The organism is Micromonospora sp. NPDC005206 (assembly GCF_040608175.1).
GTDB lineage: Bacteria > Actinomycetota > Actinomycetes > Mycobacteriales > Micromonosporaceae > Micromonospora.
On record NZ_JBEXHU010000014.1, the window covers coordinates 55,339 to 166,059 of the forward strand.

122 protein-coding genes, 1 tRNA gene and 7 pseudogenes (1 of these 130 only partly in view) are annotated in these 110,721 nt (G+C 69.5%); 22 read left to right on the top strand and 108 right to left on the bottom strand.

Translation table 11 applies throughout. The features are described from left to right. Positions 1–771: 771 nt before the first annotated feature. Positions 772–1,002 carry a hypothetical protein gene (locus tag ABZU69_RS21860; RefSeq protein WP_354966184.1) on the bottom strand — a complete coding sequence of 77 codons (231 nt, stop codon included), beginning with the start codon at positions 1,000–1,002 and terminating at the stop codon, positions 772–774. A 143-nt stretch (positions 1,003–1,145) separates the two neighbouring features. On the opposite strand from ABZU69_RS21860, the gene ABZU69_RS21865 reads away from it, so the two are divergent. Beyond that, a complete protein-coding gene (locus ABZU69_RS21865) occupies positions 1,146–1,925 on the top strand; it encodes a transposase family protein (protein ID WP_354966185.1) in 780 nt (259 codons plus the stop codon). Positions 1,926–2,078: 153 nt separating this feature from the next. Here ABZU69_RS21865 and ABZU69_RS21870 read toward each other — a convergent pair whose 3' ends face one another. The 10 genes and pseudogenes from ABZU69_RS21870 to ABZU69_RS21915 all read right to left on the bottom strand — a co-directional run bounded on the left by ABZU69_RS21870 (position 2,079) and on the right by ABZU69_RS21915 (position 9,963). Beyond that, positions 2,079–2,756 carry a GntR family transcriptional regulator gene (locus ABZU69_RS21870; protein WP_354966186.1) on the bottom strand — a complete coding sequence of 226 codons (678 nt, stop codon included), beginning with the start codon at positions 2,754–2,756 and terminating at the stop codon, positions 2,079–2,081. 192 nt (positions 2,757–2,948) lie between these two features. Then, positions 2,949–4,058, bottom strand: a complete 1,110-nt coding sequence (locus ABZU69_RS21875; protein WP_354966187.1) for an IS630 family transposase — start codon at positions 4,056–4,058, stop codon at positions 2,949–2,951. Next, positions 4,016–4,276 (bottom strand): annotated as a pseudogene (locus tag ABZU69_RS21880) (hypothetical protein); the annotation flags it as partial. The gene ABZU69_RS21875 and the pseudogene ABZU69_RS21880, both read right to left, overlap by 43 nt. Before the next feature lie 43 nt (positions 4,277–4,319). Then, positions 4,320–4,595: pseudogene (locus ABZU69_RS21885) on the bottom strand (DDE-type integrase/transposase/recombinase); the annotation flags it as partial. Between the two features lie 501 nt (positions 4,596–5,096). Then, a complete protein-coding gene (locus ABZU69_RS21890) occupies positions 5,097–5,288 on the bottom strand; it encodes a transposase (RefSeq protein WP_354966188.1) in 192 nt (63 codons plus the stop codon). A gap of 59 nt (positions 5,289–5,347) precedes the next feature. After that, the gene (locus ABZU69_RS21895) at positions 5,348–5,608 is read right to left on the bottom strand and encodes a hypothetical protein (protein WP_354966190.1); all 261 of its coding nucleotides are present in this window, start codon (positions 5,606–5,608) and stop codon (positions 5,348–5,350) included. 188 nt (positions 5,609–5,796) lie between these two features. After that, the gene (locus ABZU69_RS21900) at positions 5,797–6,954 is read right to left on the bottom strand and encodes a CoA transferase (protein WP_354966191.1); all 1,158 of its coding nucleotides are present in this window, start codon (positions 6,952–6,954) and stop codon (positions 5,797–5,799) included. Continuing rightward, on the bottom strand, positions 6,951–7,745 hold the full coding sequence (locus ABZU69_RS21905) for an enoyl-CoA hydratase-related protein (protein ID WP_354966192.1): 795 nt from the start codon (positions 7,743–7,745) through the stop codon (positions 6,951–6,953). The genes ABZU69_RS21900 and ABZU69_RS21905 overlap by 4 nt, the downstream gene beginning before the upstream one ends. A gap of 53 nt (positions 7,746–7,798) precedes the next feature. Then, the gene (locus ABZU69_RS21910; RefSeq protein WP_354966193.1) at positions 7,799–8,833 is read right to left on the bottom strand and encodes an acyl-CoA dehydrogenase family protein; all 1,035 of its coding nucleotides are present in this window, start codon (positions 8,831–8,833) and stop codon (positions 7,799–7,801) included. Next, entirely contained in the window at positions 8,830–9,963 is a 1,134-nt protein-coding gene (locus tag ABZU69_RS21915) for an acyl-CoA dehydrogenase family protein (RefSeq protein ID WP_354966194.1), read from the bottom strand. Before ABZU69_RS21915 ends, ABZU69_RS21910 begins: the two co-directional genes overlap by 4 nt. Before the next feature lie 64 nt (positions 9,964–10,027). Between ABZU69_RS21915 and ABZU69_RS21920 the strand changes: the two genes are divergently transcribed. Both ABZU69_RS21920 and ABZU69_RS21925 read left to right on the top strand, forming a co-directional pair. Further along, the gene (locus tag ABZU69_RS21920) at positions 10,028–12,049 is read left to right on the top strand and encodes an NAD(P)/FAD-dependent oxidoreductase (RefSeq protein ID WP_354966195.1); all 2,022 of its coding nucleotides are present in this window, start codon (positions 10,028–10,030) and stop codon (positions 12,047–12,049) included. 8 nt (positions 12,050–12,057) lie between these two features. After that, complete coding sequence (locus tag ABZU69_RS21925; protein WP_354966196.1) at positions 12,058–13,026, top strand: alpha/beta hydrolase; 969 nt, start codon at positions 12,058–12,060, stop codon at positions 13,024–13,026. A 313-nt stretch (positions 13,027–13,339) separates the two neighbouring features. On the opposite strand, the gene ABZU69_RS21930 is transcribed toward ABZU69_RS21925, so the two are convergent. The 23 genes and pseudogenes from ABZU69_RS21930 to ABZU69_RS22040 all read right to left on the bottom strand — a co-directional run. Beyond that, the gene (locus ABZU69_RS21930; RefSeq protein WP_354966197.1) at positions 13,340–13,513 is read right to left on the bottom strand and encodes a hypothetical protein; all 174 of its coding nucleotides are present in this window, start codon (positions 13,511–13,513) and stop codon (positions 13,340–13,342) included. A 297-nt stretch (positions 13,514–13,810) separates the two neighbouring features. Beyond that, positions 13,811–14,224, bottom strand: a complete 414-nt coding sequence (locus ABZU69_RS21935; protein WP_354966198.1) for a nuclear transport factor 2 family protein — start codon at positions 14,222–14,224, stop codon at positions 13,811–13,813. Further along, positions 14,221–15,408 carry a serine hydrolase domain-containing protein gene (locus ABZU69_RS21940; protein ID WP_354966199.1) on the bottom strand — a complete coding sequence of 396 codons (1,188 nt, stop codon included), beginning with the start codon at positions 15,406–15,408 and terminating at the stop codon, positions 14,221–14,223. Before ABZU69_RS21940 ends, ABZU69_RS21935 begins: the two co-directional genes overlap by 4 nt. Further along, positions 15,405–16,292, bottom strand: a complete 888-nt coding sequence (locus ABZU69_RS21945) for an SDR family NAD(P)-dependent oxidoreductase (RefSeq protein ID WP_354966200.1) — start codon at positions 16,290–16,292, stop codon at positions 15,405–15,407. Before ABZU69_RS21945 ends, ABZU69_RS21940 begins: the two co-directional genes overlap by 4 nt. A 102-nt stretch (positions 16,293–16,394) precedes the next feature. Further along, positions 16,395–16,739, bottom strand: coding sequence for an alpha/beta hydrolase fold domain-containing protein (locus tag ABZU69_RS21950; protein WP_354966201.1), 345 nt, complete (start codon positions 16,737–16,739; stop codon positions 16,395–16,397). 1 nt (position 16,740) lies between these two features. Then, a pseudogene (locus tag ABZU69_RS21955) lies at positions 16,741–16,887 on the bottom strand (hypothetical protein); the annotation flags it as partial. Further along, a pseudogene (locus ABZU69_RS21960) lies at positions 16,856–17,224 on the bottom strand (alpha/beta hydrolase); the annotation flags it as partial. The pseudogenes ABZU69_RS21960 and ABZU69_RS21955, both read right to left, overlap by 32 nt. A 9-nt stretch (positions 17,225–17,233) precedes the next feature. Next, a complete protein-coding gene (locus ABZU69_RS21965) occupies positions 17,234–19,210 on the bottom strand; it encodes an NAD(P)/FAD-dependent oxidoreductase (protein ID WP_354966202.1) in 1,977 nt (658 codons plus the stop codon). Positions 19,211–19,646: 436 nt separating this feature from the next. Beyond that, entirely contained in the window at positions 19,647–20,708 is a 1,062-nt protein-coding gene (locus tag ABZU69_RS21970) for an ABC transporter ATP-binding protein (RefSeq protein WP_354966203.1), read from the bottom strand. Beyond that, positions 20,681–21,718: an ABC transporter ATP-binding protein gene (locus tag ABZU69_RS21975; RefSeq protein WP_354966204.1), complete on the bottom strand. Its 1,038-nt coding sequence runs from the start codon at positions 21,716–21,718 to the stop codon at positions 20,681–20,683. Before ABZU69_RS21975 ends, ABZU69_RS21970 begins: the two co-directional genes overlap by 28 nt. Position 21,719: 1 nt before the next feature. Beyond that, a complete protein-coding gene (locus tag ABZU69_RS21980) occupies positions 21,720–22,808 on the bottom strand; it encodes an ABC transporter permease (RefSeq protein ID WP_354966205.1) in 1,089 nt (362 codons plus the stop codon). Further along, positions 22,805–24,034: an ABC transporter permease gene (locus ABZU69_RS21985; protein ID WP_354966206.1), complete on the bottom strand. Its 1,230-nt coding sequence runs from the start codon at positions 24,032–24,034 to the stop codon at positions 22,805–22,807. The genes ABZU69_RS21980 and ABZU69_RS21985 overlap by 4 nt, the downstream gene beginning before the upstream one ends. Continuing rightward, positions 24,031–25,668: an ABC transporter substrate-binding protein gene (locus ABZU69_RS21990; protein ID WP_354966207.1), complete on the bottom strand. Its 1,638-nt coding sequence runs from the start codon at positions 25,666–25,668 to the stop codon at positions 24,031–24,033. The genes ABZU69_RS21985 and ABZU69_RS21990 overlap by 4 nt, the downstream gene beginning before the upstream one ends. A gap of 546 nt (positions 25,669–26,214) precedes the next feature. Beyond that, positions 26,215–26,400 carry a hypothetical protein gene (locus tag ABZU69_RS21995; protein ID WP_354966208.1) on the bottom strand — a complete coding sequence of 62 codons (186 nt, stop codon included), beginning with the start codon at positions 26,398–26,400 and terminating at the stop codon, positions 26,215–26,217. A 36-nt stretch (positions 26,401–26,436) separates the two neighbouring features. Next, complete coding sequence (locus tag ABZU69_RS22000; RefSeq protein ID WP_354966209.1) at positions 26,437–26,745, bottom strand: hypothetical protein; 309 nt, start codon at positions 26,743–26,745, stop codon at positions 26,437–26,439. A 73-nt stretch (positions 26,746–26,818) separates the two neighbouring features. Next, positions 26,819–27,004 carry a hypothetical protein gene (locus ABZU69_RS22005; RefSeq protein WP_354966210.1) on the bottom strand — a complete coding sequence of 62 codons (186 nt, stop codon included), beginning with the start codon at positions 27,002–27,004 and terminating at the stop codon, positions 26,819–26,821. A gap of 189 nt (positions 27,005–27,193) precedes the next feature. After that, positions 27,194–27,889, bottom strand: coding sequence for a GntR family transcriptional regulator (locus tag ABZU69_RS22010; protein ID WP_354966211.1), 696 nt, complete (start codon positions 27,887–27,889; stop codon positions 27,194–27,196). A gap of 154 nt (positions 27,890–28,043) precedes the next feature. Continuing rightward, a complete protein-coding gene (locus ABZU69_RS22015) occupies positions 28,044–29,174 on the bottom strand; it encodes an NADP-dependent oxidoreductase (protein ID WP_354966212.1) in 1,131 nt (376 codons plus the stop codon). Next, a complete protein-coding gene (locus tag ABZU69_RS22020) occupies positions 29,171–29,389 on the bottom strand; it encodes a hypothetical protein (RefSeq protein ID WP_354966213.1) in 219 nt (72 codons plus the stop codon). Before ABZU69_RS22020 ends, ABZU69_RS22015 begins: the two co-directional genes overlap by 4 nt. A gap of 382 nt (positions 29,390–29,771) precedes the next feature. Then, positions 29,772–30,410 carry an LLM class flavin-dependent oxidoreductase gene (locus tag ABZU69_RS22025; RefSeq protein ID WP_354966214.1) on the bottom strand — a complete coding sequence of 213 codons (639 nt, stop codon included), beginning with the start codon at positions 30,408–30,410 and terminating at the stop codon, positions 29,772–29,774. A 49-nt stretch (positions 30,411–30,459) separates the two neighbouring features. Beyond that, a pseudogene (locus ABZU69_RS22030) lies at positions 30,460–30,819 on the bottom strand (LLM class flavin-dependent oxidoreductase); the annotation flags it as partial. Next, positions 30,819–32,765 carry an MFS transporter gene (locus ABZU69_RS22035; protein ID WP_354966215.1) on the bottom strand — a complete coding sequence of 649 codons (1,947 nt, stop codon included), beginning with the start codon at positions 32,763–32,765 and terminating at the stop codon, positions 30,819–30,821. The pseudogene ABZU69_RS22030 and the gene ABZU69_RS22035, both read right to left, overlap by 1 nt. Positions 32,766–32,977: 212 nt before the next feature. Continuing rightward, a pseudogene (locus tag ABZU69_RS22040) lies at positions 32,978–33,595 on the bottom strand (IS6 family transposase); the annotation flags it as partial. Here ABZU69_RS22040 and ABZU69_RS22045 point away from each other — a divergent pair. Together ABZU69_RS22045 and ABZU69_RS22050 are read left to right on the top strand one after the other, a co-directional pair. Further along, on the top strand, positions 33,527–33,733 hold the full coding sequence (locus ABZU69_RS22045) for a hypothetical protein (RefSeq protein ID WP_354966363.1): 207 nt from the start codon (positions 33,527–33,529) through the stop codon (positions 33,731–33,733). The pseudogene ABZU69_RS22040 and the gene ABZU69_RS22045 sit on opposite strands and share 69 nt — an antisense overlap. Positions 33,734–34,514: 781 nt before the next feature. Then, entirely contained in the window at positions 34,515–35,246 is a 732-nt protein-coding gene (locus ABZU69_RS22050) for a carbon-nitrogen hydrolase family protein (RefSeq protein WP_354966216.1), read from the top strand. A gap of 111 nt (positions 35,247–35,357) precedes the next feature. Here the strand turns inward: ABZU69_RS22050 and ABZU69_RS22055 are convergent. The 29 genes and pseudogenes from ABZU69_RS22055 to ABZU69_RS22195 all read right to left on the bottom strand — a co-directional run. Further along, positions 35,358–35,675 (bottom strand): annotated as a pseudogene (locus tag ABZU69_RS22055) (sigma factor); the annotation flags it as partial. Continuing rightward, positions 35,675–36,004, bottom strand: a complete 330-nt coding sequence (locus ABZU69_RS22060; protein ID WP_354966217.1) for a YciI family protein — start codon at positions 36,002–36,004, stop codon at positions 35,675–35,677. The pseudogene ABZU69_RS22055 and the gene ABZU69_RS22060, both read right to left, overlap by 1 nt. 171 nt (positions 36,005–36,175) lie before the next feature. Continuing rightward, positions 36,176–37,216 carry a 4-hydroxy-2-oxovalerate aldolase gene (dmpG, locus tag ABZU69_RS22065; protein ID WP_354966218.1) on the bottom strand — a complete coding sequence of 347 codons (1,041 nt, stop codon included), beginning with the start codon at positions 37,214–37,216 and terminating at the stop codon, positions 36,176–36,178. A gap of 20 nt (positions 37,217–37,236) precedes the next feature. Further along, a complete protein-coding gene (locus ABZU69_RS22070; protein ID WP_354966219.1) occupies positions 37,237–38,187 on the bottom strand; it encodes an acetaldehyde dehydrogenase (acetylating) in 951 nt (316 codons plus the stop codon). Positions 38,188–38,229: 42 nt separating this feature from the next. Next, on the bottom strand, positions 38,230–39,201 hold the full coding sequence (locus ABZU69_RS22075; protein ID WP_354966220.1) for an NAD(P)H-quinone oxidoreductase: 972 nt from the start codon (positions 39,199–39,201) through the stop codon (positions 38,230–38,232). Between the two features lie 8 nt (positions 39,202–39,209). Then, positions 39,210–40,721: an aldehyde dehydrogenase (NADP(+)) gene (locus tag ABZU69_RS22080; RefSeq protein WP_354966221.1), complete on the bottom strand. Its 1,512-nt coding sequence runs from the start codon at positions 40,719–40,721 to the stop codon at positions 39,210–39,212. Beyond that, positions 40,718–41,596, bottom strand: a complete 879-nt coding sequence (locus tag ABZU69_RS22085) for a fumarylacetoacetate hydrolase family protein (protein WP_354966222.1) — start codon at positions 41,594–41,596, stop codon at positions 40,718–40,720. The genes ABZU69_RS22080 and ABZU69_RS22085 overlap by 4 nt, the downstream gene beginning before the upstream one ends. Before the next feature lie 5 nt (positions 41,597–41,601). Continuing rightward, on the bottom strand, positions 41,602–42,801 hold the full coding sequence (locus ABZU69_RS22090) for an MFS transporter (protein WP_354966223.1): 1,200 nt from the start codon (positions 42,799–42,801) through the stop codon (positions 41,602–41,604). After that, entirely contained in the window at positions 42,798–43,811 is a 1,014-nt protein-coding gene (locus tag ABZU69_RS22095) for an aldo/keto reductase (protein ID WP_354966224.1), read from the bottom strand. Before ABZU69_RS22095 ends, ABZU69_RS22090 begins: the two co-directional genes overlap by 4 nt. Further along, a complete protein-coding gene (locus tag ABZU69_RS22100) occupies positions 43,808–45,268 on the bottom strand; it encodes an NAD-dependent succinate-semialdehyde dehydrogenase (RefSeq protein WP_354966225.1) in 1,461 nt (486 codons plus the stop codon). Before ABZU69_RS22100 ends, ABZU69_RS22095 begins: the two co-directional genes overlap by 4 nt. 54 nt (positions 45,269–45,322) lie before the next feature. After that, positions 45,323–46,186, bottom strand: a complete 864-nt coding sequence (locus ABZU69_RS22105; protein WP_354966226.1) for a DUF6282 family protein — start codon at positions 46,184–46,186, stop codon at positions 45,323–45,325. Then, complete coding sequence (locus ABZU69_RS22110) at positions 46,174–46,770, bottom strand: hypothetical protein (RefSeq protein ID WP_354966227.1); 597 nt, start codon at positions 46,768–46,770, stop codon at positions 46,174–46,176. The genes ABZU69_RS22105 and ABZU69_RS22110 overlap by 13 nt, the downstream gene beginning before the upstream one ends. Beyond that, positions 46,767–48,062 carry an iron-containing alcohol dehydrogenase gene (locus tag ABZU69_RS22115; RefSeq protein ID WP_354966228.1) on the bottom strand — a complete coding sequence of 432 codons (1,296 nt, stop codon included), beginning with the start codon at positions 48,060–48,062 and terminating at the stop codon, positions 46,767–46,769. The genes ABZU69_RS22110 and ABZU69_RS22115 overlap by 4 nt, the downstream gene beginning before the upstream one ends. After that, a complete protein-coding gene (locus ABZU69_RS22120) occupies positions 48,059–49,066 on the bottom strand; it encodes an Ldh family oxidoreductase (protein ID WP_354966229.1) in 1,008 nt (335 codons plus the stop codon). The genes ABZU69_RS22115 and ABZU69_RS22120 overlap by 4 nt, the downstream gene beginning before the upstream one ends. Then, positions 49,063–49,902 (bottom strand): aspartate/glutamate racemase family protein, encoded by an 840-nt coding sequence (locus ABZU69_RS22125; protein WP_354966230.1) that lies wholly within the window; start codon positions 49,900–49,902, stop codon positions 49,063–49,065. Before ABZU69_RS22125 ends, ABZU69_RS22120 begins: the two co-directional genes overlap by 4 nt. 1 nt (position 49,903) lies before the next feature. Continuing rightward, on the bottom strand, positions 49,904–51,340 hold the full coding sequence (locus ABZU69_RS22130; protein ID WP_354966231.1) for an MmgE/PrpD family protein: 1,437 nt from the start codon (positions 51,338–51,340) through the stop codon (positions 49,904–49,906). Positions 51,341–51,352: 12 nt separating this feature from the next. Then, positions 51,353–52,150: an aldolase/citrate lyase family protein gene (locus tag ABZU69_RS22135; RefSeq protein ID WP_354966232.1), complete on the bottom strand. Its 798-nt coding sequence runs from the start codon at positions 52,148–52,150 to the stop codon at positions 51,353–51,355. Next, entirely contained in the window at positions 52,147–54,312 is a 2,166-nt protein-coding gene (locus tag ABZU69_RS22140; protein ID WP_354966233.1) for an acetate--CoA ligase family protein, read from the bottom strand. Before ABZU69_RS22140 ends, ABZU69_RS22135 begins: the two co-directional genes overlap by 4 nt. Continuing rightward, positions 54,309–55,484 carry a hypothetical protein gene (locus ABZU69_RS22145; RefSeq protein WP_354966234.1) on the bottom strand — a complete coding sequence of 392 codons (1,176 nt, stop codon included), beginning with the start codon at positions 55,482–55,484 and terminating at the stop codon, positions 54,309–54,311. The genes ABZU69_RS22140 and ABZU69_RS22145 overlap by 4 nt, the downstream gene beginning before the upstream one ends. Continuing rightward, on the bottom strand, positions 55,481–56,644 hold the full coding sequence (locus ABZU69_RS22150) for a CoA transferase (protein WP_354966235.1): 1,164 nt from the start codon (positions 56,642–56,644) through the stop codon (positions 55,481–55,483). Before ABZU69_RS22150 ends, ABZU69_RS22145 begins: the two co-directional genes overlap by 4 nt. Further along, positions 56,641–57,396 (bottom strand): N-acyl homoserine lactonase family protein, encoded by a 756-nt coding sequence (locus ABZU69_RS22155; protein WP_354966236.1) that lies wholly within the window; start codon positions 57,394–57,396, stop codon positions 56,641–56,643. The genes ABZU69_RS22150 and ABZU69_RS22155 overlap by 4 nt, the downstream gene beginning before the upstream one ends. Further along, positions 57,396–58,208 (bottom strand): SDR family oxidoreductase, encoded by an 813-nt coding sequence (locus tag ABZU69_RS22160; RefSeq protein ID WP_354966237.1) that lies wholly within the window; start codon positions 58,206–58,208, stop codon positions 57,396–57,398. The genes ABZU69_RS22155 and ABZU69_RS22160 overlap by 1 nt, the downstream gene beginning before the upstream one ends. A 46-nt stretch (positions 58,209–58,254) precedes the next feature. Further along, the gene (locus ABZU69_RS22165; protein WP_354966238.1) at positions 58,255–59,415 is read right to left on the bottom strand and encodes an acyl-CoA dehydrogenase family protein; all 1,161 of its coding nucleotides are present in this window, start codon (positions 59,413–59,415) and stop codon (positions 58,255–58,257) included. A gap of 68 nt (positions 59,416–59,483) precedes the next feature. Further along, on the bottom strand, positions 59,484–60,806 hold the full coding sequence (locus ABZU69_RS22170; protein WP_354966239.1) for an MmgE/PrpD family protein: 1,323 nt from the start codon (positions 60,804–60,806) through the stop codon (positions 59,484–59,486). After that, positions 60,803–61,510 carry an ABC transporter ATP-binding protein gene (locus ABZU69_RS22175; protein ID WP_354966240.1) on the bottom strand — a complete coding sequence of 236 codons (708 nt, stop codon included), beginning with the start codon at positions 61,508–61,510 and terminating at the stop codon, positions 60,803–60,805. The genes ABZU69_RS22170 and ABZU69_RS22175 overlap by 4 nt, the downstream gene beginning before the upstream one ends. Then, the gene (locus ABZU69_RS22180) at positions 61,507–63,405 is read right to left on the bottom strand and encodes a branched-chain amino acid ABC transporter ATP-binding protein/permease (protein WP_354966241.1); all 1,899 of its coding nucleotides are present in this window, start codon (positions 63,403–63,405) and stop codon (positions 61,507–61,509) included. Before ABZU69_RS22180 ends, ABZU69_RS22175 begins: the two co-directional genes overlap by 4 nt. Continuing rightward, positions 63,398–64,264 carry a branched-chain amino acid ABC transporter permease gene (locus ABZU69_RS22185; protein ID WP_354966242.1) on the bottom strand — a complete coding sequence of 289 codons (867 nt, stop codon included), beginning with the start codon at positions 64,262–64,264 and terminating at the stop codon, positions 63,398–63,400. The genes ABZU69_RS22180 and ABZU69_RS22185 overlap by 8 nt, the downstream gene beginning before the upstream one ends. A 67-nt stretch (positions 64,265–64,331) precedes the next feature. Further along, positions 64,332–65,540, bottom strand: a complete 1,209-nt coding sequence (locus ABZU69_RS22190) for an ABC transporter substrate-binding protein (protein ID WP_354966243.1) — start codon at positions 65,538–65,540, stop codon at positions 64,332–64,334. Between the two features lie 46 nt (positions 65,541–65,586). Further along, positions 65,587–66,363, bottom strand: coding sequence for an enoyl-CoA hydratase-related protein (locus ABZU69_RS22195; protein ID WP_354966244.1), 777 nt, complete (start codon positions 66,361–66,363; stop codon positions 65,587–65,589). Positions 66,364–66,561: 198 nt separating this feature from the next. Here ABZU69_RS22195 and ABZU69_RS22200 point away from each other — a divergent pair, with 198 nt between their 5' ends. Both ABZU69_RS22200 and ABZU69_RS22205 read left to right on the top strand, forming a co-directional pair. Next, entirely contained in the window at positions 66,562–67,341 is a 780-nt protein-coding gene (locus ABZU69_RS22200) for an IclR family transcriptional regulator (protein WP_354966245.1), read from the top strand. Between the two features lie 54 nt (positions 67,342–67,395). Next, positions 67,396–68,301: a dihydrodipicolinate synthase family protein gene (locus ABZU69_RS22205; RefSeq protein ID WP_354966246.1), complete on the top strand. Its 906-nt coding sequence runs from the start codon at positions 67,396–67,398 to the stop codon at positions 68,299–68,301. Between the two features lie 70 nt (positions 68,302–68,371). Here ABZU69_RS22205 and ABZU69_RS22210 read toward each other — a convergent pair whose 3' ends face one another. Beyond that, on the bottom strand, positions 68,372–68,737 hold the full coding sequence (locus tag ABZU69_RS22210; RefSeq protein ID WP_354966247.1) for a hypothetical protein: 366 nt from the start codon (positions 68,735–68,737) through the stop codon (positions 68,372–68,374). Between the two features lie 147 nt (positions 68,738–68,884). On the opposite strand from ABZU69_RS22210, the gene ABZU69_RS22215 reads away from it, so the two are divergent. The 6 genes from ABZU69_RS22215 to ABZU69_RS22240 all read left to right on the top strand — a co-directional run bounded on the left by ABZU69_RS22215 (position 68,885) and on the right by ABZU69_RS22240 (position 72,028). Then, a complete protein-coding gene (locus ABZU69_RS22215) occupies positions 68,885–69,559 on the top strand; it encodes an integrase catalytic region (RefSeq protein ID WP_354966248.1) in 675 nt (224 codons plus the stop codon). Further along, complete coding sequence (locus ABZU69_RS22220; protein WP_354966249.1) at positions 69,559–69,948, top strand: integrase core domain-containing protein; 390 nt, start codon at positions 69,559–69,561, stop codon at positions 69,946–69,948. Before ABZU69_RS22215 ends, ABZU69_RS22220 begins: the two co-directional genes overlap by 1 nt. 28 nt (positions 69,949–69,976) lie before the next feature. After that, positions 69,977–70,159 (top strand): multiple cyclophane-containing RiPP AmcA, encoded by a 183-nt coding sequence (gene amcA, locus ABZU69_RS22225; protein ID WP_354966250.1) that lies wholly within the window; start codon positions 69,977–69,979, stop codon positions 70,157–70,159. 64 nt (positions 70,160–70,223) lie between these two features. Further along, positions 70,224–70,556: a hypothetical protein gene (locus ABZU69_RS22230; protein WP_354966251.1), complete on the top strand. Its 333-nt coding sequence runs from the start codon at positions 70,224–70,226 to the stop codon at positions 70,554–70,556. 170 nt (positions 70,557–70,726) lie between these two features. Next, positions 70,727–71,215 (top strand): hypothetical protein, encoded by a 489-nt coding sequence (locus ABZU69_RS22235; protein ID WP_354966252.1) that lies wholly within the window; start codon positions 70,727–70,729, stop codon positions 71,213–71,215. Positions 71,216–71,230: 15 nt separating this feature from the next. Then, the gene (locus ABZU69_RS22240; protein WP_354966253.1) at positions 71,231–72,028 is read left to right on the top strand and encodes an aminoglycoside phosphotransferase; all 798 of its coding nucleotides are present in this window, start codon (positions 71,231–71,233) and stop codon (positions 72,026–72,028) included. Between the two features lie 234 nt (positions 72,029–72,262). Here ABZU69_RS22240 and ABZU69_RS22245 read toward each other — a convergent pair. After that, positions 72,263–72,331, bottom strand: a tRNA-Val gene (locus ABZU69_RS22245). A 644-nt stretch (positions 72,332–72,975) separates the two neighbouring features. Here ABZU69_RS22245 and ABZU69_RS22250 point away from each other — a divergent pair. Continuing rightward, the gene (locus ABZU69_RS22250) at positions 72,976–74,658 is read left to right on the top strand and encodes a recombinase family protein (protein ID WP_354966254.1); all 1,683 of its coding nucleotides are present in this window, start codon (positions 72,976–72,978) and stop codon (positions 74,656–74,658) included. Between the two features lie 188 nt (positions 74,659–74,846). On the opposite strand, the gene ABZU69_RS22255 is transcribed toward ABZU69_RS22250, so the two are convergent. From ABZU69_RS22255 to ABZU69_RS22375, 25 genes are all read right to left on the bottom strand, one after another. Next, positions 74,847–75,341, bottom strand: a complete 495-nt coding sequence (locus tag ABZU69_RS22255; protein ID WP_354966255.1) for a hypothetical protein — start codon at positions 75,339–75,341, stop codon at positions 74,847–74,849. A 14-nt stretch (positions 75,342–75,355) separates the two neighbouring features. Then, entirely contained in the window at positions 75,356–75,781 is a 426-nt protein-coding gene (locus tag ABZU69_RS22260; protein ID WP_354966256.1) for a hypothetical protein, read from the bottom strand. After that, positions 75,771–76,034 carry a hypothetical protein gene (locus tag ABZU69_RS22265; RefSeq protein ID WP_354966257.1) on the bottom strand — a complete coding sequence of 88 codons (264 nt, stop codon included), beginning with the start codon at positions 76,032–76,034 and terminating at the stop codon, positions 75,771–75,773. The genes ABZU69_RS22260 and ABZU69_RS22265 overlap by 11 nt, the downstream gene beginning before the upstream one ends. After that, positions 76,031–76,177, bottom strand: coding sequence for a DUF6011 domain-containing protein (locus tag ABZU69_RS22270; RefSeq protein ID WP_354966258.1), 147 nt, complete (start codon positions 76,175–76,177; stop codon positions 76,031–76,033). The genes ABZU69_RS22265 and ABZU69_RS22270 overlap by 4 nt, the downstream gene beginning before the upstream one ends. Before the next feature lie 3 nt (positions 76,178–76,180). Beyond that, complete coding sequence (locus tag ABZU69_RS22275; RefSeq protein WP_354966259.1) at positions 76,181–76,453, bottom strand: hypothetical protein; 273 nt, start codon at positions 76,451–76,453, stop codon at positions 76,181–76,183. Beyond that, positions 76,450–76,707: a hypothetical protein gene (locus ABZU69_RS22280; protein ID WP_354966260.1), complete on the bottom strand. Its 258-nt coding sequence runs from the start codon at positions 76,705–76,707 to the stop codon at positions 76,450–76,452. The genes ABZU69_RS22275 and ABZU69_RS22280 overlap by 4 nt, the downstream gene beginning before the upstream one ends. Beyond that, entirely contained in the window at positions 76,704–77,177 is a 474-nt protein-coding gene (locus ABZU69_RS22285; protein WP_354966261.1) for a hypothetical protein, read from the bottom strand. The genes ABZU69_RS22280 and ABZU69_RS22285 overlap by 4 nt, the downstream gene beginning before the upstream one ends. 418 nt (positions 77,178–77,595) lie before the next feature. After that, entirely contained in the window at positions 77,596–77,775 is a 180-nt protein-coding gene (locus tag ABZU69_RS22290; RefSeq protein ID WP_354966262.1) for a hypothetical protein, read from the bottom strand. Positions 77,776–77,905: 130 nt separating this feature from the next. Further along, positions 77,906–79,003 (bottom strand): ParB/RepB/Spo0J family partition protein, encoded by a 1,098-nt coding sequence (locus ABZU69_RS22295; RefSeq protein WP_354966263.1) that lies wholly within the window; start codon positions 79,001–79,003, stop codon positions 77,906–77,908. A 119-nt stretch (positions 79,004–79,122) separates the two neighbouring features. Next, complete coding sequence (locus tag ABZU69_RS22300) at positions 79,123–79,389, bottom strand: hypothetical protein (RefSeq protein ID WP_354966264.1); 267 nt, start codon at positions 79,387–79,389, stop codon at positions 79,123–79,125. 232 nt (positions 79,390–79,621) lie between these two features. Continuing rightward, a complete protein-coding gene (locus tag ABZU69_RS22305; RefSeq protein WP_354966265.1) occupies positions 79,622–80,530 on the bottom strand; it encodes a recombinase family protein in 909 nt (302 codons plus the stop codon). Positions 80,531–81,022: 492 nt separating this feature from the next. Then, complete coding sequence (locus ABZU69_RS22310; RefSeq protein ID WP_354966266.1) at positions 81,023–81,430, bottom strand: hypothetical protein; 408 nt, start codon at positions 81,428–81,430, stop codon at positions 81,023–81,025. Positions 81,431–81,444: 14 nt separating this feature from the next. Next, complete coding sequence (locus tag ABZU69_RS22315; RefSeq protein ID WP_354966358.1) at positions 81,445–82,503, bottom strand: DUF2637 domain-containing protein; 1,059 nt, start codon at positions 82,501–82,503, stop codon at positions 81,445–81,447. A 175-nt stretch (positions 82,504–82,678) separates the two neighbouring features. After that, positions 82,679–82,960 carry a hypothetical protein gene (locus ABZU69_RS22320; protein ID WP_354966267.1) on the bottom strand — a complete coding sequence of 94 codons (282 nt, stop codon included), beginning with the start codon at positions 82,958–82,960 and terminating at the stop codon, positions 82,679–82,681. Between the two features lie 83 nt (positions 82,961–83,043). Then, the gene (locus tag ABZU69_RS22325; RefSeq protein ID WP_354966268.1) at positions 83,044–83,292 is read right to left on the bottom strand and encodes a hypothetical protein; all 249 of its coding nucleotides are present in this window, start codon (positions 83,290–83,292) and stop codon (positions 83,044–83,046) included. 182 nt (positions 83,293–83,474) lie between these two features. Further along, positions 83,475–83,792, bottom strand: coding sequence for a hypothetical protein (locus ABZU69_RS22330; protein WP_354966269.1), 318 nt, complete (start codon positions 83,790–83,792; stop codon positions 83,475–83,477). A gap of 71 nt (positions 83,793–83,863) precedes the next feature. Beyond that, on the bottom strand, positions 83,864–84,400 hold the full coding sequence (locus ABZU69_RS22335; protein ID WP_354966270.1) for a hypothetical protein: 537 nt from the start codon (positions 84,398–84,400) through the stop codon (positions 83,864–83,866). Next, on the bottom strand, positions 84,397–85,419 hold the full coding sequence (locus ABZU69_RS22340) for an AAA family ATPase (RefSeq protein WP_354966271.1): 1,023 nt from the start codon (positions 85,417–85,419) through the stop codon (positions 84,397–84,399). The genes ABZU69_RS22335 and ABZU69_RS22340 overlap by 4 nt, the downstream gene beginning before the upstream one ends. Before the next feature lie 39 nt (positions 85,420–85,458). Beyond that, positions 85,459–85,701 carry a hypothetical protein gene (locus ABZU69_RS22345; protein ID WP_354966272.1) on the bottom strand — a complete coding sequence of 81 codons (243 nt, stop codon included), beginning with the start codon at positions 85,699–85,701 and terminating at the stop codon, positions 85,459–85,461. A gap of 848 nt (positions 85,702–86,549) precedes the next feature. Beyond that, positions 86,550–86,852 carry a hypothetical protein gene (locus ABZU69_RS22350; RefSeq protein WP_354966273.1) on the bottom strand — a complete coding sequence of 101 codons (303 nt, stop codon included), beginning with the start codon at positions 86,850–86,852 and terminating at the stop codon, positions 86,550–86,552. Between the two features lie 63 nt (positions 86,853–86,915). Then, the gene (locus ABZU69_RS22355) at positions 86,916–87,845 is read right to left on the bottom strand and encodes a hypothetical protein (protein WP_354966274.1); all 930 of its coding nucleotides are present in this window, start codon (positions 87,843–87,845) and stop codon (positions 86,916–86,918) included. 203 nt (positions 87,846–88,048) lie between these two features. Next, a complete protein-coding gene (locus ABZU69_RS22360) occupies positions 88,049–88,747 on the bottom strand; it encodes a hypothetical protein (protein ID WP_354966275.1) in 699 nt (232 codons plus the stop codon). Next, positions 88,747–89,826: a hypothetical protein gene (locus ABZU69_RS22365; protein WP_354966359.1), complete on the bottom strand. Its 1,080-nt coding sequence runs from the start codon at positions 89,824–89,826 to the stop codon at positions 88,747–88,749. Before ABZU69_RS22365 ends, ABZU69_RS22360 begins: the two co-directional genes overlap by 1 nt. Next, complete coding sequence (locus tag ABZU69_RS22370) at positions 89,813–94,042, bottom strand: hypothetical protein (RefSeq protein WP_354966276.1); 4,230 nt, start codon at positions 94,040–94,042, stop codon at positions 89,813–89,815. The genes ABZU69_RS22365 and ABZU69_RS22370 overlap by 14 nt, the downstream gene beginning before the upstream one ends. Further along, positions 94,042–96,774: a hypothetical protein gene (locus tag ABZU69_RS22375; RefSeq protein ID WP_354966277.1), complete on the bottom strand. Its 2,733-nt coding sequence runs from the start codon at positions 96,772–96,774 to the stop codon at positions 94,042–94,044. The genes ABZU69_RS22370 and ABZU69_RS22375 overlap by 1 nt, the downstream gene beginning before the upstream one ends. Positions 96,775–97,063: 289 nt before the next feature. On the opposite strand from ABZU69_RS22375, the gene ABZU69_RS22380 reads away from it, so the two are divergent. From ABZU69_RS22380 to ABZU69_RS22415, 8 genes are all read left to right on the top strand, one after another. Further along, the gene (locus ABZU69_RS22380; protein WP_354966278.1) at positions 97,064–97,933 is read left to right on the top strand and encodes a helix-turn-helix transcriptional regulator; all 870 of its coding nucleotides are present in this window, start codon (positions 97,064–97,066) and stop codon (positions 97,931–97,933) included. 14 nt (positions 97,934–97,947) lie between these two features. Then, entirely contained in the window at positions 97,948–98,154 is a 207-nt protein-coding gene (locus tag ABZU69_RS22385) for a DUF397 domain-containing protein (RefSeq protein ID WP_354966279.1), read from the top strand. A gap of 208 nt (positions 98,155–98,362) precedes the next feature. Beyond that, positions 98,363–98,797 carry a hypothetical protein gene (locus ABZU69_RS22390; RefSeq protein ID WP_354966280.1) on the top strand — a complete coding sequence of 145 codons (435 nt, stop codon included), beginning with the start codon at positions 98,363–98,365 and terminating at the stop codon, positions 98,795–98,797. Continuing rightward, positions 98,794–99,180 (top strand): hypothetical protein, encoded by a 387-nt coding sequence (locus ABZU69_RS22395; protein WP_354966281.1) that lies wholly within the window; start codon positions 98,794–98,796, stop codon positions 99,178–99,180. Before ABZU69_RS22390 ends, ABZU69_RS22395 begins: the two co-directional genes overlap by 4 nt. A gap of 26 nt (positions 99,181–99,206) precedes the next feature. Further along, positions 99,207–99,530, top strand: coding sequence for a hypothetical protein (locus ABZU69_RS22400; RefSeq protein WP_354966282.1), 324 nt, complete (start codon positions 99,207–99,209; stop codon positions 99,528–99,530). Positions 99,531–99,768: 238 nt separating this feature from the next. Further along, the gene (locus tag ABZU69_RS22405; RefSeq protein ID WP_354966283.1) at positions 99,769–100,623 is read left to right on the top strand and encodes an N-acetylmuramoyl-L-alanine amidase; all 855 of its coding nucleotides are present in this window, start codon (positions 99,769–99,771) and stop codon (positions 100,621–100,623) included. 11 nt (positions 100,624–100,634) lie between these two features. Next, on the top strand, positions 100,635–101,024 hold the full coding sequence (locus ABZU69_RS22410; RefSeq protein ID WP_354966284.1) for a hypothetical protein: 390 nt from the start codon (positions 100,635–100,637) through the stop codon (positions 101,022–101,024). Further along, the gene (locus tag ABZU69_RS22415; RefSeq protein WP_354966285.1) at positions 101,021–101,329 is read left to right on the top strand and encodes a hypothetical protein; all 309 of its coding nucleotides are present in this window, start codon (positions 101,021–101,023) and stop codon (positions 101,327–101,329) included. The genes ABZU69_RS22410 and ABZU69_RS22415 overlap by 4 nt, the downstream gene beginning before the upstream one ends. 46 nt (positions 101,330–101,375) lie before the next feature. On the opposite strand, the gene ABZU69_RS22420 is transcribed toward ABZU69_RS22415, so the two are convergent. From ABZU69_RS22420 to ABZU69_RS22505, 18 genes are all read right to left on the bottom strand, one after another. Next, complete coding sequence (locus ABZU69_RS22420; RefSeq protein WP_124821926.1) at positions 101,376–101,690, bottom strand: hypothetical protein; 315 nt, start codon at positions 101,688–101,690, stop codon at positions 101,376–101,378. Then, a complete protein-coding gene (locus tag ABZU69_RS22425) occupies positions 101,651–101,998 on the bottom strand; it encodes a hypothetical protein (protein WP_354966286.1) in 348 nt (115 codons plus the stop codon). The genes ABZU69_RS22420 and ABZU69_RS22425 overlap by 40 nt, the downstream gene beginning before the upstream one ends. A 12-nt stretch (positions 101,999–102,010) precedes the next feature. Further along, positions 102,011–102,436 carry a hypothetical protein gene (locus ABZU69_RS22430; RefSeq protein ID WP_354966287.1) on the bottom strand — a complete coding sequence of 142 codons (426 nt, stop codon included), beginning with the start codon at positions 102,434–102,436 and terminating at the stop codon, positions 102,011–102,013. Positions 102,437–102,441: 5 nt separating this feature from the next. After that, the gene (locus ABZU69_RS22435) at positions 102,442–102,717 is read right to left on the bottom strand and encodes a hypothetical protein (RefSeq protein ID WP_354966288.1); all 276 of its coding nucleotides are present in this window, start codon (positions 102,715–102,717) and stop codon (positions 102,442–102,444) included. Further along, positions 102,717–103,265 carry a hypothetical protein gene (locus ABZU69_RS22440; RefSeq protein ID WP_354966289.1) on the bottom strand — a complete coding sequence of 183 codons (549 nt, stop codon included), beginning with the start codon at positions 103,263–103,265 and terminating at the stop codon, positions 102,717–102,719. Before ABZU69_RS22440 ends, ABZU69_RS22435 begins: the two co-directional genes overlap by 1 nt. Then, entirely contained in the window at positions 103,262–104,029 is a 768-nt protein-coding gene (locus ABZU69_RS22445; RefSeq protein WP_354966290.1) for a hypothetical protein, read from the bottom strand. Before ABZU69_RS22445 ends, ABZU69_RS22440 begins: the two co-directional genes overlap by 4 nt. Before the next feature lie 19 nt (positions 104,030–104,048). Next, on the bottom strand, positions 104,049–104,969 hold the full coding sequence (locus ABZU69_RS22450; protein ID WP_354966291.1) for a hypothetical protein: 921 nt from the start codon (positions 104,967–104,969) through the stop codon (positions 104,049–104,051). A gap of 152 nt (positions 104,970–105,121) precedes the next feature. Further along, positions 105,122–105,505, bottom strand: a complete 384-nt coding sequence (locus ABZU69_RS22455) for a hypothetical protein (protein WP_354966292.1) — start codon at positions 105,503–105,505, stop codon at positions 105,122–105,124. A gap of 85 nt (positions 105,506–105,590) precedes the next feature. Next, positions 105,591–105,878, bottom strand: coding sequence for a hypothetical protein (locus tag ABZU69_RS22460; protein WP_354966293.1), 288 nt, complete (start codon positions 105,876–105,878; stop codon positions 105,591–105,593). Further along, a complete protein-coding gene (locus ABZU69_RS22465; RefSeq protein WP_354966294.1) occupies positions 105,878–106,294 on the bottom strand; it encodes a hypothetical protein in 417 nt (138 codons plus the stop codon). Before ABZU69_RS22465 ends, ABZU69_RS22460 begins: the two co-directional genes overlap by 1 nt. Continuing rightward, positions 106,291–106,797 carry a hypothetical protein gene (locus tag ABZU69_RS22470; protein ID WP_354966295.1) on the bottom strand — a complete coding sequence of 169 codons (507 nt, stop codon included), beginning with the start codon at positions 106,795–106,797 and terminating at the stop codon, positions 106,291–106,293. Before ABZU69_RS22470 ends, ABZU69_RS22465 begins: the two co-directional genes overlap by 4 nt. Then, complete coding sequence (locus ABZU69_RS22475; RefSeq protein WP_354966296.1) at positions 106,794–107,321, bottom strand: hypothetical protein; 528 nt, start codon at positions 107,319–107,321, stop codon at positions 106,794–106,796. Before ABZU69_RS22475 ends, ABZU69_RS22470 begins: the two co-directional genes overlap by 4 nt. A 139-nt stretch (positions 107,322–107,460) precedes the next feature. Beyond that, on the bottom strand, positions 107,461–107,667 hold the full coding sequence (locus tag ABZU69_RS22480) for a hypothetical protein (RefSeq protein ID WP_354966297.1): 207 nt from the start codon (positions 107,665–107,667) through the stop codon (positions 107,461–107,463). A gap of 114 nt (positions 107,668–107,781) precedes the next feature. After that, positions 107,782–108,795, bottom strand: coding sequence for an N-6 DNA methylase (locus ABZU69_RS22485; RefSeq protein ID WP_354966298.1), 1,014 nt, complete (start codon positions 108,793–108,795; stop codon positions 107,782–107,784). Between the two features lie 89 nt (positions 108,796–108,884). Next, a complete protein-coding gene (locus tag ABZU69_RS22490; protein WP_354966299.1) occupies positions 108,885–109,178 on the bottom strand; it encodes a hypothetical protein in 294 nt (97 codons plus the stop codon). Positions 109,179–109,341: 163 nt separating this feature from the next. Continuing rightward, the gene (locus ABZU69_RS22495; RefSeq protein WP_354966300.1) at positions 109,342–109,923 is read right to left on the bottom strand and encodes a hypothetical protein; all 582 of its coding nucleotides are present in this window, start codon (positions 109,921–109,923) and stop codon (positions 109,342–109,344) included. Between the two features lie 175 nt (positions 109,924–110,098). Beyond that, positions 110,099–110,581, bottom strand: coding sequence for a hypothetical protein (locus ABZU69_RS22500; RefSeq protein ID WP_354966301.1), 483 nt, complete (start codon positions 110,579–110,581; stop codon positions 110,099–110,101). A gap of 8 nt (positions 110,582–110,589) precedes the next feature. Beyond that, positions 110,590–110,721, bottom strand: partial view of a hypothetical protein gene (locus ABZU69_RS22505; RefSeq protein ID WP_354966302.1) — the 3' portion only. Its footprint extends 696 nt past the window's final position; only the last 132 of its 828 coding nucleotides appear in the window; the start codon falls outside the window, past its right edge; the stop codon is at positions 110,590–110,592.

A 110,721-nucleotide genomic window follows, 5' to 3' on the forward strand; every position in this document is an offset into this window, starting at 1 on the left:
GGACGGCGGCTGCGTCTGCGGGATCCCGCAGACGCAGACGCCGTCCGGTGTGGGCGCTACCGGCAGCTGGAGGCGCTCGCTCACTAAACCGCGGACCTCGGCGTACCTCCCCGCGCACCCGCTGCCCCCAGGCGGGGGTCTGGCCCGGCTCACAGAGCTCTCCACCGATGTCGGCCGGTCCAGGCCTCCCCGGTTCCGCGGCCTATCACGGCTAGTGTTGCCTCCTGCGTCTGTCGGTGTGGTCCCCTGCGGTGGCAGCGGCAGAACACCATCCCCTGCCCGCGGGCGCTACGGCCTGGCCGGCGATCACCTTCGATGTCCTTGTCCCCTGCCCGGGGCCACTTCCGGTCCTCTTCACCGTCCACTACACGCAGGCGAGCCGCTCCGGCACCGCCGACCTGTCGATCTTCCCGATCTCGGCGAAGTTCCCTATACCAGCACCAAGTGCCCTACCGGTTCCTCGTAACGCTGCTACGGCGGGTCGTCGGTGACGACCAGGAACGCGGCGTCGGCCATGGCCAAGGTGATGTGGGCGTGCCAGGCGTCGTAGCGGCGGACCTGGTACCGGTCCAGGCGGTCTCGTTCTTCGCGGTCTGGACCGACAGCAGGTCCGATCGGCCACAGCGATACGCGGGACGAGACCTCTCCGGGCGCGCCGAAGAGGTCTCCAAACAGAAGGGCCTGGTCAGGGCATTGCTCGTGGGATCGGTGTCTCAGATGACGGACCCGCAGCTGGTTCCAGCACGGTCACCCACAACGCTACACATCGATCTACACCACGGGCTTCGCCTTGCTGCCCTTGGCCAGGTTGACCGAGCCGCCGGTCCAGCCGTTCTGGCTGAAGACCTTGCCGGTCTCGGACTTGATGAGCTTGTCGCTGGGCAGCGTGAACCGCTGCAGGCTCGACGTCGTGTCGTGGGTGCCGTGCCCGGCGCTGTTGGTGGGGCGGCGGGCGTCGATACCACGGGTGTTGGAGACCATCCCGACGACCTGGGCGTCCACCGATACGGGCGGAGATCCGCGCCGACGGCCTACTTCCCCGCGGAGATCACCGCCGCCGGGAACGAGCATCTAGGATCCAATCTAAGGGACGTCTCGTAACCCCGGTGTCTGTCCGCTGAGGACGATCATCGAGGATGCCTGGGGTGCAGGTGATCACCGCGGCGCACCCTGAGTGGATCTTCCCGTTCACGGGGCTGCAGCCCGCCCAGTTCCGCAAGCTGGTCCGTCTGGTCGCCGAGCGGGGCGGTGCCACGATCGCTGATGGCCGGCCCGGCCGGCAGTGGGCCCTGGACCTCGCCGACCGGGTGCTGCTGGTGGCGACCTACTGGCGCACGAACCTGACGATGCGCCAGATCGGCCCGCTGTTCGGGGTGTCGCACTCGGCGGCGCACCGGGTCATTGACGCCCTCGGCCCGCTGCTGGCACTGGCGCCGGTGCGCCGGCGGCCGGTCGAGCAGATCGCCATCGTCGACGGCACTCTGATCCCTACCCGCGATCACCGCCTGGCCGCCCGGAGCAAAAACTACCGGTACTCGACGAACCTGCAGGTCGCCATTGACGCCAACACCCGCCTGGTCATCGCCGTCGGCGACCCACAGCCCGGCAACCGCAACGACACGATCGTCTACCGCAGCTCAGGGATCGAGGAGAAGCTGGACGGCCGACCCGTGATGGCCGACGGCGGCTACCGCGGCAACCCCGAAGTGATCATCCCGTACCGCAAGCCCACCGACGGCAGCGACCTGCCGGACTGGAAGCAAGCCCTCAACGTCGAGCACCGCAGGGTCCGCGCCGGGGTCGAACATGCCCTGGCCAGGATGAAGTGCTTCAAGATCCTGCGCGACTACCGCCGCGCCGCCCACACATTGGCCGACGCCGCTTCCGGCATCGCCAACATCCACAACATCATCCTCGCCGGCTGACCACCGAGCCGGCGCCGGGCAACACCTTCACCCAGTTACGAGACGTCCCTTAGGCACAACTGCCGCTGGCCTGGAATGGGTAGACGCCGAACGCGCGCCGAGACCGGCTGGCTCGCGACGGCCGCGCGGCCTTGGTGGCGCGTGGACCAGAACTCAGGGCACCGGTACGGCGCCTGCGGCCATGCCCAGGATGCCGCCGATCTGAGTCTCGGAGCCGTGGCGGTGCTGGTCCATGGTGCGTGCGAGCAATTCGTTGTCACCTTGCCGCAGGGCTTCGATCATGGTCGCGTGCTCTTCGAGGACATGGCGGCGGCTGTCGGGAGAGAAGAGGTAGACGGCGTGATAGGGCGATGCCCACGTCCAGAACCTCTCGATCTCGCCAATGACAAGCTTGAGGTCCGAGAGGTCGAAGATCGCGAAGTGGAAGTCGTGGTTGTGGTGCTGCATGGCTGCGAGGTCTTCGCGCTCGGCGGCTTCGATCACGAGGTCGTTGAGCTTCACGATCCCATCGAGTTGGGCAGTTGTCGGCTTTGGCAGCACCATGATGAGTTCGGTCTCGAGGACCTTGCGCATGAAATAGATCTCGTCGAACTCCGCGCGACTGAGGCGTGCCACCATGTAACCGACATTCGGGATATGCTTGACCAGTCCGTCGGCCGTCAGCTGACGCAGGGCCTCCCGAATGGGGAGGCGGCTGACGCCAAGGCGCTCGGCCATACCTTCCTGCCGGATCTGCTGGCCAGGCAGCAACTCGCCCGAGACGATCATGCGGCGCAGCTCTTCGATGACACGCGACACCGTCTGTGCCTTGACTGGTGCCTGCGAAGCCATGGCGCCCCCTTTAACTCATGAACCCGAATGCGCTGACCATATCGGATCCTCCGGACGGTCGTCTTTCCAAGGACAGAGGCGAGCAGGCGGTAGTAGCCGATCAGCGCCGTGACTCGACGACAGCCTCAACCCCGAGAGCTGAGACTTCGGCTTGACCCGTTCGACGGACAGGGTCGATATGGTGATCTCACGCTAGTGTACTGAGTCGTTGGAAGCTTTATTGATCCGGGCGCAGTAGTTGGCGAGGTTGTCGAGGATCTGGTCGGCGGTTTTGGTCCAGACAAAGGGTTTCGGGTCGTCGTTCCATGCCGCGATCCAGGCGTTGACGTCGTCTTCGAGGGCTTTGACGCTGCGGTGCGTGGAGCGGCGGAGCTTGCGGTTGGTCAGTTCAGCGAACCAGCGTTCGACCAGGTTGAGCCAGCTGCCGGAGGTTGGTGTGAAGTGCAGGTGGAAGCGGGGATGTGCAGCCAGCCATGTGCGGATCGCCGGGGTCTTGTGGGTGGCGTAGTTGTCGCAGATCAGGTGCAGGTCCAACTCGGGCGGCGTGCTGGCGTCGATGGTCTTGAGGAAGCGCAGGAACTCCTGATGGCGGTGCCGACGCTGGTGCTGGCCGATCACCTTGCCGGTGGCGATGTCCAGCGCGGCGAACAGGCTCGTGGTGCCGTGCCGCACGTAGTCGTGGGTGCGGCGCTCAGGCGCGCCCGGCATCATCGGCAGCATCGGCGCGGTGCGATCGAGGGCCTGCATCTGGGATTTCTCGTCGACTGCGAGGACCATCGCCTTGTCCGGCGGATCGAGGTACAACCCGACCACGTCACGAACCTTGTCGATGAACAACGGATCGGTGGACAGCTTCCAGGTGTCAACCAGGTGCGGTTTGAGCCCGAACGCCCGCCAGATCCGCGACACGGCCGTCTGGTTGAGCCCGGCCGCCTTCGCCATCGACCGGGTCGACCAGTGGCTATCCCGGTTGGACGGCGCCTCTTCGAGGGTCTTGACGATGACCGCCTCGACCTGCGCGTCGGTAATCTTCCGCGGCGCGCCAGGACGAGGCTCGTCCTGCAGCCCTGCCAGTCGCTGCGTGATGAACCGCTTGCGCCACTTACCAACCGTCGGCAGCGACGCCCCGAGCTGCCGTGATACCTCGCTGTTGGACAGGCCATCCGCGCACGCCAACACGATCCGCGCCCGTAACGCCAACGCCTGCGCCGTCTTTCCACGACGAGCCCAGCCCTGCAACACGTCCCGCTCCTCAGCGGTCAACGCCAGCAACGCCAACTTCGGACCACGACCATCACCCACGCCATCAATCTAGCAATGAACCAACGACTCAGGACACCCGCTTGCTGGCGGGTAGCAGGTTGAGGCCGGTGGCTTCGTAGGCGGTGGGGCTGAGGTAGCCGAGGCTGGAGTGCCTGCGGCGGGTTGTACCAACCTTCCACGTATTCGAATATCGCCTGGCGGGCGACGTTGCGGGTGGGCCAGGCCTGGCGGTGTAGCAGTTCGGTCTTGATGGTGGCGAAGAACGACTCGGCGACGGCGTTGGTCCCAGCACTGCCCGCGCCGACCCACTGATAGCCGCACGCCGTGGCGGGCGGCGAGGCGGGCGTGCTGGGCGCTGGTGTATTGGGCGCGGTCGGAGTGGAAGACCAGCCCGGAGGCGGGCCGACGTCGGACGAGGGCGGCGGTGAGGGCGGCGTCGACCAGATTGGCGCGCAGGTGGTCGGCGACCGCCCAGCCGACGACCTGGCGGGAGGCCAGATCGATGACGGTGGCCATGTACAGCCAGCCCTCCCACGTGTTGATGTAGGCGATGTCCCCGCACCACCGGGTGTCCACGCCTGCCGGGTCGGTGACGAAGTCACGGTTGACCAGATCCGGACGCGTCTTCGGCGGCCGGATCCGGAATCGTGGTGGTGCGCCACCGACGCGGGCACCGGCCCGCGATCCCGGCCATGCGCCACCAACCGGGCGATGCGTTCGCGGCCGTGCCGATGCCCGGCCGCGGCCAACTCGGCGTGCACCCGCGGCGCCCCGTACGTGCCCGGGACGCCTCGTGCACCGTAACGATCTTCTGGGTGAGCGTGTTTTGGTCGATGCGTTCCCGCTCGGACTGCTGTCCGCGGATGTGCTGGTAGTAGGCGGACCGGGAGACCTGCATCAGCTCCACACGCCCGCTTGATGTTGCGCCGGCCCGCTTGCTCCGCCTCGATGAACGGGTACACGTTCACCGAGAATCCCTCGCGAAGAAAGCCGTCTCCCGCTTCAATCTCACGACGTCCTCGCGCAGCCGCCGGTTCTCCCTGCGTACCTGCGCCAGCTCGGCCCGCTCGTCGCTGGTCAAACCGTCGCTACGGGCGCGCCGTCGTCGAGCTCGGCCTGCTTGACCCACTCCCGAACCGCGGGCTCCGTCAGGTCGAAGTCCTTCGCGACCTGCCCGATCGTCCGGTCCCCGCGCTGGCACAACTCCACGATCCCGTCCTTGAACTCCGCCGTGAAGGAGCGACGAGGCCGAGGCCATTTCCTACCCATGTTCTCCATGATGCTGGACATCCTCCCGGAGCATTCCGGCTCCTGATCTCAGATGTCGGTCAAAACGGGTCAGGCCCAACTGCCGAACTGACCGCGGCCTGGTCTGGGTGAGTTCGGGTGAGGACCTGACCCAGGCTGATGGCGGTTGCCGTGGCTGCGTCGACATCGTCTGGTGCGTGGCCGAGGCAAATTCCCTCCACCTGCTCGTCGGTCAGTCCTGCACGCCTCGCGATCGGCTGGTCGTGTACCCAGATGAATGGCGCTTCGCACGCCGATGCGACGAGCAGGACGACTGCCTCGCGCATCAGGTCGGGCAGCATGCCCTCGAATCGCAGGGCACTGCCGACGCGTTGGACGGCGTCGGCGAGGTGCGGCCGGTGAAGCAGCGCCTCGAACGGGAGCTCAACGACTCCGCGGCGGTCCCTGGAGCATCGTGTCGGCCGCGGCACGCGCCGCCGCCCGAGTTCGCCGATAGCGAACTCGGGCGCAGCTCAGTCAGGCTCCGTCGTCATCCGGCCACCCGCTTATCGAGCCAGCTGCTGGCGCGGGCCTCTCCCTCGCCGAGGCGGTCTGGCACGCGGCCGTCCCGAGGTTCGACGGCCGGCGTGCCGCTGAACCGGACGGCGGGGCGGGCGACGAGGTATCGATCGGTGCCTTCACCGATCTCCTGGAAGAAGTCCACCGCACGCAGGTGCTCGTCGTCGAAGAGCTCGTCGAGCGACTTGACGCGCGCCACCGGCACGTCGATCTGGTCGAGGAAGTCAAGCCAGTCCTCGGTGGTTCGAGTGATCAGCTCACGAGCCAGCAGTTCGTAGAGCATGTCGATGTTCTCGCTGCGGGCTTCGGTGGTGCGGAACTCGTCCAGTTCTAGGAGATGTCCTTGGCCGATCGCGTCGAGGAAGCGGCGCCAGTGGCCCTCGTGGTAGACGACGACCGAGATCATGCCGTCCTTGGTGCGGTAGGGGCGCCGGTGCTCGGAGCGCATCCGGGCGTAGCCGGTGTCTCCCTCTGGGGGCACGAAGGCGCGCCCGCCCCACTGCTCCATGAGGTTGAACCCGACCATGGTCTCGTACATCGGCACCTCGACTGCCTGGCCGACACCGGTTCGCTCGGTTGCATACAGGCCTGAGACCAGTGCCATCGCGGCGGTCAGGCCCGTCACCTTGTCCGCGACCGCTGTTGCGACATAGGTCAGGTCGCCTCGCAGGCCCTGGAGCCAGGCGAGACCGCTCATCGCCTGGATGGTGTCGTCGTAGGCAGGCTTCTCGCCGTAGGGGCCGTCGGTGCCGTACCCGGTGATGGCGAGGTGAACCAGCCGCGGGTTCAGCTCGAGTGCACGGCTAGGTCCGATGCCCAGCCGGTCCGCGGCTTTGGGGCGCATGTTGTGGACCAGTGCGTCCGCGTTCTCGATGAGCTCGTCGAGAAACGCCCGGTTGGCCTCGTCCTTGAGGTTCAAGGCGACGCTGGTCTTACCGCGGTTGCCGGCGATGTAGACGGCTGCCATGCCGGGCTCCCGGCTTCGTCCGAGACCTCGGGTGATGTCACCGCCGGGGCCCTCAACCTTGACGACGTCAGCGCCGAGGTCGGCGAGCTGAAGGGTGCAGTACGGGCCGGAGAAGGTGGTGGAGAAGTCCAGGACCCTGACGCCGGCAAGCGGCCCGGTCATGAAGGCACCGCCGAGGTGGGGACTGCCGGCTTGCGCTCCCACGCCTGTGAGCCCTTGCGGCCCAGCGACCACATCTGGACGCCGCGCTCGACCTCTACCGCCGCAGACCAGGACAGGCCAGGGTCCTCCAGCTCGATGGTCGCCGACCGCTTGATCCGGCGCGCAAGCTCGGGGTCGGCTGCCGGCAGACGGCACAGATCCACTGCGATGTCGAGCAGCTCCTCGGCAGGCGCGGTTCGCCAGGCCAGGCCGCGGGCGACGGCCTCCTCGGCGGAGAGGGCGGCCCCGAAGGCGGCCATTGCGACGGCCTGCTGGTAGCCCAGCGACCGACCGAGGAGACGCAGGTGGCCGCCGCCGGGGTGGATGCGCCGGGCCAGGAAGCCGCTGTCGAGCACGGCGTCAGGTGTCACGAGCATGACGTCGGCTGCCAGCGCCAGGTTGAGCCCGGCACCGACCGCCCCGCCCTTGACAAGGGCGACCGTGGGGACGGGCAGTGTCCCGAGCTTGACGAAGGACCCGTACACGGCCGAGGTCCGAGCGACCGCCTCCGGGGAGGCAGGGGCCTCTGAGGAGGCCGCGAGGTCCCTGGTGTCAGCGCCGCTGCAGAAGTAGTTGCCGGCGGCGTCGACGATGACCGCGCCCACCGATTCGTCGGTCTCGACCATCTGGCAGAACTCACCGATCTGGTCGGTCATCGACAACGTGATCGCATTCTTGCGGGCCGGGTTGACCAGCGTCAGCCGCGCGATCCCGTCGTCGACGCTGACGTCGACGCGTGGCTCGTCATCCATTAGACAGACTCCTTCTCATACATCCCGCTCATACGTGCCGGCGGTGTGCCGGGTTACTGCTGGCCCGCGACGAGCTGCCACAGGTCCTGTCCGCAGCCGAGCTCGCCGAGTCTCTGGTGCCAGTAGCGCTCGTTGCCGTGCTCCTCGCGCCAGGCCCACAGCCGCGTGGTGAGTGCGCCCAGCGCATGCTCCTGGGTGAATCCGATTGCTCCGTGGGCCTGATGGGCGGCGGCGGTCACGGGGCGCGTCAGGATCGCGGTTTCGGCCTTGGCGGCCGCCACGAGCAGCTCGGCAGTGCTCGGGTCCTCGAGAAGGGCCATGGCCGCTGCTGTCGCGGCGACCTGCATCGCGGTGGCCTCGGCGGCCATCTTGGCGATGGCGTGCTGGACGACCTGGAACTTGACCAGAGGCCGCCCGAACTGGACACGCTCGGTGACGTAACGGGAGGTGATATCCACGATCGCCGACGCCACCCCCGCGGCGGCGACGGCCCGGGCTAGCGTGGAACGCAGCCGCCACGCGGCGGCAGCCAGCTCAGGCACCTCGGCCGAGGCAACCGGCGCTACCTCGCTGAGCATCACGGAGTCGCGCGGCTCTCCGGCGAGGTTGACCCCGTGTATCAAGGTGACGCCTGGTGCATCGAGCGCGACCACGTGCAGCGTCGGTCGGTCCCCTACTACGAGCAGAACCGCGGATTGGCAGTCTCGTGCAAACGGCACACGGGAGGCCAGGCCACTGAGGTGCCCGGATTCGGCGGTGATGTCGGCGGTGCATGCGGTGAACGGGCCGCTCGGGAGGTCGATGCCGGCCTCGCCGAGGGCGGGAGCGGCGACGACGGTCGCCTCACCGTAGGGCAGGCGTGCCGTGGTGAGCTCGGCCAGGACTGTGGTCGAGTCCAAGAGGTCACCGTCCGAGCCGCCCACAGATTCCGGCGCGCCGAGCCCGACGAAGCCGAGCTTCTCGAGCTCGTCCCACAGGCCTCGATCGAGGGTGGAGTCGGGCCGGGAGTCGGTGGCGAGGTGCGGTGCGACGACGGCCTTGGCGGTGTCGCGGAGGTCGTCGAGGTGTTCGTGCATCTCCACAGTCATGCAAGTCCCTTTGCGACGATAGATCGGAGGACTTCGTTGGTTCCTCCGCGGAGCGTGAAGGCGGGGGTGTGCTTGATGCCGTCGACGAGGAGCTCGTCGAAGGGGGTCAGGCCTGCGCCGGGCTCGGTCATCGCCATGCGGCGCACGGTCTCGACCAGATCGCCCTCGAAGGTCGTGCCGAGATCCTTGACCAGGGCGGCCTCAACCGCGGGCTGTGCCCCGGCGGCCAGCTGGCGCGCCACGCCGAGGGACATCTGCCGCAGCACGAGCAGGCGTGACAGGAGCCGCCCCAGTTCGAGCTGCGCCGGCCGGTCGGCCTGCCCGACGGCGTGGGCCCAGGCAGCGAGCAGGGGAAAGGGGCTGAGGAAGCGCTCCGGGCCGGATCGCTCGTTGGCGAGTTCGGCCGTGACCTGGTGCCAGCCGGAGCCGCGCGCGCCGAGCAGGGCGTCGCCTTCGAGGTAGGCGTTCTCGAAGACGACCTCGTTGAAGTGGTGGGCGCCGTCGATCGTGATGATGGGTCTGATCGTGACGCCGGGACGCGGCAGGTCCACCACGAACTGTGAGAGACCCCGGTGGCGCTCACCGTCGTCGGTACGTGCGAGCACGATCATGTTGGTGGCGATGTGGGCAACGCTGGTCCACACCTTGGTGCCGTTGATGCGCCAACCATCACCGTCGACGGTGGCGCGGGTGCGGACCGAGGCCAGGTCCGACCCCGAGTCCGGCTCGCTCATGCCGATGGCGAAGAACCGCTCGGCGCGCGCAATCCCCGGGAGGTACTTCTGCCTCTGCTCCTCGGTGCCCTGGCGCAGGATCGAGGGCGCCATCTGGCGGTCGGCGATCCAGTGGGCGGCGACAGGCGCGCCGTGGGCGAGCAGCTCCTCGGTGACCACAAACCGCTCCAGCGCGCTGCGGCCGTGCCCGCCGTATTCCCGCGGAATCGTCATGCCGATCCATCCGCGCTCGGCGAGCCGGCGGCTGAACTCGATGTCGATGCCCGACTGCCACGAGTCGGTGTGGGGGACGAAGTAGCCCGCACCGATCGACTCGCGTAGGAACGCTCGGACCTCGGCGCGCAGTGCGCGCAGCTCAGTCGTCGCTACCGAAGCGGGGACCAAGGTGGATCGCACGTGAACCTCCTCTCAACTGTGACCGACACCACCCTACCGGATTGGATCCAAGAATGTAAGCCAAATGATTGACACCGCCTGGTGCATGGTCTGGAATGAGGGGAGTCACATGAGACCCGTGGCACACGTTCCAGGAGCCCCCATGACTGCACCGGCGCATCGCGTCATTGACTTGACCCTCCCCGTTCGCGAGGTCGATCCCGAGGAGCTGCGCTCCCACCTGCGGCACGGGGACGCGCCGCTAGTGCTCATGAGCCTGGTCCAGATGACCGGCGACCTCGGCCTCTTGGACCGCTTCGGTCCCCACATCTCGATCGATGTGGTCGCCGACTCGCGCCTGCTGCCCAGCGGCCGCATCGCCGAGCCCCACCTGAGCGAGCTGATCGACCTGGTCGTCGAAGTGGCCGCGCGGCCCACCGAGGCCTACCTCCAGGTCCCCGACGATGACCTGTTCAACCGCATGCTGTCCCTGACCACCGGTACCGAGATCCCGGCCGAGTTCAACGGCATCGTCAAGGAGCAGGGTGGGTTCGTGCCGGCAACGCCGTCGTTCGAGGGGGTGGTCGCGCCTGAAGGCTTCCGTGTGGCGGTGCTCGGCAGCGGGATGAGCGGCATCCACGCCGCGATCGCGCTGGCCGACGCAGGGATCGACTACGACATCTTCGAGCAGGCCGACGACATCGGCGGCACGTGGCGGATCAACACCTACCCCGGCGTCGCTGTCGACACCCCGAGCATCTACTACTCGTTCTCCTACGAGATCGAGCCGAAGTGGAGCAAGTACTTCCCTCTTGCTGAGGAGTACCAGGGCTATCTGCGCCGCGTCGTCGACAAGTACGACGTCAAGTCGCACATCCAGTTCGAGACCCGCATCGAGAAGATGACCTGGGACGAGGACACTGAGGAGTGGGTGGTCCAGGTCTCGTCCGCCGGACATAAGACGGATCACCGCTACACCGCAGTCATCACCGCGGCGGGCTTCCTCAACCGCGCCAAGTACCCCGACATCCCGGGCATCGGGAGCTTCCGCGGCGAGTGGTTCCACACCACGGAGTGGCCCGCCGACGTCGACCTAATCGGGAAGCGGGTCGGCATCATCGGAGCGGGGGCGACCTCGGTGCAGGTCGTCGACGGCATCATCGACGACGTCGCACACCTGACGCTGTTCCAGCGCCAGCCGCACTGGGTCATGCCCAACCATCTGGGCGAGGGCTGGGTGCCGGAGTCCGAGGCGTGGCTGCAGGCGAATCTGCCGTTCTACGACCGCTGGCAGCGGGCCAAGACCTACTGGTTCGTTTCCGACGTCCTCTACGACAACGTCCGCGTCGACCCGGAGTGGGTCAAGTCCCACGAGCTGTCAATCTCCGCTGTGAACGACCGCACCCTGCGGATGGCCCGTGGACACCTTGAGGCGTCCTTCAAGGACCGCCCCGACCTGATGGCGAAGATGACGCCCGACTTCCCGCCCAACGCCAAGCGCATCATCCGCGATCCCGGCCGGTTCTACTCCAGCCTGACGAGCGACAAGGGAAGCGTCGTCACCGAGCGGCTCGCCGCCGTCACACCTGAGGGCCTGCAGACCGCCGATGGCGTCGTCCACGAGCTCGACGTCATCATCTACGCCACCGGCTTCACCCTCGACTTCCTCAACACGATCGAGATCATCGGCCGTAACGGTCGCACGCTGAATGAGGAGTGGAAGAACGGCGAGGACCCACGGTCCTACCTCGGCGGCACCGTGGCCGGATTCCCGAACCTGTTCGTGACCTCGGGACCCAACTCCAGCAGCGCCCACGGCGGTGGCCACAACTACATGACCGAGGTTGTGACTTACTACATCATGGAGTGCCTCAAGATCCTCTTCGAGAGCGGCGCGCGCTCCATCGAGGTCAACCGTGAGGCCCAGGAAGACTGGGTGGCCAAGGTCGACGAGAAGATGGAAGGGTCGATCTGGCGCCACGCGCTCAACGCCCACACCTACTACCGCAACGCCGCAGGTCGTGTCTTTCTCTCCAGCCCCTGGCGAATGGTCGAGAACTGGCAGAACCACCATGTGGTGGATCACACCAAGTTCGAGATCAAGTGAGACTGACGATGCCCGAGTTCGATCCTGACGTCGCCGCCATGCTGGCCGCGCGTGCCGCGGCGCCGCCCATCCCCAAGGCGCACGAGGGTGGCCTCGACCAGATGCGTGGGCTGCTCGAGTCGATGCCGAGGCCACCTGCGCCCGACGTGGCCACGAGCCGCGACACCACGATCGAAGGCCCGCACGGACCACTGAGGCTGCGGCTCTACCACCCTGCGAGCGTTCCCGATGGACCGCTGCCCGTGGTCGTCTACTTCCACGGGGGCGGCATGGTGATGGGGTCGATCGACTCCTTCGACTCCGTTGCCAGGCGGCTCTGTGACGGATGCGCTGCGATCGTCGTCAGCGTGGACTACCGGCTCGCACCTGAGCACTCCTATCCAGTCGGCAATGACGAGTGCTACGCCGCGACCGTATGGGCCTATGAGCACGCCCCGGAGTTCGGTGGGGATCCTGCCAGGATCGCCGTAGCGGGTGACAGCGCGGGCGGATCCTTGGCCGCGGCTGTCGCGTTGAGGGCACGCGCGGAGGGGCCGCAGCTCGCGCTGCAGATGCTCTTCTACCCCGGCTTAGAGCGAGCCTCGGTCTCCCGCGCCTCGATGAGCGAGTTCGCCGACAGCCCCTTCCTCAGCCACGCCGACGTGGTGTGGATGAAGGCGCAGTATCTGGGTGCAGACGAGAGTCGTGACACCGAGCAAGGCGTTCCTTCCAAGGCGGTTGACCTCGCTGGGCTGCCGCCGGCAATCGTCGTGACCGCCGAGCTGGACCCCCTGCGCGATGGTGGCGAAGCGTACGGCGAGCGCCTGCGGGCAGCGTCAGTGTCCACCGTCCTCCTGCGCTATCCCGGGGTCGGGCACGGGTTCATGATGCAGGCCGGCTGGATCGCCCGTGGCACCCAGGCCTTCGACGAGGCCTGTGCCTTGGCAAGGGTCCGGCTCCGCAGCAGCGAGCGGGAGACGGCACAAGCTGGCTCCTAGCGACAAGCAAACCCGATTGCAGTCACCTAAGAGGAGACGCGGGAGGGCGCGTAAGTGGGGCGGTCCCGACCTGATGCGGTCGGGGCCGCCCCATCTTCTGGTTGTGCGGCGGCCCTGCCGGTTGAGTCTCGGCATCGATACGAGCCGACTAGGTGTCGGGTTACCCCTGTCCGTGCGGCGAGGAGTCCTCCGTTGCTTCCTTACTGCTGGCGCAGCACGGCGACCTTATTGAGGTCGACGGGGTTGCGCAAAGCCTCGAAGGCGTCCGCAACCTCGTCCAGACCGATCTCCTTGGCGGCCAGCCCGATCGGCGTCAGCCCGGCACGGCGCAGCGCCCGGGCCAAACCATGCCGGAGAAGTCCGGCCGCCCGTCGGCCAGTTCTTGGGCCATGCGTCGGTAGATCTCAGGTGAGCCGAGCATGCTGATGTTCAAGGTGACGTCCAGCGGTTCACCGCGATCGAGGACGTAGCTGATCGTCACGCGCACCCGCAGACGACGCCCGTGATCACCGACTTCGGGGCACCTCGTCGAGCTGGCGGGAGATCATGCCGTGCATGCCACTGGTCTCGAAAATGTAGGCAGGGCCTCGAACGCCTGGTCACGCCGGCAGTCCAACCAGCTCTCCCCGCAGGGGTCAAGGAACACATCAGCGCCGACGCGGTCGGCCGCCTCGCCGACGCCGATGTTGCCGGACTGGCCTGCAGCGGTGACGATGGCGACCTGCCGGCCAGACAACTCATGGCCTGGGTGTCTTCGCGGCCGTCGCGTGGTGGTGGGGCGCTGTCATGAGACGGCGCTCCGGCTTTGGATGAACCAGGTGCCGTCGACCTTGACGTACTCGTCGAGGTAGCGACCCACACCGCGCAGGGTGGGAGTCTCGGGGGCGGTAGCGGGTTGCACCAGCAACCACTGGCTGCTGCCCCGCCCGGCGACGCGGTCTGCAGTGAGATAGATCTGCTGGCTGGTCACGATGTGGCGGGTACCCGCCGCGGGGCCGGCGAAACCCCGATCGCGCGTGCCTTGCAGGGCCTGCCGGATCTCCTCGTGTCCCTCGAACTCCTTGCTGCCCATGACCCACGTCCCGTCGCGGGTGAAGAGGGAGATGACCCGGTCGAGGGTCGGGTCGTGGTCGACGGCCTCGGCGAAGAGCCCGTTGAGGTTGAGGATTGCTGCGTGGTCGTCCGACTGGGTGCTCATGCGTGGGTCTCTCGTAGTTCGGCAGCGATGGCGCGCACCGCCTCGATGGCGGGCGTGAAGGGGTGGCGGTCGGGGTCGATCGCGCCGTGCATGGCGTTGTGGCAGAACGCGATGGAGAGCCCCGTGTCCAGCTCAGCCCAGGCGATGGAGCCGCCTGCGCCGGTGTGGTACAGGATGTGTAGGTCTTCGCCCACGAGGGGGTTGAGGCCGGGCCCGCCGCCGCCGACCCAGTAGCCGTAGGCTCCGACTCGGACGGGGCGCCCCATGTAAATGTCAACGTCGTCGACGTTGTCGCGCGGGGCGGTGAAGGTCAGGAGTTCCCCGCAGGTGAAGAGCCGGGTGCCGTCGAGCTCGCCGCCGTTGGCCAGGGCCCCGAAGAATCTGGCCATCGAGCTGGCGTTGGCGATGATGCCGGCTCCGGGGTTGACGGTGCGGCGGGACTTCTCGGTGTTGTAGGCAACGGAACCCGGGTAGATTGCCGGCGGCATCCCGCGAAGGAAGTACTCCGAGATCGGCTCGGTGGGCACCTCGCCGGCCAGGAGCGTGGCCACGCGTCGGTCCTGCTCGGAGGGTAGGCCGAGGTACATGTCCTCGATCGCGAGCGGCTCGATGATCTCCTGGCGGATGAAGGTCTGCAGGTCGCGCTGCTGCGGGTCGGTGCGGCGGATGATCTCGCCGATGATCCAGCCCCAGACGAGTGCGTGGTAGCAGTTCACGCTGCCAGCCGGGAAGGTCGGCTCCTCCTCCTCGATCCGCTTGATGACCCACGACCAGTCGGCCTGCTCGTCGAGGCCGATGTCCGGCGGCATCCAGGGGATGCCGGCGCGGTGGCTGAGGGCGTGGCGGACGGTGATGTCGCCCTTGCCGTTCTGGGCGAACTCGGGCCAGTAGGTGGCCACGGGTGCCGTGTAGTCGACGAGGCCCCGCTTGGCGAGGAGGTGGAGCCCGGTGGCGACCACGGCCTTGGTGACGGAGAAGACCGGGAAGAGGGTGTCGGTCGTCGCCTCGAGTGCGTCGCCGTCAGCGACTCGTCCGGCGACGGCGTTGACGATGAGGCGTCCGTTGAGGTAGGCGGCGACTTGGATGCCGACCTCGCCGCGGTTGAGGGCTTCCTCGAGGGCGACTGTCACGCGCGAATCAGCCATGGTGGACGCGTCGGTGGAGGCAGTGGACTCGATGCTCATGCCGACAACCCCACGCCAATGGGGTCGATGCCCATACGGTCGAGCATGACCCGGGGGTCGGGTGGTGGCGTCAGGTCCGCGAGTTGGGTGGCACGCCGGGAGGTGCTCTCGCGACAGATGAGGTCGTCGGAGAAGATCCAGAAGTCTCCGCGTGCGATCGCCTCGGTCATGTGCTCGGCGGCTTCGACCGGGTCCAGGCCGGTCGCGACGTTGGCTGCCTGCATGGCGTCGAAGACGCCGTTCGCGACCGGGTTGGCGCTGGGTGCGTCGCGGCGGGCGGCCAGGAAGATCTGGCTGCGGATGGAGTGGGGCAGGACCGCCGAGACCTGGATCGGGGCACCGACCAGGGCGACCTCCTGGTAAAGGCACTCGGTGAGGGCGAGCACCGCATGCTTGCTGACCATGTACGGCGCCTGTACGGGTGCGCTGCCGACGCCGCCGACCGAGGACAGGTTGGCGATCACCGCTGGCTTGCCCGCTTCGATCATGAGCGGCACGAAGGAGTGGATGCCGTAGAAGACGCCGTCGACGTTGATGTCCATGACCTGCTTCCAGCGCGCCGGGGTGACCTCCCACAGCAGGCCGGCGTTCTCGACGCCGGCGTTGTTGATCAGCAGCTCGACGCTGCCGTAGTCCTCGAACATCTGCCGCGCGATCCGGTCGACCTGGTCGGCGGAGGTGACGTCGAGCTCGATGGCCGTCGCTCGTCGGCCGGCCTCGACCAGCTCGTCGGCGAGCTTCTGGGCCGCGGGAAGGTTGACGTCGGCGATGACGACCCGCATGCCGATCGCCGCCAGATGACGCACAAAACCTTCGCCGATGCCGGCGGCGCCACCGGTGACGAACGCGGTGCCGTCACCGAAGCGTTCTACTGCGCTTGACATGGAACTCCTCGTCTCTGCTGATTGATTGGTGGTGGGGCTGTTCATGGGGATTGCTTCAGATGTGCACTCGTCTGAAGGGTCATTGGTGGGGCAGCTCGGTGGTCACGTGGCGCCGTGCTGCGCTGTGACCTGCTGCGTGGTGACGGGACGGGGCGTGGCGAACTTGGCTCGGAGCAGGCCCCCGATCTCGGCGCATGCCAGGTTGGAGCGGCGGATGGTGCCGGTTTGGGACATGAAGCCGTGCGCGACGCCGGGGTAGCGCAGCAGCGCGGTCTGCACGCCGGCGGCTCGGATGCGGTGGCCGTAGTCCTTGAGCGCGTCTCGGGAGGGGTCGTTCTCGGCGGTGACGACGAGGGCGTCCGGCAGCCCGGCGAGGTCGGTGGCCAGCGCCGGAACGCCGTAGGTCGAGAGGGGGCCTGCCCTGGTCGCGGGCTTGGAGAGCGGCACCGGCTGCGAGGTTGCCGCCGGCGCTCTCGCCCCCGACCGCCAGCCGAGCTGGGTCGATGTATGCCCAGCTCGGCGGCGTAGTCGGCCACCCAAACGACGGTGGCGTAGGCCTCGTCGGTCGCCACAGGGTGGGGGTGCTCCGGCGCAAGCCGGTAGTCGACGCTGATCACCACGGCGCCGGCGGCGTTAGCGAGGTGCCGGGCGAGCGGATCCGCCGTCTCGATGCTGCCGATGATCATTCCCCCGCCGTGGAAGTAGATCATCGCCGGCAGCGGCTCGGCGGACTGCCGGGGGTGGTACAGGCGCACCGGGATGGTGCCGTGCGAACCGTCGAAGGCGAGGTCCTTGACCTCGGCGACGCCGGGTCCCGGCGCGCGGGGGGCTGAGTTCATCATCTCCCGCGCGCCGGCGACGCCGCGCTGCTGAAGTGTCGGCTGGGCGCCTCGGCTGTCCAAGAGGGCCTGAACGTCCGGGTCGAAGGCCATTGGGTGCCCTTACCGGATCATGAAGCTGGACGGCTCGGGGGCGCGCAGCCTCCGCCACAGGTCGACCATGCGCCAGGGGTTGGGCAGCATGACCCGGCCAGCGGCGTTGCGGTAGTAGGTGTGGGCGCCGAAGGAGTTGCGCCAGATGGAGCCCTCCATCTGCTGGTCCACCTCGGCGACGAACTCCTCCTGGGCATTGGCCGTGACCTCGATCGAGTGGGCTCCGGACTCGATGACGAGCTGGAGACACTCGATGATGAAGTGGACGGCGACCTCGGTCATGAAGTTGTGGCCGCCGCCGTGGGCGTTGCTGGAGTTCGGGCTGGAGGTGATGAAGAGGTTGGGGAACCCGGCCACCGTCCCGCTAAGGTAAGAACGCGGGTCGGTGCCGTTGTGCCAGACCTCGTTCAGGGTGCGGCCGTCTCGGCCGACGATCTCGATGGGCGAGAGGAAGTCCAGCGTGAACCCGGTGGCGTAGATGATCACGTCGAACTCGTGGACGACGGCATCGGAGGTCTTCAGACCTTCGGGAACGACCTCGACGAGGGGCGTGGCGATGACCTCGCCCTTCTCGCTCGCCAGAGCGCGGAAGTAGCCCCCTGGGTCGCGGATCGGACGCTTGCCGTAGGGCGGGTAGTCGGGCGTCATCTTCGCCTTGAGCTCGGGGTCGTGCCCGAAGGACTCCTCGAGGTGACGCAGGCCGAGCTGGAGCGCCCTGTCGTTGGCCGCCGAGATCGAGAGTGGGTGCTCGCGGTGCCAGTCGGGGTCGACCCGGACGTTGGCGTAGCCCTTGTCAGAGACGAACCAGTAGGTCTTGGCCCGCCGCCAGCGGTCGTAGAAGGGGATGTTGCACTGGGCCCACCGCTCTCCGCTCGGCACGATGCCCTCGCCGAGGTGGTTGGGGTTGACCCAGTGCGGCTGACGCTGGAACAGGGTGAGCATGGCGACGTCGCCGATGATCGCGTCAACGATCTGCACCGAGGTGGCGCCGGCTCCGATGACGGCCACCTTCTTTCCGGCCAGCTCGACGCCGTCGTGCCACTTGGCGCTGTGGACGCTCTGACCGCGGAAGGTCTCGCGTCCGGGGATGTCGGGGAACTTGGGACGGTTGAGGAAGCCCGCGGCGGTGACGACCGCGTTGTAGCGGACCTGGCTGCGCTCGCCGTTGGAGTCCAGCTCCAGGACCCACTGCTGAGCCTCGTCGTCCCACTGCATCGCTTCGATGCGGGTGTTGAAGCTGATGTTGTTCTTGATGTCGTACTTGTCGACGACGCGGCGCAGGTAATTCTGGTACTCCGGACCGAGCGGGTAATACTTGGACCAGGCGGCCTCGATCTCGTAGGAGAAGGAGTAGTAGATGCTCGGGGTGTCGACCGCGACGCCGGGGTAGGTGTTGATCCGCCAGGTGCCGCCGATGTCGTCGGCGGTTTCATAGACGTGGTAGTCGAAGCCTGCGTCAGCCGCGGCGATCGCGGCGGCGATCCCGCTCATGCCAGCGCCCAACACGGCGATCTTGAAGTCGGACGGCGGGCGCTTGGTGTGGGGAGCGCCGGGGCGGGTGAGCTCGAAGCCGCCCTGCTCCTTGACGATGGCGAAGAACTCCTCGGGGATCTCTTCGCCGACGACCACGCCGAGCATGCGCGCGAATAGCTCGTCGTCGGGGACCTGGAGGTAGTGCTGCTCGCCCGGGTTTTGTCCGACCTTCTCCAGGATCGCGAGCAGCTCCTCCTTGTCGGCGTCGGGCAGGCGGCCCTCGGGCAGCAATCGGTGGTCGGCCGACGCGCTGAAGGTGACGTGGTCGCCATACCGGTCGAGCAGCGAGATGTCGCCCGTCATCTGGACCAACGACATCAACAGCAGGGGCGCCTCGATGTCGGAGGCGTTCTCACGCAGGGCGACGGGGTCGATCGCCTGGGGGTGGACGGTCAGGTCCAAGATCTCGTGAGGCCGGGTGGTGGTCTCGCTCGAAGAACCGTCGTGTGTCATTGAATCTCTCTTGTCTATTGCGTCAGCGGGTCTTTCTTCAGGTCGGTCGCTCTCCCACGGCTCTTGGGCGGACGTCGCACCCAGATGGCATCGACACCGGGGTTTCGCACGGATGCACAGTGCGGGCTGGCCGCGCCGGCGGAGGGGCGCGGAGTCTCGGTCTCATGGGCGGCTGCCCTCAGGCCCGGCTCGGTGTGCCATCGGCGTGGGGGGCCGAGACCCGGACGCGGACGTCCATCCGGCGGTGGGTCGCTCCGATGACCCACCTCACGCCTCCCTGTGATGTCAGTCACAAGAATCGTCGGATTACTCTCCATGATTCCCACTGGATTTCGCCTGCTTTATTGGATCCAATGTGGGACACACGTCGGCCGCGTTCTTTTGTCCTGTCGAGCCGGCCGGGCTGACCCAGCTGACCGACGTCAGGGGTCTTCCGTCAGTCGAACTCCGGTCCGCTGGCGGCCGGCGCGGGCGTCAGATCGGTGAGTGGCTCGATGAGGGGGTGGTGGCAGGCGACGAACTGCTGTGGGGTGATCTCCCGCAGCTCGGGGACCTCCGATGCGCAGCGGTCGCTCGCGCGCGGGCAGCGGGTTCGGAATCGGCATCCGGACGGGGGCGCGAGGGGCGAAGGCGGCTCGACTGACAGGTCCTCGGGAACGGGACGGTGCGAACCGGGCGCAGAGGCGAGCAGGAGATCGGTGTAGGGGTGAGCCGGGCTCTCATAGAGCTTGTCGACTGGTGCGATCTCGCAGGTTCTGCCCAGGTAGAGCACCATCACCCGGTCGCTGATCGACTTGACCACGCCGAGGTCGTGGGACACGAACAGGACCGTCAGTCCGAACTTCTCCTTGGCCTCTCGCAGCAGATTCAGCACCCGCGCCTGGACCGAGACATCGAGAGCCGAGACCGGCTCGTCGCAGAACAGCACCTTGGGATGCATGGCGAGGGCACGCGCGATGGCGATGCGCTGGCACTGTCCTCCAGAGAAGGACGTCGGCCTGCGATCGCCGACCTGGGCGGGGTCCATCGAAACGGCCGTGAGACCCTCCTCGACCTGCTGGTCGACGGTGCTCCGCACCCGCGACGGCCAGATGCGAAGGCCTTCGGCGACGATGTCCTTGACCTTGCGTCGCGGGTTGAGCGAGGAGATCGGGTCCTGCATGATCATCTGCAGATCGGGCCGCAGCTGCCGCATCTGCTCCTCGTTGAGCGCGGTCAGCTCCGTGTCGCCGTACTTGATGCATCCCGAGGTGACCCGGGTCAGCCGGATCAGTGCGCGCAGGAACGTGGACTTGCCCGACCCGCTCTCGCCGACGATGGCGAGGGTCTCCCCCTCGGTCACTGCGACACTGACGCCGGAGACGGCGTGCACGGTCCCGTTGGAGGTTGGATACTCGACGACGACGTCGTTCGCCTCGATGACCAAGTCGCTGGATACCTCGCTGGGCGCGAGGGTGGCGATTGCCTGATTCACAGCTGCTCCTGGAGTTCGGGCCACTTCGACGCCACGGCATGCGCTGGGAAGTGGCAGGCGTAGGTGCGGGCACCCTGGTCTGGGCCCAGCGTCGGCTCGTCGAGGCGGCAGATCTCCTCGGCGTGGGCGCAGCGTGCCGCGAACCGGCAGCCGGCCGGGAGGGCGGCAAAGCTGGGCGGGCTGCCCGGGATGCCCTCGAGGGCGACGCCCGGTTCGGCGTTGATGTCGGGGTGGGCCAGCAGCAGCGCCTCGCTGTAGCGGTGCCGGACGTCGTGATCGTGCAACTGCGATGCGGTGACCGTCTCGACTGTGCGGCCGGCGTACATGATGTTCACCGCGTCGACCTCGTCGGCGAGCATCGCGACGTCGTGGCTGATCAGGATCATCGCCATGTCCTCCTCGTCCTTGAGGCGACGCAGCAGTGCCAGAATCTGCCGTTGGACGGTGACGTCAAGCCCTGTCGTCGGCTCGTCGGCAATCAGCAGTCGCGGCGAGCAGGAGATCGCAATCGCGATCATCACTCGCTGCCGCATCCCGCCCGACATCTCGTGTGGGTAGACGTCGAGCCGTGACCGCGGTGAGGGGATGCCGACCCGGCCGAGCAGATCAGCTGCACGTCCGCGGGCCTTCTCCTTGCCCAGCCTCTCGTGGATCCGCAGGGTGTCGGTCAGCTGCGCACCGATGGTGCGGACGGGGTTGAGCGCCGTCATCGGGTCCTGGAAGACCATCGCGATCTCGGGGCCCCACAGCACGCGGCTGCCAGGACTCTGGGGGTCGACGGCCTGCCCGTTGAAGAGGAAGTGGTCGCTGGTGACCTCGCCGCGGACGGGCAGCAGGCTCATCAGCGATCTGGCCAGCATCGACTTACCCGAGCCGGATTCGCCAGCGACGCCGAGCGTGCTCGCTGCAGGCAGGACGAGGTCGACCCCGTCGACCACCGTGATGGGCCCACCGAGGGTGTGCAGTGTCGTGCGCAGGCCCCGCACGTCCAGGAGTAGCGGCTTGCTCTCGCCGAGGTTGGTCGCGTGGGTCATGTCAGTCCCTTGCCTGGCGTGCACGGATGGCATCGCCGATGCGGTTGATGGAGAACACGGTCAGGAAGAGCGGCACCGCCGGTGCGAGCAGGAACGGGTACTGGTCGAAGCGGGGCTCGGCCTCGGCGATCAGATTTCCCCATGTCGGCGTCGGTCGCTGCACGCTCAGGCCGAGGAACGACAAGGATGCCTCGGCGACGATCAGAATCGCGGTGACGAGCAGGGCGTACGACATCAGCGACGGCAGGATGTTCGGCAGCACCTCGCGGAACATGATGCGCCGGGGCCGCGCACCCATGGCCTTCGCCATGAAGACGTAGTCCTGCTCGGCGATCTTCATCGTCGTGGCCCGTGCCAATCGGGCGAAGGAAGGCACCACGAGCACCGCAAGCGCGAGCGCGATGTTGCGAGTGTTGGGCGCGAGCACCGCCGCCAAGGCCATCAGGAGCACCAGGGGCGGGAAGCTGAGGATCAGGTCCACGACCCATCCCAGGGAGCCATCGACCCGTCCACGGAAGTAGCCCGCCAGCAGGCCGACACAGGTGCCGATGACCCCGCCGATCGCGACACCACCGAAGCCGACGATGAGTGAGACCCTCGCGCCGTAGATGATCTCGCCGAACAGGTCCAGGCCGTACTGATCTGTGCCGAGCCAGTGCCGCGCCGTGGGTCCCTCTAGCGGCAGCTCGAGTAGTGCCTTCGACGGGTCAAGCGACTCAGGCAGCGGCAGCACGTCCGCCAGGATGGCGGCGAGGGTGATGCCCACCAGCCAGGCGAGCGCACACCAGAAGCCGAGGTCGAACTCGGTGCCGAAGAAGACGCGACCCAACTGCCTGGCGCCCGCGTAGAAGATAATCAGGCCGACCACGACGAGCGCGACCCGTACAGCGCCCGGCGCTGTTGCCAATGCGAACCCCAGCACAGCCAGCACGAGACCTGCCGCTGTCATCAGCGCGGCCAGCAGCAGAGCGGGCCGACTTTGCGAAGCGGTGCTCGCGGCCGGCTCTCCGGGTGGGCGGCTCCCCGCACCGCCGGGCGACACTCCGTTAACCGGGCTCGGTGCCGGGCCAACAACTTGGGGGACGGTCATCGGGCCCTCCCTTGCTTGACTCGCGAGTCCAGGAACGCGTAACTGAGGTCGACGATGGCGTTGATGAGCACGTAGGCGGTGGCGATGACGAAGATGCACGCCTGGACGACCGGGTAGTCGCCGCCCCGCACGCCGGTGGTCAGCATCGAGCCCACGCCAGGAAGCCGGAAGATCGACTCCACGATGATCGTGCCGCCGATGAGTTGGCCGATCGAGAGTCCGACCACCGTGATCAGTGAGAACAGGGACGGGCGCAGCGCCTCGGTCACGAGCACATGCCCGGTGCCCATGCCACGTGCGCGGCTCGCGAGCACATAGGGCTTCATGAGCTCAGTGGCCATATCACTGCGCAGCAGCCTGGTGAAGATGGCGATGTCGACCAGAACCAGAGTGAATACTGGAAGGAAGACGCCCTTCAGGTTGCCGCCGATGCTCTCGGAGAGCGGGACGAATCCCTGCCGCGGGAAGGCCGGCAACAGCAGGTAGATCGCCACGCAGACAGCGGCAACTACCAGGGACCCGATCAATAGCGGCGTTGCGGAGTCTGGCGTGCCCGGCCCCGAGCTGTGCCGTTTGGAGCCGCGTGAGCGCAACCACGACATGGCGGCGTAGGCCACGGCGACGATGGCGACAACCAGTGCCGCGTTGCGTGCCAGCTCTGGGTTGAAGACGAAGATCTGGATGAGCAGCAGTGCGGCCACGAAGGACGGGATCGAGACGACTGCGTAGAGCAGCGTGGACGTCACGCGGTCGAAGGTGGTCTCGCGGCGGTGGGCCGACCACACGCCCAGCGGGACAGCGACGAGCAGCGAGACCAAGATGGCGAGCACACCGAGCTCGATCGTGACCGGGAGACGGTCGGCGAGGTCGCCCGCCACCGAACGCCGAGGAGCGATCAGGGTCTCGCCGAAGTCGCCGCGCAGTATGCCGCCGAGCCAGTCGGTGTACTGCTGCCAGATCGGCTTGTTCAAGCCGAGCTCGGCGCGCATCGCGTCGAGCTGCTCCTGCGTGGCGTCGGGTCCCAAAGCGGTGGCGGCTGGATCGCCGGGGGTCATCTTCAGCAGGAAGAAGCTGACCAGGGTGACCCCGAAGATGATCGAGACGAGTCGGACGAGTCGTGTGCCGAGGTAGCGCAGCCGACCGAACCGGCGCTTCCGCGCGAGCGGCGAGGCCGCCTGCGGGGGCTGAGTGGCCCCCGCAGACGGGCTCTGAATTGCGGTGCTCACTTCTTGAGCCAGGCCTTGGAGAAGTCGACCATCAGGTAGCGCGACGGGCGCACGCCCTGCAGCTTCGAGGTCCAGGCCTCCAGGTAGTACTGCTGGCCGTAGAGAACACGCGGGATCGCGTTGTTCCAAGCCTCCTGGTAGTCCTGCAGGAGCTGCGCGCGACCGTCGGCGGGCAGTGCATCTGCCTGCTCGGCGAGCTGGTCGATCGTGGCGTCGGAGAAGCCGACACGGTTGGCCGAACCGTCGCTGCGGTACGCGTCGAGGTCGCATGAGACGCACTCCCCGATCGGCGCCACGCTCGCACCCGAGACCTGCAGGTCGAACCCGCCGCCGCCCTGGATGGCAGGGATCAGCTGGCTGATCTCAACCGCCTTGACGGTGACGTCGACGCCCACGGACTTCCACAGCGCGGCTGCGTTGTTGGCGATCACCAGGTTGCCCGGCTGGTTGAGGGACATGATCGTGATCTTGCCATCCCAGCCCTCCTGCTTCGCCTTGTCGAGCAGCTGCTTGCCCGCGTCCTTGTCGTGAGGAACGCCCTTGAGACCGCGGTTCAGCGGGTTGTCGCTGGACATCAGGGCATCCGAGGGCTCAGCGGCGCCCTGGTTCACGCGGTCGACCATGAACTGCGGGTCCAGCGTCATCTGGAGGCCCTGGCGGACGTCATTGTTGGCGAGCGGAGCGTCTTTTGCCTCCGGGCCGACGCCAAAGTTCGGGGTGAACCCGAGACGCAGCGGCCACTTCACGTAGTTGACGTCGGGCTTGGCGACGACGGCCGCGGAGACCTCGAGGTTGGCGTTGTTGTTGAAGACCTGGGCCTCGCCGGTGTCGAAGGTGTCCTTGCGGGCGTTGGCGTCGTTCTGGGTGATGAAGCGAAGGCTGTCCAGACAGACGGCGCCGCCCCACCAGTCGTCCTTCTTCTTCACCACCAGCTCGTTCCCGGGCGTCCAGCGGTCGAAGACGAAGGCACCCGCGCCGGCGCCAGGCGCCGGGTTGTCAGCGAGTGCGTCCGCGGGAACCCTCGGGTTGACGATCTCGCCTACCGGGGTGGCCAGCAGGTAGGGGAACTCGGTCCAGGCCTTGGTCAGCGTGAACTCGACGGTCTTGTCGTCGACCGCCGTCATCTTGTCGATGTATCGAGCCCGGCTGGTGTAGGTCGACAGCGCGCCCTTGGCTCGGAACCGTTCGATCGAGGCGATGACGTCACCAGCGGTCATCGGCGAGCCGTCGCCGAAGGTGATCCCGTCCTTCAGGGTGAGGGTCCAGACGGTGCTGTCGCCCTTGGGCTCCAGCGACGCCGCCAGATCGGGCTCGTAGGCACCCTGTGCGGGGTTGTAGCGCATCAGCGCGCCGTAGATCGCGTACATCGGGTTGGCGTAGTTCGAGGGCGCGACCGGGTCGATCGAGGAATACTCGACCTGCTCGGTGATCGTGATTGCGCCGCCGGCCTTGTCGGCGGTGCACTCGCCCTCATCGCCGCCCTTGACCAGGCTCGTCGCCAGCTGTTCCTGCTTGCCGCCGCCCTTGCCGTCGGGTGGGTCGTCCGACGTGCCTCCGCAGGCCGCAAGTACGAGGGCGAGTGGCACTAGCACCGCCGCGCCCTTGTAACGCGCGTTCAGATGAAGAAGCTTCATTGCAACCCTTCTCCAGCCCACGGATGACCGTGCGGCTTTGCTACTCCGACACTGTTGATCGTCGCCCAGCACCCGGACCCTTGTGACGTGAGTCTCATCATGCCGGGATCCAATGTTGGACACAAGACCTTCATCCAGTTTTTGCGATCAGATCGTGACCTTGGGTCCAGCGCGGGGATGGAGATTGGTCCATGCCGCGGTTGATCCGGACCGATCCGCAGTGGAGGTAGGTTCGGTGACTGCTTGCTCTGCCCGCCGAGCGCCGCACAAGGTGCTTCTGACGCGTCCGAATGCACGAGCAGCCTCCTGTCTGAGCAGGTCACAGGAGACGACCTCTTGGACCGCCAGGACGCGGGGCTGATGGCGTGCGTGTTGGCGTGGCGGGGCCGGTCGCCGAGGGCCGGCCGCAGCGGTCTCACTGCTCGAGCCAGGCCTTAAAGAAGTCGACCATCAGATAGCGCGACGGGGGCGCACGCCGTGCAGCTTCGGGGTCCAGGCCTCCAGGTAGTACTGCTGGCCGTAGAGGATGCGGGGGATCGCGTTGTTTCAGGCCTCCTGGTAGTCCTGCAGGAACTGTGGGACGCCCTCGGGGTTGAGCGAGTCTGCTCGCTCTGCCAGAGCATCGATCGTGGGGTCGGAGAATCTGACCCGGTTGGCGGTGCCGTCGCTGCGGTAGGCGTCCAGGTCGCAGGAGATGCACTCGGCCAGGGGCGGTGCTGGCGCCCGAGGCACCAATGCCGAATCCGCCGCCGCCTTGAAGTGCGGGTATCAGCTCGCTGACCTCGACGGCCTTGACCGCGACGTCCACGCCGACGACTTCCAAAGGGCGGCGGCGTTGTTGGCGATGGCCGCGGCTGGTTTGAGTGTCAGGAAGCTGATCTTGCCGTCCCAGCTCTCCTGCTTCGCCTTGTCGAGCAGTGCCTTGCCGGCGTCCTTGTCGTAGCGGATGCCCGTTAGACCAGGGTTGAGCGGGTTGTCGCTGGACAAGAACGATGTCGAGCCCGATGCGCCTTGGTTGACGCAGTCGACCATGAACTGCGGATCGAGGGTCAGCTGCAGACCCCGACGGATGTCCATGTTGGCCGCGGTGCTTTCCCGGCCTCGGGACCGACGCCGAAGGTCGGCGTCACTCCCAGTCGCAGCGGCCAATTCACGTAGTTGACATCGGGCTCGGTGACGACGGCTGCGGGGACCTCGAGGTTGGCGTTGTTGTTGAACACTTGCGCTTCACGTTCTCGAAGGTGTCCCGGCGGGCGTTGGCGTCGTTCTGGGTGATGAAGCGCAGGCTGTCCAGACAGACCGTGCCGCCCCACCAGTCGTCCTTCTTTTTGACCACCAGCTCGTTTCCGGGTGTCCAGTGGTCGAAGGTGAAGGCGCCGGCTCCTGCGGCCGCCGGGGGTTTCGGTCAGCGAATCGACGGGCACTCGGGGGTTGACGATCTCTCCGAGCGGGGTTGCGAGGAGGTAGGGGAACTCGGTCCACGTCTTGGCGAGCTCGAACTCTACGGTGGTGTCGTCGACGGCCGTCATCGTAGTGATGTACCGCGATCTCGAGGTGCACTGCGACAAAGCAGGAGCCGGACCTGCTTGCGGGCGCGGTCACGGGAGCGGTCCATGATCGTCTTCAGCGCGTCGTTGTCGCCCACTTGGAGTGCCTCGACGAAATCGCGATGTTCGGCGAACAGGCTGTCGTGGCTGCCGGGGCTGAACAGATAGGCGGACTGCAGCGATGCCCACGTCCAGACCTTGTCCAGCTCCTCGACGAGAAGGTCCAGTGGGCTGATGGCGAAGATGGCGAAGTGGAAGTCTCGGTTGCGGTTCCGCAGCTCGACGACGTCGTGGCGCTCAGCTGCCTCTGCAACCGCCTTCGAGAAGGACTCCACCGTGTCCAGCTGATCCTGGGTGGCTGGCGGGAGGCTGTCGAGAACCGGGTCCTCGAGCACCTTGCGCAGCAGATATACCTGCTCCACTTGCGCGGAGCTGAGCTTGGCGACCATGTAGCCGACGTTGGGGATGTGGGTCAGCATCCCGATCGCGGCCAGATGTCGCAGCGCCTCCCGTACGGGCACGCGGCTGACGCCGAGCCGGGAGGCCATGAACTCCTGGCGGATCTGCTCGCCAGGGACCAACTCACCACCGAGAAGCATCCGCTTCAGCTGTGCCTCTACAGACGCGGTCGCACCGCTCGGCGACACCCGCGCCCCGTCTTCCTGAGGCTTCACGACCATCCGTCCTTGTCTTTCCCGCCCGGTCGAGTGTGCCGCGCAGGAGGTCTCTCCACCACTGGCCTGAACGAATCACGATAGCGCCCCATGCTCGCGGTGCTCCGCATCGGCGCTGGTATGGAAGCGGCCGATCGGTGGTGCCCATGCTCGGTCAGGCAGACTCAGCCGGCGGCACTGTCGTCGGATCCAGGGAGACTTGGACGATCGGCTTCCCCTCATTGCATCCGGCGAGGAGATCGACGAGTCCTTGAGCCGCGTTCTCGAGCCCGTCGATAACCTGGTAGCGGTAGCGCAGGTCGCCGGCCCCGATCCACTCCGACATCTCTCTCCAGAACTGGTCGTGGAGGTCGTAGTGGTCATAGACCACGAATCCGCCGATCGTGAGGCTCTTGGCGAGGATGTTGGTGTAGTCGATGGTTGCCGGCGCGCGCTCTGCGCCGTACTCGCTCGCAGCTCCGCACACGACCAGGCGCCCAAACTTCCTCAGCCGCGGAAGCATGGCGTCGCGGATCGGACCACCGACGTTGTCGAAGTAGACGTCGACCCCGTTGGGAGCCAGCTCGTCGATCGCCGAGCCGATGTCGGGGGTCGCCAGACGATCCACGCAGTGATCGACGCCAAGTTCGTCGGTCAGGTAGCGCACCTTCTCGCCGCTGGCGATCCCGATTACGGTGGCTCCCCGGAGGCGCGAAATCTGGGCGGCGACCATCCCGACCGCACCTCCTGCGCCGCTGACGACCACCACATCGCCCGGCTTGGGCTTCGCCACCAGCGTGACGCCGCACCAGGCCGTGAAGCTCGACTGACCCAGGACACCGACAGTGGAGACCAGCGATGTCTCGGCTGGGTCGACCTTGGCGAGGAACTCTCCGGCCATCACGTGGTGGGTCTGCCAGTACATGCCTCCATGCACGAAGTCGCCTCGAACGAAGGCGGGATGCCGAGACTCGAGGACCCGCCCGACCAGTCCCCCGGTCCATCCGTTCTGCGGAGGCAGCTTGCCGGCGAACATCGGATCGCCGACCGCGATCCCGCCGGGCCGGCCAGGTCTGCCGTCGAGCAGGGGCATGCCGCTGCGCATGCCGGCGTCGAGCGACATGTAGATCGCGCGGTACAGGACCTCGCCGTCGCCTGGCCTGGGGATATCCTCCTCGGTCACCTCGAAGTCGGCGGCACTCAGCTCCGCGGCAGGGCCTCGTACGACGCGCACCACAAGATTGGTCTCGGCGTCATTGGTCTTGGTGTCGATCCCTGGGCCGCTCGCGGCATTGGTCTGACTCACTTGCGGTCCTCCTGCTCGGCTGCGGACAGGCGGGCGAAGAAGGCCGCGGCGTAGGCGGTGTCCATGTACTCCCTGACCGCCTGGATCTGCCCTCCGTTGAACACGAAGAGGAAGTGGTAGGAGTTGCGGTAGATCTCCCCGTTGGCCATCGGGGTCGCTGAGCCTGCCTCGATGGCGACACGGACCTCGCCCGCGGTCGCTCCCGAGATGCTCATGACCCTGGGGCGGGCCCGTCTAGCGCGCACCCACTCAAGGGAGCCGAGGAAGGCGTCGATGCCGACCGGGTCGCGGGACACACCTGCCAGGTGGCACACTCGGCGAAGAGTGAACGATCGATGTCTCCCGTGCCGATGCCGGTGACGATCGCCTGGGCGATGTCCGCGTTTGCCACTCGTTGCCCCTCTCTCTGGACGATCCGGCCCGTTGGCACCGCGGCAAGCTCTTGCGCCTGCCCGTGGAGCCGTCGTGACTCTCCCGGGCCAGACCGGTCTGCGCGAACCCACATGGACCATATCCGACGGTGGATCCAATACAGGCTCCGGGATTCGGCATCGACAGCGCTGGGTGCTGGGTGCTGGGTGCTGGAAGCACCGTGGATTAGCCACGCATGCCGCGCAGCGCGGCGATGTCGGCGATGCGACGTTGCGGGGTAGGGGCGAGCGGTCTGAGCGCCAGCCCGGTGACGCCCGCCCCTCGGAGCGCCTCGAGCCTGGAACCGATCTGTTCGGGGTCGCCGATGAGAGAGAGTCCGTTGACGAGGCGGTTGGAGACCGTATCCGCAGCCAGTTGTCGCTGACCGGACAGGTACAGCTCCTGGACGCGGTCGGCCTCGTCTGGATAGCCGAACTGGGAGACGAGGCGTGTGTAATAGTTCCCGTCGCGTGGGCCCATACCACCTATGTAGAGGGCGAGATAGCTGCGCACCGACCGTCGCGCCTTTTCCAGTTCGTCTGGGTCCTGAGTGATGAGGAGGTGAGTGTCCACAACGATTTGGAGAGGTGCAAGCGATGGGTCGCGCTTCGCGAGCCCGGTGGTCAGCGCGCGACCGAAGGCCGCGTGCGCACCGTCGGGGTCGAAGAGGAGGGGCTGCCAGCCGTCGAAGAGTTCTGCGGCAAGTTCGACGTTGCGCGGCCCAATGGCCGCCAGGTGGATGGGGATGTCTGCGCGCAAAGGCTCGTTGATGAGCTTGAGCGGCCGTCCGATGCCACCCCCCCCGAGCTGGCAGCGGGACTTCATAGTAGCGACCGCGGTGCTCGAGCGGCTGGTGTTGCCAGACCTGCCGGCAGATCTCGGCGACTTCTCGTGCGCGGTCGACGGGGGCGTCGTACGGGACGCCGTGCATGCCTTCGATGACCTGCGGGCCGGAGGCTCCGATGCCGAGAACGAATCGCCCGTCCGAGACGTAGTCGAGCCCTGCCGCGGTCATGGCGAGCGTCGCGGGAGTGCGAGAGTAGAAGTTCAGGATGCTTGTCATGAGGCGGACCCGTGTTGTGCGGGCGGCGAGGTAGCCGAGCTGGCTGACAGAGTCGAAGCTGTAGGACTCGGGCAGATGAACTGCGTCCAATCCCTCGCGCTCCATCGCGAGGATCTCATCGAGCGCCTCTTTCATCCCGGTCGCGTAGGTGAGCCGAAGTCCGAGCTGCATCAGGTAGCTCTTCCCGGAAGCGGCTGCCCAGGATCCGTCAGCCCGGGTTCGAATGTGATGTCGAAGCCCTCGCGGAGCGCGCTGTCATCCGCATCGTTGGCGGACGGGACGAGGGCTCGCGCGGCGCGCGGCCGGCCGGGAACGAAGAGAGCGAAGATGGTCGCTGCACACATCGCCGCGGCCAGGACCATGAAGCCGACGACGTAGCCGTGCTCGCGGGGGTATCCGCCTGGCCCCTGGTGCAGGGAGATGACGCTGGCTGTGATCGCGGTGCCGAGGGAGCCCCCAATCGTCCTGATGTTGGCGTTCAGGCCGCTGGCGACTCCGCTCTGATGAGGCGGAACGGCTAGCACGACGACTCCCGCCATGCTCGAGAAGACCAATCCGGCGCCGATGCCGTACAGGGTCGTGACCGCAAGGATCTGCCATGCCTGGTCGTGCGCCACGGCGAGGAGCGCGAAGGCGACGGTGGTAGTCGCGCATCCGATGACGATCACGGCTCGGGCGCCCAGCCTATCGACCAGGCGCGAGCTCACCAGTCCGACGACGAAACTGCACAAGGCCATGGGCAACAGCAGGTGCCCCGACTCCGCGACGGTGGCGCCGAAGCCGTAGCCGGTTGATGTCGGGGTCTGCAACAGCTGCGGCAGGGACGCGAACGATGCGAAGTTCGCGAAGCCCACGAAGATCGCCACTGTGCTGGTGGTCCACATGCCCGGCGAGCGCATCATGCGCAGGTCCACGAGTGTGGGAGTTCGGTGCAGCTCCCTGGCGAGCCACAGCGCGAATCCGATCAGGAGGGTGAGGAACGCGACGAGGGATCTGCCGGAGGTCAGGCCCCACTCGGAGCCGCAGGTGATGAGCAGAAGCAGGCTCGTCAGCCAGATCGAGAGCAGGATGGCGGGCAGCCATGGGATGCCCTCGGAGGTGCGCCCGCGTTCTGCGGCAGGCACCCATCTCCAGATGGCTGCAACGGCTAGTGTCGAGACGACGCACGGCAGCCAGAAGATCCAGTCGTAACCGAGGTACTGGACCGCTGGGCCGGCGGCGACGATCCCAATGCCGAACCCGGCTGAGGCCAGCGAGGCGAGCGCCCCGATCGCGGGTCGGAGCTTGACTGGTGGAAGCTCGTCGCGGACGATCCCGAACGCCAGCGGGAGAATGCCGCCCCCGAATCCCTGCAGGGTACGTGCCCCGATCAGCCAGCCGATGCTGCTCGACAGCGCGGCAAGGAAGCAGCCGACGGCAACGACCGACATCGTGGCCATCATGACCCGGCGGCGTCCCACAATGTCGCCGAGCCGGCCGAGCAGGGGCGTGGCGACTGACGCGGCGAGCAGATAGGCGGTGAAGACCCAGCTGGCGGTCGGGGCATCGGTGTGGAACTGGTCCTGGACCAAGGGCAGCACCGGCACGAACAGAGACTGCAGCAGGACGAACGAGGCGACCGCACATGAGAGCGCCGTCAGTACCAGCCGGGAGCTCGACTCGTCCCTCACAGCCACCGGACCTTTCGACGTCAAGAATTTGGATTCTAAATTGCATTCTATCGTCGCGCACGTGTTCGTCCAGTGGCAGGTCTCGCCCATGCGCCTGTAGAGTCCCGAAACCGCGGGCACCGGCTTGAGCCGGTGCCAGCTCAGGCGTGCCGCGTTCGTGCCGCTGCGTCCGATCACGATCTTTGAGATCGAGGCGGTGCGACCGAGGTCGAGGAGCATCCTGGTGACGGCGACGATGTCGCGGACTTGGATCATCGTCTCTGCAGGGATGAGGTCGGTCGGCCGGGCCGACATGTCGGTCGCGACGTAAGCGGCTGCCATGACGCCGTTGGATGACTCCTCTGCGTTGAGGCTCTCCATCAACGAGATGAGGGCTGTCTTGGAGGCGCCGTAGGCGGCAAGGCTCGGCTCGGCGAAGGCGCCGGTGATCGAGGCGAGTGTGATCACCCGGCACCGTGTGCTGGGTCGTTTGCCGCGGCTGCCCGCAGTGTGCCTGCGGGCATCCCGGTGGCTACCGCCGGGCGACCTTCCGGCTGCAGCTGTTTGCTGCCGACAGGCAGCGGCCGGTCGCGATCGTCACCCAACGCCTCGACGAGGGCGGGTCGGCGCCGTTGCATTATCTGATGGGGAGGCGCGTTTACGCCCGGGTCGGGTTCGCGTCAGATGGCCCGGGCGAGTTCACCGCACGCCGAAACGACTCGGAGCTTGGGCTGACTGTCGAGCCCGAGTTCGTAGTGTCCACGGCGAAGGTTCTGGATGAATGCGTGTCCGGCGATAATCACTCGTGCGGTTCCGGTCGGTTCGGAGCCCGCGCATCTGTCGTAACCGGTGCTTGAGCTGACCGTGATCGGCCTCGATCGGATTGTTCGCATGCCGCTCGACATGGTGCCATGCCGAGGAGATCACGTCGTCGAGCACGGCGGGGTAGACCGGCGCGGCGTCGGTGACCACCTCGGTAGGCGTCACCTTCAGCACCCGCAGGGCCTTCTGGAAGAACCGCCGGGCCGCGGCGGCATCACGGCGGGCCGAGACGAGCACGTCGATGACCTGCCCGTGCTGATCGACCGCCCGGTAGACGTACCGCCACACCCCGTTGACCTTCACATACGTCTCGTCGACGAACCACCGATCACCCGGGGAGTGGCGACCGAACCGGGCGGCGTCGGCCAGCAACGGGGTGAACCGTTGCACCACCGGAAGACGCTGACGTGGTCAATCTCGACATTGCGCTCAGCCAGGACCTCCTCCACGCGCTAGTGGGCTCGGGCCAGTTTGACTCGGGATGGCTATACGTGCTGCGCACTCTCATCGGCTATGAGCGGACGTCGCCGGCCTGTGAAGCGGAGCTGCCGGTGCTGACGCTTTCGGGCGCGCCGAAGAGTTCACCGAGCAGGAAGGCCTGGCCAGAAGGTTGACCGTGGGATTCGAGTCTCAACTGCCGGGATCCGCAGCGAGAACGGTGTGGCCACCCCCATAGCCTGATGTCGATGCAGCAGTACCGTCTTGAACGGCGTCGGTCGGCTCCATGACGACAGCCGGCCCAGGCCACACAGGGAGCAGCGAGGGCTGAGCACTTCGGTCTTCACTGGGAGGTCACGCCGGACCGCTCGCCTGCATCACCGCAGGTCAGGGACCTCCGCTCTGCCCAGCCTCGGTGAGCTCTTCGGGCGCGGTGACCACTTCGCCAACCTGCGCCCAATCTGCTCCCACTTGCAAGGCCAGGCCATCCAGCAGCTCCTTACCGCCTTGACCTGCACATACTCCCCCACCAGGCGACATAGATAGCTCTCGACTGCTGCACAAAACCGCGGAGCACTTTGGTGTGAAGCAGGACGCCACACCGACGCTGACCTGCAGAAACGGAAACCCGCAGGTCGGGGTGGATGCAGTTGACTACTGTTCGGTGCCGTTGAGCGCAGTTGACCGCCGTTCAGTGCACCCGGCTGCTCCCCACCCGCTCCCCTGATCCCACCCACCTGGACCCACACGATCAGCCAGGACGATCTGCCTAGCGCAGGGCGTCCGCTCTGCGCCACGAGGCGAGCGATCCGACAGTGGTATGGACGGCGACGAGCGGGGCGGCGGACGCCGCGCATTATCGGCGGCAGGTCCGTGCACCGGATCTTCGGGCCAGACCCGCTACTTTCTGATCTGATGCGCACCCAGCTCTCTCGCGCCAGCGGGTAGGTTGGCGCGGTGCGGATCGGTGCCTGCCAGACCCGGGAGATCCTCGGTGACGTGGACGCGGCGGTGACGGTCATCCAGGACTTCGCGGACCGGGCTGACGCGGCGGGGGTTGAACTGCTGCTGTTCCCGGAGTGCTTCCTGCAGGGCTATCTGGTCACGGGCCAGCATGTGCACCGCCACGCATTCGACGTGCGTTCGACGGAGTTCGCTGCGGTGTTGGCACGGCTGGCCGGCATCCGGCAGATGCTTGTGCTCGGGATGATCGAGCGGTGGCGGGACCGGTACTACAACACGGCGCTGGTCGTCACGGGCGGTCGAGTGGTAGGCGGGTATCGCAAGACCTTCCTGACCGGCGGAGAGTCGGTGTTCACCGCGGGTGACGCCTACCCGGTGTTCGTCCATGACGGTGTGCGATTCGGCATCAACATCTGCTACGACACGCAGTTCCGGCAAGCAGCGGCCGCGGTGGCGGCGGGTGGGGCGCAGGTGTTGCTGGTGCCGGCGCAGAACATGATGCGCCGCGAGAAGGCATTCTGGTGGCAGGCCCGGCACAACGAGATCCGCGCGCGACGGGTCCAGGAGACGGGCATGTGGCTGATCTCGGCCGACGTCACCGGCGAACGTGACGAGTCCCGGATCGGGCTGGGCCCGACCTGCGTCATTGACCCAGTCGGCCAGGTGGTGGCGCAAGTCCGCACGGGGACGACCGGAATGGCCACCATCGAGATCGACCCGCCGTAAGTCGCCCACCACCGACTTCGCTCCACTCGGCACGCGGCAGATGCGGATGTCACCTCCACCCCCCATTAACGAATGGTTGTGATTGCCCCGCCGGCTCTGCCCGGGGTGTTGGAGGCGGAGCCGGTCGTCGTCGATGGCGCCGAGCGGCTCAGGGATGTCGGACAGCATCAGCGCCTCCCTGTGCTTTTCATCGCGCCTGACCTCGCGCCGGATCCGGTCGATGGCCTTGCGGTGGGCGGTGGTGGTGAGCCACGCGCCGGGACTCGGAGAGACGCCGTCGAGCGGCCATCGCTCGACGGCGGTCGCGAACGCCTCGGCGGCCATCTCCTCGGCGATGTCGAGGTCGCCGAAGCGCCTGGCCAGGGTCGCGACCACCCGGGCCCACTCCTCGCGGTGGACCCGGGTGATCACCTCGCCGACGTCGGTCATCAACCCAGGAACGGCCGGAGCTCGACCCTCCGGTTGCAGTGCTTCGACCCCAGGGCGGCGAGCCGGAGCGCCACGTCGAGGTGGGGAGCCTCGATGATCCAGAAGCCGGCAATGTGCTCCTTCGACTCCAGGTAGGGCCCGTCGGTGAACACCGGCTCCCCGTCCCGGCCGTCGACAACCGTGGCCGTGCTGGGCGACGCGAGGCCACCGGCGAAGACCCAGCGGCCCTCGGCCCGGAGCTGCTCGTTGAAGACGTCGATCGCGGCCTGCTCCTCGGCAGTGGCGAGGCCGGCCTTGTCGTCAAGCACGGACATCAGGTACTGCGCCATCGGGATCATCTCCTGTCATCGTGGCCGCCCCCCCGGGCCGCCTCTCACCCCTGCTACGAACGCCGCTGCCTCGATCCGACACGCTCCGCTGAGATCTCTTCCGCCTCAGGCGGGACAGACTCGACAAGGCGATAGGGACATCCCGTCAGTCCCCTCGTCAGTGCGCAATGCTCAACCGAGAGTTGACAGTTCTGAGTCGGCGTCTTGTTGGGCGAGCATGGTGAGCGCGATGTCGTAGATCATGTCCTCCTGGCCGCCCACTAGCCGGCGGCGGCCGCACTCCATGAGCAGGTCGCGGACTTCGACGCCGTACCGCTGGCTGGCGATCTCGGCATGGCGGAGGAACGAGGAGTAGACACCGGCGTACCCGAGGGTGAGGGTCTCGCGGTCGACCCGCACCGGGCGGTCCTGGAGCGGCCGAACGATGTCGTCGGCGGCGTCCTGGAGCTTGAACAGGTCGCAGCGGTGCTTGAAGCCGTACAGGTCCGCGACCGCGATGACGGCCTCGATCGGGCAGTTCCCCGCACCGGCGCCGTGGCCGGCGAGCGAGGCGTCGACCCGGTAGACGCCGTTCTCTACGGCGACGACCGAGTTGGCCACCGACAGCGAGAGGTTCTCATGGGCGTGGATGCCGATCTCGGTGCTCGGGTCGAGCACGTCGCGGTATGCCTTGACCCGCTCCTCGACGCCCTTGAGGGTGAGCCGGCCGCCAGAGTCAGTGACGTAGACGCAGTGGGCCCCGTAGGACTCCATCAGCTTGGCCTGCTTGGCCAGCTCCTCGGCCGGGGCCATGTGGGAGAGCATGAGGAACCCGGAGACGTCCATGCCGATCTCGCGGGCTGCGGCGATGTGCTGGGCAGAGATGTCCGCCTCGGTGCAGTGCGTGGCGATCCGGACGGAGCGGACGCCGAGCTCGTAGGCAGTCTTGAGCTCGTGGATCGTGCCCACCCCCGGCAGCAGCAGCGTGGTGAGCCGGGCGTTATCCAGCACCGACGCGGCGGCCTCAATCCACTCCCAGTCGGTGTTCGAGCCGGGGCCGTAGTTGACCGACGAGCCGGCGAGGCCGTCGCCGTGGGCGACCTCGATGGCGTCCACGCCGGCTTCGTCGAGGGCGGTGACGATGCGCTTGATGTTGTCGGTGGTCAACCCGTGTCGGACGGCGTGCATGCCGTCGCGGAGCGTGACGTCCTGGACGAAGATCGGGGTGCTCATCGGGCGCTCACCTTCCCGGCCTAGTGGGCCGCGATCCGCTCCGCCACCTGCAGGGCGGCGGAGGTCATGATGTCGAGGTTGCCGGCGTACGCCGGGAGGTAGTGCGCGGCGCCCTCGACCTCGAGGAACACCGACACCTGGTGCGTCGGCCGCTCAGCAGCAGCGTCAGCGAGCAGGGTCTCGACCGGCTGGTCGGCCGGGATCTCGGTAATCTGGACCTGCTGCTTGAGCCGGTAGCCCGGGACGTAGGCCGCCACGTCGGCGACCATCTTCTCCACGCTCGCCCGGATCTGCTCGTGCGCAGCGGCGTCCGGGCCCGCCCCCGACGGCAGAGCCACCAGCGCGAACACCGTGTCCCGCATTATCAGCGGCGGCTCGGCCGGGTTGAGGATGATGATCGCCTTGCCGCGCTCCGCGCCACCGACGCCGACGATCGCCGCCGAGGTGGTCTCGGTGAACTCGTCGATGTTCGCCCGGGTGCCCGGGCCGGCCGACTTCGAGGCGATCGAGGCGACGATCTCGGCGTACGGCACCGGCACGACCCGCGAGATCGCGGCGACCACCGGGATGGTCGCCTGGCCGCCGCAGGTCACCATGTTCACGTTCGGCGCGTCGAGGTGCTCCTCGAGGTTGACCGCCGGGACGACGTACGGGCCGATCGCGGCCGGCGTCAGGTCGATCAGCCGCTTGCCGAACGGCTCGAGCTTCGAGGCGTTGTACTCGTGCGCCTTCGCCGAGGTCGCGTCGAAGACGATCTCGATCTCGTCGAAGTCCGGCAGCGCCATCAGGCCTTCGACGCCCTCGTGGGTGGTCTGGAACCCGAACCGGGCGGCCCGCGCGAGGCCGTCGGAGCCCGGGTCGATGCCCACCATCGCCCCCATCTCCAGGTGCTGGCTGGTGCGCATCACCTTGATCATCAGGTCGGTGCCGATGTTGCCCGACCCGATGATGGCGACCTTGGTTCTCGTCATGTCATCGTTCCCATCTTGATCTTGGGCAGAGTTCTGAGTTCGTTAATGAACAACCAGCAACTCCTTGCCGATGTGTTCGGGATCTTCAATGGCCCGGTGGGCCTCACTGACTTCCGCCAACCTGTGGCGGTGCGCGATGACCGGTCGAACTGTGCCACTGGCTAGAAGTGGCCACAGGGCGTCGGTCGTGGCCCGGACGATGGAACGCTTCTCCTCTAGCGTGCGGGCTCGCAGTGAAGTTGCGTGGACGCTGCCTTGCTTGTAAAGGAGATTCCCGATCGGCATCTCACCCAACTGCCCGCCCTGAAGCCCGATCACTACGAGTCGACCGCCGACGCCCAATATTTCGACGTTGCGGCGAAGGTAAGCGGCTCCAACGACGTCGAGAATGAGGTCGGGGACGAACCCGTGATCGGCGAGAACCTCTTCGAACGCCTCCTCGCGGTAATTGATGACGAGGTCCGCGCCGAGCGCGCGGGCAATCTTCACCTTGCTGTCGGAGCCGACCGTGGTGGCGATGCGGGCACCGGCAACGCGCGCAAGTTGGAGCGCCATCGTGCCGATGCCGCTGGCGCCTCCGTGCAGGAGGAAGGACTGGCCCTTCTGCAGCTGGCCGATCATGAAGACGTTTGACCAGACGGTGGCCGCGACCTCGATAATGCCTCCGGCGTCGACTAGGTCGACGCCCTCCGGGGCAGGCGCCACCTGTCCAGCGGGCGCCGCGACGTATTCGCTGTAGCCGCCGCTCGCTACGAGCGCCACAACCTTGGTGCCTATGGGCGGCGCCGTCACGCCGGGGCCGTGTCCGGCGACCTCGCCTGACACCTCGAGCCCCAGCACCGCGTTGCCGTCGGGGGGATCGTAGAGGCCTTGGCGCTGCATGACGTCTGCGCGGTTGACCCCGGCGGCACGAACCTTGATCAGTAACTGCCCGGGACCGGGCTTCGGCACAGGCAGATCAACCACTTTGAGGACCTCCGGGCCGCCTTTGCCGTCGGCAATGACCGCACGCATGGTGCCACTCATTCGGCACCCGCCACGATTAGAGTGCCGTTGACCCGACGCGGAATGTCGATGGTGCCCTTCCGAAGCTCTACCGGCAGCGCTTCTTCGGGCGCGTCCTGCCAGACCATGGGTCGGAGGAAGCGCCGGATCGCCGTCGGACCCACCGAGGTGTGTTGGGTGTTGGTCGACGGCCACGGGCCGCCATGGTGCTGTGCCCACGCCACGGCGACGCCCGTCGGGAATCCGTTGAAGAGCACCCGCCCGGCTATCCGCTCGGCCGCGTCGAGCAGGCCGCGGTCGAGGACTTCTCCGGCGCCGACGTGGAGGCTCACCGTCAGCGAGCCCGGCACCCGGGCAAGAGCTTGCAGCAATTCCTCGTTCGAGCCGTAACGGACGACGACAGTTTCGGGCCCGAAGCATTCGTGAAGCAGCGGGTCGGTCAGGTCCGCCGCCGGGATCTCGAAGATCGCGGGTGCGGGTGCGAACTCACCTCCGTCTGAGCCGGTCGAAATGCAGATCCCAGCCTGGTTGGCGAACGCCGCCACGGTGGTGCGGTATGCGGCGCCGATTCCGGAGTTGAGCATCACCGCGCCTTGGCTGTCCTCGACCAACGCCATCGCACTCTGCATTAGGGCGTCGCCGGCTTCGCCAGCCGGCACGAGCACGATGCCCGGCTTGGTGCAGAACTGCCCGGCGCCCAGAGTGAATGAGCCAACCAGGCCCTCAGCGATCTCGGTGGCCCGCTCTGCCGCGGCGGCGGTGGTCACGATGAGCGGGTTGGGGCTCGCCAGCTCACCGAAGAAAGGGATCGGCACGTCCCGGTCCGCGGCCATCCGCATCAGCGCCTGGCCCCCGTTGAGTGAGCCGGTGAAGCCTACAGCGGTGATGGCCGGGTCCTGGGCAAGTATGGCCCCGGCCTCGCGGCCGAATACCAGTTGGACCAACTCGGCGGGAGCGCCGGCCCGCGTTGCGCCGCGGGCCAGCGCCTCCGCGCAGAGCCGGGCGGTCTGGGGGTGTGACTCGTGCACCTTGACGACCACCGGGCACCCCGCGGCGAGCGCGGACGCGGTGTCGCCGCCGGGCACCGAGAAGGCCAGCGGGAAGTTGCTGGCTCCGAAGACAGCCACCGGACCGAGCGGCACCAGCATGCGGCGTAGGTCGGGCCGGGGTCCCATGTCGGTAGGGCCGGCGTGGTCGATGGTCGCTTCGAGGAAGCCGCCGTCGTCCACCACCTCGGCGAAGAGCCGCAGCTGGTACGAGGTACGGGTCAATTCGCCGTTCAAGCGGGTCGGTCCGAGAGCGGTCTCGGCGTCAGCCGCCGCGACGATCTCGTCGCGGCTCGCCTCGAGCGCGTCCGCCATGGCGCGCAGCACTTCGGTACGCCAGGCCCGCGGCTGGCGTCGCATCTCCTCGAAGACCTCGAGCGCAGTGGCGCACACCGAACGGACGTCGTCCGCGGAGAAGGTGTGGCTCACCGTCATCCGTACCTCAGCGGTACGGGGATCGATGCTGTCCACGGTGGTCGTCATCGGCACGCCTCCAAGCGGGTCGGGACTAGCTGCTGCTTGTGGCTGCCCAGGCCCTCGATACCCATTTCGAGCACGTCGCCTACCGCCAGGAACGGGAACCTGCCGGACAGGGCGACACCCTGCGGCGTGCCTGTGTTGATGAGGTCGCCGGGCTCCAGGACCAGGAATTGCGAGAGCTGGTGCACCAGCTCGGCGACGGAGAAGACCATGTCGGCTGTCGTCGAGTCCTGACGGACCTCGCCGTTGACCGTCGACCACATGCGGAGGCGCTGGTGGGCGACCTGGTCGGCGGGCACCAGCCACGGGCCGACCGGGTTGAAGGTCTCGAAGCACTTGCCCTTCGACCACTGCCCCAGGGACTCCTCCAGCTGATAGTGGCGCTCGGAGACATCGTCGCTGACGACGAACCCGGCGACGTGGGCCAGCGCCTCCTCCGGCGAGCCGAGGTAGCGTGCGCGCGTCCCGATGACGACGCCCAGCTCAACTTCCCAGTCGATCTTCTCGGCACCGAGCGGCACGAGGATGTCGTCGTGGGGGCCGACCACGGTGTTCGGGTGCTTGAAGAACACGATCGGCCGGCTCGGCGGCGGGGCACCCATCTCGGCCGCGTGCTGCCCGAAGTTCTGCCCGATGCAGATGACCGCGGAAGGACGGGCGATCGGTGCGCCCACGCGGAGGGCGTCCGCGTCGGGCAGAAGCGGCAGCTCGCCCACGGCCGCCCGGGCCCGCTCGATGCCGTTCGACGCGAGGAACCTACCGTCGATGTCGTCAGTCAACGGCCGCAGGTCGCGGATCGCCCCGGTCTCATCGAGCAGGGCGGGCACCTCTTCACCGAGAGGGCCGAGGCGGAGGAGTCGGATCGGTGTCATTGCCATGCCTTTCACTGCGCGTTTCGGGTGGGTCGGGTGAGGAGGAGCAGGGCGCCGACGGCCAGGCCGACGGCGCCGGCCGCTCCGAAGCCGACGCCGAAGCCGCGCGCACCAATGAGGGATCCCAGGGCGAACGGCGCGACGCTGGCCATCAGGTAGTTGGCGGTGCTCTGGGCGCCGAGCGCGGTGCTGACGCGATGGGCCGGCGCCATCTCGGCCGTGGCGGTGAAGACGAGGCCGTTCCAGCAGATGGCGAGGCTGCCCGCCACCACGGCCATCGGTACGACGACGGCGGGGTCGGCCCCCGTCACGGCACCGAGGGCGCAGGTGCTCGTGCCGATCGCCAGGGCGACGCAGACCAGCGGTGCCACCCGGTCGACCGTCCGGTCCGACCAGAGCCCGACCGCCACCCGGCCCGCTGCCCCGCCGAGCTGCGCGATCACAAACACCAGGGCGGCCGCCTTGAGCGTCAGCCCGCCGTCGCCGTGCAGCATCTCAACGGAGAACGACATGAACGTCGCCTGGCACACGACGAGCCCGCAGCCGGCGAGCACGAGGAGCGCGAGGCCGCCGGACTCGGACCCGCGGGGCGGTGGCCCTTCGGCGCCGGACGCCTCCGGCGCCGCGACGGGCGGCTCGCGGACCCAGCGCCAGGAGGCCAGAGCGGCAGCCGCCGTCCCGAGCGAGAGCACCTGGATGCAGCGGGCCACCCCGCCGTGCTCCACGACCAGCGGCAGCACCAGCGCGGCGGCCGCGGCGCCGAGCGGGATCGCGGTCTGCCGCAGACCCATCGCCAGGCCGCGTCGCACCGGCGAGAACCAGCGCAGGACGGCCCGACCGCTCGCGGCGTTGACGCTGGCCGCCGCCGCCCCGGCCAGGCCCAGGCTGACGGTGAGCGGCCACAGGCCCGACCCCGTGCTCGAGACCAGCAGGAGCACGGTGGTCGCCGAGAGGCCGACCGCCATCACGGCCCGCTCCGGGAAGCGGTCGCTCGCTAACCCCCACGGGAGCAGGGTCGCGACGAAGCCGGCCATTGGCGCCCCGAGCACGATGCCGAGCTGCGCCAATGTGAAGCCGCCCTCCGCGCGGATCACCGGGCCGACCGAGGCGAGGCCCTGGAAGAAGGCCGCGGTGCTGGCCTGGGCGGCGATCCCGACGGCAAGCACGACCCAGCGGTACCGTGTCCGCGAGGCCGCCTCGACCGTACTCATGTGGGATCCGGAGGCCGGTCGAGCCGGGTGGCCATCTGCGGCGCGTATCGGTCCCCCCTCGCGGCTCCGACGGGTGCCGCCCGGTCAAGCTCGGCGACCAGACCGGGGTCCAGCATGACCCCGGCGGCGGCGAGGTTCTGCTCCAGGCGCTCCACCGACCGCACGCCGAACAGCGGGACCACGTCGTCCCCGCGTGATAGCACCCAGGCGAGGGCGAGGACCGGCAGCGGGAGGCCGTGCTGGTCGGCCAGGCTGCGCAGCCGGCCGACCAGAGCGAGGTTCTTCGGCAGATTCTCTGGGGCGAAGCGCGGGTAGCGCCGGCGCCGCGGGTCGTATGCGGCCAGGTCCGCCTCGGTCCGCAGCGCCCCACCGAGGAGTCCGCGGCTCAGCGGGCTGTACGCCACCAAGCCCACGCCGAGCTCGCGCATTGCACACAGCAGGTCCGTTTCGGGCTCGCGGCTGAGCAGCGAATACTCCTGCTGCACCACGGCGATGGGGTGCACAGAATGGGCCGCGCGCAGCCGTGCGGCGCTCACCTCGGAGAGCCCGACGTGGCGCACCTTGCCGGCCGCGACCAGCTCGGCCAACGCCCCAATCGACTCCTCGATCGGCGTCGTCGGGTCGAAGCGGTGCATGTAGTAGATGTCGACGTACTCCATGCCGAGCCGGCCGAGGCTGGCGTCCAGGGCGGCGCGAATCCGTTCCGGGCGGCCCAGCCCCTCGCGCTGGATGCCGAACTTCGTCGCGACGACGACGTCCTCGCGATGGCCCCTGAGCATCCTGCCCAGCAGCATCTCGTTGTCGCCGTCCCCGTAGGAGTCGGCGGTGTCGAGGTAGGTCACGCCCCGGTCGAGCGCGGTGAGAATCACCCGCTCGGCCTCCGCCTGGTCGGCAGGCCCATACAGGCCCGAAAGCGCCATGCACCCGAAGGCGAGCTCGCCCACCTCGGGGCCGTCCTGGCCGAGCCGGCGGCGGCCGATCGGGCCTGCGGCGGCGTCGGTGCCGGTCACAGCGGCACCGCCAGGTACTGCTCCTCGAGGAACTCCTGGATGCCGACGTCGCTGCCCTCGCGACCGAGGCCGCTCTGCTTCACCCCGCCGAACGGGGCCGCAGGGTCGCTGGCGATGCCGCTGTTGACCGCAACCATGCCGACCTCGAGTCGGTGGCTGACGGCCATGGCACGGGCGACGTCGCGGGCGAAGACGTACGCGATCAGGCCCCGGTCGGTGTCGTTGGCCCAGCGCACGGCCTCGTCCTCGTCGTCGAACTCGATCACTGGGGCAACCGGGCCGAAAATCTCCTCGGTCGTGATCCGGTCTCCGTGGCGCACGCCGGTAAGCACCGTGGCCGGATAGAAGGCGCCGGGGCCGTCCGGCCGCGTTCCGCCGACGGTGGCCGTGGCACCCTCCTTCACCGCGACGTCCACGAGCTCGGCCACCTTGTCGGCCTCCGCCGGCGATACGAGGGCGCCGACACCCGAGCCGGCCTTCAACCCCGGGCCGAGTCTGAGCTCCGCCATCCGGGCGGTCAGCTCCGCGGTGAACTCCCCCGCTACCGACCGGTGCACATAGATGCGGTTCGCAGCGGTGCAGGCGGCGCCGCCGTTGCGCATTTTCGCGACCATCACGCCGTCGACCGCCGCACGCACGTCGGCGTCGTTCAGCACGATGACCGGGGCGTTGCCGCCGAGCTCCATCGCGGTGCTGACCACGTTGTCGGCGGCCTCCCGCAGCAGCAGGCGCCCGACCTCGGTGGAGCCGGTGAACGAGAGCTTGCGGACCTGCGGGTGGTGCAGCATCTCGCTCACCGCTGGCCCCGGGTCGCGGGGCAGCACGCAGTTAACCACCCCATCCGGGACGCCGGCGCGGCTGAGCAGGTCGACGAGGTACGTCGCGGTCAGCGGCGTCTCCAGCGCGGGCTTGAGCACGACGCTGCAGCCCGCCGCCAGGGCGGGGCCGAGCTTCCGGGTCGCCATCGCCGCGGGGAAGTTCCAGGGCGTAATGAGCAGGGCGACGCCGATGGGCTTGCGAGTGACCACGATCCGCTTGTCGCCGGAGGGCGCCACGCGGTAGTCGCCGCCGATCCGCACCGCCTCCTCGGCGAACCAGCGGAAGAACTCGGCTGCGTAGGCCACCTCGCCCCGGGCGTCGGCGAGCAGCTTGCCGTTCTCGCGGGTGATGAGCTCGGCGATGGTGTCGGCGTCGGCCTGCATCAGCTCGAACGCCTGGCGTAGCACCTCGGCGCGCGCCCGCGGCGCGGTGGCGGCCCACGCGGGCAGGGCGGCGGCCGCCGCTTCGACGGCCTCGAGGCACTCGGCGACGCTGGTGTCGGCCACGGTGGCGATCACCGAGCCGTCCGCCGGATCGTGCACGGGCTGCCCCTGCCCGGGCTCGGGCGGCCGCCACGTTCCGCCGATGAAGCTGCCCGTGAGGTGCCTGCCTGTGGAGTGTCTAGTGTCCCCAGTCATTCCTCGTCCTTGGTCGCGACCCACCGTGGTCGGCGGTCCTGGTCGTGTCCTCGCTTAGACGCCAAGCAGTCTTCGCGGGACCTCGGTGACGGAGCGGCGGAGGTCCTCCTCCGCCACCCCGTGGTGGAGCAGGTTGTCGAGCAGCACGCGCAGGGACTCGTGGGGCGCGGGCGTTTGGATGCCCCCGCCGTCCGAGGCGAGCACCAGGTTCTCGGCGCCGATCCGAGCCACGATCGCCACCACGTCGTCGAGCCGGAGCCTGTCCCAGAAGCCACTGACGAGCACCGAGCACACCTCGACCGCCGCGCCGCGGCGCACGACCTCCTCGATGAAGTCGAGGTCGCACTGCGGCATGTACAACACATGGTTGACGAGGACCCGCGTGCCGACGGCCCGGGACTCGTCGAGCACGGCCAGGATCTCCGGCGGAGCGAGGTGGCTGGTCGCTAGCAGCGCGTCGGCCTCGGCGACGAGCCGGACGACCTCCCGGGCCTCCGACGTCAGCCGGCCCTCCTGGTCGAGGACGCTGAGGCCCTCCGCGCCTTCAGGGTTGGCGAGCTTCATGAAGCTGTTGCCCCAACCGCCGAGCGTGCCGGTGATGCTCGCGTGGTACTTCGAGTGCCCGCTAGGCATCCACACGACTTTGCCGCCGACCGCCAGGCACGACTGGACGGCCATCGGGTTGATGCCCCCGACCGGGTAGTTGAGCGTGATGCCGCCGTACATCGTGAACCCGGGCACCATCTGGTTAACCAGGTGCGCGCGGACGGCCGTGCCCTCGAAGTGGCACTTCACCGCCATGCCCGCCATGCCGGCCGCCGCACAGGCGCGGGCCGTCCCGGCGTCGTCGTCGATCCTCGGGAAGAGGTCCGGTCCGGTGTGCACGTGCAGGTCGATGACGTCGGTCATATCGAACATGGCACCTCCTCGGGGATGTCGTCGGACGTCGCCCCGTCGGCGACGGCCTGCTCGAACACGGTGCGGTACCGCTCGGCGGCCTGGGGCGGCAGGAAGCCGGTGAGCCGCAGAAGGACCGGCCCCGCCTGGTAGCGCCGCTCGGGGTGAAGGGCGCGGCCCATCTCGTCGAAGCCGTTGCGCTGTGCGGCTATGGTTTGCTCCTCGAGCAGCGCCAGGCGGTCGGCCACCTCCGCCTCGGAGGCGAAGACCTCGACCGCACCACCGGCGGCGACCACTGGTCGCGGGTAAGACCGCTCCACCCGCCGGTCCCGGAACGCCACCATCGGAGGCGGGACCTCAGGGTCCGGGTTGGACGCCGGCCGCGTGCAGACCACCGGGTCGGAGATCGGCAGCCCGGACTCCGTCAGCCGCGCGACCACCCATGCCGCCAGGGCCAGCTCGGCGGTCGCCCGCCCCCCCGCGGCGGTCTCAGAGGCGGAGTGGGTCCGCGGACTGCCCGGGTGGGCATGGGCCACGACGCCCCCGCCGCTAGCGAGAACGGCCAGCAGGGCCAGAACGGCCCACCGGGCCGCTGGGCGCCTCATCGTCCACCTCCGCCGTACGTCGACCCCAGCTCGTAGGCGAGGTCGAGATCGCCTGCCCACGCAGCCCTGAGCAGCTCGAGGAGAAGGGCGCCGTCGGCCGCGACCGGCGCGTTGGCGACGAGTCGCGTGAAGGTGGCCGACTGCTCGGCGAGGCGGGGCAGGTCGCCCTGAGCGAGACCGAGGTCGGCCAGGCTGGCCGGGAGGCCGATTGCGGCGCAGATCGCGGCGACCTCGCCGATCACGGCCCTGACCGGGTCGTCCACCGACATGCCCCACGCCTCCGCGACCCGGGTCAGTGGCGCGACGGAGGAGGGGTGCACCGCGGCGAGGACGTAGGGCAGCAGCAGGCCGACGCCGAGGCCGTGGGAGGTGCTGGTCGCCTTCCCGATGGAGTACTGCAGCGCGTGCCCCAGGTGTGTGCCGGAGGTTCCGAAGGCCATGCCCGCGCAGGTGCTGCCGTAGGACATCGCAACCCGGGCGGCGTCGTCGTTCTCGTTGGCGACCACCTGGCGCAGGCTGAGCCCGATCACGCTGGCCGCCTCGAGGGCGAGCGCGTCTCCCAGCAGCTGGGCGCCGACGAACACCGGAAGTTCCGCCGCCCAGTCGGTGCGCCGGCGTCCGGCTGTGAGCGCCTCCATGGCGTGAGCGAGCGCGTCCGCACCCGAGTGGGCCCGCACCGTCATCGGACAGCCGCGGGTCAGGTCGGGGTCGACGACGGCGGCGGCGGGGATCAGGTGCGGGCTGGAGACACCCACCTTGAACTCCCGGTCCGGGTCGGCGACCACTGCGACGGGTGTCACCTCGGACCCGGTGCCGGCTGTCGTGGGGACCGCCACTACGGGCACCACCGGACCCGGGACCAGGTTCTCACCGTAGTACCGGCTGATCGGACCGAGATGCGCCAGCAGCAGCGCTGTCACCTTGGCGAGGTCGATGGAGCTGCCTCCGCCGTACCCGACGATGACGCCGGGCGTCGCGGCGCTGCCCGTTCGGACCGCCGCGTCGATCGTCGCGGCCGGCAGTTCGGGCTCGCCCTCGGCGTACACCTCGACGCGGCAACCCGCCTCCCGCAGCGCGTCGAGCAGCCGCCGGAACGGCGGGGTGCCGGCCATTGTGCGGTCGGTGCACACCAGCACCCGCTCGTCGAAGGAGGCGACCATGGAGGGTGCCGACGCGATCGCTCCGGGGCCGAAGTGGACCAGCCGGGGCAGCCGCAGCACCGCCGCGGCGCCGGCGGGACCGCCGATCGCGGGGAGGCTGGCGGAGGTGGTCGGGATGGCGGTGTCGGTCATGGCAGCAGCTCCTCCGCGGCTTTCCAGACTTCGTCGTCGATCGGGATGCCGTCGGCCAGCCGTCGTGCCCGCTCCCGCGCGGCCCGGTCGCCGGGGACGTCGACGGACTCGAATCCCGGTGCTGTCGCGCTTGTGCGGACCTCGTCGAGGTAGGCGCTGACGCGCTCGACGAAGTCGTCCCGGCCGAGCACCGACGGGTAGAACACGAAGAAGAGATCGCCCTTCGTGCTGGGGTGCTCGGTGTCGAGGGTGCCGAGCACCCGCTCGCCCGTCTCGGTGCCCGACAGAACGGCGACCAGCAGCTCGAGGCCCAGGCCGAGGGCGTAGCCCTTGGGGCCGCCGAAAGGGGACAGTGCCCCTTCGACCGCCGCCTGAGGGGCGGTCGTCGGCTCGCCGGCCACGTCGACCGCCCAGCCCGGCTCCAACGGCCGGTCGGTCAGTGCGTGGTTGAGGATCTTGCCCCGCGACACCGCAGCCGTGGACATGTCCAGGACGAAGTGCTGCCCGCCCGTGGGGACGGCGAGCCCGATCGGGTTAGTACCCACCATCGCCCGCCGGCCGCCCCATGGATGCACGAGCGCCTCGCTCGTGGTGAGCGCCAAGCCGATGGCTCCGCGGTCGGCGATCCGCTCGACGTAGGGGGCGAGCATCCCGAGGTGGTTGGCCGACCGCACGGCGGCGACGGCGACGCCGGCCGCCGTGGCGGTCTTGACCAGCTCATCGACAACGGCCATGCCCACGACGGGCCCGAACCCGCGGCGCCCGTCCACGACGGCGAAGCCGGGGACCGGCCACCAGAACTCCGGCCTGGCGTTCGGCACGATCAGCCTCGCCCTGATCCTGGCGACGAGCACGGGCAGCCGCTGCAGCCCGTGGGAGTGCTGCCCGCGCAGGTCGCCCTCGAGCAGCACGTCGGCCTGGGTCCGGGCGGCGTCCGCAGGCGCACCGTGGTGCTCGAGGACGGTCGTGATCAGCCCGTGCAGGCGCTCGGCATCGACGATCATGGCGCGCCTACCTGCCAGGCAGTGCTCTCGGTGAGCACGGCGCCCGTCACGGCCGCGAAGTGTGCGGCGTGGGCGTTGGTGGGCCGCCCGTACGCACCGGCGTGGCTCACCTTGAGCCCGACGCTGCGCTGCAGCCCGACCAGTGCCTCCGCGTAAGCCAGGCCCAGACCGTAGGAGTCCAGCACCGGCACGCCGTCGATTTCGGTAACGCCCCTGCGCACGAGACTGGTGTTGAGCATGCCCTCTGCGGGGATGATCACGTCCGCGCCGGCGTCGATCGCGACGCGGGCCGCCCGCTGGACGCGGTCGAGCAGGTCGCCCCCGCAGGAGAACATCTCCTCCAGCTCGGCCTCGGTGATGGCCGGATCGAGCGGGACGGTCGCGACGACGCGGTCGAGGGCGCCGTACGCCGTCGCCAGTTCACGCAGCGCAAACGACTGCGCCCGCTCCAGCCCGATCAGCCCGAATCGCCCGCCGACGCTCGTGCCCAGCAGCAGCGAAGTCTCCGCCATGCTGATCACCGGGATATCCACGAGGCTCCGCGCCTCGCGCAGCCCCGGGTCGAAGAAGCAGCTGACGACGACAGCGTCGTAGCCCTCGGCCTCGGCCTGGGCGGCGTTGTGCGCGATCTGGGTGGCCAGCACGTGGTTGGACCACGGGTAGCGGGTGGCCTCGATCGGGTTCATGCCCGGCGGATAGCTGCCCGCACGCACGCCATGTACGACGAGCTCCGTGTCGGCGGAGCACACCCGCCCGGCGTGGTGCTGCAGCATCGCGACGTACGACGGCAGCTGCTCCACGTCGGTGAAGCTCTGGTGCCAGATCCGGATGGTCATCTCAGCGCTCGGCAGGGGTCGCGGCGGACGCGGCGTCGGGGCACATCGCAGCGAGCTCGACGCGGCTCGCGCTCTCCACGCTCCACAGCTCCTCGCGGAGGGTGGCGACGTCCCAGCCCTGACCGCCGAAGGCGAGGCAGTCCGCGAACTTGGCGTCGAGCTCCTCGATGGTGAGCGGTGCCCGAGTGTCGCCGCGGGGCACGTCGGTGCGGAAGCGGTGGATCACGCCATCCGTGGTCTCGACCTCCAGCGCCGAGTAGGCGTACTCCCACTCCTGGGGACCGAACGGAGGGGTCTCCGCGACGCCGTAGGTGATCTTCTCGATCAGCGCCTGCGCCTCGGGCCGCTGGACGGCCTCGTCGGTGAAGCTGGCCAGGTTGACAGCGCCGTCGAGCATGGCGGCGGCGATGACGTACTCCACGCTGAACTTGCCCTGGAGCCCGGTCCACGGGCGGTGGTGGATCAGCGGCTCGAAGCCGAGCGGCTCGAGCACCACGTGGATCCGCGAGATGGCGGCGGGGTCGATGTGGTCACGTGCCCGCAGGTGGAGGCTGGCGTCGGCGGTGCGGTGGGTGTTGTAGCAGCAGGGGTACTTCTTGACGTTGATGCCGGACTCGGTGAACGCGTCCGTGCCGCTCAGCGCCGTTAGGGCCGCAGCGACATCGGCCCCCGGCGCGAACCGGGAGAAGTAGCCGAGCGGCGAGTCGAGCTCCTCGGTGTCCGCCGTGAAGTTCTGACCGGCGAGGCGGACGGCGAAGATCGCGTCCCGCGCGGCCAGGCCTGGGTGGAGCGGCTTGGTCATGGTCCCGAAGTTCTGCCGGCTGCCGCCGGCCATCGAGGCCGCCAAGCCGATCGCCCGTCGGGTCGCGTCGTCGGAGAGGCCGGAGAGGCGCGCGACGCCGGCGGTTGCGCCGAGGATGCCGATGGTGGCGGTCGAGTGCCACCCCGTCGAGTAGTGGGCGGGCACGTCCATCGCCCTCGCGACCGCGGCGTGTACGACGAAGCCCACGACGTACGCGTCGAGCATCGCCTGTCCCGAGGCACCGGTCTGCTGCCCTGCGGCGACGATCGCCGGCCAGAGCACGACGCTCGGGTGGCCCATAGCGACGTCGGTGACGTCGTCGAAGTCGAGGGCGTGCCCGGCGGTGCCGTTGAGCAGCGCGGCGGTGGCGGCGTCGGTCCGCTCGCCGGAGTACCACACCGTGGCGGGGCCGTCCGGGAGCGCGCCGAGCGTGGTCTCGAGGATGCGCACCGGCGCTTCGTTTCGGGCGGCGACGGCGACGCCCACGGTGTCGACGAGTGTACGGCGGGTGAGTTCCGACACCTGCGGGCTTAACCCGCCGAGGGGTGCATGGGCGTAGGCCGCCATCGCGGCGACGAGGCCGGAGGTCTCCGTGCGGTTGTCCGTGGGCCTCGGGCTGGTGGCTGTGGTGGACATGGTCTTCCTCACTCAGGGGGTGGCGACGGGGTTGGGGTCGGGCGCCGGGCAGGTCGCCGCCGCGACGGCGGCCGTGAAGCTGGTCCGGATAAGCTGGGTGTCCACGGAGAGCACGACGAGCTTCACGCCGGCCGAGAGCCACAGCGCGGCGTGCTCCGGCGTCGGGGCGAAGATGGCGGTCGCCTTCCCGGCCTCCGCGCTGCGCTGGACGATGTCGCGGGCGGCCTCGATGACTTCGGGGGCGTACGGCGTGTGCGCCAGGCCGAGTGACGCGGCGAGGTCCATCGGCCCGACGAAGAAGGCGTCGATCCCGGCCGTGGGGAGGATCTCCGGCAGCCGCTCCCGGGCCTCGATGCCCTCGATCATGGCGATGACGGCGGTCCGGTCGTCGGCCGTGGTCACGTAGCTCTCCTCGAGGCCGTACCCCGACGCACGGACCCACAGGTGGACCGACCGCTCACCGTGGGGCTGGAACCGCGAGGCGCGGACGACGTCCTCGGCTTCCTGACGCGAGGACACGTGGGGCACTAGGACGCCGTCGGCACCGGCGTCCAGCGCGGCACCGATGTTCGGCTCGTCGTTGCGGGCGACCCGGACGACGGCCGCGATACCGGCTCCGTGGGCCGCGGCGATCAGAGGCGGGAGCGCCTCGACCCCGAAGGGCCCGTGCTCGCAGTCGAGGACCACGAGGTCGAAGCCACCCGCTGCCGCGGCCTCCACCACCTCCACTCGCGGCACGATGACGAAGGTGCCGAGGATCTGCCGGTCGCCGTCGACCAGAGCCCTCCTCAGGTTGCGCGCGACACTCATGAGCGACTCTCCGTTCCGTGGTTGGGCTCGCGGGTGACGACCAGCGCGTCCAGGACCGCGACCCCGGATCCGCGCGGCAGCACCCGGACCGGGTTGAGGTCGACGGCGACGATGCCGTCAGGACCGTCCGCGCTCTCGGCCGAGAGACGGGCGACGGCGACGACGAGGTCTGCCAGGGCGTCCACGTCGAGGCGTTCGGACCCGCGGTAGCCGTGGAGCAGGCGGCAGACCTCGGTGCGCTCGATGAGCGCGACCGCCTCCTCCCGGCTCAGCGGCACCGGGGACAGCGCCACGTCCGCACGCAGCTCGGCGGTGACGCCGCCGGAGCCGACCAGAACGATCGGCCCAAAGTCCGGGTCCGACGTCACACCGACGACGACCTCCACCCCCCCGGCGACCATGGGCGCGACAAGCACGCCCTCGTAGCCGTCCGGGTCCAGGTCGCGGCCCCAGCGGTCGAGGTCCGCGAAGGCGGCGCGCACGTCGTCGGGATCGAGGAGCCCGAGCCGGACCAGACCGTGCTCGCTCTTGTGGGTCAGGCCGGCGCCCGAGGCCTTGAGCACCGCCGGTCCGCCGACCGCCACTGCCGCGGCGACGGCTGCCTCGGCGCCCGTGACGACGACCTCCGCCGGCACCGGGACGCCCCGGTCGCGCAGGTAGGCGCGGCTGGCCGCCTCCGACAGGGCGACCCCCGCCGACCGGCCGGCCGCCGGTCCTGCGGGCTCCTGGGCCTCCTCCGCACCGCCGGCGCCAACATGGACGCGGGCAACCGCCTCGAGCGCGACGATCGCGTCGAGTGTGGAGGTGACGACGGGCACGCCAGCGTCGCGGTAGACCGACGCCACATCGGACTCAAGGGGCGCCGGGCTGACCATAAGCACGGGGAGGGCCGGGTGCTGGACGGCGACGTCCGCGACGGCCCGCGCCAGTGCCTGGCGCCAGCTCGAGGTCGGCGTGGGCGTGAGGTAGAAGACCAGGCCGCCGGCGCCCGGGTCTGCGGCGAGGGCGTGGAGGTTCGCCGAGATGGTGCTCGCCCCCGCCGCGCCGACGTCGAAGGGATTCATCGCCTGCGCGAAGCCGGCCGTGTCGCTCATGCGGGCGACCGTGTCGGGAGCCAGCTGCGTCAGAGTCAGGCCGTGCGCCCCCATGACGTCTGCGAGCAGGACGCCACCTGCCCCGGAGGTGCTCGTCGCGATCAGCGCCGACTTCTGCAGGGAGCGGCCGTGGGCGAGGAGCGCACTGACGACGGCAAGGGTCTCCAGCGTGGGGACGGCGATGACACCGTCCGCCGCGAACACCGCGTCGTAGACCGCCTTGCTGCCGGCCATCCGCGACGAGTGCGCCTGTGCTGCCTGTGACCCGCTCCAGGAGTTGCCGAGCTTGAGCGCCACGACCGGCTTCCCCGCCATACGAGCGGCGGCGATCGCGCGGCGCAGCCTGTGGCCGTCGTGGACGCCGTCGACGATGAGCGCGATCACGTGAGTGTGCGGATCGTCGACAAAGTACTCGACGTAGTCGGTCAGTTCAAGGTCGACCTCGTTGCCGCACGAGACAAACGCGCTGATGCCAGCGCCGTGGGCCTCCAGGGCGGGGACGAACCCGCCGAGCATTGCGCCGCTGTGCGCGACCAGCGCCACCGAGCCGGGCCTCAGCCGCTGCGAATGCGTGTAGTTGTACCCCAGCGGAAGCGGCTCGCGGGTCTCGTAGATGCCGTTGCAGTTCGGCCCGACCAGTCGGACGCCGGCCTCCCGGCCCGCCTCGGCGAGCTCCTTCTGCAGGCGTCGGCCCTCCTCGGTACCGACCTCGGCGAAGCCGCTCACCGCGACGATCGCCGTCGGTACGCCGGCCTCGCCCAGCTCGCGGACGATGGCAGCGCAGTGGGCGGCGGGAACCATCACCATTGCGGTGTCGATCCCGTCGGGCAGCTCGGCGACGGAGGTCACCGCCGGCATCCCGCCGACAGTGCCACCGCGCCGGTTGACCGGGTGGACGGCCCCGGAATAGCCCGCGGCGCGCAGGTTGCGCAGCGGCTGCCCGGAGAACTTCTCGAGGTCGTCGCTGGCGCCGACCAGCGCCACCGTTCGCGGGTGGAGGAGGCGGTCGACCGCCTCCGTCGTGTCGAGTCGCCGGACGGCGGCCCGGGAGGTCGAGAGCTCCGTCATTCCGGCCTCGCCGGGCTCTTGATGGGCTCCTTCCACGGCGACGGGCAGCCCCCGTACACCGATCGGCCGAGCCGGAAGTGCTGCGCCTCCTCCAGAGTCTCGATGAACAGCAAGTCCATCGGGTAGAGCCGATCGCCGCGGGGACGCGGGCCCGCCTTGGAGACGTGCCCGAATAGGCGGTGGCCGACGATCTCCTCGGCCAGCACCACCGTCTCGATCAGCGCGTCCAAGTCGACGCCGGTGGCGAAGCCCATCTCCTCGAGCAGGTAGACGAGGTCCTCGGTGGGGAAGAGCCCGGCCGCCCGGCCGTTGCCGCAGTACGGGCAGCCACCCATACCCCCGATCGAGGAGTCCAGGATGAGCGTGTACCGGTCATCCAGCGTCCGGAGGGCGGAGTAGGCGGAGATGGGCGCCATGCCGCGGGTGTTGTGCAGGTGCAGGTGGACGGTGCGGATCTGCGGCCAGCGGCGCATGATCTCCGTCAGGTCCTCCTCGACCTGGGGCGGGATGTGCCAGCCCATTGGGTCGCCCATGAACACCTTGGTGACCTCGATACCCGCCTCGGTCCACAGGTCCATCTGCTGCTGCAGCCGGCTCATCCGCTCAGAGTGCGGAATGTCTCCGATCCAGTTCGACCCCCAAGCGGCGTTGACCCCGATCTGAGCCTCGGTGACACCCTCTTGCTTGGCCTTCTGCACGATCGCCGGCCACGAGGCAATCTCGTCGGCCTGCGAGCGGTTTGTGTTGCGGCGCACGAAGACGTCGCACAGGTGCACCAGGGTCGCCGGGAGGGCGTTGTCGAGCGAGAGCGGCGGGATCCGCTCGGCGCGCCGCTCTACTCCCCGCGCGTTTAGCGCGAGCGCCGTGTAGATGACCCCGGGCCGGGGGTCGAAGGAGTCGACGAGCTCGTCGACCTCCGCCATCTGCGGCGTCCACTTGGGGCTGACGAAGCTGCCGACCACGATCCGCTTCAGCCCGGTGGCGCTCATGGAGTTGAGCAGGCGCACCTTGTCCTCGACGGGGATGCCGGCGTCCTCGATCTGCAGGCCCTCGCGCATCCCCTCGTCGACGATGACGACGGCGGGGAAGCCGGCCGGGCCGATCGCAGCGCCCGGCATGGTGGGGTTCGCGACGCCCGGGGTGCGGGGCTCGCGGTCGTCGTGCTCGTTCATGCCTCTCCTCTGGTCTGTGCGCGCAGCGGGCCGATCACCTCGTCGGTGTGCTCGCCTAGGAGCGGGGCAACGCGTCTGATGTCGGGGTACTCGCCGTTCTCACGCAGGGGCAGGGCGATCGTCCGGAACCCCTCAATCCGGGGGTGCGGGATCTCGGGGAGGATCCCCATCGCCTGCACCTGCTCGTCGCGCACCACCTGGTCCAGCGTCTGGATCGGCGTGCTGGGCACGCCGACCGACGCGAGCTTCTCCAGCCACTCGGCAGACGGCCGCTCGCGCAGCGTGCGGGCGAGCTCCTCGAAGAGCTCCTCGCGATGGGCCACGCGATCGGGGTTGAGGAGGAACCGCTCGTCCTCCATCAGCTCCTCGCGCTCGATGGCGCGGCACAGCCGCTCCCACAGGCTCTGGTTGCCGGCCGCGATGATGATCCAGTTGTCGGCGGTCGGGAACGCCGCGTAGGGGTAGATGCCCACGGTCCCCGACCCGAGCCGCTGCGGGATCACGCCCGCCGCGAAGTAGCCCGTGAGCTGCGAGGGCATCCACATCATCGCCGTCTCCATCAGCGACGTCTCAACGTGCGTTCCCTCGCCGGTGCGATCACGGTTGCGGAGCGCGTCCATCACGGCGAGCGCAGTCCACATGCCAGCGCCCTGGTCGAGGACCGAGACTGGGATGCGGGCCGGTGCGCCGCCGTCCTCGCCCGTCATGCTCATCAGGCCGGAGAAGGCCTGCATCAGCGGGTCGTACGCCGGGGCGTCGCCGAGCGGCCCGCGGCCGCCGTACCCCGTCATGTCGCAGTAGATCAACCGCGGGTTGCGCGCCCGCATCTCCTCGTGCCCGAGGCCGAGCTTCGTGAGCGAGCCCGGGCGCAGGTTCTGCACCAGGACGTCGGCCGAGTCGACGAGCAGACGGAAGTCTTCACGGCCCTCCTCCGTCTTGAGGTCGAGCACGACGCTGCGCTTGCTGCGGTTGAGGCTGATGAAGGAGCAGCTCTCCCCCTCCCAGAAGGGTGGCCCCCACTTGCGGGTGTCGTCGCCGACGTCCGGGCGCTCGACCTTGATCACGTCGGCGCCGAGGTCTCCCAGGATCTGGGTCGCGAAGGGGCCCGCGACGCTCATCGTCACGTCGATGACCCGGACGCCGTCGAGTGAGCCCATCATGCGAACGTCCCCTGCTTGACCACCTCGACGTCGTGGCTGGGGATGACGTTGACGCCCAGCCGCTCGATCTTCCGGAAGCTCTCCATGTACGCCGCGAGGTCGGTGAACGAGCCGGACGGGATGCGCGACAGCTTCGCGTCGCCCTGCCAGTTGGCGTGCAGGTCCACGCAGTCACCGGCGAGGAGGTGCCGCTGACCGGAGGCCCCGTCGACGAGCACGCCCTGCGACCCGGGGGTGTGGCCAGGCAGGTGCACCACGGAGATACCCGGGAGGATCTCCACGTCGCCCTCGACCGTGGTGGTGCGGCCCAGCGCCTCTACCCACGCCGGCGTGACCCCTGGCTGCCGCTCGAAGGCGGCGAGGTTGGGCTCCAGCGGGTCCACGGCGTAGGCCAGCTCCGCCTTCTGCACCACGATGCGAGCGTTTGGGAACACGTGGTTGTTCGAGGAGTGGTCCCAGTGCAGATGGGTGTTGATGACCGTACCGACGTCGGCCGGGTCGACGCCGGCGGCCTCCAGCGCGGCCAGCGGGTGCTGGGCGGGCGTGCGCTCCAGGGTGTAGCCATGCAGCCGGCGGGTGGTCTCCTCGTCGCCGGTGCCCGTGTCGACGATGACGGGGTGCGGGCCGCCGGTGATCAGGAACATGATCATCGCGACGTCGTGCACCTCGCCGAAGCCCCGGTGGTAGGTGAGCGCCGCCCGCGGGAAGTCGACGAGGGTCCCCACGTGCAGAGCCTGGATCGTCCAGCCCATCAAGACCGGTCCTCCCCACCGTCCGCGATCAGGATCGCGCCGGTGATGAAGCTCGCGCGGTCGGAGGCGGCGAAGACGATCAGGTCCGCCAGCTCCTCGGGGCGGCCCCACTCGTGGCCCGGCCGCACGATGCCCTTGCCCCACTCGGTGCGGGTCGCGGCGGCCTCGTCCTCGTCCAGCTCACGCTTGGCCATCTCGCGCTCCCACTTCGCCCAGCGCTCTTCGGTGTTGACCAGCCCGGGCACGACGGCGTTGACCCGGATGTTGTGCTCGCCGAGTTCCGTGGCGAGCACCCGCGTCAGCCGGTTCTCGGCGGCCTTCGCGGGACCGGTGCAGGAGGAGCGGTACGGCGGCGGCATGACCTGGACCGAGGTCTTGCCCGTGACATTGACGATGGAGGCGCCGCCCTGCTCGATCATCATGGGCGTGAATCGCTGGATGAGCCGGAACTGGGCGAAGAAGTTGATTTCCATGCCGTACACGAGTTCCTCGTCGGTGACCTCGAGGAACGGCTTGTAGGTGCCGGTTCCGGCGTTGTTCACGAGCACGTCGATCCGGCCGTAGGTTTTTGCCACGTAGTCGACGAGGCGGTCCAGGTCGGCCACCTTCGTCACGTCGACGGAGATCGTGTCGACCTGGGCGTCAGGGACCTCGCTGCGGAGCTTCTCCGCTGCCTGGGCGAGTTTGTCGGGCCGCCGGGCGGCGATCAGCACCCGGGCACCCTCCTGGGCGAAGAGCAGGCAGCTCTCGAATCCGATACCTGCACTGCCACCGGTGACGACGACGACCTTGTTCTGGAGCTTGAGGTCCATGGTTCTCTCTCTGCGGTTCGCGGGGCTCTGTAGGAGCCTGTAGGGCTCAGTAGGACTTGGGGAGGCCGAGGACGTGCTGTCCGATGTAGGCCAGGACGAGGTTGTTGTTGATCGGCGCGACCATCGGCAGGCGCGCCTCCCGGAACTTGCGCTCGATGCCGAACTCCACTGCGAGGCCGTAGCCGCCGAAGGTGTCCATGGCGGCGTTGGCCGCAGCCCACGTCGCGGTCGAGGCGAGGAGCTTGGCGGCGTTGGCCCCGAAGCCTGGGTTGCCGCCAGCGTCGAAGAGGGAGGCCGCCTTGTAGCGCATCAGGCTCGCGGCCTCGAGGTCGGCGTAGGCGCGGGCGAGCGGGAACGCAACGCCCTGGTTGGCGCCGATCGGCTTGCCGAAGACGACCCGCTCCTTGGCGTACTGGCTGGCCTTGTCGATGAACCAGAAGCCGTCCCCGAGGCTCTCGGAGGCGACCAGGATCCGCTCGACGTTGAGCCCGGAGAGGATGTAGCGAAAGCCCTTGCCCTCTTCGCCAATCCGGTTCACGACCGGCACGCGCATGTCGTTGAAGACCAGCTCGTTCGTCTCGTGCGACGTCATCGTCCGGATCGGCCGCACGGAGATGCTGTCGCCGGCCGCCTTGATGTCGACCAGGAGGATCGATAGGCCGTCGGTCTTCTTCTCGACCTCGTCGTAGGGCGTCGTGCGGCACAGCAGCAGCAGGTAGTCGGAGTGCTGGAACCGCGAGGTCCAGATCTTCGCTCCGTTGACGATGTACTCGTCGCCGTCGCGCCTGGCGAACGTGCGGATCCGGGTAGTCTCGGAGCCGGCGTCCGGTTCCGTCACGCCGAAGGCCTGCAGGCGAATCTCGTTAGTCGCGATCTTCGGGAGCAGGCGCTTCTTCTGCTCCTCGCTCCCGTGCCGGAGCACCGTGCCCATCGTGTACATCTGCGCGTGGGCCGGGACGCCGCTGCCGCCCGAACGGTTGATCGTCTCCAGGACAATGGCCGCGTCCATCACGGTGCCGCCGCCCCCGCCATACTCCTCGGGGATGAGGATGGCGAGCCAGCCGGCCTCCGCGAGCGCGTCGACAAACTTCTCCGGGTACTCGAGGTTGGCGTCCCGCTCCTTCCAGTAGTCCTCTGGGAAGTGCGAGCAGAGTTCGGCCACCGCCTCCTGGATCGCTCGCTGGTCTCGGTTCAGCAGGAAGTCCATGTCTTCTCCGTCCTTGCACGTGGTCGCGCGGCTTCAAGTGGTCGCGGAATGTCGTCGGACGCGGTGCGTCAGTCCTCGAACAGGTCGAGTGCGGCGTCGATCGCCGCCCTTGCGGGCTCGTCGTCGTCGGCGCCGGCCAGCCGCTCGACGAGCGCCCGGCCGCGCTCGCCGTGCAGCTCGGTCGCGACCCTCACCTGCTCCGCCTCGTCACGGAAGTACAGGCTGCGCGGGAGCTCGGAGGCGCGGACGCTGTGCGTGCCGTCCGCCGCCTCCACGGTCACGACGCCGTCGAGGTAGTCCAGCTCGGGGTCCGGCGTGACCTCGATGCGATCGGCGAGCGCGGCGATCTCGGGGTCGTCACGGCGGGCGTAGTCGTCGAACGTGAGGGTCCCGTGCAGCAACAGCTGCGCGGTGACGAACCGGACGCTCGACAGCGCCGAGGTGAGTGTGGCGTATGGCGGCCGCGTCTGCGTGCCCGGGAAGTTCGCGAAGTCCTCGTTCATCCGCACCCGGACGGCGCCGTCGGGCACCACCTTGCGCTCGTGAAGCTGCCGGGCGGCGAGAGCGACCGCCATGTTGTCCCCGAGCGTCGGCAGCGCCTTCATCCAGACGTTGAGCACGAGCGAGGCCCCCGGCGGCGTCCACAGCGCCTCAGGAACCTCGGAGACCTGTCCGAACATCCGCAGGAAGCCGAACCGCGCGTCCAGCGCACCCGGCCCGGCGGTCATGCCCGCCGCGGCGGCGAGGGCGTAGGCAAACCCGTCCCGGGCGGCGCTGGGGTTGTGCAGCCGCCAGTCCTCGCCACCGGCTCCGACGCTGTGCAGGGAGCCGCGGCCGACCAGGATGGCGCCGCTGAGGGCATGCGTCGTCCGGGCGGCGTCGAGCCCGAGGGCGCGGGCGGCGGCCGCCGCGGCGCCGATGGGACCGAAGGTGGGGCTGGGCCGGTGGCCGGCCGACATCATCCCGAGCGGAACGACGCCGTCGGCGCCGAGCCAGACGGTGGTGGCATAGCCGGCGATCAGGCCGTCCACAAGGTCGCCGAAGGAGCGGCCGGCCTCGATGGCGGCCGCCACGGCTGCCGGCACGACGAAGCTGCCGGGGTGGGCCCAGGAGCTCATGTCGGTGTCGTCCTGGAACCGGGCGCAGACCGCGGCCGCGTTGGCCTGGACCGCGTCTGCGGCACCGAGCCGGCGTCCGCCGTACCACGCCCGGTGCTCGCCGGAGCCCGCGCCGAGCTCGAAGAGGCCGGTCGCGCCCGGGACGGTGTCGGCGGCCAGGGCGAGCGAGATCGCGTCGACCAGCAGCAGCCGGGCGTGCTGGCGGGCAGCCTGGTCGGTGAGGTCGCCGTCCGCGACGAATGCGGCGGCCCGGGTGAGAGCGTCGTCGGTCACAGGTAGTCCTCCGAGAGAGCGAAGTCGCGGATGGTGGCCACCTCGCCGCTGCGGCGCAGCCGGCCGGAGCGGAGTACGTAGCCGCGCTGGGCGAGCTTGAGGGCGGGGCGGGCCATCTGCTCGGAGATCAGCACGGCGGTGCCCTGCTCCTGCACGAGCGTGATCGCCTCGCTGGTCGTGGCGATCGCGACGGGCGAGAGCCCCAGGAACGGCTCGTCGAGGAGCAACAGCTTGGGGCGGGATGTCAGCGCGCGGCCGATCGCCACCAACTGCTGCTGGCCGCCGCTGAGCGTGCCGGCCTTCGCCCGCCGGCGGCTCGCGAGGAACGGGAAGTTGTCGAAGAGCCAAGCGACGGACTCCGCCCGCTCGTCCGACTTCATGGTGTAGCCGCCGGCGAGGAGGTTCTCCTCCACGGTCAGGTTGGCGAAGACCCGGCGGCCCTCCGGCGAGATCCGAACGCCCTGTTGCGCGCGGCTGGCCGCGCTCGCCCGGGTGATGTCCTTGCCCGAGAACGTGAGGGTGCCGGCGTGGACGCGAACGAGCCCCATGATCGCGTTCATGATGGTGGACTTGCCGGCACCGTTGGCGCCCACGACAACGACGGTCTCCCCCGGGTCGACGTAGATGTCGAGGGCGTTGACGGCCTCGATCCCGCCGTAGCGGACGGTGAGGCCGCGTGCCTCGAGCAGGTGTTCCTGGGTCATGAGAGACGTCCTTGACGGGTGAGCGGACCGGAAGGGCTGGTCTCGAGCGCCTCGATGGCCTCGGTGGCCTCGTCGTCCGGCACGCCGAGGTAGGCGGTGACGACCTCGGGCATGGCCAGCACGTCGGCGGGGGCGCCGACGGCGAGCTCTCGGCCCGTGTCCATGACGAGCAGCCGCGGGCAGATCCGGCGGACCAGATCCATGTCGTGCTCGACGAGCAGGACCGCGCACCCGCGGGAGACCGCCCAGTCGACCAGCTCGTCGACCCGGACCCGCTCGCGGGACTCCAGGCCGGCGGCCGGCTCGTCGAGCAGCACGACATCGGGCGAGGTGGCCAGCGGGAGGACCAGGCCGAGGAGCTTCTGCAGGCCGTAGGGCAGGTCGCCAGCGCGGTCGTTCAGGCGCCGGTCGAGTCCGGTGAGGGCGAGCAGCCCGCCGAGCTCCTCGTCGCTGACCCACCGCTTGCTGAAGGCCTTGCCGCGGGCCAGGTTCTCCCGCACCGTGGCGCTGGCGAACACCGACGTCTGCTGGTAACTGCGTGCGACGCCTCGGCGGCTCACCTCCTGGGGAGAGCGGCCGGTCAGGTTGCTGCCGCGGAGCGTCACCGTCCCGCTGCTGGGCTGCATCGCCCCGCTAACCATGTTGATCAGCGTCGTCTTCCCGGCGCCGTTGGGGCCGATGACGCCGAGCACCTCCCCGGCGCGCAATTCGAAGGAGATGCCATCGACGGCCGCCACGCCGCCGAACCGCTTCGACAGGCCCGACACGACCAGCAGCGGATCGCCGGTGGGGGTCTCGACCCGTCCGGAGGGTGCGGCCTCGGACGCCTTGCGGGGCGCTGGCAGGGCGTCGTCCGCGGTCTCCTCCTCGGCGGCTGCGGCCGCCGGCTTCCCGACGCGGCGCCGCCCCCAGGTGTAGCCGTCCTGCACGAGCCCCGTGACGCCGCGCTTGGCGAACAGGGTCACGAGGATCAGCGCCGCGCCCAGGAAGAGTTGGGAGTACTGCGCCTGCGAGGCGAAGGTGTGAGTGAGCCAGGCCAGCAGCAGGGCCCCCACGGCCGGTCCGATGATCGAGGGCCCGCCGATGACCGCGGCCGCCACGTGGTTGACGGCGCTCAGCGGCAGGAAGGAGTCCGGGTGCGTGTTGCCGAGCTGGTTGATCAGCACCAGGCCCGCCAGGCCGCTGACGCCGGCCGCGCTTACGAACGCGATGGTCTTGAAGAGCCAGGGCCGCAGGCCGAGGCTCGCCGCCAGCGGCTCGTTCTCCTCGATGGCAGCGAAGTGCCGCCGCCAGTAGACCGAGACCGCCCCTGCGATGACGATGCCGACGATCGCGACGAGTACGGAGAACCTCACCAGGTCCCCGCCGGCGCCGAAGCTGGTCGCGCCCAGGGACGCGGGCGGGACCCCCGAGATACCCGAGCTGCCGCCCAGCGGCCGCTCGGCGATGATGATGATGAGCGTGACGACCTGCGCGAGCACGAACGTCACCAGCGCGAAGTACGTCCCGCGTAGGCGCAGGAGCACCAGGCCGAGTGGCAGGGCGATCGCCGCGGGGATCAGGAAGCACAGCGCGATCAGCGCGATCGCGTTCGTCGTCAGGTTCATGGCGACGAGGGCGAGCACGTAGCCGCCGACAGCCATGAAGGCTGGGGACGAGAACGACAGCAGGTCGACCCGCAGCAGCAGCCAGACGTGCAGGGCCGCCAGCAGCATGACGAGCACCGTGGGCACGAACGAGAGCAGGAACGGGTCGGCGGTGATCTTCGGCGTAACCCAGGTGGCGGCGACCAGCGCGAGGGTGACGAGCGGCACCAGCAGGACAGTCCGCGAGTTGCGGTGCCAGCCGGCGGCGAGACGGTGGCGGACGGGGGTCTGGATGGTGGTCTCAGGCATTGACGGTCCTGTGTCCGAGGAGACCCGACGGCCGCGCGACGAGCAGCACGAGGATCCCGCTGAAGAGGATGAGAGGCGCCCACGAGCCGCCGACGTACACGCCGACGAACGACTCCACCAGGCCGACCAGGATCGCGGCGATCACCGCGCCCGGCAGGCTGCCCAAGCCACCGAGGATGACCGTGAGGAAGGAGATCATCAGCACGTGCTCGCCGACGAACGGGGCGAGGGAGAATTGCGGCGTCACCAGGGCGCCGGTGAGGCCGGCCAGCCCGGTGGCGATGGCGAAGGCCAGGGGGAAGAGCACCTTGGGCCGCATCCCCATGGAGATCGCCATCTCGCGGTCGTCGGTCAGCGCCCGCAATGCGTTGCCGAGCCGGGTGCGGTACAGCAGTTGGTAGACCGCGAAGATGGCGGCGGCGGCCACCAGGATGGTCAAGACCCTCGCCTTCGGGAGGTAGACGTCGCCGACGTTGAAGGTGCCGGAGAGGGCTCCCCCGAACTGCATCGCCTGCGCCCCGAAGAGAGCCAACATCGACGCGCCGCCGATCAGCGAGGCGCCGAGCGTGAGGACGATGGTGGCGAGGTGGTCGTCGATCCGACGCTCGATGATGAACAGCTCGAACGCGTAGCCGATGGCGGCGGTTACCAGCACCGCAGCCACCACGCCCACGGGGTACGGCAGGCCGAGCTCGTGGGTCAGCCAGTAGGCCGCGTAGCCGCCGACGACGTAGAAGGCACCGTGGGCGAAGTTGATCACTCGCAGGATGCCGAAGGCGAGGGAGAACCCGAGCGCCATCAGCGCGTACTGAGCGCCACTGGCCAGACCCCCGATCAGGGCCTGAAGAATCTCATTCATCGGGAAGGTCGCTTTCCGACCCGGTGGGGCGGGCGGCGGCCGGTGGCCGACACCCGCCCCCCGTGGGTCACTGCTCCGGGGTCAGTTTGGTGTAGGTGGGGTCCTGGGCGTCCTTGATGAGGCCCATGTAGAAGGGCCAGGTCATCTCCTGGTTGACACCGAATTCCTCCTCACCGGTCCACACGGCCTGGCCCAGGAGGTCGTCGTTGAGGTCGTTCTCGCGCAGGATCTTGGCGACCGCCTCGGCGTCGTCGATCGTCCCGGCCTTGCTGATGGACTCCAGCAGGGCGCGAGCACCCGGGATCCAGCCGAGCGCGATGCCGGTGGCGTCCATGCCGGTCGCCTGCTTGAACTTCGGGAGGATCTCCTGGACGCGGGGGTCGGCGAAGTCGACAGGCGCGTAGAAGAAGAAGTCGCGCATCTTCTCCCGCCCGGCGACCCGGGTGATCTCCGCGGTGCTGTCGCCGCCGAGGCGGGAGAAGACGCCGTCGTAGCCGGCGTCGCGCAGTTGCTTGATCATGGTGCCGACGTCGCCCGCGGGGCTGGACGCGAAGTCGATCAGGTCGGGGTTGCCGCGCAGGAGCCGGGACACGATCGGGGCGAAGTCCTGGGTGCCGCGCTGGTAGGAGTCGCGCGTGACGTCCTTGCCGCGCTTCTTAAAGGCCTCCTCGTTGACGATCGCGATGTCGTCACCGCTCTGGTCGTTGGGCGCGATGACCTTCACGGTCTGGAACTTGAAGCTCTTCGCGGCCTCGTCGATGATCGGACCAGCCCACTGGAACGGCCCCGGGCCGAGGTGGAAGACCAGCGGATACTTCTTTTCCAGCGCGTTCCGGCCGAAGCCGTTGGCGGCCAGCAGCATGTGGTAGCGAGCGGCGACCGGCTTCATGCCGGTGACCTCGGTGGCACCCAGCGGCCCGACGACGAACTTGATGCCCTTGGAGGCGAACTCGGTGGCGGCGTTGGCCGCGCCGGCGCTGGTGTAGCCGGTGTCGTGGCTGGCGACGTCGACCTCACAGGTCTGGTCGCCGACTTTGAGTCCCCCGGCCTGGTTGGCCTCCCATGCGACGAACTTGGTGGTGGCCTCCATCGACAGGCCGAAGTCGGCCGCCGGGCCGGTCAGCGGGCCGAGGGTGCCGAGCGTGAGCACGCACTTGCCGCCGTCGCCCGACTCGGAAGAGGAGCTGGCCGCATCGGCGCCGCAGGCAGCCATGGTCGATGCGAGCGCCAGGGCCGAGGCCGCGACAGCGGCCCGCTTGAAGGTGGTGGGTGTCACTGTTCCTCCCGGGAGGTCATGGGGGTGGGTCGGATGGGGCCCGAGATCATCGGCCGGTCCACCGCGGCGGCCGCTTCTCCACGAAGGCGCGGATGCCCTCTTCGCGGTCCTCACTGAGGTAGGGGTTGGGGCCGACGTTCAGCCGAAGGGCGTTGTGGACCGGAAGCTCCCAGCCCTTCGTCGTCATCTCCTTGTAGCGGCGGAGGGTGAGGGGTGCGTTGCCAACGATCCGGCGCACCAGGCCCTCCGCCGCGTCGGGAAGCTCCTCCCGCGGAACCACGCGGTTGAACAGACCCCAGTGCAGGGCCTGCTCCGGGGAGAGGGGGTCGCCGGTGTAGAGCATCTCGAGGGCGACCGCGCGGGGGACGAGGCGCGGCAGCAGCACGGTCGCGTAGTTCGCGCCCATGCCGCGCTTCGCCTCCGGCATGCCGATCACGGCGTGGTCGGCGGCGATCCTGAGGTCGCAGGCCAGGGCGAGTTCGCAGCCACCGGCGAGGACGGCGCCGTTGATGACGGCGATGACCGGCTTGTAGGTCTCGAGGACCACCTCGTAGAGGTTCCGCTCCACGCCCGTCATCGGCATGGGGAAGCGCCCGCCGCTGCGGGCGATCTCGTCGAACTCCTTGAGGTCGCCGCCGGCGCAGAACGCCTTGTCGCCGGCGCCGGTGAGCGAGATAGCCCACACGTCCGAGTCCTCGCCGGCCTCGGTGAACCGCTCGATGAGCGTCCTGGTCGTCTTGGTATCCAGGGCGTTGCGCCGCTCGGGACGGTTGATCGTCACGTAGGCGACGTGGTCCCGAACCTCGTAAAGAACCTCGTCCATCGGGATGCGTCTCCCTTGTCTCGCTCGCTTGGTGGAGATCGGCCGGCACATGCCGTTGCGACCCACGAGCCACCCTTCGTGACGCCAGTCACGCCGGACCACAAGAGTTCTGCATGTTGGAACGTTTGATGTCACCGGCGTCCGCTCGGAGCAGACTCGGCCTCGAGCTCCGCAGATCACGCGAGAGGAGGTTCCGAGATGCGGAACGATGTCGCCGGTATTGGCGTCCGTGGGGAGACCTCGCTGCGCCGAGGTCTCTCTCTGCTCGACACCTTCCGGCGTGGGGAGCGCGAGCTATCGCTGACCCAGATCGCTCGCCGCGCCGGCATCCCAAAGTCCACCGCACACCGGCTGATCGGCGAGCTAGTGGCCTGGGGTGGTCTAGAGCGCACCGAGGACGGCCTGCTCCGCCTCGGGATGCGCATCTTCGAGCTCGGCAAGTCGGTGCCGCTGCAGAACGAGCTAGCCGACGTGGCCCGCCCGTTCCTCGACGACCTCTACAACATCACCCATAAGACGGTGAATCTCGCGGTCGCGCACGGCCTAGAGATCGTGTACGTCGAGAAGATCGAGGCCCCGGACGCCCCCACGGTCTCCCGCCCCGGTGAGCGATACCCGATCCACTGCACCGCGCTAGGGAAGGCGATCCTCGCGTTCTCACCGCCCGCGCTGAGCGACCGGGTGATACAGCGGGGCCTGATCGCTCGGACGAGTCACAGCATCACCTCGGTGGCGCTGTTCCGGAAGGAACTGGCCGGTGTCAGGAGCACCCACCTGGCGTTCGACCGGGAGGAGCTTGTTCCGGGCCTGTTCTGCATCGCGACGCCGATCTTCGACAGCAGCGGGCACCTGCTCGGAGCCATCTCCGTCTCGAGCCTGGAGTCGATGGCGGGTGCTCGCAACCTCGGCCCGGCGCTCCTCACCATCTCCCGAGCGATGTCGCGGGAGCTGGGCGAGCACGTCGTCGCCTCGGCCTGAGCCCACCACCCACGGCTTCGGCCGAGCACAAGAGGAGAACCCGTGATTGAACTCATGACCGGCGTGTGGCCGGTTGCGCCCACCGTCTTCGATGACACCGGCGAGCTGGATCTGGACGGGCAGCGCCGTGTGACCGACTTCCTGGTCGATAGTGGCGTTGCAGGGATCTGCGTGCTGGCCAACTACTCAGAACAGTTCTCCTTGAACGACGAGGAGCGGCGCCGTGTCCAGGACGACACCCTCGAGCACCTCGACGGCCGTCTGCCCGCCATCGTGACAATCAGCCATTTCAGTGCTCGCATCACGGCTCAGCGAGCACGGGAGGCTGCCGCCGCGGGAGCCGCGATGCTCATGGTTATGCCACCGTTCTTCGGCGCCACGATGAGTTACTCCCCGGCCGTCGTCCGTGAGTGGATGCTCGAGGTGGCTGCGGCGACCGACCTCCCGCTCATGCTCCAGGACGCGCCGCTGAGCACCACCCCGCTGTCGGCCACGCAGATCGCCGATCTGGCCCGCGAGGTGCCGAGCCTGCGCTACGCCAAAATCGAGACGGCCCGGGCGGCCGAGACGATCCGCACCCTGCGGTCCCTCGTGCCCGAGGACCTGCCGGGCGTCTTCGACGGCGAAGAAGGGGTCACTCTGATCCCCGACCTGGATGCTGGCGCCGTCGGTGCGATGACCAGCTGCACCGTGCCGGAGGTCATGGCCGCGATCGTGGACGCGTATTCCTCAGGCGATCGCGGCTCCGCCGTACGGCTGTGGCACGGCGTGCTGCCGCTCGTGCACTACGAGAACCGCCTGTGCGGGTTGATCGCCACCAAGGTGCTGCTCCAGGAGGGCGGGGTCATCGCCAGCGCCTTCACCCGCAGCCCGCTCCTACCGCTCTCGAAGGAAGCGACGGAAGGCCTGATGGAACTGGCCCGCGAACGCGACGTGCTCGCGCTCCGCTGGGCACGGTGACGGACATGCAGATCACGCGGCCGTCCTAGCGTTCGCTTGGTTTCTGGGGTTTTGACGGTTGAGCCAAGTTTCACGCGGCGGCGGGTAGACGTGCTCGGGTGAGCTGTTCGTTGAGGTGCTGGTCGATGGTGCGTAGCGCTTGGCGCAGCGGTGGTGGTGCCGGTGGTTGGTCGGCGGCCAGCAGCGGGGCGAGGATCCGGTTGTGGACCTTGGTGTAGAAGATGGCGAAGCGGAGTCCGTCGGGGGTCAGGGTGTAGGTGTTGGAGTGCGGCTGGCGGGCGATGAGGCCTTTGAGGCGCAGCCGGCGCAGGTCGTAGCTGGCCTGGCCGATCGAGTAGGGCGTGGTGAGCAGTCCGGTCATGAGGGCGCGAAGGCTCCGGTTGGTCAGACCGGTGACGGCGTGCACGCAGGTGGTTAGGGCGCCGGCCAGGGCCATGACCCGAGGGTCGCCGAACCGTAGGGCCGGGGCCCTCCTGCCCTCCTCGACGGTGGGGTGCGCGACCCTGTGCGGCTCGAATATTCGGTTCGGACTTCTGCGGTTCTGTGCGAGCTCGAGCCCGGCGCAGCCGGCATGCTCGTCGGCATGAGCGCGTCGTTGCTGTACCTGCTGCTTCGCCAAGTTCTGCAGATGTTGTCCCAGATCGCCCGCGACGGTGGGGCCAAGGATGTGGAGATCCTGGTGCTCCGCCATCAGGTTGCGGTGCTGCGCCGACAGGTGACCCGCCCCGATCTGCAACCGGCCGACCGGGTGGTGCTGGCGGCGCTGTCGCGGCTGCGGCCCCGCGCGCGCTGGTCAGCCTTCTTCGTCACCCCGGCCACGCTGCTGCGGTGGCACCGTGAACTCGTCACCCGGCGGTGGACGTACCCGCATGCCCGGCCAGGCCGGCCACCGGTCGACAAGCAGGTCCGTGACCTGGTGCTGCGGCTCGCGGCGGAGAACCCGACCTGGGGGCACCGCCGGATCCAAGGTGAACTGATCGGCCTGGGCTGCCGGGTCGCGGCCAGCACGGTGTGGAAGATCCTGCACAACGCCGGGGTCAACCCGGCACCCCGGCGATCCGGACCCACCTGGAAACAGTTCCTGACCGCCCAGGCCCACACGATCCTGGCATGTGAAATCTTCACCGTCGACACCGTGACGCTCAAGCGGATTTACGTGCTGTTCTTCGTCGAGATCGCCACCCGCCAAGTCCACATCGCCGGGGTGACCGCCCATCCAACTGGTGCCTGGTGGCCCAGCAGGCACGGAATCTACTGATGGACCTCGATCAATGCGCGGCTGGGCTGCGGTTCCTGCTCCGCGATCGAGATACGAAGTTCACGGCGGTCTTCGACGCGGTGTTCACCGCGGACGGTATCGAGGTGATCAAGACCCCGCCGCAGGCACCCCGCGCAAACGCCTTCGCCGTACGGTGGGTGGGCACCGTACGCCGAGAGTGCACCGACCAGATGCTCATCGTCGACGAACGGCACCTGACGGCAGTACTCACCGAGTACACCCGCCACTACAACGATCACCGGCCGCATCGTTCACTGGATCAGCGGCCACCGAATCCTTCGCCACACGTCGTAGACCTGAACGGTGCCCGGGTTCACCGACGACCGATCCTCGGCGGATTGATCAACGAGTACTCGCAGGCAGCGTAGCCGAACCGACTTTACGAGCCCCACAGCCATGACCGTGTACGTCTCGCGGCACGCCTCCGCCAACACCACGACCGCCCCAAACCCCTCGACTCCCGTCTCGGTGCGAATAGCTACCGGTCGAGCGACGGTCTCGCCAGCCGACCCGCCCTTACTCACGCACGCGTGGCAGCGGGTGTTCGCGCAGCGGACCGGAAAAGGCGGGCAACGATGATGGCCCGGGTTGTTGGGGAACCCCTCTCCGAGCAGGAGTGGCACGCGAACGGGAGCCCCTGGTGATGGCGTCCCAGCTGCCAATCCCCAGCGCCGGACCCACGCCGAACCGGCCGAGCTACAGGACGGAGACGGCACCTCCGCACACCCCGCTGAGGCCAATGTGGGCGTGCCGCTCGTGTGGCCAGCCGTGGCCCTGCGGTGAAGCGCGCCTCCTACTGAAGGCCGAGTACGAGGCCGCCCTCCCCGCCCTGTCGATCTACCTCAGCGGCTTGATGTACGAGGCGATGCGCGACCTCTATCAACTGAACCCACATGACGGGCCAAGCCCGCGCGACATGTTCGAGCGCTTCGTCGCCTGGGGACCGTTCCGAAGATCGATCTTGGAGGGCCGGTGACCATGCGCTGCCGCTACTGGAGGCGGGTGAGGGGACCTCCGCACCGACCATGCCGCGAGTCCTCCGCGAACCATGATCGCCCCACGCACCGAATGAACGGACGCAATTCAGCTCCGAAGGTGACGCGATGGCACCTTCCCCGCTGATCCGCGCAGGATGAAGGAGGAGCTTTGAGTATCACCGCAGACAGGCCGGCCACGACGATCGCCGCAGATCCCTGCACCCTCGTCTCGGCCGAGGTCTTCGACAAGATCACCCGCTACTTCGCTACCAGACAGGAGGTAACCCAGACCTACGCCGAGCGCGCGGTCGGGCAGTTCCTCGTCTTTCTGAAGGCGAATGCCGATCGCGTGGGCAGGACCGACTTCGGGATGCTCCTCCCGACCGGCGAGTCCTACCGGGTCGTCCCGACCCGGCCGATCGACGCTGTCTGGCACGCCGCCCTCCAAATCAGTGAGCCCTACACTGCCGCCTGCAAAGAGATCGCGGGCCACTACGTGCACCACCGGCCGATCCTGACCGAGGCCATGCAGGACGGCACCGCCATCACTTACACACTCTCGGCGCTGCACGAAACCGGCTACCGGGTCGACATGGAATTCTGGGGTGGCGAGGCCGAGTCCTGCTGTCCGCCGAACCCACCGCAGCCGGGCAAGTAGCAGAGAAGAGAACCGATGCGTAGCGACTGGACCGCTCTGCCGGAGCGTGTCACGGCAGGGATCACCGAACGGGTCGGCGGAACATTCGACGTCGCGCCGGCTGCCAGTGGCAACCATGCTGAGATCGCCTCGACGGTCACCGGGCCCGCGGGACAGATCTTCGTCAAGGCGGCCTCCGGCGAGTTGAGTGTTCGGTCGCTGCGCTACGAATTGGCGGCCACCCGGGCCATCGACCGGCACCCGCCCGCAGTCCTGTGGCAGTTCGAATCCGATGGCTGGCTGGTGGTGGGGACCGAGAATCTTGCCGGTCCCCACCCCGACCTGTCACCCGGCAGCACGGATCTCGACCTGCTCGCAGTCACACTGAAGGCACTTCAGGAGACTCCCGCGCCCGGCGAGCCATGGTTCACTCCGGCAACCCGGCTCGGGTTCGCGCACCCGACGATGGACGGCGAGACACTTATCCACTCCGACCTCAACCCGGCCAACTTAATCGTGACCCCGCTCGGCCTCCGGATCGTCGATTGGGCATGGGCAACCAAGGCCGCCGCATGGGTCGAACTCGCGTTGCTTGTCCCATGGCTGATCGGCAGCGGCCACAGCGCCGAACAGGCAGAACAGTGGCTCACGCAGTTTCCCGCATGGACCACGGCTGACCGTCAGGTCTTGAACGACTTCGCGTCAAGGAACGCAACGAAGTGGGCAGCCAAGTCCCGACAGAGCACTGAGAGCTGGGTACACGACCTCGCAATGTGGACCGGCGAGTGGGCGGACCACCGGACCGACGGCCATCAGCCAGGCCGTAGGCCATAACCCGGGGGCATCCTCTCGTCACACGGGCGCCAGTAGCGGTAGGTCCAGCTCCTCGACTAGCCAACAGCCCCAGCCCGGGACGCAAATCAGGTCACTCAGCCGGGCGGCCAATGGCGATCCGAACCCAGAACCAACCGCCCTGCTCCCAATCTGCTCCCAACGTAAGCCGCACATACAGCGAAGCCCGTTACCGGCTACTCCGGAAACGGGCTTCTGACCTGCACATACGAACGGTGGGCGATGCTGGTATCGAACCAGCGACCTCTTCGGTGTGAACGAAGCGCTCTCCCGCTGAGCTACTCGTTCGCAATGCGGCAACGGAACGCAAGCACCAATGGTGCTCGCAACATTCCGACGTCTTCAACGGCTTGATAGGTACCCAAACCTAACGACCGCCCTGTTTGGCCAGCGGCCGATGCCTCACGGCACCGGCCGCTCTCTCATGCCCTGACACCAAAACCAGCACACATCGAGCTCCCGGAGGACCTCACCCATGACAACCCAGGGAACTATTACGGCACCGGCCAGTCACGCATCAAGGCACGGCGCCGCAACGCAGCGCCACAGAGGCACCGGTCCTGCCGCGGCCCTCGCACCCGCCCCGTTCCGAATCGAAGTACCCGTAGTCAAGGGGCAGGCGACGTACGACGGGCAGCTGCCAGGACAACCGCCGGACGGAGGCGCATGACGCAGCCATCCAGTCACCCGCACAAACGACGGAGACGGCCCGGCCCGGCGACCATACCGAACGAGCAACTTGACCGACCTGGCGGAGACAAGCGTCCATGGACGGTCGACAACGTCGACGGCAGCACAACCACCGGGGTTAGCAGTGTGGTGATCCCAGCTCAACCACCCGAGCTATCCCCTGAGGCAGCTGCCGCCTTACTGAAGCTGTTCATACACCTCAACGACCGCAACATCGACAACTCGAAGCAGGTGAACGGATGACCTCCCCTCAATCAGAACCCTTCGCCTTCTACGGCCGCGTCTCCACCGAGGACAACCAAGACCCGGAATCGTCGCGAAGCTGGCAACTCACCCGGGCAACGGCCCTCATCCAGCCCCACGGCGGCCGCATCGTCACCGAGTACTTCGACGTCGGCCAAAGCCGCTCCCTGCCCTGGCAACGCCGACCCCAGGCCAACACCCTCCTCACGGCGCTGCGCGACCCACGTCGAGGCTTTTCCGCAGTCGTTGTTGGTGAACCCCACCGGGCCTTCTACGGCAACCAATTCGGCCTCACAGTGCCTCTCTTCGCGCACTACGGGGTCGCACTCTGGGTGCCCGAGATCGGCGGCCCCATCGACCCCGACAACGAGGCACACGAACTGGTCATGTCCGTCTTCGGCGGCATGAGCAAGGGCGAACGCAACCGGATCAAGCTGCGCGTCCGCACCGCCATGGCCGCCCAGACACTTCTGGAAGGCCGATACCTCGGCGGACGCCCGCCATACGGCTACACGCTGCGTAATCTCGCCCCTCACCCCAACCCCGCCAAGGCGGCCGACGGCAAGCACCTACGCGGACTCACCCCAGATCCCCAGACCGCCCCCGTCGTCCGCCGGATCTTCGACGAGTTCCTCGCCGGCTACGGGATCTTCGCCATCGCCGAAGGACTCACCGCCAACCACGTCCCCTGCCCCTCGGCGCACGACCGCGCACGGAATCCACACCGCAGCGGAATCGCCTGGTCCAAGAGCGCCATACGCGTCATCCTCACCAACCCCCGCTACACCGGCCGGCAGGTATGGAACAAACAACGCACCGACGAAGTCCTCCTCGACGTCGACGATGTAGCACTGGGCCACACCGGAGTCATGCGCTGGAACACCGCTGACAAATGGGTGACCTCCAAAGACATCACTCACCCACCTCTGATCGATGACGACACCTTCGAGCAAGCCCAAGCCCTGCTCTCCCGTCGCGCACGAGCCGTCGACCGTCAGGAACGCCACCGCCGCACCCGCAACCCCTACATCTTCCGCGGATTGATCTACTGCGCCGCCTGCCAGCGCCGGATGCAGGGCCAGTACAGCCACGGCGCCGCCTACTACCGCTGCCGTTTTCCGCAGGAGTACGCCCTCGCCAACGAGGTCGAACACCCCCGCAACGTCTACCTGCGCGAGGACGCCCTCACCGACCCGCTCGACCAGTGGCTCGCATCCGCGTTCGCCCCGGACCACCTCGAACAAACGATCACCACCATTGCCGACGCCCAGCCCGTGGATCAACTCACGCCAGTTACGGCCGCTGCCCGGGCCACGATCACGGTCTGTGACACGAAGCTCGCGCAGTACAGGGCTGCCCTTGACGCCGGCGCAGATCCCGCACTAGTCAGCGGCTGGATCACCCAAACCCAGGCCGAACGGGCACGAGCCGAAGCCGATCTTCATTCGACCCAGCAGACGGAGCCACGCCGGATGAGCCGCTCCCAGATCGCCGACTTGGTCCGAGCGCTCGGCGACATCGCCACCGTGCTGCGCAACGCCGACCCCGACGACAAAGCCGAGGTCTACCGGCAGCTGGGCCTCCGGCTGACCTACCAGACAGAGACGCAAACGGTGCGCGCTGCAGTGGATCTCAGCGCGCACCGTGGGGTTATGGTTCGTGTCCGAGGGGGGACTTGAACCCCCAAGCGCCGTGCCGTTGACCTGCGCCGATCCTATGAGCCCTGCTCAGGTCGTGTCTAGTCGTGCTCCGTTGTGGCCGCTTGTAGCTCTCTGTTCCCGCCGGTTATCCCGCCGGGATCACCGTTGATCTTGCCCAAGCGAAGGGGGCCGGCGCATCGCACCGGCCCCCAGCTATACGGCTACGGTCAGACCGTGACCGTCCCGTGCACGGTGTCGGCGGCGTCGACCGGGACTTCCTCCCACATCCAGTGACCGCCCATCACAACGTACCGGCCGTGCTCGTCCGGCTCGATCCGCAGCTCCGGCTCGTCCAGGGCCCGGCGGTCGACCAGGATCACGTCGCCGTCCCACCGCATCTCCGGCACGTCGGCGTCGAGCGTGCGGCTCAGCCTCGGCTCGGTCATGCCCTGGGCCTCGTACACCGCCCGCCAGTGCCGGCGGGCCGCCTTCTGGTCGGTCACCACCGCGGCGGCGACGTCGCGGGTGCAGGACCACACCGCCCAGCCGTTCCAGCGCCGGACCACCGTGCCGGCGTACGCGGACTCGAAGCGGCGGCCGCCGTCGTACGGGTACTCCAGCCACTCCCCCGCGAAGTACCCGGACTCACCGGGTTGCAGGGTCGGGTCGAGGTCGAGGGGCGCGCCCGTCTCGGCGGGCGGTCGGTCAAGAGTCATTTCCACGTGAACTCCTTCGGTCAGTCGAACAGGGTGGGGGCCGGCGGTTCGCGCCGCTCGGCCATCTCGGGCACTTCGTGGCCGGTCTGCTCTTCCCACCAGGCCGCGAACATGCGTCGGTGGCACCAGTTGTCTGGCGGCGGCACCGATAGGTCGCAGAAGCAGAGCAGGACGAGACGGTCGTGGCCTGCGTAGTCCGCGATCTCCGCGAACTGCTCGGCGATCAGGTCGACGCCGATGCCTTCCAGCCGCTCTAGGTAGAGGTGCCGGTACGGGCCCTCGGCCATCTTGAGCATCCCGTAGGTCGGCGCGAGGAACCGCGCGAACCCGGCCAGCTCGTACGGCAACGGGAACCGGGGCTTGCCGACGGTCGTACGGACCGGCGCGCCCTGCTCGGGCCGGAACCGCTGGTAGCGGCTCGTGAACAGCTGCAACTCATCCTCCATCTTGGGGTGCTGCGTCGTGCGTGTAGAGAGCTCCGATCTCCGGGATCAGCTCCTCCAGGTGGGCGCCCAGCGCGTCCAGCGCGGCAGCGACGACGGCCGGCGGGCCCCAGATCCTCAGCAGCTCCAGCTCCTGGATCCGGTCGCCCTCGGCGACGTCGACCGGCTCGGCGTCGGGCAGCGGCGGCAGCGGCAGGACCGCCTTCGCCTCAACCATCGCCACGTGGACGCCGCCGCCGAACACGAACACGGTCATGCCGCCGCTCCCATCGCCAGTCGCTTCTGCCGGCACTTCGGACCGAGCCGCTCGGCGCGGGCCCGCGGGGTGCGCAGCGGTCGCCCGCAGTCCTCGCACTCCACCAGCTCCTCGTCCGGGCTGGCCGCCACCTGGTCAGGCATCGGCTACCTCCTCCCTCGCAGCCGGGCGGCGATCGCCCGGCACCATCCGCGGTCGATCCCGAGCCCTTGCGCCACGTCGTCCGGCTGGTAGCCGTCGACCAGGTAGCGGGTGGCCAGGGTCGCCACGGCGTCGTCGACCGGCGCGTTGTCCGCCGCCGGCCGGGCGACCGTGGAGCGGCCCCGGCGCGGCGGCAGCTCGGCTCCCGTCTCACGCCGGGTGGCGCGGGCCCTGGCCAGGGCCAGGTCCCGCGCCGTCTTCGGCTCCGCGTCGGTCACCGGGCCCGCCGCCGCCGGTGCCGCAGCCGCCGCCGGTACTCGACGTGCATCTCCCGCAGCCGCTTCCGCCGGTAGTCCGCCAGGCGGACCAGCATCGGGAGCGCCCGGCGGATCGCTGCGCCGATCTGGCGGAACACCTCGCGCAGCACCTTGCCGACGGCCTCGAACTGCCGTCGCAGCGCCTCCATCGCCGCCCGAACGTGGGCGACCTGCTCGGCGTTGAGCTGCGGCACCTGGACGGCGGGCGCGGTCACGCTGCCGCCCTCGCCTCGGTCCGGGCGTCGGCCGGCGCCGACAGCGGCACGACCGCCGCCGGCTGTTCGGCCAGCCACTGTCGCCCGACGCGCGCCAGTCGCTCGACCAGCTCGTTGCGGATCTTCTGCGCGCCCTCGGCGTGCTGCTCCAGGTAGGCGAGGACCTTGCGGGACTCGGGGTCGGTCTTGGCCTTCTCCCTCGCCGGCGCGAGCAGCCACCGATCGTTGGCGGCCACCTCCATGTCGGCGACGTCGCACGCGAACTTGATGCCTTGCAGCTCGGCTGCCTTGTGGATCGCGTCGACCACGGCCTCGGCCAGGTCGCGCCGGTCGCGCTCGCGCAGCTCCAGGCCGAGGTCTTCGGACGCTGCGGCCAGCGCGGCGGCCGCCATCTGGCGGACCGCGAGGTAGCCGGGCAGGGCCGTCTTGACTCGGCCGGCCTCAGCTTCGACCTGCTCGTTCCAGGTCATGCGGCGTCACCTCCGCCGGGTCGGTCGCCGCAATCGGGCATTGCGGCCGTACAGTCTGCGGGCACAGTGGCCCCCTCTCCGTTCGGTTCCTCTGGCAGCTGAGCTGCCCTGACTTCTGCGACGAGCGCCGGACCGGCGTGGTCGTCGAACACCGCGTCGAGGGCGACCCGGAAGGTCGCTGGCCCGAGCGGGACCGCGTTCAACATCCGCGCCTGCCGGTAGAGCTCGGCCTGCGCTCCTCGCATCGCCCGCTGAAGGCCGACCGGCCCGTACGGCAGCGGCCAGGCCCACAGGACCGTGACCACGCCGCGCGCACAGATCGCCTCCAACAGCCGCTTGTTGTACATAAACATTGTATCTTAATCCGGACTAACAGTCAAATTGTGACCGTACAGCCGGCGGGCGCAGAGAGGCGCGCTCACAGGTTCAGCGCCCGGCGCTGGTCGTCGTCGAGCTGGGCGCGGGCCTTCTCGACAAGCGGCCCGCCGTCGCACGCCAGGCACACCACCACCGGGTCGCGGTCGCCGCGCCGTACGCGGACGCGGGCTCGCCGGCACACCCCGCAGGGTGGCAGGTCGATCGGCCCGAGGACCGGCATCAGCGCGCTCCACGCGAACAGGCGTCCACGCCCGGAGCATACGCACTCCCATTGCGCCGGGACAGGGATCGCCCGGAGACAGACGGACGCCCCGCGCATCCTCGCGCGGGGCGTCCGTCAGCCGGCTACCTCAGTGCTGGCACACCGAGCACCAGCCCTGCTCCTGCACCGCGTCCGCGTGGCCCTCCCACGTGCAGTTCGGGTCGACGTTCGGCAGGTCGTCGTCGGCCGGCAGCGGCGCCACCGGCGGCAGCGGCGTCAGGTCGACGACCTCGGCCGGGATCGCCACCACGGCCGCCGGGTCCAGCTCCACGGTCACCGACGCCGCGATCGCCTGCGCCTTGCGCAGCTTCGCCGACACCTTCCCCGCCGCCGTCCGCAGGTGGTCGACGCGCTGCCGGTACGCCGCCACGCCGCCGTCGGCGCCGGCGAGCAGCTTCGCCAGCTCCACCTCGTCCAGCTGCGCCAGCTCGGCCAGGATCTCGCCGGCCGCCGCCAGGCGGTCGATCTTGCTGACGACCTTCTTCCTCTTCTCGACGACCTTCTCCTGCTCTTCCTCGCTGTGCTCGGCCTCGTCGAGCTGGAAGAACCCGCCCTGGTCCTCGGACGCCTTGCACGCCTTGGCGAACGCCTCCGCGTCCCGCGCCGACGAGAACTCGCCGCGCGCCCACTTGACCAGGAACCGCCGCTGCTGGTCGGCGGACAGCCGGCACACGTACCAGGCGACGCCCACCTGCAGCTGTCCCTTGGCCACGAGCTGCTTCGCGTCGTCGATGAGCCCGAGCAGGTCGATCCGCCACCCGACGTACGGCACGCTTTTACCGAACAGCTCGCCGATCGCGCCGGTCTCCCAGCCAGCGTTGGCGAGGCGCGCGTAGGCCGCGGCCTCCTCCATCGGCGTCATGTCCTGCCGGTTGACGTTCTCGGCGACCTGCGCGATGAACGCCGCCTCGTCGTCCATTTCCCAGACCATCGCGGCCAGGTCCTCGATGCCGCCCTGCTGGGCGGCCCGCCAGCGCCGCTCGCCGACGACCAGGCGGTACTGGCCCGCCTTCGCCGTCTTGCGCACGGCGACCGGCTGGAGCTGGCCGAGCTTCTTCATCGACGCTGCCAGCTCGGCCAGCTCGTCCTCGGTGAACTGCTTGCGGGGCTGGTCCGGGTCCGCCTCGATTTTGGCGACCGGGATCATCCGCAGGACCGGCTTCTTGGCCGTCACAACCGCTGCCATCGTCTTCCTCCACAGTGAACGCTGTACGCATTTCGTACACATTCATTGTAGTCAAAAGACGATCTTGCCGTCAATATTTTATGTACGCCCCCGGCGGGAGGTCGGCCCTCGCCCGCCCGTCAGCTGGCCATCCCGGCAGCCCCGGCCGCCTGCATGAACGCCGGCATCATCGCGCCAGCGGTCGCACCACGAATAGTCCTTCGCAGTGCCCGAATCGCTGTCCTCGCCACTTGCCCCTGGTCGATCGCCGGCGCCGGCCGCAGCAGACCGGCAACCCGGTCGACCTGCTCGTCGCTGAGGTCGGCGTCGTCCGCGCGCCCCGACTCCAGCTCGGCCTCGATCCGCTGCGCCAGCTGATGGATCTCGATCATGCGCTTGCGTGGCAAGTGAGGCTCCCCCGTGATCCGTCTCGATGCGCCAGCCATACCACTGTGACCTCATAGGCCGGTGGGGGCTTAAGGCGCTCCTAAGAAAGAGTGTGTCGTGATCGTAAACCCGAGGCAACACTGAGCAACAGGTCCGCAATTCGGGCCCTCAAGGATCTTTCACCATGTAAGCCCAACCCCAAAAAATCTTGCCACCCGCCTGGTTCCGCGGGTGGCAAGACTCTGGTAACGATCACTTCCAGACGAACTCAAGCCTGTCGACGTCGAGGTGCACCACACCGGCGCGGGTCGCCGGCTTCACGATGATGCGGTCCAGGACCAGCGCCAGCAGCTCCCGGCGCCTCTCCAGCGGAGCGTCCACCCACCACTCGGCCAGGGCCTCCGGCGTTGTCGCCGGCAGGGACTGCAACCGTGCAGCCTGGGCCAGCCGCTCACGCACCTGCTTCTGCTCGCGGTGCGCCTCGATCTCGATCGCCTTGAGCGTCACGAGGCTGATCTCCCGCTTCGCGTACGCCTGCCCCGCCTCCTCCAACCGGTCCTCAATGGCCCCGAGGACCTCCGTCATCGTCTCCTCGCCGTTGATCGCCGACCCGACGGCCCGCTCCAACCGGGCGCGCACCTTGGGCGAGGCCAGCCGAGCCAGCGCCCTGGCGGCGACCTCCTCCTCCAGGCTTTCCGCCGCGATCCGGATGCGGCCGCATCCGTAGCTCGGGCTACCCGAGCGGCAGACGTAGCCGCGCTTGCCGCTGTTGCTCGGCTGCGTGTAGAGCGGCTTCCCGTCGATGTGCGTGCCCGCCCCGCTCTCATCCGGCAGCGGGTACCCACACACCAGGAACCCGCCCGACAGCAGGTACTTCCGCACGTTCGTGGCGAACGGCTGCTTGCGCTCTGGCGCGTCCAGCAGCTCCAGCAGCTTCCGGTGGGTGTCCTCGTCGATGATCGGCGGCCAGTTGCCCTTGCCCACGACGTCGCCGAGGTAAGTCTTCAAGCCGGCCAGCCGCGGGTTCCGCAGCAGCCGCGACAGCGACTGCTGGGTCCAGGGCCGCGCGGCCGACGTCGTGATCTCCCGCGTTCTGAGGTCGGCGACGGTGGAGCGCATGCTCTCCCCCGACAGGACCCGTTTGACGACCTCTCGGATCACCGTGGCCTCTGCCTCGATGACCTCACGTCCTGTCTCGTCGTACCCGTAGCACCGCACGTCTTGACCCCCGCAGCCTCCGTCGCTACTTTCGCCTCCCGGCCGGCGCTTCGCGGGCGCCAGCCGGCACGTCCTCCGGCCCGACCCCCACGTCGACCGTTGGCAGCACCACTCAGTAGGCCAGCCTGATTCAGGCTGGCCTATAAGCTAGCAGTGCCTCACCGCACCGTGCTACCTACAGGTACGTATGAGTTACCGACGCGTCACTGTCGCGTCGGCGACACTGTACCGTCCCACCCCGACAGACTCAGATCGGCATACAAAGAGCCCGGGACCCCTTGCGCAGGGTCCCGGGCTCTTTACTCGCTTTTGTCTGGTGCAGTACCGGTCAGGCCATGCTGTCCCCCGACGGCTTTCCTGACCGGTTCTGCGTCCGGCCCGGCGACGCGCCGCCAGGCCGGTCACATTCAATCATTGCGGCCCGACAGTTCGCCACTACAGCGACACCCACCGGTCGCCCTCGCGGTACTGGATGTCGTTGCACCCGTAGTTCGGCTCGCCGAAGTCGTGCAACGGCCCGAAGTCCTCGATGCCGCCCGGCTCTCCCTGCGTCCAGATCCGCCCCTCGTAGACCACGCCCCGCTCGTCCGGGTCGACGTCCTTCCCGTCCGCGACCGCGCCCGCGTCGATGTCGCCCGCGTCGAGCATCCGCCAGCGGCGGCCTTCCGTCCGGGCCCGCTCCAGCATCGCCGCCGTCGCCTGTCGCGGTCCGCTGGTCCCGACCTCCGACTCCGACGTGCCGTGCAGCTCGTGGTCCCGGTCCCGGGTAATCACCCAGGCGTACGGGTGCTCGGGGAACTCGGCCGCCCGCGCGGCCTGGATCATCGCCATCGACACCACCATCTGTCTCTCCTCCTTCACGCGACCCCGGCGCCGGCCGGCACCCGGGTGTCCTGCTGGTCGGTTTCGCCGGCGACGTCGCCGCCGGCAGCTTCCTCGGCCTGGAGCTCCGCCCGCGCCTCCTTGATGCGGTTCCGGCCCCACCTCTCGCTCCGTCCAAACCGCTGGCCGAGGGCCTGGCCCGTGAGCGGCTCCCCTGCGGCCACCGACTTCCGCCACACCTGCCGGGCGGCAGCCCACAGCTCCTCCGTCGCCGCGTCCGGCGGCGTCGGCGCCCGGTCGGGGCCCGGCGGCGGCAGCGGCAGCGGCTCCTGCTGCGGCCACGGTCGGGCCGGCACCACCGGGTCGAGGTGCGGCAGCGGCACCCTCGGCGGCACCACCACCAGCGGCACCGGCTCGGCCTCCGGCACCGGCGGCGCGTCGGCGGCCGGCGGCGTCGGCACCGGCACCGGCACCGGCACCGAGTCCGGCACCGGGTCGGCGGCCGGCGGCTCCGGCAGCGGCACCGGGTCGGCGGCCGGCGGCTGCGGCACCGGCAGCGGCTCCGGCATCGGCAGCGGCTCCGGGTCCGGCAGCGGCACCGGTAGCGGCAGCGGCACCGGGTCCGGCGGCGGCGCGGCCGGCGGCACCGGCACCACGGCGGCGGCCAGGGCGGCAACCCGGTCGGCTCGGATCGCCTCCCGCCGCATCTGGGCCAGGCGCGCCAGCGCGATCGACGACACCAGCACCAGGCCGTCGACGGACAGCGGCAGGGTGCTCGCCGTCAGGTTGTCCTCGCCGTACTCCAGCGCCAGCCCCCGCATATGCCGGTAGCTGGCCAGGGCGGCGACGCCGGCAACGACCAGCGTCCCGAACACCTGCACGCCCTTCAACAGCGGGTGCCGCGGTGCCGGCACCCGCATCATCACCTCGGAGCACAGCAGCAGCGCCAGCGGCGCCCAGCCGGCAACGAACCTCGCCCCGGATCCTGCGCCGGCGTGCGCGATGTTCGCCGCGAGGGACGCGCCGATGCCGGCAGCGAACGCCGACCAGGCGACCACCCACGCGCCCTTGCTGGGACGCTCCGGCAGCGGCATCTTCTCCACGTGAACCACTGCCGGCCTACCCGGCAACCGGGGCGGCAGTGCCGCCGTCGGGCGGCACTGCCGCCGGTGCCGGTCGTGCCGGCAGCGCCGGCACCTCGTACCTCTTCACGGTCTCCTCCAATGGGTCGAGGCCGCCCGGAATCCCCGGGCGGCCCTTACTCGCTGGCTACAGCTCGGTCAGCGTCGCGCCGACCAGCTCGCCGGCCGCGTGGTGGTGCTCGGCCAGGTGGACCACGCACAGCAGCTCCGTCTGCGTCCACGGGTCCAGCTCCAGGCCCTCCTCCGGGTCGAACAGGCAGCGCCCCTCGTCCCCGCACTTCTCGCCGTCGTGCTCGATCACCAGGCGGGCCACCGCCCGCTCGGTGCACGGCCCGGCGTCCTCCTCGGGCACGAACTCGGCGTTGAAGGTCGGGACGATCACGCGCAGGGTGCAGGTCAGGTCGGCCATCGTCGGCTCCTCAGCTCAGGTCAGGTGGGGGCAGGTCGGGAACGGAAGCGGCGGGCGCGCTCGAGGCACGCCCGCCGGCTACGTCAGCGGTACAGCTTGATCTCGATCGTGAACTGGCGGCCGTCGCTCAGCCGGACCGAGACGCCGCTGTCGGTCGTCATGAAGCCGGCGTCGGCCAGCGTCAGCACCTCGACCACCTCAGTCGGCGCGCCGTCCTCGTCAGCCAGCGGCTCCGCTCCGGCCTCCTCGGCGACGTTCTCCAGGTCGATCTCCTCGATGGCGGCTCGCAGGGCGCGCTCCAGGATCTTCTCGTGGCTCAGCATCTCGCTCACTCCTCGCACAGTTGGGGGGCGGTGTGTACATAGACATTGTAGGCAGACGCCACTCCCGACGTACAGGTTTTATGTAGGGACCGGGCCGTGTAACAGGTCACACGGGCCGGCGGTCCCCCGTCCACGGAGGCCACCGAACGGCCCGGGTCGGGTAGTGGAGTGAGGAGGAGGCGCGGCCCGGCTTAGGCGGGCTGTGACCGGTCGGGCCGCTCCCCCAGTCGCCGGGCCTCCAACTCGGCCGCCGCCTCCAGCACCCACGCCGGCGGGGCCGGCCGCTGGCTCGTCGGACGCGGTAGCGCCCGGCCGCCCGGCGCGCTCCGCTCGGCCCCGCACGCCCGGCACCTGGTCGTCAGCCAAAGCAGGCCGCCGCCCTCCTGCGCCGACCCGTCCAGCAGCCCGGCGCAGCCGTCGCACACACCCACCGCACCGGCTTCGGCTGCGGCGGCGAACGCCTCCACGTCGACCAGGCCGTCATGCACCAGCCTCGCGTCGATCGCCACCGCTCACCCCCCTGCCTCCGATGTGGAGCGGGGCCGGACGAAGGTCACCCCTCGCCCGGCCCCGCACCGCCCTACTCCTGCGGACTCGCCGGCAACGCCAGCAGCTCGGGCAGCGCCAGCCGACCGTCCCGGTAGGCCCGCGCCACCTCCTCCCGGCCGCCCTTCTTGAAGGTCAGCGTCGTCGACGGCGGCGGGGGCTCCGCCACCTCCACGAAGTCGAGGACCCGGCCCGTCTCGCCGTCGACCACCGTGCCGTCCTGCTCGACCTTCATCCGGCCGAGCAACGCCTTCCGCCACGCCGGCCGCACCGACTCCACCGGCGCCGGGGTCGTCACCGCCACCTCGGACGGGTGCTCCTGCTTGCACCAGGCGAGGAACCCGGCCTCGTCGACCACGTAGCCAGACTTCGGCTCGGAGAGCGTCACCTGCGCCACCGGCTGGTCGTAGCCCGGCAGCCGCACCTCGATCGTCTTGACGCCAATCGCGCCGTTCAGCTCGATCAGGCGGCCGTCGGCCTCGGCGCGGGCCGCGTCGTAGACCTTCTTCACCTCGTCCATGAGGGCCTTGAGCACCGCCGCCCGCATGGCCTCCTGCCGGATCTCGCTCACCGGGCCGCTCCCGCCGTCTCGGGCTGCCGGCCGTTGGCGGCCGCCGCACCGGCCGCCTCGACCAGCGCGCTGTCGAGCTGGGTGCCCGGAGCCTCGGCCGCGCGGCGGGCGGCGCTGATCTCCGCTCCCCGCGCGGTGAAGGCGTCCCGCAGCTTCTGCGTCTTGCCGAGCCGCTGCACCCGCTGCCACAGCACCGCCAGGTCCTCCCGCGACGCGCACGCCGCGAGGGCCTTCGGCCAGTCGAGGTCCTTCGGCGGCTCGCCGTTGTCCAGCCAGTCGAGCAGCTGGTGACCCAGCTCCGCGCCCGGCTTGTGGATCACCTCGTCGGCCAGCGCGTCGCACCGGCTCTTCGTCACCCGCAGGTAGTGACCCTGGTCGAGGTCGCCCACCAGGTCGAACTCGTACTCCAGCCCGTCGCGCTGGTCGGGCTGCATCCCCAGCTTGGACACCTGCTTGCGGCCGTCCGCGCCCTCGGTGATCTCGTACTTCTGCTTCGACCGCAGGCACACCACGACGTGACCGGGGAAGCTCATCAGCGCCTCGATGTACGCCCGCTCGATCGGGCGCACGTCCTTCCAGCCGTCCATCGACCGGCCGCCGTGGTTGCGGGCGAACAGGTCGACCAGCTCCAAGATGCCGCCCGGCCCGAACCAGTAGTGCGAGGCCGAGTCGAGCATGAAGCCCGTGAAGCCGGCCACCGCCGCCTCGTCGATCAGCTCGACGAGCTGCCGGGGGTCGTACCTGACCGGCGAGAACTTCATGAACCCGTAGCCGCCGGCCTCCTCGGGCGTCATGTCCCCAACACCAGGCAGCTCCGAGTTGACCGCGTACTTGTCGGCCGAGTCCCGCTCGGTGTCGACGAACGCGATCCGCTCCAGGCCGTCCGCGACGGTCGCCGAGCCGGTCAGCGTGTACAGCAGCTTGAGGCCGGTCAGGGTCTTGCCCGACCCGCTCGGCCCGGCGAGCGCGATCCGCGCCTTCGCCTTCTTCCGGGTGGCCGGCATGAACCGTGAACTCATTCCTTCGTCCCTTTCCACGTGAACGAACCTACATAGACTTTATACGGTCGCGGTAGTCGACCGTGACCCCACACCCTCGCGCGACGAAAAAGCGGCGATGCAGACCGCGCAGGCCTCGCAGCCGACGGCGGCAGGCATGGCGCAGTCAGGGCGCCGGCAGATCACCGGCGTGCCCATCGCGGTGCAGCCGGTGTTCTCCTCGTGCAGCCAGTCGTCTCCAGCCTCGACGAGCAGGCCGCCGCAGGTAACGCACTGCGCGACGTCGACCGGCAGGAGCGTCACTCTCATTCCCCGATCACTCTCCTGTCCCGTTTGGACACAACCGTCAGGCGACGGCTGTGCAGCGGAGCCGACTTGGTGCATCCGGGGATGGAGCACCTCCCGTTCGGCCCCTCGATGTACGCGTGGTCCTCCACGGTCGGAGCGCCACCACCAACCGTTTCTTGTTCCCTGTATGTCTTGCGTCCGTCTGGCGGACCAACTCGGTCCGTTGAGCGGACTAGCGATAGTCCGCGTCCCGAACCAGATCCCGCCTTCCCTGGTCCGTCTGGCGGACCAGCAGACCCGGGCGATTCGGACTTCGCTGGTCCGGCACGCGGACCAACTACGCCCCTCTCGGTCAGCTCCCGCACCAGGTCCGCGGGGACTCCCATCTGATAGACCGTCTTCGCCTTCTTGCGACGCGCGTCCGCCACCGACGGCCGGACGCGCTTCACCCACTTCTCCTCCTCGACCTTGTTGAGCCATTTCGCCACCGTCGACCGGGCCATGCCGGTCGCGTGCTCCAGGTCCGTCAGGCTCGGCGTGTACTGCTCGGGAATCTTCGCCGTGGCCGCGTCGGACCACGTGAGCAGCGTCAGGACGAGCTGCCGGCCAGGAGGCTCCAAAGTGCAGAGCTGACTCCTGACCGCACGCTCGACCGTCCACCGGTCCACCATGCAGGCGGCCTCTCTGTGAAGCGCCGCCAGCGCACCGTCGCCCGAACTGGCGTACGATGCGCGTGCGACCCGTTTTCCGTTCCGGGTAGAGCAACCTCGGCCCCGCCAGATGACCGCCTGGCGGGGTCGACGCGTTTTCCGGCACCCTACACCCGATGTGTACGGTCGCAATGGGTGCCGACATGCTCATACCTAGGCCGCCTCTTCGTCCTCGACGAGGACGTTCCACGGGTCCCACACGATCGTCCGGTTCGTGTCCTCGGCGAACGCGTAGATCGTGGCGACCTTCCACACCGGGTTGTTGCTGACCTCGCCGTCCTCCTTCGGCAGGACGCCCTTCGACCGCCACTGGTACGGCGTGTTGTCCTTCACGTCGAACATGCGGACGATCTCCTTGAGCCCCACCACGGGCGGCAGGTCCAGCGGCCCGGGCCGAGTCAGGCTCGCGCCCACCTCGCGGGCCACCGCCTTGAGTCTCGTCTGGCTCACCTTCATCGTTCCTCTCCTCCCACGGCCGGGTGCCATACAGGGTCAATGTACGGCACCCGCCGGGGATGGTCAGGCCGCCACCCGGGCGGCGAAGTACGGGGCGCGGGCCAGCAGCGTCCGCGCCATCTCGAACAGGTGGCAGGAGTCGATCAGGTGCACCCGCCCGTCCGAGAACACCGACGGCGGGTCCAGAGGCACCTCGTCGAGGAACTGCACCCTGAACTCCTCGGCCAGCGCCTGCGCCGCCTTGTCGTGCGCCCACGTCGGCACGACCGCGAACCGCGCGCCCTTGATGGCCAGCCGCGCCGCCACCTGGCGGGTCACCAGCGCGTTCCGCTGCACGTTGGCCACCAGCAGCACCAGGTCGCACAGCCCGGCCGCCGCGATCTGGTCCTCGTCGAGCGACCGGCTCAGGTCGACCACCTTCACGTCGCCCGCGTGCCGGTCCAGGACGTGCGCCGGGGCGAGCGAGTTGATCACTCGCAGCTCCCGCATCGGCGTACCCAGGCGGTCGTCCACCCCGCCGGGCGCGTTGGCGTCGACCAGGATCGTCCGCCGCCCGTCGTGCGCGGACGCCATCGCCAGCGCGACGGCGACGGTCGTCGCGCCGGCGCCGCCGTGCCCGCCGATCACACCGATCCGCACCTCCGGCCGCTGCGTGCCGGCGGCCGCCTCCACGACCAGCTGCCGGACGGCCTCGAAGCCGGTCGGCAGGTGGTACACCGGCACCTCCGGGTAGTCGTCCTGCCAGCCGCGGTAGAGGACGGCGAGCCGGTCGCCGTCGAGCTTCGCCGGGGCGACGACCACCATCCGCAGGTGCGCCGGCATCCCGCTGGCCAGCGTCTGGCACCGGCCGTCGATCACGACGAGCGGCGCGTTCCTCCACTGGTCGACTGTCGGCTTGCCGACGACGACCTCCACCTCGGCGTTCGGGCCGAGGCCGTCCAGCACCTCGTCCACGAACTCGTGACCCCAGGCCACGAGCAATGCCTTGCCCATCGTTCCTCCTGATAGAGAGCGCGAGTCGTACAGATACATTGTATGACGCGAGGAGGCCTCACGTCAATAATGTATGTACGGTCGGGCTGGCGCTTTGCCCCCTGTCGGGCCAGGCCGCTATGCTGATGTCTCCACGTGAACGCAGCGCAGCCCCGGATTTCGCGATCCGGGGCTGCACTGTTTCCACTCACGCTCGGGCTACCTCACCGCATGGCATCCATCCGTAGCCAGGAATCGAGGAGCACGAACGTCTGCCCAGCCGCGTCGGCCGTGTTCTGCGCCCACTGCATCGTCAATGTCGCCGGGCCGTTCGCGGCGACGATCCCCTGCACCCACGCCCGGTCGAAGAACCCCGTCGCGCCAAACGTCAGCTGCCCGTTGTCGAAGGCGATCCCCATGTGCGGCTTCGTCGTGTCCGCCAGAGTGGGCCCGTCCGCAGCCCACCGCATGGTCCCCGACCCCGAGCTGAACACGAACCGGGCCTTGAAGTCCGCCACCGTCGAACTCTGGTACCACAGCGCCCCGGTCAGCATGTACCGGCCGGCGGCCGGGATCGGCAGCACCAGCTGCGGATCGGCGACGAAGCCCGTCGTGTTGTTCGTCGGCTCCGCCGACTTGCGCGCCCAGATCGGCGCCATCGTCGGGCGGGACGCCCAGCCGACGATGTGGTTGCCCGCCGGCGGTGACTTCAGCACGAAGACTCGCGCGCCCACCGCGACCGGCCCCACCATCGACACCACCCGGATCGACTCGGTATCGCCGTCGTGCAGCACCCGGACCGTCCCGTCGGCTCCGACACTGGCCACCCGGCCCGGCCGCAGCCGCCACATCAGGCCCAGACGGGTCATCCGCTCGAGAACCGCCTCGGCGATCGCCCTCACCGGCACATACCCCCGGTCCATCACAGGTCACCCCCGTCCGTCTCCGGGTACGCCCTCCGCAGGGTGTGCCGCATCTCCCCACCCGGGGCCAGCGGCATCGACCACCCCGTCTCCAGCCACAGCCGCCCGTTCCACCGCACCACGTCGTAGCCGTCGTGCCGCGGGTCCGGCGGCGTCGACAGCTCCACCGACTCGTAGACCGCCTGCTGGATGCCCAGCGTCCGCGCGTACACCGTCGCCTGCGCCTGCGACCGCACCTGCACCTCAACGGTCTGCGGCACCACGAACCCGCGTTGTGCGATCGAATGCGGCGCCGACGCCGGCACGTCGTAGACGCCGACGACCGGCTTCTCGTCCGAGCCCGGATCGTTCGACACGACCACGAACCGATTCGGCGCGGTCAGCAGACCCGACACCACCGACACCGACCCGCGGATCACCCGCCGGGTCGCGTCCAGGTCGATCGCCGCCGGCTGCTCGGAGGGCTCCACCGCCCGCCGCAGCCGCAGCCGACCGCTGTGGCCGAACCACGGCAGGAAGTACCCGCCCTGCCGGGACAGGTCCCGCAGCGCCATCGCCCGGGACGTACCCGGCGACCAGGCGCTCACCGACGACTGCTCGGTGGAGTCCATCAGCAGCTCGCCGATCGGCAGCCCCTCCAGCAGCCGAAGCACCGCCTGGTCGACCAGCTGCCCGCGGGCCTCGAAGCCGGTCTCCAGCTCCTGGTCCACGATGAACATCTCGTCGAACAGAGTCAGCGGCGCCGTCGCCCCAGCGCTCGTCACCAGCTCGGTCGCGTCACCGACCATGTACCGGCCCAGCGGGTACGCCTTCTGCGTCCGGTCGCCGACAACCATCGAGATCGCCACCCGGTCGGTCAGCGGCTCCAAACGCGCCGCGTCGACCACGCCGAGGGTCAGCCCCGACACCTTCCGCACGATCGTCCCCGTCACGTCGTGGGCCAGGCTCGGTGAGGTGTCCCGCAGCGGCGTCAGCTCGCCCCGCCGTATCCCGGTCCGCCCGTCGATCAGGTCAAACCGGAACGACACCGCCCGCTGCCCGACGTGGGCAGGCAGGTCGAGCACGTCAGGCCGCCCCACAGATGCCAACGCCCCCCACCTCCCACGAAGCGCCGTGCGCGTCAACGAACACCTTCGTGCCCTTCGGCTGCGCCTCGAAGTCGGGTTCAACGATGATCGGCCCGTCGACGCCGTTGCGGATCTCCACCCGCGACACCGCGACGTCCCCGGACACGTTGACCGCGAAGAAGCCGCTGTCGAGGTCCAGCGGCTCCGGATAGTCCAGCAGGCTGAACCCCTGTCCCCACGTCACCCCGTCCAGCGACGAGTACAGGGTCACCCGCGCGAGGCCGCCGCCGTTGTCCTGCTCGTAGACGGCCCGCAGCCAGCGCCGCTGGTTGCGCACCACCCCGAACTGGTCGCTGGGCACGCAGGTGTAGAACACGTCCTTGCCGAACACCTCGAAGCACGTCTCCGCGTCCGACCAGTCGACGTCCCACCCGGACGAGATCGACTCCGGGTTGGTTTGCGACAGGTGCTCCACCCACACGTTCCACACCTCGCCGGAGGTCCGCAGCAGCACCCGAATGTCGACGTTCGCCATCGGCTCCCGCACCTGAAAGCTGTCGACCTCGACCTGCGCGTTGGTGTTCGTGTTCCCGACCCCGACAGCCGTGCCCAGCCCGACACTGCCCGCGCCGGTGACCGAGGCGTCGACTCCCTGCACCGTCCAGCCCGGCCAGTAGCTTCCAGGCTCGTCCTTCCACGCCGCAGCACTCACCACCTGGCCGCGGCACTGCATCCGTACCCAGTACCAATCCCCGGCCACGAACGGCACCGGGTCCCTCTGCCAGTCCTCTGCCGGGGTCAGCGGGGCGACGAAGCCGAACTCCCCCTGGGCCAGCTTCTGTATGGCGACGTTGACCGTGCCGTCCGGCATGAACGCCAGTCGGGCCTCGTAACGGTTGTCCTCGGCGTCGTACCGGACGGGCAGGTACACGCTGATCGGCTGCGTGACCGGGAACGCGTTGAGCCGCACCCGCGCCAGCACGTCAACGTCCCGGAGAGGTGGCCCGGTGAGGACGCGCCTGCCTGCCGCCACCGGCCCGAATACCGCCTCGTCGACATCGAGCCACGCGGTCACGGGCGGGTTGCCCGGGTTGGTGATCCGGAAGAACGCGTACTTCGCGCCGGCCGGCGCGGCGCCGCTCACCTGTAGCCGGGTCCACGTGTTGGCCGTCACCGGGGTCCCGACCGCGGTCTGAGACAGCTGCACCTGGGCGGCGTCGAGCCAGTGGATCGCGATGTCGATGGGCCGAGTTGCAGCGCACCTCACCCACGCCGACCCCTGGTATTCCCTGCCCTCGGTGACCGGCACCAGCTCGGAGCGGACCTGCGGCGAGGCGACGCCGTTCGGCACCAGCCGGCCCGACCCGAACCCTCGGTAGACCTGGGCGTTCAACCAGGTGAACGTGCCGTCGAGCGCCGTCCAGTTGGCCACGTTCGTCTCGAAGTGCGGGTTCGCGTTCAGCGGCTTGGTCAGCTCAAAGACCCCGACGCCGCCAGTCACCGACAGGCCATCCTCCGGCCCCTGCGACAACAGCCAGGGATTGCCAGGTGTGTCGGTGGACCCGAACCCGACCGGCACCTCCCGCGCGAACTGGTCCTCGACCACCACCGGGCTCCAGTCGATCCCGGCCGGATCGTCCGCCTGCGCCGTCACCGACGCGGTGCTTCCCTCGACCCGCAGGCCCTCGCACGGCGGCGGGCCGCCGTCGACCGGCGTCGGCGTGTCCGCCACCTCCACCACCGTCACCTGCGCGAGCTGCATCTGCCCGCGCCTGCGGTTGCGCCGCACCGACCCGGACGGCACCAGCAGCGTCGCCAGCCACCGGTTGTCCAGCTCGTCCCGCACGCACACGTACGGCAGCGAGTCCCACGCCAGGTCCCGCAGCTCCCGGAACCCCTTGTCCAGCGCTGCCGCCGGCACGGCGGCCGCGTTCACCAGCAGCGTTCGCGTGAACTCCACCCCGCCGCGCTCCAACGGCCGGAACGCCGTCCGGTAGTCCCTGTCGAACATCGCCTGCAGCTCGACCTGCCCCGCCTCCGGGAACGTGAAGTCCTCGCTGCCGGACCGGTCCGGGTTCATCACGTAGGCCAGGTTCCCGGCCGGGTTGTGGTTGCTCGTCAGGATCAGCACACCGACGCCGACGCGGGTGCCAGTCACCCCCGGCGCGGGAATCGTCGCCGCGACCGGCGCCGACCACGGTCCGGGCACGCCAATGCGGTGCACCATCCGGGCCCGGTACCGCGACTCGACACCCACCCGGGCCTCGTAATCGTCCACTGCGGTGACGTTCGGCGCAACGATTCGCGCGATCGTCTCCCACTCGTCGGGGTCCATCGTGTCGTCCTGGCGCTGCACCTCGTAGACGCCCCAGCCGACCACCACCTCGCTGTTGATGGCCTCCCAGGTCAGCCGGTGGTAGTGGATGCCGGTCGGGACGCCGCCGACCGGCCGGGCGCAGTGCTCGTCGACGACCGCGAGGGGCTGCACCGCCGGCTGCACGGCCAGCCCGGTCACCGCGTCCATCTCTTGCAGCAGCATCAGCGTCAGGTCGACCGAGCTGTCGTTGGTGGCGTCGATCGTCGCGTACGCGGACGACCCGCCGTACCCCGTCTGGCTCGCCGGCGTGACCAGCTCGCTGCTCGGCTCCGCGTCGCCGCCGAGGACCTGCCACGGCGTCTCGTCGTCGGCGTAGCTGTGCAGCGACCACCACATCTGTTCGCCGCTGCCGGTGGCCACCAGCGGCGGGTCCAGCCGCAGCGTGACCTCCTTCCAGCCGTCGGCCACCTCGGGCAGCGCGTCGAACTCGTCCACGGTGATCGACGCCTTCGGCCCAAGCCGGTTCCACGCGTCGGCCGGGTCGACGTGGGCCACCTCCAGCGGGTCCTTCGTCCCGGGCAGGTGCCGCGCGTAGAACCGCGCCCACACGAACGTGCCGGCGGCGTCGTTCGGGATCCGCTGCACAGTCGCGCCCCACCCGTACCGGCTGTAGAGGGTGGCGACGGCCTGTTTCAGGTAGGCGTGGGAACTGCCGTCAGCGATGCCGGGTGCGGAGGCCCCAGAGAACATGACGATCGCCGGCAGCTCGTTGACCGTCTCCACCGTCGGCACCGCCCCTTCGCGGAGCGTCTTGCGCAGCAGCACACCGTGCAGGCCGGGCAGTGGGTCGATCGTCCCGAGCCGGTCGATCGGGACCGGCACGGGCGACGCCACCGAAAGCTGTCCCACGTGCGCCTGGCCGACGGTCACCGCATACTGGTAGCCGGCGTTGAGCGACACGTCGTACCCGTAGTTGTACATCGCAACCATCGGGATCTCGAAGTACGAGCCGCCGATCAGGGAGGCCCCGTCGCCGATGTCGAGCCCGCCGCCGCCGACCCGGTTCTCCTCCCCGTAGGTGACCTCCAGCGCCAGGTAGTGCACCTGGAACTGGGTGCCAGCCGGCGCGGAGCCGCTGACCTGGAGCCGCAGGTTGATGTTCGTGCCGCCCGACGCCGCCCAGGCCGTCAGTCCTGACGTCGGCGCCCTGTTCCCCGCATACGAGTACGGCATCCGATCCCTGGTCGTCAGCGGCGTCGCCGTGGTGCTCCACCACGGGTTCAGCTCGCCGAGGCGCGACCGGCGCACCGCAGTCACCCCACTGTGGTCCGCAGGCCCGGTCAGCGTGTCGTCCATGATCCAGTTCACGCCCGCCGATGGGCGCTCCAACCCCAGGGTCACCGCCGGCGCCAGGTCGGCGAACGGTCCCGACATCACGTAGAGCACCGACACGTCGACGATCCGCCGCCACAGCAGAGCGGCCTGCACGGGCAGCGCGGTGGTGCCGAACCAGAACCGCGCGGCCGCGTTCGGGCCCGTCAGGGTGACGTAGCGCGGATCGGACGGGTTGTGCACGGCGTCGGACGGCTGCGACGCGCCACCAGCCAGGGCCGCCCCGGTCACCAGCTCACCCGACGCGACCGGGATCACCAGCTTCCGCAGCGGCCCCGTACCGGTCACCGTGTCCGCCCGGTACAGGTTGACCGCCAGCGCCTTGCGCAGCGCGCGTCCGGGCGGCGGCGCGGTCGTCAGCAGCCGCACCCGCCGCAGCCCGGCGTCCAGGTCGTAGTCGGTGCTCGCCCGGAACACGTACCCGACCTCGCTGGCGGTGTCGAGGTGCAACGGGTGCTTGACCAGCGGCGCCCACTGCATCCCCACCACGTACGGCCGGTCCGGGTTGTACTCGCCCATCAGATCGTCCTCACGGTCGTGGCCACGTCTCGCCGGGCCAACGTCTCCAGCACGCCCTGGCCGACTGCCCGGCCGGTGGTCAGGGCCTCCTGCCGGGTCGGCACGACACCCTCGAAGGTCACCCGGATCGCGTCGCGCCCGAACATCACCGCCGCGCCGCCACCGCCGTCCGCGCCGAGCAACCGCATCAGCCCGGACTGCTCGGCCAGTTCCCGGGCACGCCGGGGCCGCGTCAGCGGCACCACCACCTCGTCGCCAGCCTCGCCGCCGACGAACAGCGTCGGCCGCCGCAGGATCGCGCCGTTGGCGAGCATCGGGATCCGGGGCAGCGAGCCGGGCAGCATCGAGTCCACCTTGCTGATGCCCGAGTTGATCGCCCCGATGATGTTGTTCAGCTGCCGCTTGATCGTGCCCGAGATCGCGTCGGCGATCTTGCCGAGCGACGGCACCTTCCGCAGCCCGTCGACGAGCTTCTTGATCAGCCCCGACCCGGCCGACAGGAACCTCCCGGCGTACCCGGTGATCCGGCCCGGGATGCCGGCGATGTACGACACGATCGAGTTGAAGCCGTTGATGGCCGCCGACTTCCCGGCGTTCACCGCGCTGGTGAACGTCGAACTCAGCCGCGACGCCAGGCTGGCCAGCCCGGAGATCACCCGGCCGGGCAGCGCGACCGCGAACGACACCACGGCGTTGACGCCGGCCAGGAACAGTTGCCTGCCGAGGTTCCACGCCGCGGTGAAGAGATTGCCCAGCATCGACGGCAGTTTGGCCAGGAAACCGATGATCTGTCCTGGTAGGACGGTGACCGAGTAGAGGATCAGGCCGATGCCGACGCCGAGGGCTTGCAGCGCCATCGTCGCCGCCGCGGTGAACAGGTTCCACAGCATCTGCGGGAGGCTGGCCAGGAACGCGCCGATCTTGCCGGGCAGCTCGGCGAACCACGTGCCGATCGACTGGAAGAACCCGACCACCGCGGTCCACGCCGTGGTGAACGCCCCGCCGATGGCGGCACCGACGCCGGCCCAGTCGATCGCGTTCAGCCAGGCTGCGACCCGGCCGAGCCAGTCGGCGACCCCGGTCAGCGGGGACAGCAGCCACGTCAGCGCGCTGGCGATGGCCGACACCAGCGGGGCGACGGCCTGCGCCGCGAGGAACTGGAGCAGCAGCGCCGCGACCTTGATGAGCGGCGCGACCAGGGCAACCGCCACGGTGGCGAGCTGCGCGACCAGTTCGATCAGCGGGGTCAGCGCGACGACGATCTCGACCAGCGGCGGCAGCAGCGACACGATCGTCGGGATCAGCGGCATCAGGGCCTGCACGACCTGGACGATCAGCGGGCCCAGCGCGCCCAGGACCGGGGCGAGGGCGGTGCCGAGGGCGGCGACGATCTGGCCGAGCGGCGGCCCGAGCTGCGTGAACAGCTCGGCGAGCAGCCCGGCGATCGGGGCGAGGACCGCGGTGAGGGTCTGCCCGATCTGGAGGAGCACCGGGCCGAGCGCCGACACGATCGGGCCGAGCAGCGGGCCGAGGGCGGCCAGGGCCTGCGCCAGGGGCCCGATCAGCATGGAGATCAGCTGGCCGATGACCGGCAGGACCGGGGCGATTGCCAGCGCGATCGACGCGATGACCTGGCCGATCGGCACCAGCGCCGGGACCAGGGCCTGCAACGCCGGGATCAGGGCCTGCGCGATCGGCATGAGCGCCGGCACCAGCGTGCTGCCGATGGCGCTGACCAGGCCCAGGATCACCGGTGACAGGCCGGACGCGAGAGCGCCCAGGGCCTGGAAGATGCCCGTCAGCGCGGCACCGCCCTCGGCCGACGCGAAGAACTCCCGCAGCGTGCCGGTGACGGCCACCAGGCTGCCGAGCAGCCCGCCGCTGGCCGACGCGCTGGCCGCCTCGAAGACGGAGCTGAGGATGCTGCCGACGTTCGACGCGAGGTCGCCCAGCTGCGACAGCACTCCCAGCGCGGTCTGGATCGCCGCGACGGCGGTGCCGCTCTGCGCCATCGCCGACAGCCACTCGCCGAACTGGCCGGCCGCTCCCCCAGCGCTGAGCGATAGCTCCCCGATGGTGGGCAGGGCCACCGCGGCGATGTCCCGGATGCCAGTCAGGAGCGGCCCCAGGGAGGCCGTCAGACCGCCGACCGACAGCTTCGCCGTGTCGAGGACCTGGCGCAGCAGCGACACCGACGCGGACTCGCGGGCGAACTCCAGCGCCCGCCGCGCCGCGCTGCCGTACTCGGCGGCGATCCCGGCCAGTCCGGACCGCAGTGGCCCGGCCAGCACGGAGGCCGTCTGTCCAATCTGGCCGACGATTGGGCCCGCGAACGCGTCCTGCGCCGCGTCGCGGATTCCGTCGAGGGCTGGCCTCACCGCCCGGAATTCCTGCGCCAACCTCTGCGCCTGAGGGGACAGCCCCTCGATCGCCTGCTGGAAGGCGGCAGCGTCACCGGTCGCCGCCTGCTTGAACGCGTCGCCGAGTCCGGCGGTGGCCACGCGCAGCGCGCCGATGGCAGCCGCGCCGACGCCGACTGCGGCGGGCACGGCGAACGCCGCCCCGCCGACCGAGGCCAGCGCGCTGGCCAGCCCGAGAAGCTGGCTGGTCGCGGAGGCGGCGACCACACCGACCGCGCCGATCTTGAGGGCCTTCGTCAGCCCTCTGCGCAGATCGGGCGCGAACTTGCTGACGTCGCCGACGATCTCGATATACGCACGCCCCAGGCCCACGGTCACAGCGTAGGCCAGTTGATAGGGCCGCAATGATGCACTGCGGCCGTATAGCTTCGCTGCAAGCGGAGGCAGGCGTGACAAAGGGCTCCGGTGACGAATCGGAGCCCTTTGCCGTGCGCTCATCCAGAGCCCGACCCGTCCCGCGCCGGGTCTTCCCGACAGCGTAGCCACGACGCAGCGGCGGCCGGAAGCCCGCGCGCGTACCGCCTATCGCCCGGCGCGCGTACCCTCACGACAGGCGGGTGCCAACCTGGCACTGTGCCAACGCTCGGAGGTGCAGGACCACGTGATCAGCCCCCTCGCCCGCCGTCTACGGCTCGGCAACGCCATCCGCGAGCTGCGGGATCAGGCGGGCCTCACCGGCGTGGAGCTCGGCCGCCGGGCCGGGCTCGACCGGACCGCCGTGTCCAAGGTCGAGAACGGCGAGCGCCGGCCGCTCGACACGATCCTCAAGCTGCTCGACGTACTCCTGGCCGAGGGCGACGAGCGGTACCGGGGACTCCAGCGGGTCGCCCGTGACGGCCTCGCCAAGGGCTGGTGGACCGGACCGGAGTTCGCCGGGATGGGCGAGCGCCAGGCCAAGACCGCCGACATCGAGAGCGGCGCCCGCACTATCCGCGAGTACCAGAACTCGCTGCTGCCCGGCCTGCTCCAGACCGAGGCGTACGCACGCCACCGAGGCCAGGTGGCGCTCGACGACGGCGCCGACTTCGACCTCAACGGCACGGTCGCCGGTCGGCTCCGCCGCCAGCAGCAGATTTCCGGCCCGGACGGGTCGGTGTATGACGTCGTGCTGGAACCGCAGGCCATCGAGCGGCTGCCCGTGCCGCCCGGGGTCATGCGGGAGCAGTTGCTTCACCTGCTCGATCTGGCCACGACCAGGGAGAACATCAGCGTCCGCGTCCTGCCGGTTGACGCCCGGCTCGGCCGCGGATACGTGCCACGCTCACCGTTCTCCCTGTACGCCTACCCGGACGCCGAGGACCTGACGCTGGTCGCCGTCGACACCGTGACGGCCGACCTGCTGGTCACCGACACCCGGGAGGCGCAGCGGTACGCGCAGCTGTTCGACCAGCTGCGTGACGCCGCGCTGTCCACCGAGGAGAGCGCGGACCTCATCCAGAAGGCAGCCGGCGCGTTGGCTGCCGAAGCCTGACCCAGGAGTCCCCCATGAGCGATCCCGAGTTCCGCCGCTGGCGGAAGTCCACCCGATCCGACGGCGGCCAGAACTGCGTCGAGGTGTCCGACGCCGTTGACGGCAGCGTGATGCGAGTCCGCGACAGCAAGGACCCGTCCGGGCCCGCACTGACCTTCAACGGCGCAGGCTGGGCCACGTTCATCGCTGGCGCGAAGAACGGCGCGTTCGACCTGGCCTGACCACCACCAACACCCCACGAGGGGCCGGCACCGTACGGTGCCGGCCCCTCGCCGCGTCCACGGCAGACACACCGAGTCAGTTCCCGCGTTCCCCTTGTGACATAGACCGGCTCCGTGCCATGCTGGCACCGTGCTAGCCGGCACGGTGCTAATCCAGCACAGTGCCACGCAAGACCAACTCGGAGAACAGCACCCCTGGGGGCATCTCATGGTCCAGGCAGGACACGGTCTACATGCAGCACCCCGCACCACTCAGCTGGTTAACGGCGACATTCCGCCGCCGCCGCCCGGCGAGCTTGTCCCCCACGAGGGGTACGTCGTCTTCGCCGACGCCGAGCACCGCCTGACCTTCGCCGGCTTCATGCTGGCCATCCACCGGCCCGGACGGCGACACCTCGAACTGCGGATGGGCTGGCCGCCCCGCCTGCGCCTGCGCCGCCAGTGCACCTGGTGCACCGACCCGTGGGCCTGCACCGCCGCTCAGTGGGCGCGGGCGGTGCCGGAGCGCCCGGTGGATCCGGCAACCCCGGGCGCTCCCGCATCGTCCGCGCCAATGTGGGACGGCCCGACCCTCATCAACTGGCCGATGGCGGGCCTGTTCACCCGGGGGCAGGTCTGGCGCGGCCACGGGGGGCGGCCATGACGGTCCGCCTGCCCAACGTCATCCCGAACCTCTCCCGCAGCGTCATGTACCGGCACTGCGTCGAGGTCTACCTGCGGCACCAGCCCGGTCCGATGGGCACCTGCTCCTGCGGGCAGGTCGGCTGCCGTTCCCGCTACAACGCCTCCGTCGTCATCGAGGCCGCGGGCATCAGCCCGGCCTCGGTCACGGCCGCCGACGCGGCGCCCCAGCCGTGGCACGAGCGGCCCGTTCCGTCCGCCGTCCCCGCAGGGGGTGCAGGGGCGGCGCAGGAGCCGGCATACCCGACGGGCATGGCGTCAGTGCCCGGCGCGGCCCGGCCGGTCCTGGCCGGGGGGCAGGCGGGAGGTGGAGACCGCCGCCCCCCGGCGTGCGACCCATGGTGAGCCCGCCGCCGTCGCTGCGGACCAAGATGAGCGCGACGACAGACCCGTACCTGCTGCGGCTGCTGCTGTGGTGCGGGAACTGCGACCTTCGGATGGTCTGCGCCTTCCTCTCCGGTCCCCGTTCCGGTGGCGGCACCATCAACCAGCGCACCTACAAATGCGGCTTGGCCTGCCGCCGCGAGGTCCTCGACGCTGACGCCATCGAGTCGATCGTCTGGACCGCCGCCGAGCGGCGAGCCACCATCAGCGACATCGCCGTTCCCTACCGCCAGTCGGTGCTGGAGATGCTGCTGGTCAAGGCCACCATCGGTCCGACCGCCGCCGACATCAGCTACGTCTGGCGCACCTAGACCCCGCCGGTCGCCGCTTCCCGCGAAGCGACGGCCGGCGGGCCACAGCCCGCGCTACCGAGTTCCCCCCCGTGTTCTCGGTCACGCGGAAAGAGCGGGCCCGCTGCGCAGCTCACGGTGCAGTCGCGGCGGGCCCGCTCACCCGGGCCGCAACCAACCGGTCCCGCGCCGTCCACGCCGGACCGATACCGTACAGGGCGTCCCCCGACAGCCGATCACTGCTGCCGGAGGACCACCCGTGGACATCATCAGCCGCGCCGAATGGGGCGCCCGCCCGCCCGAGTCCCGCTCCACCGTGCCCTGGTCCAAGCGGACCGTCTTCATGGGCCACTACTCGGCCGCCAGCGCCACCCAGACCCCACGCCAGATCCAGGACTACCACATGCGGGTCCGGGGCTGGAGCGACATCGGCTACAACTTCCTCATCAACTCCGTCACCGGTGACCTCTTCGAGGGCCGCGGGTGGACCGTTCTCGGCGCGCACTGCGCCGACCACAACACGGAGTCCATCGGCGTCTGCATCATCGGCAAGGACCAGGCCGGCCGCCAGGACGTCTCCGACGCCGCCCGCCGCGCCTTCAAGTGGCTCTACGACGAGGCCAACGACCGCAAGGGCAAGCGACTCACCCTCCTCGGCCACCGCGACCGCGGGTCCACCGAATGCCCCGGCGACGAGATCTACGCCTGGCTCAGGGCCGGCCTGCCGGTCGTCGGGCAGCCCCCCGCGACGCAGCCGAAGCCGCCGGCCGGCACGAAGCCCGCGCCGGGCACGCCCATCGCGTTCCCCTTGCCGAGCGGCTGGTACTTCGGGCCGGCCAACGGCCCGGACTACTCGGTGTCCGGCAAGTACGAGCGCTACTTCCGGGGCCGAACCGACCGGGCGTGGCTCAAGGAGTGGGCCAGCCAGATCGCCCGCCGAGGCTGGTCGGTCGGCAAGGGCCACAGCTGGCTCGGCAAGGCCGGCAACGACGGCATCTACGGCCCCGAGTACCGCGCGTTGGCCCTGGCGTTCCAGAAGGACCAGCACCTGGACCAGGACGGCCTGATCGGCAACAACACCTGGAACGCCGCCTATCGCAACCCGGTCACCTAGGCGGCCCCGTCATGACGCCCGAGCAGGTACTCGCCTTCATCGGCGGCGGGTCAGTCGCGGGCATCGTCATCGACCGCCTCGTGACCTGGGTCCTCGGCCGGCGCAAGGAACGGACCACCCTCGCCGACTACGAGACCCAGATCGCGGAGCGGCTGCTGGGCCGCATGGATGCCCAGCTGTCCGGCGCGGAGACGAAACTCCACCTCGCCGAGACACAGATGGCGGCCGCGAACCTGACCATCGCCGGACTCCGCGAGGAGCTGGCCCAGGCCAAGGCCGAGGTCGCCCATCTGCGTACCGAAGTGCAGGCCCGCAAGAACGTCGCGGCCGAACGCGACCAACTCCTCATCCAAAACGCCCAGCTCAAGGCGAAGATCCAAACCCTCGGAGGTACCCCATGAGCACTGCCACGCAGACCCGCCACCCGTGGCGGGCCACCGCCCGAACCATCTTCGCCGGTACGGTCGCCGGCCTGTCGCTGCTGCCGACGATCGCCGTCGCCGGCGGCATCGACACCGTGCCCGCGGTCGCCCAGGTCGTCGGCGTCGCCGCCGCGATCACCCGGGTACTCGCGCTGCCCGGCGTCGAGAGCTTCATGGAGCGGTTCCTGCCGTTCCTCGCCGCAGCGCCGGCCGCCGAGGAGTTGCCGGCCACGCCCGCGCCGGTGCCGCCGGGCACCATGTTCCGCGACCGCGACTTCCGCTGATCCACCGACACGAGGAGGGCGACCCCGGTTGGGGTCGCCATCGTCGCTATGTAGAGCCGGCGCGCTTCATGCCGCCCAGCGCTCGGGCGAACGAGTCGTCAGTCTCGTCGTCGGACCACTCCTCGCGGTCCTCCAGATCCGCCTCCGTCGGCGGGGCCTCCAGCGCCTGCCGGAACTTCGCCACGTCCTTCTCGGTGCCGCCCTCCACCCACCAGGCGTAGATCACGTCCAGCAGCGACGGCAGCGGCAGGTCCAGCGGCTCCCGGCCGGTGCGCAGCAGCATTGAGCCGTGGAACTCGGGCCAGCGTTTGACCGCCAGGGTCAGGAGTCGCTGCCCGACCCAGTAGGGCGGGCCGACCACTCCTCGCACACGTGCTGGAAGATCGCCATGGCGTCGCTGAAGTCGAACTCGTCGTTCGTGTTCAGCAGCCGCTTCTTGAACACCGCCAGGCTCGGCGGGTCCAGCGTCTGCTCGAAGAAGTCGAGCACCGCCGCCACCTGGTCCGCCTCGGTCCGGCTCGACGATGCCGCCGCCATCAGGTACGCCAGCTGCGCGTCTTTCGGCGCCCGGCACACCATTTTCTGCTTGTCCAGCTTGAACTTGACGTCCGGCAGCTTGTTGCCGTCCCCGGACGCCGCCGCCTTCGCGCTGGTCGTGAACTCCTTCATCTGCTTCCTCCCCTATGAGCGGACGATCCGGAACCCCGCCGAGACCGCCACTTCCTCCATCGCCTCGCGCAGCCATGGCTGCGCCCGCGTGCCCGGGTGGTTCACCAGCGTCGTGAACACGACCTGGCCACCCGTCTCGAACCGCAGCGTCCCGCCCGGCCGCCGGGGCCGGATCTGGTGCGGCTTGGTCCCGCCGTGGACCATCGCCGCGTACTCCGTGTCGTTCACCACGAAGCCGTACACCTGGCCGGACCGGACGCCGACCTCCTCGCGGTGCGCGGAGCGGAGCCGGCCGGTGTCCACCGGGCACTTCAACACGGCCCGGGTCCGGACGCGTCGGGTCACGCTGCGCACGAACGACAGCACCGGCCCGATCGGGCCGGTGAGCAGCTGCCGCATCTCCCCCGCGAACAGGTCGAGGCGCGTATTGACCCGCACTCCCATCAGCGCCGCCGGGTCCGTCTCGGGCCGTCACCGTCGGCGGCCGCCGTGGTGGTCGCCTCGCCGGCGTCGCCGCGCTCGTCGCCGCCCGCCTCCGCGGTGGCGACCGCCGTGGTGGTGGCCGGCTCGGCGTCGCCGCCCTCCAGGACCTCGTACCTGCCGGCGTCGACGAGCGTCGCCAGCCGCGGACCCCACTCGACGTTGTGCAGCACCGCGCCGTCGGCGACGCCCGGCATCGCCGCCAGCGCCTTCACCGTGACCTTCTGGCCCTTCCGCATCAGACTTCCTCCTCGCACACGCAGACGTTCGTCATCACCGCGACCAGGACCTCCTGGCCCACGCAGCCGCCGGACGGGCCGACGCTGGACTGCTCCCCGATCCACACGTCCTCAACGGACTCGACCTTCTGCAGCTCGCACAGCACCGCCCGCCGGATCCGGCCGGCGTCGTCGGCCAACTCCGCCGCCGAGCGCTCGAGTTCAGCCCCGGTCGGCGGGTTCCCTTGGTCGTCGGGGCTGGGCGCGCAGCGGGCGCTGCCGGCACCTAGCTCCACCGCCCAGAACGCCCCCGGGTCGTTGCCCGCGCCGAGCGGCGTCCCGCGCCCGTTCGGGAAGTCCCCCGCCAGCACCGGGTACGTCCGCACGATCCGCACCCACGCCTGCCCGTCGCAGCACGAGTCGATCGCCACGTCCCGGCCGGGCACCACCGCGCACACGGCAGGCGCCCCGCCGAGCGCTTCGGCGAGCGCGTCGCCGACGAGCTCGCGCAGCCGCACCGCTACCGGCCACGCCACGTCGTCGGCGACCTGAGCCACCGGCTCCGTCATGACGTCCTCCTCCTGCCCCGGTCCAGATCCGGCGACCACACCACCGAGTCACGAGGCAGTCGGTGTGGGTTCACCACCCGCAGCCACTGGTCGACCTCCGGCAGCCCGGTCATGCCGTCCTTGGCGAGCTGCGCCGGGTCGACGAACGTCTGCTGCACACCCTGGCGCACCAGCGACTGCACCCGCCTGGGCAGCCGGCAGGTGTTGTCGCTGACCATCGCCTTCGCCAGCTCGCAGGCCATGTGGCCGGCGGCGATCTTCCCGCCCGCCGGCACCTCCACTCCCCGCTCGTACGTCACCGCCCACGCGCCCGGCTGGTCGTCGGCCACCGTCAGGTCCTGCCGGTCCGGCCAGCACTTCCCGTCGACCCGCACCAGCCACCGCCGGTCGTACACCGCGTACGCCGCCGCTGGCACCACCGCCCCGTCGACGAGCACCCGCGTGACCGCGTGGACCGGGCCGGGCAGGCTCAGCTCGCACCCCGACGAGCTGCACGAGCAGATGTGCCCAACGCAGCCGCAGAAGGCGACCGCCAGGCTGCCGTACGACAGTGGCAGCCACCGCTCCAAGCGGAGCCAGGCGTCGTGATCGTTGCGCCGGCACGGCCGCACCGTCGTCGGGCACACGCCGTACCGGCGGCCGGACAGGGCCCACAGGATCTCCGTGGCCAGGTCCGTGGCCGCCGCCCGGGCCGCCTCGTCGATGGCGTCCCAGCCCTTGCAGTACGCCGTGTTCAGCGGCCACTCGCACGGGCCGGTTCGCACCGGCTGCGTCACCGCTACCTCAGACCGCGGGGGCGACGAACGACTTGAAGCGCGACGCGCCCGTAGTCGTGTCGGTGACCGTGATGAGGTACGTCCCGGGGGCCGCGTACTCGTGGCTCACCTTCGCCAGCTCGGCAGGGCCGATCGTCTGCGCTCCGTCGCCCCAATCCACGGTGTACGGCTGCGGCGGCGGGCCCGCCGGCACGTACGTCGCCGTGTACTCCGCCGTCATGTCGGTCGCGTCGGTGGCGTCGGCCGCCACGGTGCCGTCCGGCGGCCGCGGGGTCACGCCGCACGTCGGCGCCGGCGGCGGCAGCTGCGTCCAGTCGAGGTGGAGCAGGTCGAAGTCGCCCATCGGGCTCTCCAGCGCCTCGACGCCCGTCGACCGCAGGTAGACGTCGTACGGGCCGGTCCCCCACCCCGGGTTCTCGATCGCCTTGCCGGTCAGGGTGAAGCTGGCCGCCCCGTTCTCGATCGTGAAGTCGCCGATCTGCCCGTCGATGATCTGCGGGAGCAGGAAGTACCCGAACCGGGGTCGCTGCACCGCGCCGGCTGCGCACTTCTTGAGCGCCGTCCCCGACCACAGCTCCAGCGCCACCGCCGAGTCGAGGTTCACCTTGCTGGTGATCCGCAGGCCCGTTGCGTTGCCGTCCTCGTCGAGCACCACGGGCATCCCGGTGAACAGCGTGTACAGCTCCGGGTCGACCCGGCCGGCGGTCACCGTCACGTTGTACAGCTTGATCCGGCGCCGGGCCGGCTCGTAGACCAGGCTGTCGCCGTTGGCGTCCTTCTGGTCGATCTCCTCGCCGTCGTCGACCTCGGCCGCGTACTCGACCGAGACGAAGCCCTTCGACATGACGTGGATTGGCCAGCCTCCGGCGCCCAGGATCGGGTCACCGCAAACCCCGAGCTTGGTGGCCCGGAGCATCTTCCCCTTCACGGGGGTATCGCACACCGCGGACATCGGCACATCCTCAACAGGAGAGCTCCATGCCCGGCCCGCAGCCAGCGGCGAATACCCCGCCAGCGTAGCCGAGAGGGCGCTGGCCCCGGGTGGGACACAGCGCCCTCGGCGTCAGGCTGTCGGCGGTGCTACCGCTGCACGCTCGGGTGGTTGCCCAGCACCAGGTCGCGGATCAGCGCCTCGATGTTCTCCGCCCGGTCGTGCGGCACCCGGAAGTCGATCGTCGTCGCGCCGGCCACCACCGCCACGGCGGTGTGCAGCCCGTCGCGCCGGCTGGCCACCGACTGCACCGCGCGCATGGCGAGCATCTGCCGGCCCTGCTGCTTGAAGCGCGGCCGGCACGCTGGCGCGAGGAGCGTCAGCCCGATCGTGTAGACGGCGAGGATCACCAGCAGCACGTTCGCCACCTTCGTCCGGCCCGGCTTGCTCCACTCGATCCGATCCGGCCAGATCGCGACCTGCGCGTTGCGGCCGGCTATGTGGCTCTCGAACGTCGTCAGTGGCTGCTCCATTGTGCTTCCTCCACAGTGAACGGGGCCGCACCCGATGGGTGCGGCCCCGCATCTTGTCACGGCCGGGCAACGCCCGGCAGCCCCGTCACAGCGTCCGGCCGTCGATCACCTCAACCTCCATGCCCAGCTCGGCGGCCTTGCCGCGCAGCGCCGGCTCCACCTCGTCCCAGGCGGGCCCGTCGAGCACGTACGCGCTGCGGCTGTCGCCCTTCACCGTCGTCGCCATGACCGCGGTACGGACGTCGAGCACCTTGCCGCTGCGCTCGCAGACGATCTGCCGCATCACCCCGTGCCGCAGCACGTCCCGGCTGATGAACTTCTCCCGGTCGGCGTCGTTGTCGGCCAGCAGCGCCCGGAACACGTCGCTCGACATCAGACCCTCCCGGCCGGGGTCAGCCACGGTCCGGCCAGCGGTCCGGCCGGGGCCGGCGGCGTCTGCCGCGCGGTTCCCTCGACGATCAGGCCACGGCAGCCGCCGCACACCACCTCGGTCACCGGGCCCAGCGCCAGGTCGACCGGCGTCTTCACCGCCCCCTTGCAGCCCACGCACGACAGCGACAGCAGCCGGGGCAACCGCATCCCGAGCAGCAGCATGTCGCGAGGCACCAGCGTCTCCCTCGGCTGCCCGCCGCGCGGCAGGATCACCAGGTTGACGCAGTTCGGGAACTCCCGCACCGACTGCACGTCGGCGATCGCGACCAGCTGCCCGAACAGCAGCACCTCATCGCGGCGGCGCAGCTCGTCCGTCCGGATCGGCTGGCTGCCCTGTCCCCTCGTCCCAGCGGTCACGCCGCCGTCTCCTCTCGCTCCAGCCAGCAGAGCCGGCTCTCCACATCGACCACCAGCTGCTCGGTCAGCCCGGACCACACATCGGCCGGCAACGTCGCCAGGTGGTGCCACCGACCGGCCCGGGCCGCGTAGACGTGCAGCGCGCCCAGGCCGTGCTCCCACAGGTAGGCCCAGCCGTCGCCGTCGTCGGGCGCGTCCTCGCCCATCCGCCCGACGAGCGCCCGGCCGGACACCTCGGGGCGCGCCGCGCGCCCCATGCCGCACACGTACGCCCAATCGGGGCGCCGCTCGGCGACGGCCGCCGCCGGCCACGGCGTGCAGGCCAGCACCGACCAGTCCCGGTGCAGCAGCGCCTCCACGAACTCGGCGGTGTCCCGCCGGAAGGTGCGCGCCCAGATCACCCGCAGCTGCGCGAGGGTCCAGCTGGGCTGGCCCTCCAGCTCGACGGTCCGGGCCCGGTACCACCGGCTCCCCGGGGCGAACTGCCCCACCAGCGCCTTCATCCCACAACCTCCCGCCTGCGGTCGCGGACCGCCTCCATGTAGCCCCGGAAGTCGCTCGCCCTCCACTGGGTGGCGTAGCCCCGCTTCTGCACGTCCAGCAGGTCCGTCACCGTCAGGCTCGGCAGCTCGTGCACCGACCAGCACGCCCACGGCTTCCACTGCTTCGGGCCGCGCTCGGGGAGCACCCCCAGGTAGACGTGCAGCCGGTGGCCGCCGAACAGGTACGCCCACTCGCGGTCCCCGGCGTTGGCCGAGGCGAGGTGCCCGGCCTCGGGCTCCGGGCCGCTGTGGCTCGGCACGCCGACGAGGTGCCCGGCGGTGCCGGTGCCCGGCAGGGCGTACAGCCTCGACCAGTCGGAGCGCATCAGCTCGTCGACGGCCGCCTGGACGTTGTGCCCGAGCATGTCGTGCACCAGCACGGACAGGGCGGGCACGATCATCGTCGGGCAGGCGTCGTGCTGGACGTGCCTCGCCCGGTAGAACCCGCCGGCACCCTCGGTGCCGATGAGCGCTCTTAGACCCACGTTGACCTCCACGTGAACTTGGGTCGAACCGATACCTTGCGCTGTCCGGTCGCAATCGTCAATAGCGGCCGTACAGCGAGAGCCCATCTAGGAACTCCGCACCGGGGCCGGGCGCCGCCCAGCCCCGCCTACGCAGCCACTAGCCGCGCTCGGTCACCTCGGACGGGTCGGCCGGCCGCGCGTCGCACTCGTCGACCGGCTCGTCCCCGTGCACGCAGTCCGGCTGGTGCGGGTCCGCGATGTGCTCCCGGCAGTGCACGCAGCAGTCCTCGGCGTCGTAGCAAGCCCCATTCGGCAGGCACTCGACTGCCACCCGCTTGCCCTGCTGGATCGCGCTCTTCGCCATCTGTTCCTCCACGTGAGACGGGGCGAGGTGTACACATACATTGTATGCGACCAGTCCCCGCACGTACACAGTTTATGTACGTGCGGGGCTGTGTAGCAGGTCACACAAGGCCGGTCAGAACAACCGGCCCTGCCGGAACACCGCCTCCGCGTCGAACGTCGACGAGGCCGGCGGCGCGGGCCGCGGTGCCGGAGGCGGGGGCGGCGGCTTCGGCCTCGCCTTGCGCAGGTGCCCGTCCAGCGCGCTCTCCGGCGTCGGCAGCTCCAGGACGTGCCGCACCGCCGCGATCTGCCGGGCCAACTTCCACGCCCGCTGCATCTCGTCGATCGCCACCTGCCGGGTCCGCAGTGCCTCGTGCATCCACTCGTCCAGCAGCCCGTCGCCGCAGCCGACGACCACCCGCCAGCCCAGCCCCCACAGGTGGAAGTTCACCGCGCACAGCGCCGCCGCCAGCGGGTCGAGGTCGTTCGCCCACCACTCGCACGTCGTCGGATCGAGCCCGTTCTCCCGCATCGCCTGCGCGGCGCCGAGCAGCATCGTGCCCGTGCCCGCGCACGGCTCCAGGACCCTCGTGCCCTCGGTCGGGGCCAGCATCCGGCCGAGCAGCAGCGTCACGCTCTCCGGCGTGAGGAACTGGCCGATGCCCTTCTTCCCGCTGTGGCTCTTCATCGTCTGGAGCAGCATCCCCAGCAGGTCAGTGTCGCCCCAGCCGTCCGGCCCGCACCGCCCGAACAGGCCCTTGCGCAGCGCCGCCTGACCGACGGCCTGCACGGCGCGCAGCACCGTCTCGTCCTGGTCCTCGTCGATCCACGACCACAGGTGGATCGTCCGCGGGTTCAGGTCGGGCCGGATCGCCGCGAACTCGCACCACAGCCGCTGCATCAGCAGCCCGAACCCCTCGTAGTCCAGGCGCTCGAACGTCTCGGCCAGCGCCGCAAGCCGGTCGGGGTCCTCCGTCTCCCTGGCCACCAGCGCCAGGGCGGCCACCACCGACATCGGCACCTCGATCCGCGAGCCGCCGTACCGGCTGTGCCACGCGTAGTCGACCGCCTCGGCGATGTCCCGCGCGTGCTGCCGCGGGTCGGCCGGCACGGCGTTCGCGCGCCGCGCCACCGTCGTTGTCGTCATCTCTCTCCTCCACGTGAACCGCCGGCCTCCCGCCGGCGGGAACGGCAGCGCCCCCGCAGCCACGTCGGCTACGGGGGCGCTCGGGTCGATCAGCAGCAGTTGCCGCACACCCCCGACGCGGGCAGCACGGTGAAGCACTCCCCGCACATCGCCTTGCGCACCTTGGCGATCTCGCGCTCGTTCGCGCGCCGCTGCTTGGCGTCCGCCACCCGCTGCCGCTCGGCCAGCACCCGCGCGTTGTGCTCGTCGACCGCCCGCCGCTCCTGCGGCGTCGGGGTGCGGAACAGCGGCTGCCCGCTCGCCAGTCGCTCCTGCAACTGCGCGTTCAGCGCGGTCAGGCCGGCAACCAACTGCGTCTCGCGGTAGCTCATCTCGCGGCTCATCGGGGCACTCCTCGCTACGGGGGGCAGCTTGCTGTACATACTCATTGTATCCAGACGCCACTCCTCACGTACAGATTTTATGTACGGCTCGGGCTGTGGAGCGGGCCACACAACGGCGACGCCCCCCGCGCCGCGTGGCGCGAGGGGCGTCGGTCCTCTCAGCTCAGAACGACTGGCGGTACACCTCGTGCGTGTAGCAGTGCCAGTAGTCCTCCTGGTTGTCGAACCCCGGGCAGTCGAGGTGCTCGGCCGCCTTCGCCGGCGGCACCTTCGTCAGCTCGGCGGCCGGCAGGTGCCACCGCACGTCGTCCGGGTCGACCACCACCACGCCGCCGCCCTTCACCTGGTCGACCAGGCCGCGGTGCTCCTGGCCGTCCCACGTCCAGGTCACCACGTCGCGCTCGGCCAGCTCGGGCGCCGGCTTCGGCCGGGCCGCCTTCACGCTCTCGGCGACGATCGCCAGGGCCTGCCGCCGCTCGGCCACCTTCACCAGCGCCGAGTCCAGCGCCGCCGCCTTGTCGCTCACGGCGGCCAGCAGGTCGCCGCGCACCGACGTCCGCAGGTCGCCCGCCTTCGCGGTGACCACCGCGTCCTCGGTCGCCCCGGTCAGCTCACGCGCGTGCCGCTCGACCTCCCGCTCGGCCTCAACTACCTGCCGCGCCAGCTGGGCGATCAGGCCCCACTGGTCGGCGGCCTCGGCCTCGACGCCGAACTGCCCGGCCAGCTCGTTGACCCGCTTCTCCATCTCTCAGCCCTCCTGTAGGGGTAGCGCGTTGCGTACATATTCATTGTATGCGAGTTTCAGCCTCACGTACAATCTCTATGTACGCCCCCGGCCGTGGAGCGGGTCACACAAAAGCGCCGCCCCACCTGGCACGGGGAAGAACCAGGCAGGGCGGCGCGAGTCCGAGGCGTGGGGTCTACCGGCCACTCCGCGAGGTACGCGACGACCGGGACGCCTTCGTCGACGGCTGGGAGGACCCACCGTCCGACTTGGCGTCCGCCTCGGACACGTCGGCCCCGGCGTCAGCCGACGTGCTGTCCACGCCGGCGTCAGCCGTCGGCTCGCTCGGGGTCTCGACGACGCGCCCGTCGTCAGCCGACGTGCTCTCCACGCCGGCGTCAGCCGCCGGCTCGCTCCGGGTCTCGACGACGCGCCCGTCGTCAGCCGACGTGCCCTCCGCGCGGGCGTCAGCCGCCGGCTCGCTCGGCGTCTCGATGACGCGCCCGTCGCCGGTACCCAGCACCTGCTGGGCCAGGTCGTCCGGCACGTCGAACGCCAGCCCCAGCGGGCCGTCGCTCGTGGTCAGCACCTCGTCGTGCCGCTCCTCGCCGGCCGCGTCGAGCAGCTGCCGCGCGAGGGCCTTCGCGTCCGCGCGGTCCTTCGGGTAGATCAGGGGCATGTCTCCTCCTACGCCGGCACGCCCGGCAGCTTGACCTTCACCGCCGCCACCGCGCAGCTCCACCCCACCGTGTAGAACCGCTCGGCGACCGCGAACACCTCGTTGTCCTTGCGATCCAGGGCCTCGTCCAGCTTCGGCAG

Coding starts and splice junctions, on each gene's coding strand:
- ABZU69_RS21870 (WP_354966186.1), bottom strand. CDS start 2,756: ATGGCTTCGCAGGCACCAGTCAAGGCACAGACGGTGTCGCGTGTCATC.
- ABZU69_RS21890 (WP_354966188.1), bottom strand. CDS start 5,288: ATGGGTAGGAAATGGCCTCGGCCTCGTCGCTCCTTCACGGCGGAGTTC.
- ABZU69_RS21895 (WP_354966190.1), bottom strand. CDS start 5,608: ATGCTGCCCGACCTGATGCGCGAGGCAGTCGTCCTGCTCGTCGCATCG.
- ABZU69_RS21900 (WP_354966191.1), bottom strand. CDS start 6,954: ATGACCGGGCCGCTTGCCGGCGTCAGGGTCCTGGACTTCTCCACCACC.
- ABZU69_RS21905 (WP_354966192.1), bottom strand. CDS start 7,745: ATGGATGACGAGCCACGCGTCGACGTCAGCGTCGACGACGGGATCGCG.
- ABZU69_RS21910 (WP_354966193.1), bottom strand. CDS start 8,833: ATGACTGTGGAGATGCACGAACACCTCGACGACCTCCGCGACACCGCC.
- ABZU69_RS21920 (WP_354966195.1), top strand. CDS start 10,028: ATGATTGACACCGCCTGGTGCATGGTCTGGAATGAGGGGAGTCACATG.
- ABZU69_RS21925 (WP_354966196.1), top strand. CDS start 12,058: ATGCCCGAGTTCGATCCTGACGTCGCCGCCATGCTGGCCGCGCGTGCC.
- ABZU69_RS21935 (WP_354966198.1), bottom strand. CDS start 14,224: ATGAGCACCCAGTCGGACGACCACGCAGCAATCCTCAACCTCAACGGG.
- ABZU69_RS21940 (WP_354966199.1), bottom strand. CDS start 15,408: ATGAGCATCGAGTCCACTGCCTCCACCGACGCGTCCACCATGGCTGAT.
- ABZU69_RS21945 (WP_354966200.1), bottom strand. CDS start 16,292: ATGTCAAGCGCAGTAGAACGCTTCGGTGACGGCACCGCGTTCGTCACC.
- ABZU69_RS21965 (WP_354966202.1), bottom strand. CDS start 19,210: ATGACACACGACGGTTCTTCGAGCGAGACCACCACCCGGCCTCACGAG.
- ABZU69_RS21975 (WP_354966204.1), bottom strand. CDS start 21,718: ATGACCCACGCGACCAACCTCGGCGAGAGCAAGCCGCTACTCCTGGAC.
- ABZU69_RS21980 (WP_354966205.1), bottom strand. CDS start 22,808: ATGACCGTCCCCCAAGTTGTTGGCCCGGCACCGAGCCCGGTTAACGGA.
- ABZU69_RS21990 (WP_354966207.1), bottom strand. CDS start 25,668: ATGAAGCTTCTTCATCTGAACGCGCGTTACAAGGGCGCGGCGGTGCTA.
- ABZU69_RS22000 (WP_354966209.1), bottom strand. CDS start 26,745: ATGGACATCCGTCGGGGTCTGCAGCTGACCCTCGATCCGCAGTTCATG.
- ABZU69_RS22020 (WP_354966213.1), bottom strand. CDS start 29,389: ATGAGCATCTCGGGAGCGACCGCGGGCGAGGTCCGTGTCGCCATCGAG.
- ABZU69_RS22025 (WP_354966214.1), bottom strand. CDS start 30,410: ATGAAGTCCCGCTGCCAGCTCGGGGGGGGTGGCATCGGACGGCCGCTC.
- ABZU69_RS22060 (WP_354966217.1), bottom strand. CDS start 36,004: ATGGCGCAGTACCTGATGTCCGTGCTTGACGACAAGGCCGGCCTCGCC.
- dmpG (WP_354966218.1), bottom strand. CDS start 37,216: ATGAGCACCCCGATCTTCGTCCAGGACGTCACGCTCCGCGACGGCATG.
- ABZU69_RS22070 (WP_354966219.1), bottom strand. CDS start 38,187: ATGACGAGAACCAAGGTCGCCATCATCGGGTCGGGCAACATCGGCACC.
- ABZU69_RS22075 (WP_354966220.1), bottom strand. CDS start 39,201: ATGCGTGCGGTCATTGCCGACGGCAAAGGCGGCCCGGAGGTCCTCAAA.
- ABZU69_RS22080 (WP_354966221.1), bottom strand. CDS start 40,721: ATGACGACCACCGTGGACAGCATCGATCCCCGTACCGCTGAGGTACGG.
- ABZU69_RS22085 (WP_354966222.1), bottom strand. CDS start 41,596: ATGGCAATGACACCGATCCGACTCCTCCGCCTCGGCCCTCTCGGTGAA.
- ABZU69_RS22090 (WP_354966223.1), bottom strand. CDS start 42,801: ATGAGTACGGTCGAGGCGGCCTCGCGGACACGGTACCGCTGGGTCGTG.
- ABZU69_RS22100 (WP_354966225.1), bottom strand. CDS start 45,268: ATGACTGGGGACACTAGACACTCCACAGGCAGGCACCTCACGGGCAGC.
- ABZU69_RS22105 (WP_354966226.1), bottom strand. CDS start 46,186: ATGTTCGATATGACCGACGTCATCGACCTGCACGTGCACACCGGACCG.
- ABZU69_RS22110 (WP_354966227.1), bottom strand. CDS start 46,770: ATGAGGCGCCCAGCGGCCCGGTGGGCCGTTCTGGCCCTGCTGGCCGTT.
- ABZU69_RS22115 (WP_354966228.1), bottom strand. CDS start 48,062: ATGACCGACACCGCCATCCCGACCACCTCCGCCAGCCTCCCCGCGATC.
- ABZU69_RS22120 (WP_354966229.1), bottom strand. CDS start 49,066: ATGATCGTCGATGCCGAGCGCCTGCACGGGCTGATCACGACCGTCCTC.
- ABZU69_RS22125 (WP_354966230.1), bottom strand. CDS start 49,902: ATGACCATCCGGATCTGGCACCAGAGCTTCACCGACGTGGAGCAGCTG.
- ABZU69_RS22130 (WP_354966231.1), bottom strand. CDS start 51,340: ATGTCCACCACAGCCACCAGCCCGAGGCCCACGGACAACCGCACGGAG.
- ABZU69_RS22135 (WP_354966232.1), bottom strand. CDS start 52,150: ATGAGTGTCGCGCGCAACCTGAGGAGGGCTCTGGTCGACGGCGACCGG.
- ABZU69_RS22140 (WP_354966233.1), bottom strand. CDS start 54,312: ATGACGGAGCTCTCGACCTCCCGGGCCGCCGTCCGGCGACTCGACACG.
- ABZU69_RS22145 (WP_354966234.1), bottom strand. CDS start 55,484: ATGAACGAGCACGACGACCGCGAGCCCCGCACCCCGGGCGTCGCGAAC.
- ABZU69_RS22150 (WP_354966235.1), bottom strand. CDS start 56,644: ATGATGGGCTCACTCGACGGCGTCCGGGTCATCGACGTGACGATGAGC.
- ABZU69_RS22155 (WP_354966236.1), bottom strand. CDS start 57,396: ATGGGCTGGACGATCCAGGCTCTGCACGTGGGGACCCTCGTCGACTTC.
- ABZU69_RS22160 (WP_354966237.1), bottom strand. CDS start 58,208: ATGGACCTCAAGCTCCAGAACAAGGTCGTCGTCGTCACCGGTGGCAGT.
- ABZU69_RS22165 (WP_354966238.1), bottom strand. CDS start 59,415: ATGGACTTCCTGCTGAACCGAGACCAGCGAGCGATCCAGGAGGCGGTG.
- ABZU69_RS22175 (WP_354966240.1), bottom strand. CDS start 61,510: ATGACCCAGGAACACCTGCTCGAGGCACGCGGCCTCACCGTCCGCTAC.
- ABZU69_RS22180 (WP_354966241.1), bottom strand. CDS start 63,405: ATGCCTGAGACCACCATCCAGACCCCCGTCCGCCACCGTCTCGCCGCC.
- ABZU69_RS22185 (WP_354966242.1), bottom strand. CDS start 64,264: ATGAATGAGATTCTTCAGGCCCTGATCGGGGGTCTGGCCAGTGGCGCT.
- ABZU69_RS22195 (WP_354966244.1), bottom strand. CDS start 66,363: ATGGACGAGGTTCTTTACGAGGTTCGGGACCACGTCGCCTACGTGACG.
- ABZU69_RS22200 (WP_354966245.1), top strand. CDS start 66,562: ATGCGGAACGATGTCGCCGGTATTGGCGTCCGTGGGGAGACCTCGCTG.
- ABZU69_RS22205 (WP_354966246.1), top strand. CDS start 67,396: ATGACCGGCGTGTGGCCGGTTGCGCCCACCGTCTTCGATGACACCGGC.
- ABZU69_RS22210 (WP_354966247.1), bottom strand. CDS start 68,737: ATGGCCCTGGCCGGCGCCCTAACCACCTGCGTGCACGCCGTCACCGGT.
- ABZU69_RS22215 (WP_354966248.1), top strand. CDS start 68,885: ATGAGCGCGTCGTTGCTGTACCTGCTGCTTCGCCAAGTTCTGCAGATG.
- ABZU69_RS22220 (WP_354966249.1), top strand. CDS start 69,559: ATGGACCTCGATCAATGCGCGGCTGGGCTGCGGTTCCTGCTCCGCGAT.
- amcA (WP_354966250.1), top strand. CDS start 69,977: ATGACCGTGTACGTCTCGCGGCACGCCTCCGCCAACACCACGACCGCC.
- ABZU69_RS22230 (WP_354966251.1), top strand. CDS start 70,224: ATGGCGTCCCAGCTGCCAATCCCCAGCGCCGGACCCACGCCGAACCGG.
- ABZU69_RS22240 (WP_354966253.1), top strand. CDS start 71,231: ATGCGTAGCGACTGGACCGCTCTGCCGGAGCGTGTCACGGCAGGGATC.
- ABZU69_RS22250 (WP_354966254.1), top strand. CDS start 72,976: ATGACCTCCCCTCAATCAGAACCCTTCGCCTTCTACGGCCGCGTCTCC.
- ABZU69_RS22260 (WP_354966256.1), bottom strand. CDS start 75,781: ATGGAGGATGAGTTGCAGCTGTTCACGAGCCGCTACCAGCGGTTCCGG.
- ABZU69_RS22265 (WP_354966257.1), bottom strand. CDS start 76,034: ATGACCGTGTTCGTGTTCGGCGGCGGCGTCCACGTGGCGATGGTTGAG.
- ABZU69_RS22270 (WP_354966258.1), bottom strand. CDS start 76,177: ATGCCTGACCAGGTGGCGGCCAGCCCGGACGAGGAGCTGGTGGAGTGC.
- ABZU69_RS22285 (WP_354966261.1), bottom strand. CDS start 77,177: ATGACCTGGAACGAGCAGGTCGAAGCTGAGGCCGGCCGAGTCAAGACG.
- ABZU69_RS22290 (WP_354966262.1), bottom strand. CDS start 77,775: ATGCCGGTCCTCGGGCCGATCGACCTGCCACCCTGCGGGGTGTGCCGG.
- ABZU69_RS22295 (WP_354966263.1), bottom strand. CDS start 79,003: ATGGCAGCGGTTGTGACGGCCAAGAAGCCGGTCCTGCGGATGATCCCG.
- ABZU69_RS22310 (WP_354966266.1), bottom strand. CDS start 81,430: ATGGTGGTGTCGATGGCGATGATCCAGGCCGCGCGGGCGGCCGAGTTC.
- ABZU69_RS22315 (WP_354966358.1), bottom strand. CDS start 82,503: ATGCCGCTGCCGGAGCGTCCCAGCAAGGGCGCGTGGGTGGTCGCCTGG.
- ABZU69_RS22320 (WP_354966267.1), bottom strand. CDS start 82,960: ATGGCCGACCTGACCTGCACCCTGCGCGTGATCGTCCCGACCTTCAAC.
- ABZU69_RS22340 (WP_354966271.1), bottom strand. CDS start 85,419: ATGAGTTCACGGTTCATGCCGGCCACCCGGAAGAAGGCGAAGGCGCGG.
- ABZU69_RS22350 (WP_354966273.1), bottom strand. CDS start 86,852: ATGAAGGTGAGCCAGACGAGACTCAAGGCGGTGGCCCGCGAGGTGGGC.
- ABZU69_RS22355 (WP_354966274.1), bottom strand. CDS start 87,845: ATGGGCAAGGCATTGCTCGTGGCCTGGGGTCACGAGTTCGTGGACGAG.
- ABZU69_RS22360 (WP_354966275.1), bottom strand. CDS start 88,747: ATGGACCGGGGGTATGTGCCGGTGAGGGCGATCGCCGAGGCGGTTCTC.
- ABZU69_RS22370 (WP_354966276.1), bottom strand. CDS start 94,042: ATGGGCGAGTACAACCCGGACCGGCCGTACGTGGTGGGGATGCAGTGG.
- ABZU69_RS22385 (WP_354966279.1), top strand. CDS start 97,948: ATGAGCGATCCCGAGTTCCGCCGCTGGCGGAAGTCCACCCGATCCGAC.
- ABZU69_RS22390 (WP_354966280.1), top strand. CDS start 98,363: ATGGTCCAGGCAGGACACGGTCTACATGCAGCACCCCGCACCACTCAG.
- ABZU69_RS22395 (WP_354966281.1), top strand. CDS start 98,794: ATGACGGTCCGCCTGCCCAACGTCATCCCGAACCTCTCCCGCAGCGTC.
- ABZU69_RS22400 (WP_354966282.1), top strand. CDS start 99,207: ATGAGCGCGACGACAGACCCGTACCTGCTGCGGCTGCTGCTGTGGTGC.
- ABZU69_RS22410 (WP_354966284.1), top strand. CDS start 100,635: ATGACGCCCGAGCAGGTACTCGCCTTCATCGGCGGCGGGTCAGTCGCG.
- ABZU69_RS22415 (WP_354966285.1), top strand. CDS start 101,021: ATGAGCACTGCCACGCAGACCCGCCACCCGTGGCGGGCCACCGCCCGA.
- ABZU69_RS22425 (WP_354966286.1), bottom strand. CDS start 101,998: ATGAAGGAGTTCACGACCAGCGCGAAGGCGGCGGCGTCCGGGGACGGC.
- ABZU69_RS22435 (WP_354966288.1), bottom strand. CDS start 102,717: ATGCGGAAGGGCCAGAAGGTCACGGTGAAGGCGCTGGCGGCGATGCCG.
- ABZU69_RS22440 (WP_354966289.1), bottom strand. CDS start 103,265: ATGACGGAGCCGGTGGCTCAGGTCGCCGACGACGTGGCGTGGCCGGTA.
- ABZU69_RS22455 (WP_354966292.1), bottom strand. CDS start 105,505: ATGGAGCAGCCACTGACGACGTTCGAGAGCCACATAGCCGGCCGCAAC.
- ABZU69_RS22460 (WP_354966293.1), bottom strand. CDS start 105,878: ATGTCGAGCGACGTGTTCCGGGCGCTGCTGGCCGACAACGACGCCGAC.
- ABZU69_RS22470 (WP_354966295.1), bottom strand. CDS start 106,797: ATGAAGGCGCTGGTGGGGCAGTTCGCCCCGGGGAGCCGGTGGTACCGG.
- ABZU69_RS22480 (WP_354966297.1), bottom strand. CDS start 107,667: ATGGCGAAGAGCGCGATCCAGCAGGGCAAGCGGGTGGCAGTCGAGTGC.
- ABZU69_RS22485 (WP_354966298.1), bottom strand. CDS start 108,795: ATGACGACAACGACGGTGGCGCGGCGCGCGAACGCCGTGCCGGCCGAC.
- ABZU69_RS22490 (WP_354966299.1), bottom strand. CDS start 109,178: ATGAGCCGCGAGATGAGCTACCGCGAGACGCAGTTGGTTGCCGGCCTG.
- ABZU69_RS22495 (WP_354966300.1), bottom strand. CDS start 109,923: ATGGAGAAGCGGGTCAACGAGCTGGCCGGGCAGTTCGGCGTCGAGGCC.
- ABZU69_RS22500 (WP_354966301.1), bottom strand. CDS start 110,581: ATGCCCCTGATCTACCCGAAGGACCGCGCGGACGCGAAGGCCCTCGCG.